The organism is Collinsella sp. BA40 (genome assembly GCF_008014645.1).
Lineage (GTDB): Bacteria > Actinomycetota > Coriobacteriia > Coriobacteriales > Coriobacteriaceae > Collinsella.
This window is the reverse complement of record NZ_VOWY01000007.1, coordinates 115344-230686: the sequence shown is the minus strand read 5'-3', so window position 1 is coordinate 230686 and position 115343 is coordinate 115344. Positions and strand designations below refer to the sequence as shown.

Here is a 115343-nt window from a genome sequence, read left to right as displayed (position 1 = left end):
GGTTATGGTGGCGCCGTCGTCGCTCACCACGAAACGCGAGAACTCGCGTCCGAGCGAGATGACGGCTCCTTCGTACCCCGCATCGGCGACCAGCAAATTGGACCCCTTGCCCAGAATAACCCAGGGCACGCGCTCGCGGCCGAGGACCTCGATGGTACGGCGCAGCGAGTGATAGCTATGGCAGGTGATGAACAACGCCGCCTTGCCACCGATACGGTAGCTGGTATGGCGCGCGAGGCGCTCGCCCTCGGCCAGCTCGGTATCGATCAGACCCGACAGCGACATAACCGCATTGAATACGCCCATGTCCGTGTCCCCAGCCCAGCGCTTACGCTCGCGAACCGGCGGCGCGCTCGAGGTCGGCTACGTGCTCGATATAATCGGGGCCCACCGTGGTGACGTCGCCGGCGCCCATCGTGATGAGCAGGTCCCCCTCGTTCACGAGCGCGTCCAGGTGCTCCATAAGGGCGGGGCGGTCGTCGACGTACACCACGTCCTTGTCGGGATGGAGCGTGCGGATGGTGTCGGCGAGCATCTTGCTGGTAACGCCGGGAATGGGCATTTCGCCAGCGGGAAAGACATCGATGAGGACGAGCTTGTCGGCATCGGCGAAGGCGTTGGCGAAATCGTCGCACAGCGCCTGCAGGCGCGAATAGCGATGCGGCTGGAACACCACCACGACGTTGTTGAAATCCAGACCATGCGCCGCGGCGAGCGTCGCCTTGATCTCGGTTGGGTGGTGGCCGTAGTCGTCCACAACCGTCACGCCGCGCGTATCGCCGATATGCGTGAAGCGGCGGCGAGCGCCCTCGAACGTGGAGAGCGCCTCGGCGGCTGCGGAGGTATCAAGACCCATGACATAGGCCGCGGCGAGGGATGCCGTGGCGTTGAGAACGTTGTGAGCGCCCGGGTTATGCTGGATGGACACCTCGCGCACCGAGCCGTCGGGCAGGGTGACGTCGAAGGTGCTGCCCAGCGCGTGGGCGGCCGGGTGCACCGTGCACACGACGTCGTTCGAGGGATCGAGGCCGTAGGTGACAACGGCACGGCCGGTGGAGCGGGCAAGCTCGACAAGACGCGGATCCTCGCCGCATGCGATGACCGTACCCTCGTCGCCCACCAGGCCCATGAAGGTGCAGAAGGTCTCCTCGATCTGCGCGAGGGACTCGTAATGGTCCATATGGTCGGCCTCGACGTTGGTTACCACCACGACGTCGGGATCGAGGTACAAAAAGGAGCTATCGGATTCATCGGCCTCGCAAACGAAGTATTCGCCGGCGCCGTTACGGCCGTTGGTGTCGTAGCCCTCGACGATGCCGCCGATCAGGAAGCTGGGATCGAGCCCCATGCGGTCGAGCATGGTGGCGCACATGGAGGACGTCGTGGTCTTGCCATGCGTGCCGGCAACGGCCAGCGTGGTATAGCCGGCACCCAGGGCGGAGAGCATCTTGGCACGCGGCCAGACGGGAATACCGAGTTCGCGAGCGCGGATGAGCTCGGGATTCGTCTCGGGGATAGCGGTGGATACGACGACGACATCGGGCTTCACCGCATCGATGGTCGCGGCGTCGTGGCCCACGAATACCTCCATACCCGCTCGGCTGAGCTGGCGGATGTAACGAGAGGTCTTGAGGTCGGAGCCGGTCACCTCGTAGCCGCGCTCGTGCAAGACGAGCGCGATACCGCTCATGCCCGCACCGCCCACGCCGATGAAGTGCGCGCTGGCAAAGGTCGGTGCCGCCGTAGACTCCGGTACCACAATATTCGACATGCTTGACTCCTCGTAGCCTCGCTTCTACTTAAACCATCCCAGTATACTCTTCCATCCCTAAAACCGCGGTCTTAGCCGCGGAGGCGCAGGGCCTCCACAGCATCCGCGAGCTGTTGGGCGGCGCGGTCCTGCTTCAGGGCGCGGGCCGCGGCGCGCATGCGCTCGCGACGCTCGGGACGGCGGAGCAGGTCGAGCAGCTCGTCCGCAAACGCGCGCTCATCGATGCCGGCGTCGGCGAACATGACGGAGGCGCCGGCGTCAACCAGGAACCGCGCGTTGGTTGTTTGATGGTCGGCCGTGGCGTGCGGATAGGGAACGAGCACGGACGGCGAGGCCAGGGCTGCAATCTCTGCGATGGAAGACGCACCCGCGCGCGAGAGAACAAGGTCGGAAGCAGCGAGCATATCGCCCATGCCGTCGATGTAGGCGCGCACGTCCCAACGACGGGCTTCCTCATCGGTCAGACGCAATGCCGCGACCGCAGCGTCATGGCCTTCGGCGCCCGTGGACTGCACCACGCGCAGACCGGGTATAGCGAGCAACTCGGACTTGAGGGAGGCGATGCGCTCGTTGAGGTGCGCAGCGCCCAGGGATCCGCCGAACACCAGCAGCAGCGTCTCGTCATCCGCGACGCCCAGAGCCCCTCGGCCACGGCAGCGGTCGCCGGCGAGCACGGACGCACGGACCGGGTTGCCGGTCATGACGATGCGCGTGCCGTCGCCGCAGCGTTCGCGAAAGATGCGCTCGACGCTTGGCTGCGCGATAGCGATCAGCCCCGCGTGCTTGGCGGTCTGCTTGTTGGCAAGGCCGGGGACCGAGTTCTGCTCGTGCAACGCGATGGGAATGCCGAGCTTCGCCGCCGCACGCATAAGCGGGAGCTCGACGTAGGCGCCGAAACCGACGACGACGTCGGGCATGAGGGCCGCATCGTCTCGAAACGCCTTCACCAGACGGCGCTCCTCGCGTGCGAGATGGAGCAGGGCGCCGATGAGCGTCCAGGGGCGCTCTCGATCGAACCCCGTCACCTCGACCGGAAAGAAGTCGAAGCCCGCCTCGGGCACCAAGCGCCCCTCGAGCCTTCGGGTCTCTCCAAAAAATCGCACCTGATGGCCACGTTCGCGCAGCTCCTCGGCCAGCGCGAGCGCGGGATTCACGTGCCCGGCGGTACCGCCCGCGGCGATGGCGACGCTCAGGGTATGGTTAACGGTCATATCGACCCCTCCTCGAAGAATATGAATCGCTGCCGCGGCCGCGCGAGCCGGATTGCGGGCTCGTGCCCCCGCGGCGCACCCGCGGACCGCTGTCGCGCGAACGCAGGCGCTCCGAAGGATTATCGTTGAGATTGACGCGGTCGTACGAACCGTACGACGAGCGGTCCTCGCGAGGATGCGGGCGGGTCGCAGTCGATTCGCCACGCCGACCATCCATCACGCTGAAACCCGAACGCGCGCGGGTCGCCTCGGATCGGCGGCGCGGCGAGCCCGCGGTGCTGCGGCCCATATGGCTCGACACCGCGTCCTGGTCGGAACCCTCGCCCCCAGCGGACACGACCGCGAAATCGGCTCGGCGCTCATCGTAGACGCTCCGCCTGCCGCTTTCGACGGAAACGCGCAGCACGTACCCGACCAGCATAAACGAGGCGAGCATCGACGAGCCTCCGTAGCTGATGAACGGAAGCGTCTTGCCGGTCATGGGAAGCACGACGAGGACGCCGAGGATATTCACCAAGAACTGCACGACGATGATGATGGTGCAGCCATACGCCGTCAGGCGATCGCGCATGCTCGGCCCCTGATGGGCGATCATGAAGCCCGTCAACACGAGGCACACGAAGAGGGCGAACAGCACGACGGTGCCCACGAATCCGACCTCCTCGCCGATGTTGGCGAGGATGAAATCGTTATGCAGCTCGGGGATGTAGCCGTACTTCATGGTGGCGTTGCCGACGCCTCGACCGAACAGGCCGCCCGAAGCGAACGCGATGATACCAAGCGTGGCCTGGTAGCCGTCGCCGTACGGATCGGCCCATGGATCGAGAAGAACCTGGAAACGCGTCAGGCGATACGGCTCCAAAAGAAAGAGCGCGCCGAGCGCCACGATGCCGATGGACAGCAGCAGGAGCAAAAACTTCAACGAGGCGCCCGCGAGGACCAGCATGCAGAATATCGTGGCGACGATGATGATCGTCGTTCCGTAATCGGGCTGCGCCATCACAAGCGCCAGCGGAGCGATCACCGCAGCGCCGAGGAGGAGCAGGAACGACCTCGTATCCAAGGCGTAGCACTCGAAGAACTCGGCCAGCACCGTGGCCACGGAGAGAATGAGAAACGGCTTGACGAGCTCGGAGGGCTGCAGGGCGAAGAAGCCCAGGTCGATCCAGCGCTGGGCGCCGCCCGCAGTGGAACCCATCGCCAAAACGAGAAACAGAGCGAGCAGGCTCAACGCCCACAGCGCGAACACGCGCTGCTTCGTGTAGAACGACATGGGGACGCAGGCGATGATGATCGCGATGATCGCCCCCGCGAAGGCGAAGATGCCCTGGCGGGTCAGGTAGAACGAAGGCGGCTTGGGATCCGCGCCCGAGGCAACCATGATGGCCGAGGACGAATACACCATGAGCACGCCGAATGCCACGATTGCAACCACGCAAAGGATGAACACGATACGCGGCGCCATGATGCGAGCGGGAACGCCCGCGATAAACCGTTCGCCCAGGGACGAATGGCGCGAGCGCGCACCCTCGCCGCGAACCGAGGCGCGACCGGCCGCCGCCCCCGACCCCCTGCGAGCCGACGTGCTTCCGCGCGACCCGCGCTCGGTTGGATTGGTTGCCATATGCGCCTCCATCTACCTATCTGCTACCGCCTACTCCTCCGATTCGAGGGTAGCGCGCAATTGATCAACATACGCCTTGAAGGCGCGGCCCCGCTCTTCAAATCCAGAGAACTGGTCGAACGATGCGCACGCCGGAGAAAGCAAGACGATATCGCCGCGCGAGGCGAGCGAGCGCGCCACATCGACGGCATCGCCGAGGTCGTCGGCCTCGGCGATATCGATATCCCCGGTTCGGTCGGCCTCCTCGAGCGCGCGGCGGAAACGCTCCCGCGCCCCACCGAAGCACACCGCACCGGCCGCATGCTCGACCACATACGATGCGAACTCGTCCAAGGGCGTCCCCTTATCGTGGCCGCCAAGCAGTACGATCACGCGGTCATCGGGGTAGGCGGAGAGCGCCTTCATGACGGCGTCGGTGTTCGTGGCCTTGGAATCGTTCACGAAGCGAATGCCGTCGATGGAGCCGCAGGGCTGGCAGCGGTGCTCGAGCGGGGCGAACGAGCGCAGGCCTTGGCGCACGCCGGCCGGCGAGGCACCGCACGCGAGGGCCGCGCAGGCGGCGACGAGCGCGTTCTTCACGTTATGGCGACCGGGGAGCTGCAGCTCGTCTCGCGCGATGAGCTCGATCTCCTCGCCGCCGAGGCGAACCACGAGCATCCCGTCGCGCACGAACGCGGCGTCGACGGTGCCCGGATCCTCGAACGAGACGCGCAGCACGCGCCGATCGGCAACGTAGACCTCGGAAGCGTACGCGGCGATACCGGGGTCGTCGGCGTCCACGATGCACAGGTCGTCCTCATTCATGTTGGCAAAGAGCTTCAGCTTGGCGCGGGCGTAGTTATCGTGCGAGCGATGCCAGGCGAGGTGGTCGGGTGTGATGTTGAGCAGCGCGGCGACGCGCGGATGAAGCTCGGAGGTGGTAGCCAGCTGATAGCTCGAGAGCTCGGCCACGAACCACTCGCCCGTGCAGCGCTCGTCGACGGCCCCCACCGAAACCGTGCCGATATTGCCAACGGCGGTGGCAGCCATACCGCTCGCGCAGATAAGATGCCGGATCAGCGCCGTGGTGGTGGTTTTGCCATTCGTTCCCGTTATCGCGCACCAGCGCTCTGGGGACAGGCGAAACGCGAACTCAGGTTCGCCCATGATCTGGCAGCTCGCCGCGGCGGCGGAACGGTAGAACGGCGAGAACTCGGAGATGCCGGGGCTCGCTACGCACACATCGTAGGAGCCCTGCACATCCTCGGTTCCCACAACGCACCGGGCTCCGCGCGCCTCGAGCGCACGGATCGCATCATCGCGGCTCGATGACGCGCCGCCGTACACGGTTACAGACGAAACGCGATCGCCCAGATGGGAGAGCGCCCAATCTGCAACGGCGCATCCCGTGGAGCCAAGGCCCAAGACGAGCAGGGAGAAAGACGGGGAAAGCAGCATGAGATCCCCTAGCCCAGCTGGAAGAAGCAGGCGAGGCCGAGCGCGCCGAAGGCCGCGGCGATGATCCAGAAGCGGATAACCACCTTGGTCTCGGCCCAGCCGAGCTTCTCGAAGTGATGGTGGATGGGCGCCATGAGGAAGACGCGCTTGCCGGTTGCCTTGAAGCTCACGACCTGGATCATGACCGAAAGGGCCTCGACGATAAACAGGGCGCCCACGATCAGTGAGATGACCTCGGTGTTCGTAAGGATCGCCACGGCTGCGAACCCGGCCCCAAGCGCCAAAGACCCGGTGTCGCCCATGAAGATGCTCGCGGGATACGCGTTGAACCAGAGGAAGCCGAGGCAGCCGCCGGCGCATGCCGCGCAGAAGGTGGCCAGGTTGGCATCACCGCTCAGGAAGCAGATCGCGGCCATCACGATCATGGCCATCATGACCGTGCCGCCCGCGAGGCCGTCCAGGCCGTCGGTAAGGTTGACGGCGTTCGACATTCCCGCAAGCAGCAGGAACACGAAGACGAGATAGAGCCAGGGAATGGAGACGGTCGCGCCCGCAACGGTGAGCGTGGTGGTGAGCACGCCCAGATCGATGGCGAAGCCGCCCGGGAAGCGAATGACGGGCTCGACGCCGCACAGGTTGACGGCGAGCAAGAAGAAGCAGACGACGATGAGCGACAGGCCCACCATCTTGGCCGTGGGCGTGAGGCCGAGCGAGCGCCCGTGCGCCACGGAGGTGATGTCGTCGAAGAGGCCGAGCGCGCCCGTGGCGAGCGCGGCGCCGCCGGCAAGCAGGACCTCGATGGTGAGGTGGCCGGTGAGGAGCGTCGAGACCACGATGGCAAGCAGGATGACCACGCCGCCCATGGTGGGCGTGCCCTGCTTGACGAGATGGCGCTGGGGACCGTCGGCGCGGACCTGCTGGCCGATGCCCTCGATCTTCAGGAGCTTGATCCAAAACGGCATGGCGACGAGCACGACGAGCGCGGCGATACCCAGGGCGACGAACGCCTGATAGGTAGGATAAGCGGGATTGGCGAACATTTAGCACACCTCTTCAACGAAGCGATCGAGACCAACGAAGCGCGAACCCTTCACCAGCACCAGATCGGTAGCGGACAACACGGTACGGTAGCGCGCGATGAGCTTGTCGCACGACGGGACCACGGCCACCGCATCCTCACCCAGGCCCATCATGCGCGCCGAGCGCGCCATCGCCTGGGCGTTCTCGCCGCCCACGAAGATGGCAAGGCCCGGCTTCTTCGCCGCGGCATAGGCTCCCACCAGCTCATGGAAGCGCTCCCCTTCTTCGCCCAGCTCGCCCATCTCGCCAAGAACGGCGATGCGCGTGCCGCTGCAGGGAAGCGTTGACAGCAGGTCCAGGCCGGCGGCCATGGATTCCGGGCTGGCGTTGTACGAGTCGTCGATTACGCGGGCGCCGCATGCGGCACGCCGAACCTCCTGGCGACGACCGGTGATCTGCAGGCTCTGGAACACCTCGTCGATGGTGAACTGGGGGATGCCGAGCTCGGATGCCACGGCCGCGGCGTACAGCGCGTTGCCCACCGACTGCTTTCCGGGGATCGCGAGCGTGGTTTTGAACTGAGATCCGTTGCGCACCATCATATTGAACGTGGGACGGCCGTCCTCGCCGACCTCGATGGACGTGGCCGAGACGTCGTCGTCGCCAGACAGGCCGCACAGGATGACGTCGATACCGGCCGGCTTGGCGAAATGCTCGATGATGAACGGCGTGAAGTCGTCTTCGCCCGAAAGCACGAGCGCGGAGTGGTGCCCCTCGAAATTCTCGCTCGATGGCGGCATGCCGCAGCAGACCTCGGCTTTCGCACGGGCGATGTTCTCGCGGCTCCCCAGCAGGCCGATATGCGACGTGCCGATCTTGGTGATGATCGAATACGTGGGCTGGGCGCAGCGCGACAGACGCTCGATCTGCCCGCGGGCGTCCATGCCCATCTCGAGCACCATGACCTCGGTGTTTCGCGGAGCGGCCAGGATGGTGAGCGGCATGCCGATCACGCTGTTGTAGTTGCCCTGGGTGGCGTGCACGCGATAGCGGGTGGATAGCAGGGCGCACAGAACGTCCTTGGTGGTGGTCTTACCGATGGAGCCGGTCACGGCGACCACGGTGCAGCGCATGCGGGCGCGGTAGCCCTGGGCCAGGCGGAGCAGGAACTCCGTGGGATCGTCGCAGGTAAAGACCGCGCACTCGTGCTCGTCGGCAAGGCGCAGCAGCTCGCGGGAGGGCTCGACCGTGAGCACCACGCACGCCGCGCCCGCCTGGATCGCCTGCGGCGCGAAGGCGTTGCCGTCCACGCGCTCGCCCGGGAACGCCACGAAGATGGAATCCTCCTCCACGCCGCGCGAATCGATCACCACCCCGCGGCAGATACGGTCGGCGTTGCCCGTCCAAGGCTTGGCCCCCGTCACGCTTTCGAGGTACTTCACAGCTATCTCAATCATGCGTCACCCTTCGTACGCTCATATCCTGGCGGTCAATTGTATCGCGCGATACCCCGGCTGTGGTGCAGGGTGTGTGAACGCTCCACGCCACGTGCGCTCGCATCCAACCTATGCATCGGGCTTGATGCCCAGGCTGCTGATGGCTGCCCGCATGATCTCCTTGAACGGAGGCATCGCGACGCTCGAGGTGTACGCCGTTCCATCGAGCGTGATATACACCATGGCGCGCGGGTTGTCGGGCGATGTGAAACCGAGGAAGGATGCCATGTTGTTGAGCTCCTCGTAGCCGCCCTCGCCCGCTCGCTCGGCGGTGCCGGTCTTGCCGGCGATGGTATAGCCATCGATCTGGCCCGCAGAACCGGTGCCCTCGGCCACGACCGTCTCCATCATCGAAACGACCTGGCGGGCCGCCTCTTCGCTGATGCAGCGCTTCTGCGAGGAGCTCCAATCAACCTCTTCGCCCTTTTTTGAAAGCAGGAAATGGGGCGTGGACATGATGCCGCCGTTCGCGATGCCGGTCATGGCACGCACCAGCTCGATGGGAGATACGGCGATACCCTGTCCGAAGGACATGGAGCCCAAGCTGGAGCCATCGTATTCGCTGCGCTTGCGGATGATTCCGGTCGACTCGCCCGGAAAATCCACGCCGCTCTTGGTACCCAGGCCGTACTTCTTCAGGTACTTCGCGAAGCTGTCGGCGCCGATCTCCTTGCCCACCAGCACCATGCCGGTATTGGACGAACGACGCATGATCTCGCGCGTGGTCATGGTCATCGTATAGTCGCGCTTGTCGACATCGTACACGCGGTCCGAACCCACCAGGACGCTGGCCGGGACGCTGAACTCGGTGTCGGGCGAGATCTTCTCCATGTCGATGGCCATGCCGCATACGAGCGCCTTGAAAACCGAACCGGGCTCGTAGGCGTCGGTGACGACGCGCAGGTTCATATCCTCTGCGCGCGCCGTGGAGAGGTCGGAGGGATCATAGGTGGGATAGGAGCACGCTGCAAGGATATCGCCGGTCGTGGGATCGACCACGATCGCCGATCCGTACTTCGCGCCGGAGTCCTCCACGGCTTTTGCCATGGCTTCCTCGGCGGCCTGCTGGATATCCGCATCGATGCTCAAAACGATGTCGCCGCCGTCGGTCGCAGGCGTCTTCTCGTAATCGCCGCCGGCGATGAACGAGCCGCCGGCGCCCGACTCGCGCTCCACGTAGCCATCGGAGCCGGTGAGGATGTCGTCGTAGTACCCCTCGAGTCCCGAGATGCCCTTATTATCAAAGCCCACGGCGCCCAGCACCTGGGCGGCGAGGGGGCCATACGGATAGACGCGTTTGACGGCGGGCTCGAACTCGATGCCCGCTATGTCCTTCTCGGCAAGACGATCGCAGTCCTCCCGGTCAACCAGCCGCTTGACATAGGCGAACGTGCCCTCGCCGGAGACCACCTCGGCTGCGAACTTCCTATCGATGCCCAATACGTCGACGAGAGCCCGGGCCGCCTTCTTACGCGATTCGATGCGCTGTGGATTCACGTATACGTTGGAGCACTCCGCGCTCGCAGCGAGCACGTTGCCGTTGCGGTCGTAGATGGTCCCGCGCTTCGCGAACAGCGTCGCGCCGATACGGCGGCGCATGTCGGCCTGCTCGAGATAGGCGTCCCTGTTTACGATCTGGTAGTCCACGAGCTTTCCCACGCCGAGCACCAGGGCCGCGCCGAACAGGCCTCCCAGCACCGCTCGACGCGAAAACGACTCGCCATCGACGCCGCTGCGAATGAAGTCCGTGGGCGCGATATCACGCTGCCCGCGCGGCCGACGATCCGTCGTCCCGCGCGGGCCATTCTCGTTTTCACGATGCATGCGATTATTCATAGATCAGTCAATTCCGTCGTTCCGTCACATCGAACCCTAGGACAGGTCGAGCGTAACGCCGCCTTCCGCCTCCACCATGCCGAGCGTATCGGCCGCAAGGTCGCGGATGCGCGCACGGGAGCCGTACACGGAGCGCTTGACCTCCAGATCGGAAGCCTCCTGATGCGCCTCGCTGATAGCCGTGGTCATCTCCGCGTTGGCGTTGAGCGCGACCGTGGTCATGCTGCCCAGGGCAACGCGCACGGCGCCCACGGCGAAGAGCACGAGCACCATGGCGACCGCGACCTTCGCCACGGTGGTGAACAGCGGGCTCACGCCCTGATTGGCCTCGCGGCCGGCACCCGTCAGGACATCGAGTCGGGGACGGGCCTCCTCGCGCGGGGCGGCGGGGGCATACGCGCCGTACGGCTCATATGCCTCGTCCTGCATATCATAGGCACGTGCTGCATTTGAGTTGTAATAGGCCATGATATGCAAGCCTCCGCTTTCGGTGTGCGCATCGCCATGGGCGGTGCTGCGATTCAGTAGAACGATTCATGCGCGCACGCTGGCGGAGGTACAGGCGCATCGGCTACAACCGCTGCGCCACGCGTATCTTCGCCGAACGGGCTCGGGGGTTGCGCGCCACCTCTTCCGGCGACGCGACAAGGGGTTTGCGGGTAAGCACCTTCAACGTCGGCACGTTGCCGCACACGCAGACCGGTATATCCGGCGGGCACGTGCAGCCCTGGCTCATCTCCTTGAAGATGTTCTTCACGATGCGATCCTCGAGCGAGTGATACGAGATAACGCAGATGCGCCCTCCCGGATTCGCCCAGCGAATCGCCGCCTCGAGTCCGCGCTCGAGCACCTCGAGCTCGTGGTTGACCTCGATGCGAATGGCCTGGAAGCTTCTCTTGGCGGGATGCCCGCCATGGCGGCGTGCGGCCGCGGGAATTCCAGCCTTGATCACCTCGACGAAATCGCCCGTCGTGGCGATCTCGCTCGTGGCACGGCGTCGAACGATCTCGCGCGCGATCTGCGTCGCGAACTTCTCTTCGCCGTAGACGCGGAGAATCCGGGCGAGGTCTGCTTCGGAATAGGTGTTGATGACCTCAGCTGCGTCTAGGGTGTTGTTTCCCGGATCCATGCGCATATCAAGCGGGGCGTCCTCGTTGTAGGAGAAGCCCCTTCCTGGGATATCAAGCTGCGGGCTCGAAACGCCCAGATCGAACAGGAATCCATCGACACCCGGCACCTCCGCCGAGCACAGCAGCGCATCCATATCGCCGAAATTGCCCTTGAGCAAGCGATGCGGTGTATCCGGGGCTTCGCGGTCGAGCCGCTCCCCCGCCGCGGCGAGCGCCATGTCATCCTGGTCGATGCCGAGCAGAAGGCCGTCCGCGCCCACGCAGGCCGCCATACGAACCGAATGGCCGGCGCCTCCCAGCGTGCAGTCGCATACGACCGAGCCGGGCGTGAGTGCGAGCGTGTCGAGCACTTCTTGGAGCATGACAGGTTCATGCCGAAATTCAGGTGTCAAAGATCCCGTCTCCATATGTGTTGCCGTCCTTACGAATAGAAGAGGTCTGCCAGGTCTTCATCGGACTCTTGCTGCGCCTGATCCCAGGTTGCGCGGTCCCAGATCTCCAGGTGGTCGAAGTTGCCCACCACGGTGACCTCGCGAGAGAGATGCTTCTTCTCGCGAAGCGCTTCGGAAAGACCGATACGGGAGGCGGAGTCGATATCCATCGGCGTCGCCATCGAATTGATCTTCCTCATGAGCGCCTGGTCCTCGCGCTTACGGGGGTCGAAACCGCCGCGCTTCTCGAAGAGGGCCATGACCCACTTCTCATACTCGTCGCTCGAGAACACATACAGGGCATCGACATCGGGTGCGGGCAACACGTACACGTGCGTCGAGAGCTCGTCGCGGACGGCAGCAGGCAGGGACAAACGACCTTTGGCATCGAGATTGCGCTCGTATGTTCCGGTCAAGATCACTGCTGCGCCCTCCCCTCGGTTGCTCGGATGCGCGATACGGGGAACCACCCCCTCTGTCGACGCTTTCCATCTTATGGGCTAGCGGTACTTTTCGCAACACTTTTTCCCACCCTCTCCCCCACCCTCCCACACCATGACACATGGGAGAGATGCGGAGACGGGATTCAGGGCGCAGAGTAAACACTACATGTTGTGTTAGATACGGTGATAAGCACCATCAACGCCACGGAACCAAGGGGAGGATAACCTTCAAGTTGAGCTTGAACCGATTTTTATTCAGTTGTGAGTCGACTGTGAAGCCGCAGGTAGATGAGGTGGAGATCCCCAACGCCCCATCGATAGCCGTACTATAGCGCTTCGCATGGACAAGGAATTGAACAGACCACTATACTTTGGGTCATTCCCGAAGGAAACGGCAAAATATGCAGCGCTACAGGCCTGGAACGCCGCCACGAGGGGCAGTGGCGCTCCCCAATCCCCACCCTCTCGATCGGCCCCGATACGGCCATCCGTCCCACCAGCCTCCCACCATGCGCACGGCGGGCCGCTGGCAAGCGGGCGCGAAGCCCTACCGGCCGCACCCGGCAACCGCGCGTCCCACCACCTCCCCACCGAGTCCCGCGCCGCATCGGCGTCGTCTTCACGCCCGGGGATGAGCGGCGAGATACTCCTCGGTGATATGGGTGCGGTCCACATGGGTGTAGACCTGCGTGGTCGAGATATCGGCATGCCCCAAGATCTCCTGGAGCACGCGCAGGTCCGCTCCGCCCGCAAGCATATGCGTGGCAAACGAATGCCGCAGCACGTGGGGATGCAGTCCCTCTATGCCAACGGCGCGGCCCGCGCGCTCGCACAGCGTAAACACGCTCTGCCGCGAAAGGCGCGTCCCGTTCTTATTCAAAAACATCGCATCGGTAGGAGCGCCCGTGCGAGCATGCGATGCCAACGCCGAACGGGCGCCGTCGACCACATATGACGCCAACGAGCGGTACGCCGCGCCCTCCAGGGGCACCAAGCGCTCTTTAGAGCCTTTGCCGAGCACGCGCACGAACTCCTCGTCCCAAAAGACATCGCCCGTATCGAGGCCGACGAGTTCGCCCACGCGCAGGCCGCATCCGTAGAGCACCTCCAACAGGGCGCGATCGCGATCACCCGTCGGGGTAGCCGTGAAGGGCTGCTCCAGCAGCCTGGTAACCTGTTCGATGGAAAGGCACTGCGGCAGGCGCTCCGCCTTGCGCGGGAGATGCAGGGCGGCGGTGGGCTGGGAGGATGCAAGGCCCTCGCGGTTCATAAAGCGATGGAATCCCTTGATGGCAGCGAGCGAGCGCTCGATCGACGCATCGGCATAGCGCGCGCGGCGCATCTCGGCGGCAAAGGCCTCGATCAACGATAGGTCGACATCGTCGGGGGCACACGCCCCTTGGAGCAGCGCATAGGAGAGATAGCGCCGAAGGTCGCGTCGATAGCCCTCCACCGTTCGCGGCGAGGCGTTGCGCTCGACCACCAGGTGCGAGAGGTATTCCTCCAGAGCGCCTTCGAGGGCGGTGGCGCCATCCAACGGCGCCCCGGGAATCAAGAAGCGCTTCGAATCGATCGATTCCCGAGCACCGGTTGGCCCGGACGCATGAGCGCGCTCCCCCATATGCACCTCCCGCATAGCTCGACGGCATGAATGCCCGCCTACACACCCCGTCACGCAAGGGCGCGGGAGCCGTCCCGTCCCTTCGCGCCGCGCACCATATACAGCGATGGAGGGGCGCCTCGCATCGAATCGCCCCTCCATCGCATCGTATCAGCCAGCCCGTCTAACGACGAAGCCTATTTATGATAGAACGTATGACGCTCGTACTTGGGCTCGCAGCACACGTTGATACCAAGCTTGCGGTACAGCTCCTCGTCTGTCTGCGAGATGATCACGCTAAAGAACGCATCGCATCCGTGAAGCGCCGAAAGCCCGCCGATCACGCGCTTCGCGACATCGCTCGTAGCCGAAGAGATGGACAGCGCGATCAACGTCTCATCGGAATGGAGGCGATGGTTCTTGCTGTCGAGGAACTCCGTCTTAAGACGGCAGATGGGGTCGATGGCACCATCGTCGATCACATCCTCCTCCACATCGACGCCCGTGACCGTCTTCAGGGCGTTCATCAGCAGCGAGCTCGCCGCACCGAGGCGCTCGGACGTCTTGCCCGTGATAACCGTGCCGTCGGGCAGGATCATGGCGCCCACCGGGCCGCCGGTCTCCTCTTCGCGCTCGAGCGCGGCTTCGCGCGTGGGCAGGTAGCCCTTGTCGATTCCCGCCTTCTGCATGATGGCCTTGAGGCGTCCGACCTGCTCCTCCCCCATTCCCGTGCGCTTCACGCGCGCCGCGGCATCGAAATAGCGTCGCACGATCTCGGCCAGCGAGGCCTCGCGGCAGGCCTCGTCATCGCAGATGGCGAAGCCGACCATGTTGACGCCCATATCCGTGGGGCTCTGGTACGGGCTCTCGCCCAAGATCTTTGTCATCAACGCCTTGACCACCGGAAACGCCTCGACATCGCGGTTGTAGTTCACCGCGGTCTTTCCATAGGCCTCGAGGTGGAACGAGTCGATGATGTTGGCGTCGTCCAGATCGACCGTAGCGGCCTCGTAGGCTATGTTCACCGGATGGTTGAGCGGCAGATTCCACACCGGGAAGGTTTCGAACTTGGCATAGCCCGCCTCGACGCCGCGGCTGTGCTCGTGATAGAGCTGGGACAGGCAGGTGGCGAGCTTGCCCGAACCAGGACCGGGCGCGGTAACGACCACGAGCGGACGGGTGGTCTCCACGAACTCGTTCTTACCGTAGCCATCTTCCGAAACGATGAGGTCGATGTCGTGGGGATAGCCCTCGATGGGGTAATTGAGCCTGCAGGTGATGCCCATCTCCTCCAGACGATGGCGGAAGACGGCGGCAGCGGGCTGACCCGCATACTGGGTGATCACGACGCCGGCGACCGCGAAGCGATTCGCACGGAAGATATCCGTAAGGCGAAGGACGTCCTCGTCATAGGTGATACCCAGATCGCCGCGAGCCTTGTTCTTCTCGATATGGTTCGCGTTGATGGCGATGATGATCTCGACGTCGTCGACAAGCTTCTGGAGCATACGGAATTTGGTATCGCTCTCAAAACCGGGTAGGACCCGCGACGCATGGTAGTCGTCGAACAGCTTGCCGCCAAACTCGAGATACAACTTGCCGCCAAGCTCGTCGATCCGGCGACGAATCTGCTCGGTTTGTAACTCGATGTATTTCTCGTTATCAAAACCTTGACGCATGTCCCCATGCTCCTTCCAGCAGCCACGTTCTAACCTTGCCATTATACCGAAGCCGTCCGAACGAACCACGCCGTGCACAATCTGCATCCAAATACTCTACGCGGCCGAGGGCAAACGTCGCCATAAACAAAAGCGCCCCCTCCCGTGCACGGAACGGGAGGGGGCCGAAAGGTAGGTCTCAGCCAGCTTTACCGCGTGTGAGCGAGGCAACCGGCTAGACGACTATGGGGTCGAGTGCACGGGTTACGGAACGATGACCACGCAGGCGATCGTAAGGATAACCATGCAGACCAAGGTGAGCACCACGATGAGCTTCATAGCGAACTTGAGCCAGGTGGTCCACTCGATCTTGGCGAGCGCGAGGCCGCCCATGATGGCGCCGGACGTCGGGGTGAACAGGTTCACGACACCGATGGCGGCGGAGAAGATCATGACCATGACCTCAGGCGAGAAGCCGAGCTCGGCAGCGAGCGGGCCCATGATGGGCATGGACACGGTGGCCATACCGGAGGTCGAGGGGATCAGGAAGGACAGGCCGAAGTACACCAGGTACGCCATGGGAGCGAAGATGATACCGGAGAGGCCGGCCAGGGCGTTCGCAGCCAAATCGAGGACGTAGACATCGAGGCCGGTGGACGCCATGAGGACGGAGATGCCGCGAGCAAGGGCGATGATGAGAACGACGGACATCATGTCGGCGGCGCCGGTGATGAAGGTGTTCACGATCTGCTTCTCGGACAGGCCGCCGATGATGCCGATCACGATAGCCATGATGAAGAACCACGTGGAGGCCTCATCGAAGTACCACTGGCCGATGGGCAGGCCGGTGATCATAGCGGACCAGCCGAGCTTGGTCTGGACCTCGGAGGTAGCGACGCCCTCGAGCTCGCCCTCGGCCACGGTCGTGGTCTCGTTGGCCTCGTCGTATGCAGCGACGAAGTCGTCGGTACCGACCTCGGTCTCGACGGTCTCCCACTGAGCGCCGGCGTCGAAGAAGTCGGCAACGCCCTGGTTGAGGTCACCCAGCGGAATGAAGCCGACGATCATGACGACGAAGGTGAAGGCGAAGGCAACCAGAACACCCTTCTGGCGACCGGTGAGCTTGACGTCCTTGGTGACCTCGGCGGCAGCTGCGCCGTGGGCCTCCTCGGCGTCCTTGAGCTCCTGCATGGAGAGGATGGTCGAGCCCTTATCGGCCTTGACCTTCTTGGCGTAGCTCATCACGAACGCGATGGAGATAGCGGTGGTCACGAGCCACAGGACGGCACCAAGACCGATGATGATGGTCTGGTTGACCTCGATGCCGACACCGCGAAGGGCGTCGACGGCGGCGCCGACGGCAAAGGGGTTGACCGTGGAGCCCAGGCAGCCGCAGCCGGCGCCCAGAAGAACGGTCGCGGCGCCGACCATGGGGTCGAAGCCTGCGGCCATCATCGTGGCAGCGAGCAGGGCGTAGAAGGGCACCGTCTCCTCGCACATACCATAGCTGGTACCGCCGAGGGAGAAGATGAACATAAGGACGGGGATGATCATCAGCTCGTTGCCCTTGAGCTTCTTGACCAGGACGGCGATGCCGTTGTCGAGGGCACCGGTCTCGGTCATCATGCCAAGGAAGCCACCGAGGATCATAACGAACAGGCATACGGGGAGGGCATCCGCGAAGCCGCGGACGGGCGCCATGAAGAAGTCATCCAAGCGGGCAGCGGTGACTTCGGGCGTGATGCCGGCAACAGCGACGGTGATGAGCGCTACGACTGCCAGCAGGATAAGAAGAATGGTGAACGATGAAGGCATACCACGCTTTTTCTTAGCGGTCTCAGTCAAGGTTCTCATCCCCCTTTCGTATCAAGGTGTTGTTCTGTTCCCCGCATCGATACCGTGCCGTGCTTCTTACGATGCGAGGGCTGCAGAGGACTGCCGATAATAAACGCCCCAAGGCGGGTGCCGCTCGGAAGCAGCACCCGCCCGGGGAGGCTCAAGCTACTTACTTGAGGGTGGCGTACATGATCGCCTTGATGGTGTGCATGCGGTTCTCGGCCTCATCGAAGACCTTGGACTGCTTGGACTCGAAGACAGCGTCCTCGACCTCCATCTCGGTGACACCGAACTTCTCGGCGATGTCCTTGCCGATGGTGGTGTTGGTGTCGTGGAAGGCCGGCAGGCAGTGCAGGAAGATGGCGGACGGATCGGCCATGGCCATGAGCTCGGTGGTGACGCGGTAGTCCTGGAGCTGGTTGATGCGCTCGGTCCAAACCTCGTCGGGCTCGCCCATGGAGACCCACACGTCGGTGTAGATGACGTGCGCGCCGGTGCAGGCGTCCTTGACGTCGGAGGTCAGCTTGATGGTGCAGCCGTTCTCCTCAGCGATGGGCTTGCAGGCCTCGATGACGTCGTCGGCGGGCATGCACTCCTGCGGACCGCAGGCCACGAAGTTCATGCCGAGCTTGGCGCAGACGACCATCAGGGAGCGAGCGACGTTGTTCTTGCAGTCGCCCATGAAGACGAGGGTCTTGCCCTTGATGTCGTAGTTGAAGTTCTCCTGGACGGTCAGGATGTCGGCGAGCATCTGGGTGGGGTGCCACAGGTCGGTCAGGCCGTTCCACACGGGCACGCCGGACTTGGCGGCGAGCTCCTCGACGTCCTCCTGATCGAAGCCACGGAACTCGATACCGTCATACATGCGGCCGAGAACGCGGGCAGTGTCCTCGATGGACTCCTTCTTGCCCATCTGGGACGAACCGGGATCGAGGTAGGTCACGCCCATGCCGAGGTCCATGGCGCCGACCTCGAAGGCGCAACGGGTGCGCGTAGAGGTCTTCTGGAACAGCAGGACGATGTTCTTGCCCTCGAGGTAGCGGTGCGGGGTACCCGTGCGCTTGAGGTCCTTGAAGTTCTTGGAGAGCTTGAGCATGTACTCGATCTCTTCGGTGGTGAAGTCGAGCAGGCGCAGGAAGCTGCGACCGGAGAGGTTAACGCCCATGTGCGTATCCTTTCTAATAAATGGGAGGCATGCCGCGGATGCGACATGCAGTAAGTATGACGGCGCATCACGACCGATGCGCCGTCAAATTCATAAGATCTTAGAGGTCCTCACGCCAGAAGGGCATGCTCATGCAGCGCGGGCCGCCACGACCACGGGAGAGCTCGGCGGAGGGAACGACCAGGAGATCCAGGCCCTCCTTGTAGAGCACGTCGTTGGTGACGGTGTTGCGGGCATAGACGCAGATCTTGCCGGGGGCGACGGCCAGCGTGTTGGAGCCGTCGTTCCACTGCTCGCGAGCAGCAGCGATCGGGTCGCCGCCACCGCAGGGGATCAGCTTGATCTGATCGACGCCGGTAGCATCCTCGAGGATGTGCTCGAGCGTGTCGACCATTTCCTTGATGTTGACCTCGCCGGGGTTCTTGCCCGGGGTGAGCTCGTACACCTTGAGGGTGCCCATGATCGCCGGGTGGATGGTGAACTTATCCACGTCGATCTGGGTGAAGACGGTGTCGAGGTGCATCATGGCGCGGTTGTTGGGGATGTCGAAGGCGAGGATGCGATCGACCTTAGAGTCGCTGTTCCAGAAGATGTTCTGGGCCATGACGTCGATAGCGGCAGCCTGGGTGCGCTGGGAGATGCCCACGGCCAGGGTGTGCTCGTTGATGTTGAGGACGTCGCCACCCTCGGTGTGGTAAGCGGCATCGCGACGGAAGTACAGGGACACGTCCTTGTAATCCGGGTGATACTTGAAGATGTACTTGCCGTACAGGGTCTCGCGGTTGCGGGTGACGGAGTACATACGGTTCAGGCAGACGCCGTTGCCGACGACCGCGAACGGGTCGCGGGTGAAGTACAGGTTGGGCATCGGGTCGATGATGAGATCGGACTCGGACTCGGTGTTGACCAGGGAGTCAAGCGTGGTGGAGCTCACGAGCGGCATCTCGATCTCGGCCTTGGTGAGACCGGCCATCGTCTTCTGGACGAACTCGAGGTTGTCCTTGATGGAATCGAGCTTCTCGCGGACGACCTTGGGCATCTCCCTGCCCTTGATGCCGGCCTCGGCGATGTACTGATCCAGGAACTCCTGGCGTGCATCGGGGTTCAGGTCGAAGACCTCGGCAACGAGCTTCTCGAGATAGAGAACCTCGACACCCTGATCGCGCAGGATCTGAGCAAAGGTGTCATGCTCCTCCTGAGCGACCTCGAGGAACGGAACGTCGTCGAACAGCAGACGCTCGAGCTCGAACGGCGGCAGATTCAGGAGCTCCTCACCGGGGCGATGCAGGCAAACCTTCTTCAGCTGGCCAATTTCGCTCGGTACGTGCAGACCTTTCGTCATGTGCCTCCTACCTTTCTTCCGAGGGTCCCGCGGTTTCGAGGACCCTTGATTCACGTGTGGACCCGGCTCGCCGGGCCTCCTTACGGACAACTATGGTTATATCCAATTTCGAGCGACTTGTCACCCAGAACCGTAAGCGGTATCAAAGTGGATGGGAACGGTATATTTCCGACGTATTACGAGTTGAGCACTCCCGCTTATTAAAGCGTTTTACGTGCGGAAATCATGAAGTTGCCGCTCATGATGTTAGAGATCCTTTACAGAACAGCCGTATAGATATGGATAGGTTTTGGCGTTCGTTGCATATATTTGCAATACGCGCACCCTCTTGAAACATCGATATATATATTCATTAGGTAGCTTATTTTATGCACCCATATGGCAAAATGCACCGTTTACGGGCCATGAGGTACCGTTCGGATGAAATATCGCGCCGCTTGCGATTCGTAAGGGATTGATAAAGCTTTCGATACCTCGACTCTTCAGCGGTTTTCTAGCAATTATATATAGTGTTGGATAATTCAGTCTCATTTCCAGCGCGAAGGAGCATGCCGCATGTCACCAAAAAACGGAAAGAAGTCTAACAAGGTGATGAAATCGTCGTCGGCCTGCGATCGCCACGATTATTCCTATACGCAAAATCGCGAGCTCTCCTGGCTGAAGTTCGACAACCGCGTCCTCGACGAGGCCTTCGACCCCGCGGTCCCGCTCTTCGAACGCCTGAAGTTCGTCTCGATCTTCTGCAGCAACCTCGACGAGTTCTTCATGGTCCGCGTAGGCGGCCTATCCGACCTCGCCACGCTCAAGCGCCAGCCCGTCGACAACAAGAGCAACCTCACGCCGGCCGAGCAGATCGCGCGCATCTCGTCGACGCTGCCGCCGCTGCTCCAGCGCGCCGGCACGGCGTTCAACGACCTCGAGGCCCAGCTGTCCGAACACGGCGTCACCCGGCTTGACGCCTCCACGCTGTCGGGCGAGGACCGCACCTTCGTAGAGGGCTATTTCCACGCCTATGTATCCCCTATCATCTCCCCGCTCGTCATAGATCCGCGCCACCCGTTCCCCAACCTGCGCAACGAGGCGCTCTACCTCGTGTGCTCGCTCGAGGGCGCGAACGAATCCGGGCTGGTGGGCCTCATCGAGGTTCCCGCTTCCCTGCCGCGCGTGGTGAGCCTGCCCTCCGTGGACGGCTCATACCGCTACATCCTGCTCGAAGATATGATCCTCGCGTGCATGAACACCTGCTTCGGCATGTACGAGCCGCAGGACCGCGCCGTCATCCGCGTCATCCGCAACGCCGACATCGACCCCGACGGCGAGGGCGTCGAGGAGGACGAGGACTACCGCCAGCATATGAAGCGCATCCTCAAGAAGCGCCTTCGCCTCCAGCCGGTCTGCCTCACGGTCCGCGGCGAGCTGGCGCGCCCCACGCTCAAGCTCATCCGCACGGCGCTCGAGCTTCCGTCGTACGCGGTCTACCCGCTCGACTTCCCCCTCGACCCCGGGTTCGTATTCGGCATCGAGGGCCACATTCCCGAGTCCGAGCGCGCCGACCTGCTCTTCAAGCCCTTCACGCCCCAGCCCGATCCGGCCATCGACCCCGATCGCGCCCTGCGCGACCAGGTCCTCGAGGGCGACAAGCTGCTGTTCTACCCCTATGAATCCATGAACCCCCTGCTCGACCTCGTGCACCAGGCCGCCAACGACGAGGAGTGCATCTCGATCCGCATCACCCTCTACCGCGTAGCCAAGCAGTCGCGCCTGTGCGAGTCGCTCATCTCCGCCGCCGAGAACGGCAAGGAGGTCACGGTGCTCATGGAGCTTCGCGCGCGGTTCGACGAAGCCAACAACATCGCCTGGGCCGAGCGCCTCGAGGAGGCCGGCTGCACCGTCATCTACGGATCCGAGGGCTTTAAATGCCACTCCAAGATCTGCCAGATCACCTACCGCACCGGGATGGCCATCGAGCGCATCACGCTGCTGGGAACCGGCAACTTCAACGAGAAGACGGCGCGCCTGTATTCGGACTTCATGCTCATGACCGCGCATCCCGGCATCGGCGAGGACGCCAACGCGTTCTTCCAGAACCTCGCCCTGGGCAACCTCAACGGCGACTACCGTTTCCTGGGCGTGGCGCCCGCCGGGCTCAAGCCCCTCATCATGACGGGACTCAACCGCGAGATCGAGCGCGCCCGCGCCGGCGAACCGGCCCGCGTGTTCTTCAAGCTCAACTCCCTCACCGATCGCGAGGTCATCGACAAGATCTCGGAGGCGAGCCAGGCGGGCGTGCGCGTCGAGATGATCATCCGCGGCATCTCGTGCCTGCTGCCCGGTATCGAGGGCAAGACCGAGAACGTCCATATCCGCTCCATCGTGGGTCGCTTCCTCGAACATGCGCGCGTCTACGCGTTCGGCGAGCACGCCGACACCATCTACCTGTCGTCGGCCGACATGATGACGCGCAACACCGAGCATCGCGTCGAGATCGCCTACCCGCTGCTGGACGAGCGCGTCCGCGCCGCCGTGCGCGGCTACATGGCCGCCCAGCTCGCAGACAACGTCAAGGCGCGCGAGCTCACCCCCGACGGCGCCTGGGCGCACATCTCGGCCGCCCAGGGGGAAGAGCCGTTCAACTCCCAGGAGTACCTGCTCGCCGAGGCCTACCGCGACGCCGCGGCCGTTGCCCATAAACCCGCCGGCCCGCGCGCCGCGCACACCGGCGCCGACGCCGTGTTCAACGCGGCCGCCGCGACGGCCGTCGCCCCGCAGCCCGCGGCGAAGCCCGCCGCCTCCCCCGTCCCTTCCGCCGCAACCCCGGCAGCCGCAGCGGCACCTTCCGCCACGGCCCCCGCGCCCGCTCCGTCGCCGGCATCCGCACCCGTTCCGGCACCATCAGACGAAGCCGCTCCAGACGCCCAACCGGTCGTGCCCCGCATCATCGAGCGCGAGCCCGCGCACGACCCGAAGGCGCGCCGCGGCGATGCCCCCGGAACCGTGCTGGCGCTTCCGCGCCAGGGACGCGTCAAAACCGCCCTCGCGCTGTTCTCCCTCGGCATCAAGACGCTCATCGCCCCCAAGAAGCGCTAGCCCCGCTTGCGTTCTCTTTACGAGCATCGATACCTCCGCAACGCCCGCCCGCACATGGGGGCGGGCGTTGCGCTATGCTGCTGTAATCGAACCATCAACCTATGAAAAGGACGCCCCATGCAGCTCACCATCACGGCCATGACCTACGGACCCGACGGCCTCGCCCGCAAGGAAGACGGCAAGGCGGTCTTCGTCTCCGGGGGCATAACCGGCGATGTTGTCGAGGCCCGTATCGTTGAGGAGGGGGCTTCGTTCGCGCGGGCGATCTGCGACGAGGTGCTTGAGCCCTCGCCCTCCCGCACGGAACCCGCCTGCCCGTATGCCGGCGTCTGCGGCGGCTGCCCTTGGGCCGCCATGAGGCGCGACGCGCAGCTCGCCGCCAAAGAAGACAACCTTCGCTCCACGCTCTCGCGCATCGGCCGCTTCACCCCCGAAGAGGTCGACGAGCTCGTGAAGCCCATTCGCCACGCCAAGGATGCATGGGGCTACCGCAATAAGATCGAGCTCGCGCCCGTGCACCGCAACGGCAAGTTCTTCCTCGGCATGCACGGTCGCAATCCCGACGACGTGATTCGGGTGGACGCGTGCCCCCTGTTCGACAAGAAGTTCCCCAAAGCCCTCAAGGGTGTCGCGGGCGCCCTCGGCTATCTTGGCAACTCGCGCGACCTCGAACTCGAGCGCGTCGGCATCCGCGCATCGCGCCGCACGAAGGCGCTCGAAATCGCGCTCTGGACGCCCACGGGCGGCTTCCCGCGCGGTCAGGTATCGCGCGTTCTGGCCGATTCGCTCAACCCCACCAGCGTGGTACGCGTGATGTCCAAGGGAGACCGCCGCGCGCGCAAGATCGCCGGCGTCGAATCCCTGCTGGGCGAGGGCTCGTGGACGGAGCGGATCGGCCGCGAGGAGATGCGCCTGTCCGCGCCGTCGTTCTTCCAGGTGAACACCGCCGCCGCCGAAATCCTCCTCGAGCTCGTCCTCGAAGCCCTGCAGCCGCAGGAGCACGAGGTGGCCATCGACCTGTACTGCGGAGCCGGCACCTTCACCCTGCCGCTCGCCCGCCGCTGCGAATACGTCGCCGCCGTCGAGGCCTACGGTCCCGCCGTACGCGACCTGCGCCGCAACCTCGAGATCGCGCACCTCGACAACGTCGACGTGATCGGCGGCGACGCCGTCCGCGAATTCCCGGACGAGGACGCCGACGTGCTCGTGGTCGATCCGCCGCGCGCGGGCCTCGCCGCCGAGGCGATCGACCTCATCGCCTCCACCTCCGCACGCGATGTGGCCTACGTTTCCTGCGACCCCGCCACCCTCGCGCGCGACCTGCGCCGCTTTGCAGACGAAGGCACCTTCGTCCCCGTAAGCGCCACGCCGGTCGACCTGTTCCCGCAGACATATCATTGCGAGACCGTCGTCCACCTTACGCGCTCCGCTTCGCACCGCGCTTAAGCCCGCGCCGCGCGAACAGAAAAAATCATCGAGAAACGCCCGCGGCACCCAGGAGTTTTGGGTATAACGCAGCTGATTCTCAAGAGCCCCGTACGAAAGGAGCGCCATGTCCGCCGTCGCCATCCTTGCCGCCGATGGATTTGAAACCATCGAATGCCTCACCATCCTGGATATCCTGCGCCGAGGAGGCGTGCGCGCCACCCTCGTCTCCATCATGGATACGCGCGACGTGGTGAGCGCCCAGCAGGTAAGCGTCACCTGCGACGAGGTCTTCGACGACGTGGACTTCTCCGAGTACGACTACGTGGTGCTGCCCGGCGGCATGCCCGGCACGACCCATCTGCGACGCGATGAGCGCGTCTGCGAGCTGGTGCGCGAGTTCGCCGCCGGCAAGCATGTCGCCGCCATCTGCGCCGCCCCGTCCATCCTGGCCGAACTCGGCCTGCTCGAGGGCCATCGCGCCACGTGCTTCCCCGGATTCGACGTCGATTTCCCCGCAGGCTCCTTCGCTGGCGAGAAGATGGTCGTCCGCGACGGCAACATCATCACCGCAAGCGCCATGGGGCAGGCACTTCCCTTCGCGCTCGCGGTGCTCGAGGATATCGCCGGCGACGTCGCCGTCCAGAAGGTCCGCGAGGGTATCCAGCTCTAATCCGCTCGCCCGCTCGCCCCGCTCGGTCGCATGCCGAACGGGGCGTTTTGCCCTCTATGCAATGAAGACAGCGCGGTGCGGTGGCGCAGCGCGCAGGTAAGGAGACGCCCATGATCTTGGCATCCCAATCGCCCCGCCGCATCGAGCTCATGAGCGAGGCCGGGCTGGATGCGCGCATCATCCCCGCCGATATCGACGAGTCCGCGCGCGCCGGCGAGGGCCCGTTCGAGCTCGTCGAGCGCCTGGCGAAAGCAAAGGCCGCAGCCGTGGCGCGAACGCATGCCAAACCCGGCGAAATCGTGATCGCCGCCGATACCATCGTGGCCCTTGATGGCGAGCTGCTGGGCAAACCCGCCGACGCCGATGACGCCCGCCGCATGCTGCGCGCCCTGTCCGGAGCGACGCACCAGGTGGCGACGGGCGTCGCCCTGCTGCGCGACGACACGGCCGCCTCGTTCGTCGATGTGACCGACGTCACCTTCTACGACCTTTCCGACGACGCGATCGACGCGTACATCGCCAGCGGTGAGCCCATGGACAAGGCGGGCGCCTACGGTATCCAGGGTGCGGGCGGACGCATGTTGGTTCGAAAGATCGACGGCGATTTCTACAACGTGGTGGGGTTGCCCATCGCCCGCGTCGCCCGAGCCCTGCAGGAGCTCTAGCAACCGAATACGGTGACATCCCGCACCTAAACACCCTCGGCCCGTCCGCCTTCATCGTGCAGTGACGGGCATCCCCACGCAAGGAGAGCGCCATGGCCCTTACCCCTATTTCCATTACGAGTATCCCGGGCTTCTCGTTCGGCCACTACACCGATCTGGATGCCGCCACGGGCTGCACCGCGATCGTAGCCCGCGAGGGCGCGACGGGCGGCGTCGACGTACGCGGCGCCGCACCCGCGAGCCGCGAGACCGATCTCCTGCGCCCCGAGAATACGGTCGAGCAGGTGCATGCCGTGATCTTGTCCGGCGGATCCGCATACGGCCTGGAAGCGGCGAGCGGCGCCGCACGCGAACTGGAAGAGCACGGCATCGGCCTCGATGTGGGCGTCGGCCGCGTGCCCATCGTATGCTCCAGCTGCCTGTTCGACCTTGGCCTTGGACGCTCCGACGTCCGTCCGTCCAGCGCATCCGGCATCCTCGCCGTACGCGACGCGCTCTCCCGCAGCGCGTCCGACCCCCTCGCCGAAGGGTCCGTGGGCGCGGGCACGGGCGCCACGGTAGGCAAGCTCGCCGGCCCCGAACGCTCCATGAAAGCGGGCCTCGGAGCCCGTGCGTTCCAGCTTGGCGAGCTCCAGATGGGCGCCGTAAGCGCTGTGAACGCCGTGGGCAACGTCGTGGACCCCGCCACGCTCGCGCCGATCGCGGGCATGCGCGCCGCAAGCGACAGCATGGAGGTCCTCGATATGGAGGAGGCCATGATCTCCATGGCCTCGCAGATGACGATGCCGCTCGACCGCACGAACACCACCATCTCGTGCATCGTCACCAACGCCACGCTCAGCAAGGCGCAGGCAACCAAGATAGCCCAGATGGCGGCTGACGCGTATGCGCACACCATTCGCCCCACCCACACCTCCAACGACGGCGACACCATCTACGTGCTCGCGAGCGGTGCGCTCGATGCAGCGGCAAGCGCCGCATACCCCATCGACCTGATGGGGCTCGTCGCCACGCGCGCACTCGAAGCCGCCATCTGCGCGGGCTGCACGACCGCAGAGGGGCTTTTCGGCCTTCCCTCGTATCAAGACACCGTTGCATAGCGCTATCCTTATTGCTGCATAAACGTCCCGACGCCCCATAGCTCGCCGGGCCATCCGCTGCAACCAAAGGAACGCACGACATGTCTCACGTCCCCGACCACCCCGATACCGTCCCGGAAACCCCGCGCAAGAAGGGCATCAACCTCCTTGGGCTCATCGCCCTCGTTATCAGCTCGTCGATCGGTTCGGGCGTCTTCGCCCTCTCCACCGACATCTCGGCTGCAGCGGCGCCCGGACCGGCCATCATCGCATGGCTCATCACGGGCGTCGGCTTCATGGGGCTTGCCACCACCCTCGGACGCCTCTCCATCGTCGCCCCCGACCTCGATGGCGTCGTGGCCTACGCGCGCGCCGGCTTTGGGCGCTTCATCGGCTTCGTATCGGGCTGGGGCTACTGGCTGTCCATCTGGATCGGCAACGTCGCGTTCGGCGTCATGTTAGTCAGCGCCATCGGCTACTTCTATCCTCCGTTCGCCGGACAGCTCGGCATACCGGGCATCGCGCTCATCTCCGTGGTCAACTGGCTTATGGTCTTGCTGGTCAACCGCGGCGTCGAGAAGGCCAGCGTGCTCAACGCCATCGTCATGGTGTGCAAGCTCGTGCCCATCTTCGCGTTCATCGCGGCGATGCTGTTCGTCTTCAGCTTCGACGTGTTCACGGCAGATTTTTGGGGGAACCTCGCCAACAACCTGTATGGCGAGTCGGTTGCGACCATCGACGGCACCGCGATCAGGGCACCCGGACCGCTTTCCACCCAGATCGTCAACTGCTTCATGGTCATGATGTGGACCTTCGTGGGCATGGAGGGCGCGAGCGTCCTGGGGCACCGCGCCGAACGCAAATCCGATGTCAGCCGTGCCACCATACTCGGCTGCACCGCGCTCGTCATCATCTACGTTGCCGCCTCCATCCTTCCCTACGGCTATCTCACCCGTGAAGAGCTCATGACCATCGGGGCGCCATCGATGCCCTATATCTTCGAGAGCGTGGTTGGGCCGTGGGGCGGCGCCTTCATCTCGGGCGGCCTCATCATCTCGATCCTGGGCGCATGGCTCAGCTTCACCATCCTGTCCGCCGAAGCCATGTGCGGCATGGCGCAGATGAAGCTCCTCCCCGGGTTCTTCTCGCACCTCAACACGTACAGCGCGCCGACCGCCTGTCTGTTTACCACGGGAGCCATGATCCAGATACTCTCGATCATCATGTTGTTCTCGCAGGAGGCGTATCAGTTCGCGTACTCGCTCTGCACGGCCTCGATCGCCATCAGCTGGACGCTCGCCGCCGCCTACATGGTCAAGCTGGGCTGGACGAAAGCGAGCCGGGAACGGCGCGGTATCACCGTTCCCGACCTTCTCGTAGCCCTTTTCACCTGCATCTTCCTCGTGGTGGCCGTAGTGGTGGCCGGAGTCGAGCTCCTCATGCTCTGCTGCATCGCCTATGTCCCGGGCATAGCGTTCTACGTCATGTCCAGCCGCGAGCAGAAGGAGCGCGCATTCAGCAAGCCCGAACTGCTTGCAGCCGTGGGCATACTCGCCGTAGCGATCGTGATGCTCGTCGGCATCTTAGGGCATTTCACATCGCTGCCCTAGGCACGCCAAACTGCCGTCGCGAGCTGAACGGGCGCGGCAGCCGGTACACGCCGGCGCGATGAGTCGGCATCCCGGCAGCGGACCCGCGCGCCTGCGCACCCCTATCAAAAATGGCGCCGCGACCCCAAACGAGTCGCGGCGCCTTCATTTCCCTACAGGAATTCGACGGATCGAAGCAAGCGGACCTAGTTGAACTTGAAGATCTTTCCAGCCAGGTGATACAAGCCGATCGTCGTCTTCTCGCCCAGCTGCGACGGCAGGTTGGTTCCGATGCCGATCACGCCGTAGCGGGCATGGCGGTACATCCGCTCATCGTAGGCCTTGAGCTCAGCCCACAGGTCCTCGAGGTTCTTAGGGGCCTCCGGATCGTCGGAGAGCTTCGAGAACACCGAGCAGATGGCCATCATCATGGTGAAGTAGCCCATCATGTAGGTACGGAGGCGCGGCTGGGCCACATCCTCGTACAGGCGGAATGAATTCATCATGATGCGCGTGATACGGAACTGCTGGTCCAAGCGCTTCACCATCGTAGCCTCGTTCACGCTCTGGCCCTCGCGGCCAATGAAGTAGCGATAGAGGTCGATGTCTGCGTAATACATGGTCTTGCAGCGCGGCAGGGGTACGTACGCGTAGATGTTATCCACGTAGAACGTATGCGCCGGCATGGGCAGGTGAGCCTCCAGCAGCACGTCGCGACGGTAGCACAGGCTATGCATGAGCAGGTTCTGGCTCGGAAGGAAGCGACCGATCTCGTCCCAGCCAAACACGCGCTTGCGCGGCAGGGCGGAACGGTAGTTGATCGCCGTACGCGTGCCCTCGTAGACCTTCTCGTACACATAGTTCGAGATGAACAGGTCGACGCGCATGTCGCGCTCCTCGAAGCCGCGCAGGATCGAGAGCATGGTGGCGAGGGCATCCGCATCGAGCCAGTCGTCGGAGTCGACCACCTTGTAATACGTGCCGGTGGCGGCATCGAGGCCCGCCAGCACCGCCATGCCATGACCGCCGTTTTCCTGATGGATGGCGCGCACGATACCGGGATAGCGCGCCTCCCAGTCGTCGGCCTTCTGGGGGGTCTCGTCATGCGAGCCGTCGTCCACGATGATGATCTCGATATCGGAAGCGTAATCGCTTCCCTCGAGAATCGACGTGACGCACCGATCGATGTCGGCGGCGGCGTTATAGCTTGGGATGCCGAAGCTCACGACCTTGTGAGCCCCGGCCGAACAAGTGGAGGTGTCGTTATGCATGGCAGGAAATGATCTCGTCGGAAAGCTCGAGGGCGGAATAGGTCACGGCATCCATATCGTAGTAGCGATACTCGGCGAGGCGGCCGACGGGGTGGAAGTTGGTCACGCTGGCAACGCGCTCGAGGTAGCGCTCGTACAGTTTGCGGTTATCGGGATCGATGATCGCGTAGTATGGCGTCTGACCGCTGTTGGGCACGTAGGCGTGGCTGTACTCCTTCATGATGGTCGTCTTGCCGGGAAGCACCTGACCGGTCATGTTCTTGAACTCGGTGATGCGGGTGTAATCCTCGCTCACCGTGTAGTTGACGGTGCCCACGGGCTGGAACTGGTCCATATCCAGGGTCTCGAACTTCATGTCGAGCGAGCGGTACGGCAGATCGCCCATATCCAGGTTGAACAGCTCGTCGAGCGGACCGGTGTACACGACCTCGCCGCCATAGACCTCGCCGTTCACCAGGACGCGGCCGTCGTCGATGGTCAGCAGGTCGCGGGCGTCCACGTTGCAGAAGACATCGATGAGGTCGTGCTCGAGCATGTTCTCGAACAGGGCGGTGTAGCCCTCCTTGGGCATACCCTGGAAGGGGGCCTGCGGGAAGTAGCGGTCGTCATCGCCAACGAAGACGGGAACACGGCCGGTCACGGACGGGTCGATCTGGTCGGGGGTCTGGCCCCACTGCTTCATCGTGTAGTGCAGGAAGACGTTCTCGTACACATAATCCGCGACCTCCTGCAGGTCCGGGTCGTTCTTCTCGCGCAGCTCCATGATGGGCACCTTCTTGTTCTCGCCGAAGGTATCCACGAGCTTGCGATAGAGCTCCTCGCCGCGCTCCTCGCCGAAGGCGAGCAGCAGGCTCTGGTGGTTGAAGGGCACGGGCATGAGGGTGCCGTGAACGTTGGCCAGCACCTTGTGCTGGTAGTCCGTCCACTCGGTGAAACGCGAGAGGAACTCGTGCACGCGCTCGTTGAAGGTATGGTAGATGTGCGGGCCGTACATGTGAACAAGAACACCGGCCTCATCGTAGTAATCGTAGGCGTTGCCCGCGATATGCTCGCGACGCTCCAGCACGGCCACGCGGAAACCAACGGTCTCGGCGAGGCGGCGAGCGCACACGGCGCCCGCATAGCCGGCGCCTACGACGATCATGTCGTAATCGTGCGGGTTAAAACCAGTCGGAAGACCAGAAGCGATCTGCATCGATACTCCTTGAACAGGCCGGCCGGATACACCAGCGGGCACTTTGGTAGATGATGGGCACAGTCGTGCCTATTGTCACAGCGATTATAGCGCTCAGCGCCGTATAATAAGCAATGTCACACAAGAAAGCTCAACATGCCCAAGCTCGATGTAAGGAATCACGGCCGCATGCGCCAGCAAACCAGCTGGTTAGAAGCCCGGCCGCCATACCGCGCGTCAACTGGACACGGGAGCGACGAGAGTCCAAGGAGAATCATGAGCGACTTCCTTACCCGTATGAAAGATGCTGCCAAGGCTAACAAGAAGACCATCGTCTTGCCCGAGGGCGAGGACCCGCGCACCATCGAGGCCGCCAAGAAGATCGTGGCCGAGGACCTGGCCAACCTGGTCATCCTGGGCAACCCGGACGAGATCGACGTCCCCGGCGCCACCGTCATCGACCCTCGAAATGCCGAGAAGCACGAGGAGTACGCGCAGAAGTTCGCCGAGCTCCGCGCCAAGAAGGGCGTGACCATCGAGCAGGCCCGCGCCCAGGTCATGGACGCCACCTACTTCGGCACCATGATGGTCAAGATGGGCGACGCCGACGGCCTGGTGTCCGGCGCCTGCCATTCCACCGCCGACACCCTGCGTCCGGCGCTGCAGATCCTGAAGACCGCCCCCGGCACCAGGCTGGTCTCGGCCTTCATGATCATGTGCACCAAGACGCCCGAGTTCGGCGCCGACGGCACCCTGGTCTTCGCCGACTGCGGCCTGAACATCGCCCCCACCTCCGACGAGCTCTCCGAGATCGCCATCGCCTCGGCCAACTCCTTCAAGACCTTCATGGGCGACATCGAGCCCAAGGTCGCCATGCTCTCCTACTCCACCATGGGTTCCGCCGGCGGCGATACCGCCAAGAAGGTCCAGGAGGCCACCGCGTTCGCCAAGGAGAAGGCACCCGAGCTCGCCATCGACGGCGACCTGCAGCTCGATGCCGCCATCGTTCCGTCCGTCGCCGAGCTGAAGGCACCCGAGTCCAAGGTCGCCGGCCACGCCAACGTCCTGGTCTTCCCCAACCTCGAGACCGGCAACATCGGCTACAAGCTGGTCCAGCGCTTCGGCGGCGCCGAGGCCTACGGCCCCATCCTGCAGGGCATCGCCAAGCCGGTGAACGACCTGTCCCGTGGCTGCTCCGCCGACGACATCGTGGGCGTCGTCGCCATCACCGCCGTCCAGGCCCAGATGGCCGAGTAGCGATCCGACCGCACCTCACACGGACCGCCCCCGAGCGGCTGCTCGCTTTGCAGGCACGGTGGGGCGCCCGTCCACTCGCGTAACCTAGCGCGCTCCAGCCCGGCTTCGGCACGTCCGAAGCCGGGCTTTTCCTATAGAGCCCCGCCGCGCGGGAAAACACCGCGGTAGCGCCCGCTCTCATTTCACAGACGCTTGCAGCCCTCATCCGGCATCGTCCACATACGCCGACGCGAATCGAGGCGTTCCGCCACATCCCCAAAACGCGTGATGCCGAACAACGTGCCCTGATACGACGGGGCGAGCGCGGGTACAACAGTCGTTAAGGAGCATGGTTGCATTCCGCATCCTTCACGAGAAAGGGGTTCTCATGCTGTACAAAAACGTCCTGGTTCCCTTTGACGATTCCGATCATGCGCGCTCCGCGCTGCATACGGCCATCGACCTGGTGGGCGATGACGCAGCCGCCTGCATCCACGTCGTCATGGTCGTCTCGAGCGATATCATGCCGCCCTCCATGCTCGCAGCGCCCTCCGTTATCAGCGATACCTTCATGGACTATCAGAATTACGAAGCCATGCTGGCAGCCATGACCGAGCGCTCCAATAAGGAGCTCCACGACAACGTTCACGCGATCCTCGGGCAGGACGCCAACCATCTTGCCGCACGGCTCGTCGTGGAGGCCCGGCTCTCCCCCTCCCCCGTCGACGGCATCTCCGCCTACGCATCGGAGCACGACTGCGACCTCATCGTCATGGGCCGTCGCGGCCTGGGCGCGCTGCGCGGCATGCTGGGCAGCGTGAGCTACGGCGTGCTGCGCACCGCCGAGATTCCCGTGCTCACCGTCAAATAGCCCGCCCGCGCATACCGGTGCGCGAACAACCCACCGATATGCACCGAGCCGAGCCGCTTACGACAGCCGCATCGTCGCCCTATATGAAAGCAACCCCTCTCGAGACATGCTCGAAAGGGGTTGCTTCGGTTTCCCTGATAAGTTGGGGCTAGCCCAGCAGCGCCTCGACGTCGAGGGCGATCATAAGCTCCTCGTTGGTGGGAACAACCAGGACGCGCACCTTGGACTCCGGCGTGGAGATGACGCGCGGCTCGTCGGAGCGGATCTTGTTGAGCTCGGGGTCGATCTCGACGCCAAGCCAACCCAGGCGCTCGGAAACGCCAGCGCGCAGGTCGACGGAGTTCTCACCGATACCCGCGGTGAAGACCATGGTATCGAAGCCCTGCATGGAAGCGGCCATCTCGCTGATGAGCTGCGAGGCGCGATAGCAGAACATCTCGATCGCCATGGCGCAGTGCTCGTCGCCGTTGGCGGCGCCGGCGCACACGTCGCGGGAGTCGGAGGACACCTCGGAGACGGCCAGCAGGCCGGACTTCTTGTTCATCATGGTATCGATATCATCGATGCTCATGTTGGCCACGCGGTTGAGATAGAAGACGGTGGCGGGGTCGACGGTGCCGCAGCGGGTGCCCATGATGAGGCCGTCGAGCGGGGTGAGGCCCATGGTCGTATCCATGCATTTGCCATCCTCGATGGCGCAGAGGGATGCACCGGAGCCCAGGTGGCAGCTCACGACCTTGTGAGCCTCGCCGCCCAGGAACTCGTTGACGGAGCGCCAGATGAAACGATGGCTGGTGCCGTGGGCGCCGTACTTGCGCACATGGTACTGGGCAGCGACGTCGCGCGGGATGGCGTAGCGCCACGCGCGCTCGGGCATGTTGTAGTGGAACGCGGTGTCGGGCACGATGACGTTGCCCAGCTCGGGGAACATGTCGCGGCAGATCTCGATAACGTCGGCCTCGGCGTAGTTGTGCAGCGGGGCGAGCGGAGCCACCTCGCGCACCTGGGCCAGGGTCTCATCGGTGACCACGGCGGACTCGGGGAAGTACCAACCGCCCTGGACCACGCGATGGCCGATGCCCTCGACCGGGGCGTCGACGGTCTTCAGCAGCTCGAACACATGGGAGATAGCCGTCTTGTGATCGGGCAGGGCGACCTCGAGCTTGCCCTTGACGCCCATCTCCTCGTGGCCGATGAACGAGCCCTCGATGCCGATGCGCTCGCAGTTGCCCTTGGCGAACACCTCGCCGGACTTCGTGTTGAGCAGCTGGTACTTCAGGCTCGAGCTACCGGCATTGATAACCAGAACGTTCATGTATCTCCTATCTTCAATAAAACGAATCGGGGCCGTTGCAACCCGTCTTTCATCATACGATATGAATCAGGCCGTACGCCCGTCTTTCCACAAACGGACGCATACGGCCTGCCATCATCATCGTATACGGAAAACCCCTGCTAGAAGCCCTGCTTATAGCGCCTCTCAGCGCAGCCTCGCAGCGCCGGGACCCGTGGCCTCCACATGCGCTACACGAGGTTTTCGCCCAGCGGCTTTCCGCCCAGCACGTGCATATGGAAATGATGCACCGTCTGGCCGGCCGCCTCGCCGGTGTTGGCGATCACGCGGAAGCCCTCGTCGAGGCCCTTGATGCGCGCAACCTCCTGAATCGCATGCACCATGGCGGCAAGCGTCTCGGCGGGAACGCCGTCGACGATATGCGCGTGATGGGCCTTGGGGATCACCAGCGTATGCACCGGCGCCTGCGGATTGAGGTCGTCGAAGGCGATGACGGCATCGTCCTCGTACACGACGGTCGCGGGAATCTCGCCCGCCGCGATCTTGCAGAAAATGCAATCGTCCATGATGGTCCTCTCCTCTCGCGCGCCCGGATGCGCGGACGCGAACGTGGCGATAAGCCCGTAAAACGCCTGCCTGCTCCCCGGGCTTCTAGCGAATTAGAATCTCAGCGCGTCCTCGTCGCTCGCTGCCTCGGCGGGAACCAGCGCGTCCGCGCCGTCGATGTCGGCCATCAGCACGGACACCTTCTGCTCGGCGTCGGCCAGGCGCGTGCGAAGGCTCTTGAGCAGCTCCACGCCGCGGGTATAGCACTCGAGCGACTCCTCCAGCTCGAGCTCGCCGGACTCGAGGCTGCGGATGATGCCCTCGAGCTCGATGGACGCCTCCTTATACGAAAGCTCCTCGACCTTCTTCTTCTCTTCTGCCATGGTTAGTTCTCCGTTCTGTCCTCATTGGATTCTACCTGCGAAACCGTTCCGCACACCATGCCGTCGGCCATACGCACGCGCAGCGCGTCGCCCGGCGCGAACGCGCCAGCGCGCGTCGCCACGCCGTCCTCTCCGTAGGCGATGGAGTATCCGCGCGAAAGCACCTTGAGCGGCGAGAGCGCGTCGAGCTTGCCCGCTTGCGCCGCCAGCTCGGACGCGGCTCGTCCGGTCATGGCCGCTCCGGCGTGCTCCAGCCGAGAAGCCGACAACGCCAGCTCATGGCGAAGCGGCGCCAATCCGGACGTGCTTCCCTCGAACCGCGAGGCAAGCACATCGAGCCGCTCGCGCATCCGGTGCTGCATGCGGGTCCCGGCCGCAACGAGGCGGTCCTGCGTCATGTCGAGATCCGCCCCGCGCTGCTCGAGCACGGCATCGGGGCGCGTGAGGCACGGGCGGGACGCGGCCGCATCGAGCGCCATGCGCAAACGGGCGAGATGCGCCCCGAGCGCACGGTCGGCACGACGGCTTGCCGTATCCAGGGCGGCGTTGCCGGCAAGGACCGTGGCATCCAGCGCACGGCACAGCCGATGCGACCGGGCCTCGAGTACATCGGCCAGCTCGGCCATCGAGGGCGCCACCGACTCGGCGGCCGCCGTGGGGGTCGAGCAGCGCCGGTCTCCCACCATGTCGCAAATCGAGTTATCCGGCTCGTGGCCTATGCCCGTGACGACGGGCACGGGGCACGCCGCCACCGCGCGCGCAAGCGCCTCGTCGTTAAAGGTCATCAGGTCCTCGAACGAGCCGCCGCCGCGAACCAGCAGGATGCAGTCGGGCGCGGGGTCGATGGAGGCTGCGCGCCGCAGGCCCTCGATCAGCTCCGCGGGAGCGCCCTCCCCCTGCACCTTCGAGCCGACGCATATCAGCTCGACGAGCGGGTTGCGACGACGCAGCGTGCGCTTGACGTCGTCGATAACCGCACCGGACAGCGAGGTCACCACGGCCACCCGCGAGCAAAACGCCGGAATGCGGCGCTTCCGGGCATCGTCCATGAGGCCCTCGCGCTGCAGCTTCGCAGCCAACTCCGCAACCTGCTGGCGCAAGAGCCCCTCGCCCGCGAGGGCGAACGAGCGCGCCACGAAGCTCATCTTGCCGACGGCCTTATACAGGTTGAACTGGCCGGTAAGATGCACCTGCATGCCATCGCGCAGGTCGAACGTGCGCTTGGCATACGAGCCCTTCCAGATGATGCAGTCCATCGCGCATGAATCGTCTTTTATCTGGAAATAGCAATGGCCGCTCCGGGCGTTGGGCCCGCGAAACCCCGTGACCTCGCCCAAAACGGTGATCTGCGGGATCGCATCGAGCGCACCCGCGGCCATATCGACCGCTTGGGAAACCGATAGCGCACCGCGGTCGGCGTTCGATGGCGCCGAAGCGGTACCCGTGAGATTCCAACCGTTCACGCGCATCGCCTCCTTCCTTCTTAAGCAAAATGCGTGCCTGCTGCGTACCAGTATGGCACGACGCGCAGACACGCATTCGCAACATCGATGGCCCCGTCGCGCCTACTCGTCTTCGGAGCGCGTGCGACCAAGAATATACAGCAGCTGCAGCACCGAGGTGAGCGCGGCGGCAACGTAGGTAAGGGCCGCGGCCGTGAGCACCTGGCGCGCGCCTCGAACGTTCACCGCGCCCATACCGGACTGCTCGATATAGGCGACCGCGCGCCGGGAGGCGTTGATCTCCACCGGGAGGGTGACCAGATGGAAGATCACGGTGAACGAGAACAGCGCCACGGCGATGCTGGTAAGGCCGGACACGTTCATGAACACGCCCAGCAAGAACACGAGCATCCAGATGTTCTGGGTGAAGTTGACCACGGGGACCAGCGCATGGCGCACCTTCATCATGAAGTAGCCCTGCTCACGCTGGGCCGCGTGGCCGGCCTCGTGGCACGCCACCGCCACGCTGGCAACGGAACCTCCGCCGAGGTTATCGTGCGAGAGATACAGGTTGTTGTCGCGCGGGTCGTAGTGATCGGTGAGGTGGCCCGATACGCTGCGGATGCCCACGCGCTCGCAGCCGTTCGCGTCCAGCATGCGGCGCGCCACCTGCTCGCCGCTCTCGCCGCCGGAGGGCACGCGCGACCACTTCTTATAGGTGGAATTGATGTAAGCCTGGGTGAGCATACCCAGCACCAGCGAGATCAGCACCAGGGCAATATAGGCGGGATCGTAGCCGAAGCCGTAGTACGGATAGAACATGCGTGCATCTCCTTGCATATCGGACCGACGGAACGCCTTATACCCCAAATCGGGCGGTGCCGACCTATAAGATCTCGAGCGCCCGATCCTTCACCGTAAGACCGATATTGCCCTGGAGCAGATCGTCGATCAGCGTGCCCACCAGCTCGAAGCGCCAGCCCTCGCGCAGACGGCTGCGCTCGGGATGCGAAACGTAGTCGATGAGCTCGTCGCGGGAGGCGATCACGGACGTCGCCACGCCGGAGCGCTCGGCCACCAGGCGGATAAGGGCGTACATGAGGTCGATGACGCTCTCCAGCTCGGGCGCGGGCGCCTTATGGGGACGCGGCAGGAACGGGAGCTTCTCCGCCGGGCACGAGCCGCCGCGCTCGACGCCGGCGATGATCGCCGCGACGTCCTGCACGGAGAGCTGCTCGGTGCCGCGCATGCGCTTGAGCTCGTCGGGCGTCTGCGGGGGACGGCGGGCAAGCGCCAGCAGGACCTCGTCGGGCATGACCCATTTGCGCGGGATGTCGGCCTGCTCGGCCTTGCGCTCGCGCCACGATGCGAGCTCGCGCGCCACGGCGAGCTGGCGCCGCGTGAGCGAGTTCACGCGCTTCACGCGCTTGAAGGCGGCGCGGGGGTCGACCTCGTAGTGGCTCAGCTCGGTGAGGGGGCGCAGCTCGTCGAGCACCCACGACAGGCGGCCCTGCTCCTCGAGGCGCTCGCGGATCGCGCCGAACGCGACGATGAGGTAGCGGACGTCGTCGACAGCGTACTCGAGCTGCTCGGGCGTGAGCGGACGGCGCGACCAGTCGGTCAGCGACTCGCTCTTGGGAAGCGTGATGCCGCAAAAGGCGTGGACCAGGCTGTTGTAAGACGTCTGGACGCGCTCGCCCAAAAAGGCGGCGGCCACCTGCGTGTCGAAGATGGGGGCGGGCAGCACGCCCAGGGCGTGGTGCAGGACCTCCATGTCTTGGGAGCAGGCATGGAACACCTTGGTCACCGCCGCATCGGCGAGCAGGTCGCGAAGCGGGGCGAGGTCGGCGATCGCCAGCGGGTCGATGACCGCGCACTCATCGGGAGTGGCCACCTGCACCAGGCACAGGCGCGGATGATAGGTGCGCTCGCGGAGGAACTCGGTATCCACGGCCACGGCGTCAAACGTGCGGGCCCGCGTGCAAAACTCCAGAAGGTCGGCGCTGGTGGAAATATACATACGTGAAAGAACCCCTCGATCACAGGCGAACGACGAACTGCGCGGCGCCCGTTCCAGCAGGGAGCCGCACACATGTTTTCATTCTATCGCGATTGCCGTTCGCGCGGCAGAAGACATGCAAGCGCCACGGAATATAGAGGACATGCCGTGGAGAAACGCCGAATCACGGCACACAGTGCTTGCAATCCGCTGTATCGGGTAGGAAAAGCCGATAATGTCCTTAAGAGCACCGCGTCCTTCGGAGGGAATTCCGCATGCGCTTCCTCATCATCCACAACCCCGCATCCGGCCCGCGTTCGGACGAGATCTTCGCCTTCGCCCACGCGCTCAGCGCGCCGGGGGATGAAATCGTCATGCGCTTCATAGGCGTGGGCATGGAGCCCGAGGACGCCACGAGCGATGCGGCCTCCTTCGACCGCATCGTGGTATCGGGTGGCGACGGCAGCGTTTCCAACATGCTCAACTGCCTGCGCAACGTACACGTGCCCATCCTGGTATTCCCGTCGGGAACCGCCAACCTGTTCTTCAACAACATCGGCAACGCGCCCGAGGCCGCGGCGCTTGCCAAGGCGTGCCGCGCCGGGCGCACCGTGAAGGCCGATATGGGCGAGATGAGCTGGGTGGACGAGACGGGAGCCGAGCGCAGCCACGGATTCATCATCATAGCCGGCACGGGCTTCGACGCCACCATCATGCAGAAAGCAGAGGCCACGAAGGGCGAGATGGGCGAGATCGCCTATATGCTCTCGGCCCTGGCAACGCCCTCTCCGCAGGTAGCGCACTTCACCATCGAATGCGACGGCGAAACGCACGAGCTCGACGGCATCGGATGCATGGTGGGCAATACGTCGGTGATCCAAAACGAGATCAACCTCTTCCCCGGATGCCACATGAACGACGGCCTCATCGACATCGCGGTGATCGAGCCGGCCAAGACGGTCGAGCTCCTGCCCACGCTGCTGGCGGGCGTGCTCGACCGCGCGGGCACCGGCCTGGGCCGCCCGCAGTTCACGCTCTTCCAGGCGCGCGAGGCCGCGATCACCTGCACGCCCTCGCTGGGCATGCAGTTCGATGGCGAGCTCATTCCCAGCAACGCCGGCTCGTTCAGCGCCCGGGCCCTGCCCGCCTGCCTCGACCTCATCGTCGACGAGTTCTCCAAACTCGGCGCCTAGCTTCGCCGGCCGCGCCGTTCGGCGAAACGTATCCGCAACGATACGCAATCGTTCCTTGCGCGGCGCGAGCCGTGTGCTATAGTCTCGCCCAAGTACAGCGGGCGCCCCGCCCCCGACGGACCGAAAGGAGCCAACACCATGCAGAGCACGATGAACGCCTCTCTCAACAACTGGTGGTGGCACGATGCGATCTCGGTCGGTCAAAGGTGAGTCCTATCGCGCCCCAGCCCCTGTAGCGCAACCAAGGCCTCCGGTTTGACCGGGGGCCTTTTTCTTTTTCCAAAGCCCCCCATCCCGCCCCATCCCCCGATGGCAAGCTCCCCGCCACCCGCCCCGCCCGCAGCGACGCCGCCCTGCCAGAAAGGAAGCACCCCGCATGACCCCCTACGACCAGCCCCGCACCATCACCGCTCCCGCCCGCGCGAACCTCGATGTCCGCTCGCTCGTCCTGCTGGCCATCCTGCTTGCCGCCGGGTTCATCCTCAACTTCACCGTGGGCAAGGCCATCTCGGCGCTTTCGGCGGGCATGATCAGCCCCGAGTTCATCGTCTCGGCGTTCTGCCTCGCCATCCTGCTCATCCGCCCCACGCTGCGCCAGGCCCTTGCCATCGGCATCATGTCGGCCGCCATCATCCAGCTCACCACCACCTCGCCGTTCATCGATTTCGCCGCGGAGGGCGCGGCGGCCGTGGCGATGGCCCTCATCGTTTGCCTCGGGATGCGCGGACGCGCCGCCGGCATCACACCCCTGGCGGGCACCTTCGTCACCACCATGCTTTCGGGCGTCATATTCATGTGCATCAAGATGGCGCTGGTGGGCGCGGCAACCCAGCTTGCAGCCGCCATGCTGCCCGTGGTGACGGCCACCGCCGTCTTCAACGCCCTGCTGGTGCAAGCGCTCTACCGACCCGTTCGCACCACGCTCGGCATCGACGAGTAACGGCCGCCCGATGCCCGCGCGAAACGACGCGCGGCCCGCACCTCCCTCGTCCGCCCCTCACCGAAAGGCAGCCATGGACCCCATCATCACCCTCGACCACGTCTCGTTCTTCTACCAGCATGCGAAGGAGCCCGCGCTTCGCGACGTCACGCTCGCGATCGAACCCGGGGCGTTCGTGGGCGTGATCGGGCCCTCGGGCGCCGGCAAGTCCACGCTGGCCGCGGCGCTATCGGGCGCCATACCGCACCATCACCGCGGCGCCCTCTACGGCGCCGTCCACGTTGCCGGACACGACACCTGCGAGATCACGCTCACCGACATCGCCCGTACGGTAGGAAGCGTGGGACAGGACATCGACGCGCAGATGGTGGCCTCGGTCGTCGAGGACGAGCTGCTGTTCGGCCTCGAGAACTTCGGCGTGTCCCGCGAGCAGATCGAGGCGCGCGTCGACGAGGCGCTTGCCACCACGGGCATCCGCGAGCTGCGCGCACGCCAGATCGCCACGCTCTCGGGCGGGCAGAAGCAAAAGGTCGCCATCGCGGCCATCCTCGCGCTCCGGCCGCGCGTCCTCGTTCTGGACGAGCCCACCTCGGCCCTCGACCCCGGCAGCGCCCGCCTCGTCTTCGACACCCTGCGCGCCATCAACCGGGACCACGGCGTGACCATCGTGGTGGTCGAGCAGATGGTGGCGCTGCTCTCGGAATACTGCAGCCGCGTGGTGGTTATGGACGATGGCTCCATTGCGTTGGACGGCGCTCCGCGCGAGGTGTTCGCGCACGCCCGGGCCCTGCGGCGCATAGGCGTGGACTGCCCCCGCGTGACGCGCGTGTACAACAGCCTCGTCGAGCGCGGCCTTGCACGCGAGAGCCGTCCGTGCCTCAACGTGGACGAGGCCGTCCGGCTCGTCGAATCGATCGTCTCTGCCGGTAGCGAACAGCGGGCAGTGCCTGTCGCAGCACCGCATGGCCCCGCCTGCAAGCCCATGGCGGGCGGGACCGCCTGCAGCCGCCCCGACCCCGCCGGCGCCGCGGGCGGATCGGCTCCCGCGACCCTGCGGATCGAGGGCGCATCGTTTGCCTATCCCCAGGGCGGCAGCAGCGTGCGCGACCTCGACCTGGAGGTGCGCGCGGGCGAGATCGTAGGCGTCGTAGGTCAAAACGGCGCCGGCAAGACGACCCTCACCAAGCTCGTCAACGGCCTGCTCAAGCCGAATGGCGGGCGCGTGCTCGTAGCCGGCCTGGACACCCGAAGCACGCCCGTATCGCACATCGCCCGGCACGCCGCGACGCTCTTCCAAAACCCCGACCGCCAGATCTGCCAAGAAACCGTCCGCGACGAGATCGCCTTCGGCCTCGAGCTCCACGGCACCCCCGCCGAGCAGGCCCGCGTCCGCGCGGAAGAGGCCGCGCGGCGCTTCGGCCTCGACCCCGACCGCGCGCCGTTCGCGCTCTCGCGCGGCCAGCGCCAGCTCGTGGCCCTGGCCTCGGTCGTCGCCCTCGATCCGAAGCTCGTCATCCTCGACGAGCCCACCAGCGGCCTCGACTATAGGGAGTGCATGACCGTGATGCGCGCCGTGCGCGAGATGGCCCGCCGCGGCAGCGCCGTGCTTATGGTGTGCCACGACATGGAGGTCGTCTCGGACTTCGCCGACCGCCTGGTCGTCATGGCGGGCGGCCGCATCATCGGCGCGGGAACGACGCGCGAGGTGTTCTCGAACGCCCCGCTCATGGACGCCGCCAGCATCGCGCCGCCCCAGGTTTGCGCCCTGGCCGGCGAGCTGGCCGCGCGCGTCTCGCCGCGCTTCGCCCCCATCACCGAGGTCTCCGATATCGTTGCCACCTGCAAGGAGCTGATCCACCATGATTAACGTGATCGACTACGTCGACGGCGCCACGTTCCTGCACCGCCTCAACCCCGTCAGCAAGCTCGCGCTCGCCACGGGCATCATCGTCGCGACCTTCCTGGCGCAAAGCTTCCCCGCGCTCATCGGGCTCCTGGCGCTCACGCTCGCCCTGGGAGCCTACGCGGGCGTGCTCGGTCGCCTCGCCTCGCTCCTACGGGTGCTCGCGCCCCTCGCCCTGCTCATGCTCGTGCTGCAATCGGTCTTCGTCCAGGGCGGCGCCCCCCTCTTCGCCTTCTTCACCACGGAAGGCGTCGCCTCGGGCGCGCGGGCCAGCCTGCGCCTGCTGGGCGTGGCCCTGCCGCTCGTGCTCGCGCTCATGGTGACCCGCCCCAACGACCTCGCCAACGCCTGCGTCGAGGTCCTGCACGTCCCCTATCACTACGCATTCGCCTTCACCACCGTGCTGCGCTTCGTTCCCGTATTCAGCCAGGAGATGGATGCCATCATGGAGGCCCAGACCGCGCGCGGCGTGGCGTTCGACACCAAGAACCCGCTCAAGAAGATGCGGCTCATGCTGCCGCTCTGCATTCCGCTGCTGCTCTCGTCGGTGGCCAAGACCGACGCCAGCGCGCTGGCAGCCGAGCAGCGCGGCTTCTACCTGCGCGGGCGCGACAGCGCCTACAAGCGCTATCCGATGCGCGGCGCCGATATGGCCGCCTGCGTCGCGGCAGCCGCGCTCGTCTGCGCGGGCGCGCTCCTCTAGGCGAGGCGCGGCGCGCTTTGTCCCCCGGGCGCGATTCTGCAACAATGGTTCCATACGATTCGATGACAGGAGCACCCATGGACGAAGCAACCGGCCTTCCCGCATTCCTCGTGGAACAGATGGCCCAGTCATATGACGAGCACCACGCGCAGCGCATCGCCGACGGCCTCGCCGCCGCCAACGACCGCCCCGTGACCTTTCGCGCCAACACCCTCAAGGCGAGCGCCGAGGACGTGCTGGAGGCCCTCGGAGAAGCCGGCATCTCGGCCGGCACCGTGCCCTGGTACCCGGACGCGTTCATAGCCGAGGGCATCCGCGAGCGCGAGCTGTGGGGGCTCGATATCTACCGCGCCGGCGGCATCTACCTGCAGAGCCTCTCGTCGATGCTGCCGCCGCTCGCGCTTGGCCCGCAGCCCCGCGCCGACGTCCTGGACATGTGCGCCGCACCCGGCGGCAAGACCTCGCAGCTCGCCGCGCTCAGCCACGGGGAGGCGCGCATCATGGCATGCGAGCTCAACGTGCCCCGCGCCGAGAAGCTCGAGTACAACCTGGCCAAGATGGGCGTGCGCAACACCCAGGTCATGCGCACCGACGCGCGCCGCCTCGACGAGTTCTTCTCGTTCGACCAGGTGCTCCTCGACGCGCCGTGCACCGGAACGGGCACCGTGCGCGCGGGCGACGAGCGCGCAGCGAAGCGCATCACGCCCCAGCTCCTCGCCAAGGTCACCAAGGCCCAGGCGGCCCTGCTCGATCGCGGCCTCACCGTACTCAAGCCCGGCTGCACGCTCATCTACTCCACCTGCTCGGTGCTTCCGCAGGAAAACGAGGACATCGTATGCGGAGCCCTCAAGCGCCATAAAGACTGCGAGCTCGCCGCGGTCGACCTGTCGGCCGAAGCGCTCGACGATATCCCGCAGCTGCCCTGCCGCCTGGACGAGGGCGCGATCACGGTATGCCCCACCAGGCTCTACGAGGGATTCTTCCTCGCCGCTATAAAGAAACGGGCGCGCTAGTCGCGCGGGCGATCGCCGCGTCGGCCGGAGCGCCGGGCGTCGCGCAGGGACGTGATGGCCAGATACAGCAGGCCGACGCCGCAAACCGCGCCTGTGCACAGCAGCATCGGACCAACAACCACCATGCCGTTCATACGCGTCACCGCCGTTTCCGCCAGCGCGGGCAAAGCGCCGCGCGCACTCGATCGCCATCAGCCTACCAGGCTAGCAGACGGGCGGCTCCGGCGCATCCGCATTCGATAACACGGCGTAAAAAGAACCGTGCTACCATCCGCGGATTCGGCATGGACTCGCATAGCGATTCGGTATAAGCTCATTCAGCTCGGGTAAAACCGACTGTGTTTTCGCGCATTACGTGTAAAACCAACCATTTGACGTAAGGGGGACGCCATGGACTCCATGCATACCGACAAGCAGGCGCCGTACACGCCCGAGGGGTCCGGTCAGCCGGTAACCCAGCAGCCCGATCCTCGACCCGATGCGCCCATGCAGGCCGTCGAGCCCCCGGTCCAGGTACCCGCCGAGGTCCCCGAGAACATCGAGGCGACCATCGATTTCTCCGAAGTCGAGTTCGCCGAGGAATTCGCCGAGCCCGTCACCGCCGTCACGCCCGGCGGCGTGCTTCCGCTCGAGCCGGCGCCCATCGAGGGCCGGCTCCGCAAGGCCGCCCTCTCGGTACCCGAGGAAATGGAAGAGTGCAGCGGCTTCACCCTGTTCGGCCGCCGCATCAAGTCGCTGCTCTACACCACCGACGTAGCGGTCATCCGCAACTCCAACGCCGACGCGATCTTCGCCGTCTACCCCTTCACCGCGCAGCCCGCCATCACGCAGGCCCTGCTCACCGTGGCCGAATGCCCCGTATTCGTTGGCGTGGGCGGCGGCACCACCGCGGGCAAGCGCTCCGTGCAGCTGGCCGCCGTCTCCGAGATGCAGGGCGCCGCGGGCGTCATCGTGAACTCCCCCGCCAGCCCCGAGATGGTCGAGCAGATCGCCAGCATGATCGATATCCCGGTCATCGCCACGGTCATCCGGTGCGACGAGGTGGCCCGCGCCAAGGTCAAGGCGGGCGCCAAGATCCTCAACGTGGCCGCGGGCAAGGATACGCCCAACGTCTTGCGCCAGCTGCGCGAGATCTACCCCAACATGCCGCTCATCGCATCGGGTGGACGCTCGTCCCTCTCCGTGCGCGAGACGCGCGAGGCCGGCGCAAACGCCGTCATCTGGACGCCGCCCTCGGCCCAGCAGCTGCAGGCGGACATGATGAAGCGCTATCGCGAGGCCGACGTCAATCCCGCCGGCGGCCCCGTTATCGACCCCATCAAGGCCAGCGCCGAGAACCCCATGGAGAGCGCCCGCGCCGACGTTCCGTTTACCGACGAGGCCATCGCCAAGGCCCACTCGCCGCGCCAGCGCCTGCGCAAGAACCGCCAGGGCTTCTTCTTCCCGCGCGGCAAGGGTCGCCCCGGCTACGCCATCATCCCCGCCCTCGCCGCCATGCTGGCAGAACGGCTCCTGTAACGCCGTCCCAACCCCGCAACGAGCGATCCGGGCACGCAGAGCCCCCGCCGCAACCGCCTGTAACACAGAAAGCCGCACCTCATCGAGATGCGGCTTTCTTCATATCTATCGAGAAGCCCCGCGTACAGCAGCTCGGACCCAAAACGCTAGTCCGCGCGTTCCACGCCCAGGAAGAACAGCGCCACCGTGCCCGGGCCCGTATGGGAGCCGATCACGGTTCCGATGTCACAGATCTGGATCTTGCCCTTCAGCGGCGGAATGCTCTCCTCCACCAGCTCGGCGAGCTTCTGCGCGTCCTCGCGGCAATCGGAGTGGGAGATGCGGCACAGCCCGTCGTACCCGATGCCGCCCTCGGCGAGTTCCACCATGAGGCGGGCCAGCTCGGCAGTCGCCTTCTTCTTGGTGCGAATCTTCTCGCGCGGTACCAGGCGGCCCGTTGCGTCCACGTTCATAACCGGGCAGATCTTGAGCGCCGAGGCCACCAAGGCGGACGCATTGGACACGCGGCCGCCGCGCTTCAAGCAGTCCAGATCGCTCACGAAGAACCAGTGGTTCACGCGAAGCCGCATCTGCTCGCCCCATGCAACCAGCTCGTCCAGGCCAACGCCCTCGTCGCGGCGGTCGGCCAGCAGCTCGACCAGCAGCCCGTAACCCGAGCTCGCCGCCAGGGAATCCAGCACGCGCACCGTGCGGTCGGGATAGCGCGCCTCCAGCTCGCGCGCGGCCAGGCACGCCGAGTTATACGTTCCCGAGATGCCCGAAGACAGCGTCACATGCAGCACATCCTTGCCGTCGCGCAGGAAGGGCTCCCAAAACTCGACGTACTCGCCCATGCTGATCTGGGAGGTCTTGGACTCGGCCCCGCCCTTCAGGCGCGCATAGAAATCCGCGGGCGAAAACGATGCGTACAGGTCGTCCAGATACTGCTCGCCATCTATCTCGTAGTGGAAGCACACGTACGGAATATCGCGCCCCTCGAAGAACGAGCGCGGGTAATCGCTAGTGGAACAGCAGGTCAGAACATACGAATTCATACCAGGCTCCCCTCTGGTGCATACGTAGGGAAACAAAACCATGCCATAATAGCCTAGTACAATTGTACATTATCTGCCTGAAGTAAAAGACACCAGAAAGAAACGGGAGGAGCGCCCTTGAACGGCGACCCCTCCCGTTTTGCAATCGATCGAGCTCGGCCCTAATCGGCGAGCTTGTACTTCTCCAGGGCCTTCAGCACGATGGCGCCGGCCTCGGTGCACAGCTTGTCGTCGGGAGCCTCGGTGAGCACGCGAACCAGCGGCTCGGTGCCGGATGCGCGCACGAACACGCGGCCGTTGCCCTCCAGGAAGGCCTCGGCCTCGGCGATGGCGGCCTTGATGTCCTCGCCGTTCATCACCGCGTCCTTGTCGGACACGCGGACGTTCACCAGCTGCTGCGGGTACAGCTTGACCGGACGCGTGAGCTCTGAGAGCTTCTCGCGCTCGGCGCGCAGCACCTCCATGACGCGCAGCGAGGTAAGGATGCCGTCACCGGTCTTGGCAAGGTCGCCAAAGATGATGTGGCCGCTCTGTTCGCCGCCGAAGTTGTAGCCGTTCTCGCGCATGCAGGCGTACACGTACTTATCGCCCACGTCGGTCTTCTCGTAGTTCAGGCCGGCGGCCTCGAGGGCGCGGAAGAAGCCGAAGTTGCCCATCACGGTGGGAACCACGGTGTTCTTGGCCAGGCGGCCGTGCTTGCTCATGTAGGTGCCGCACACGTACAGGATCAGGTCACCGTCTACCAGGCGGCCGCGCTCGTCAACAGCCAGGCAGCGGTCGGCGTCGCCGTCGTAGGCAAAGCCCACGTCCAGGCCGTTTTCCACCACGAAGCGCTGCAGGCCCTCGATGTGCGTAGAGCCGCATGCAACGTTGATGTTGTAGCCGTTCGGCGCGTTGTTGATCACATGGGTCTCGGCGCCCAGGGCGTCGAACACCGGGCGGGCGACGCTGGAGGCAGAGCCGTTCGCGCAGTCCAGGCCGATCTTCATACCCTGCAGCGAGAACCCGCAGCTAGCGATAAGGTGGGCGATGTAGCGGTTGCGGCCCTGCATGTAATCCACGGTGCAGCCGATGTTCTCGCCGGTGGCCAGCGGAACCTCGGACTTGCCGTCGATGTAGTCCTCCACGAGCTCCAAGACGTCCTCGTCCATCTTGTAACCCTCGCAGTTAACCAGCTTGATGCCGTTGTCCGTGTAGGGGTTGTGGCTCGCCGTGATCATGACGCCGCAGTCGAAGGCGCCGTCCACGACCTCGTAGGACACGCCGGGCGTGGGGATGACGTGCAGCATGTAGGCATCGGCGCCGCTGGCAACCAGGCCGGCCACCAGCGCGGACTCGAACATGTAGCTGGACAAGCGCGTGTCCTTGCCAATGATGATACGGGCCTTCTTGCCCTGGCGGGCGCCATAGTACCAGCCAACGAAGCGACCGATCTTATAGGCGTGGTCAACGTTGAGACCCTCGTTTGCACGGCCGCGGAAGCCATCGGTGCCGAAATACTTCATAAGAACAACCTTTCCGTTTCATACGGTGCGCATGCAGCGCGCGCCCCCTGGCCGGCACCACCGCGGCGCCCGCGTTTGCGGGAAGCCGCCAAGGCACCCGGGACGCCGGCGAAACGCTTGCAGAAAAACGGCAACCGTTCGCGTTTCACGCAGCACGCGGGAACGCTTTATATGATAGCAGCGGCGTAGCCGAGGGCGACGCCCGCGCAAACTCTTTACATGTATGGAGTGTTTTTCGAATCGAGCGACGGCGGGGCGCCCCGCATCCGCAGCCAGCCCTCCCCGTATGGAAGCAGCAGTCGAACGCCCGGGCGATAGTTCGCTATACTCGAATATCGACTGAACATCATAGGGTTGGGCGGTAAGGTGACCGATATGCACGACGAGCTCCTGTCTTTGGTAGTTCCCTGCTATAACGAGGAGGACTGCCTCCCGCTGTTCTATAACGAGGTCGCCGCGACCCTCGACGAGCTCCTCCAGCGCGTAGACGAGGACCTGCGCTTCGAGCTGATCTTCGTGGACGACGGCTCGCGCGACCGCACGCTCGAGGTGGCGAAGGCGCTGCCCGCCAACCCGCCGTCGCACCCCCGGCTCGAAGGGCGCCTCGCCATCCGCTGGGTATCGTTCTCGCGCAACTTCGGCAAGGAGGCCGCCATCTACGCGGGGCTCGACGCGGCCCGCGGCGCCTACACCGCCATCCTCGACGCCGACCTGCAAGATCCGCCGTCGCTGCTCATCGAGATGTTTTGCACCCTGCAGCGCGAACACGCCGACTCCGTGGCGGCCCGGCGCGTGAACCGCGACGGCGAACCGCCCATCCGCTCGTTCTTCGCCCGCCAGTTCTACAAGATCATCCAGAAGATCTCGACCGCCGACATCGTGGACGGCGCGCGCGACTACCGCCTCATGCGGCGGCCCGTGGTAGATGCGATCCTCTCGCTTCGCGAGTACAACCGCTTTTCGAAGGGCATCTTCGGATGGGTGGGGTTCAAGAACGTCTGGGTGCCCTACCAGCACACGGACCGCGCCGCCGGCGAGACCAAATGGAGCTTCTTCTCGCTGCTGCTCTACGCGCTCGACGGCATCGTGGCCTTCTCCACCGCCCCCTTGTCGTTCGCCTCGCTCACCGGCATCGTCCTGTGCATCGCGGCGCTGCTGGCCATGCTGGTCATCCTGGTACGCGCGATGCTCTTCGGCGACCCCGTGCAGGGCTGGCCATCACTGGCGTGCATCATCACGTTCCTCGGCGGCATCCAGCTGCTATGCCTGGGCATCATGGGTCAGTACCTCGCCAAGACCTACCTAGAGACCAAGCGCCGTCCGCTCTACCTCGTGCGCGAGACCAACGTGGAGCCGCGCGCGCACGCGTGGTGCGATGCATCGCAGCCCACGACGGCGGCATGGCAGGGCGACACCGCCCCCGCAGCACCGAAACGCCCCGAACCGGGCAGCGCGCACGCATCCCGCACGCCAACGAATCGCCGCGCGTCCACGTCCGAACGCTAGCCAGCCCCAGAAAGTAGCACCATGCACAACCACCTCGCATCATCCGCACGCAGCGCCGGTGCCGACGCCTCAGACGCCCGTCCCTCGACGCACCCCGCCGCGACCACCGGCGCCCTCGCAACCGCCGATGCCGGCACCGCTCGCAAGACGGGCCGGCTTGGAACCGTTCTCGTCGCGCTTTTGGCCGTCGTCTTGCTTGGCATCTACGTGCCCCGCATCTTCACCTACGATTTCTGGAGCGACGAGTGCTTCTCGGTCCTGCTCTCGCACATGGGCTTCAAGGAGATGCTCGATGCCACGGCAGCCGATGTGCACCCGCCCTTCTTCTACGCGGTGCTCATGGTGCTCTACCGCATCTTTGGAGACCAGGCGTGGGCCTATGGCCTGGCATCGCTCATCCCGTATGGGGCGTCGCTCGCCCTGTGCGCCACCTTCGTTCGAAGGAAGTTTGGAGCCGGTCCCGCGGCGTGCACCATGCTGTGCTGGGCGTTCATGCACAACGCCGTAACGTACAACACCGAGCTGCGCATGTACTCCTGGACGGCCTTCTTCGTGTTCGCGAGCTTCTGCCTGCTGTACACCTGCCTGGAGAGGCACGCATGGCCCGCGCATATCGCGCTGGGCCTGAGCGCGGCGCTCGCATCCTACTGCCACTACTACGGCTTTCTCGCCGCGGGCCTCATCCTCTTCGCCCTCATGGTCGTCTCGCTCGCGCGACGCGCGCACGTGGGCAAGATGGTCGCCACCTGCGCCTGCGCCCTTGCCACCTACCTTCCCTGGCTGCTCGTCCTGCTTGACACCTTCAAGCGGTCATCCGACGGCTTTTGGCTGCAGAACATCCCGTCGCTTGCAACCTGTCTCACGTTCCCGTTCCAGCTTGGCCGCGGCCCGCTTCTGGGCCAGATCCTGCTGGTGGGCTTCTTCGCGCTATTCGCCTACACCATGTACGCCACGCGCGCATCCACGCGCGCAAAGGACGACGAGCAGTCGCTCGTGCTGCGCACCTGGCTGGGCGCGGGCATGTTTGCGTGGCTTGGCACCATCCTGGTGGGCCTGGGCCTCTCCCACGCCGTGCATCCCTTCCTTATCACCCGCTACCTCTTCCCCATCGCCCCCATTGCATGGATCATGCTGGGGGTCATGGCGGCGCGCGCGTTTGACAGGCCCTGCGCCGTTTGGGGTATCGCCCTAGCGGTGGCGCTGGTGGGCGCGCCCTCGTATGCGCGCAGCACGTCCAACGCCTTCGGCCGCTTCGAGTTCCACGAGCAGACCATGCAGAAGCTCGAGGAGTTGATCGAGCCCGGCGACACCGTTCTCACCGATACCTACGCGCTCGACTGGACCGTGCTCTCGGTGTACCTCCCCGAAAACGCCAACGATCCGTTCGATGCCGCACATGCGCCCGAGCTTGCGCCGGACACCACGTACTGGCTGCTGCTGGAAAGCCCCGAGAGCCTGGACGCCGCCAACGAGGCGCTGGAGCGGCAGGGATACCGCGCGGTCGATACCGGCGTCTCCGGCATCGTGGTGAAGTATCCCGTCAACCTGTACCGCATAGAGAAGGCCGATTAGCCGCAGCGGGGCCCGGGCGCGCAGCAGCGTGCTCGGGCCCCGCTGCGTTTTGATGCGCGCAGCAGCGTGACGGCAACGACGCCCATCGTGCCCGTCCGGCCGATCCATGCGCATCGTGCATCGCACGCCCCGTACCGCCATAACGCACGCGCCGGCAAACAAAAACGGCCGGTCCCCCGATGGACCGGCCGAAAAGAACGCCGTGCCTGGCAGCGAAACGAATGGCACGGCGTTATGCGGGTTGCGCGTGCACGCGCAACCGATGGCACCTCGCCCAGGGGCGCCAAGATTCGCTCCGCACAAAGTGTAAACATAAAGACCCTCGGTACACATTGGAAACGCGGAGGCGGGCTTCCTTTAGTCTATGCGCACTTCCCTACGATTTGTTGCGCAACATTTTGATTTTTCTTTTGGACGAAAAAGCTTGGACGGTATTCCGCACCGCTTCCCTCAGCCGCCTCGTGTAGAGGAGCCTCTTACGCATGGATACCTATCCCTGCGCGCTCTCCCACGCACGCATGGCGGCACGCACTTCGTTCCAGCGATCCTGCGTAACCACGTTAGCGAAAACGGCGTCCAATCCAAATGGGGCGTCCAGCAAGTGCTCGAGATACCCGCGCTCGCATACGGCGGCCCGTGCCGCGCGATGCTCCAGTTCGAAAACGAGGCACACCGTGCCCAGCAGTCCGTCAAGGGACTCCACGCGCTCATCGCGCGAGAGGCAACGCCGCTCCCTAAACCCGACGAGCGCCGTATCCGAGATGCGGCCATGGCAAAACTCCCCCGGAGCCATACCCAGCACGGCATCGCAACTCGACTGGTTGAACACACGCAGGATATCGACCTTATCCGCATCGCGCGTTATAGTGCAGAAGATGTGCTCTCGATCACTTAGGTCTACAGGCAGTCGGTAATCGCTATGGTGCGCCACTGCCTTGCGAATAAGAGGCGTCCACGCTGCGTTATCCGTAAAGTGAACAAGCTCCGTCCCCAATACATCCAGCCCGAGCATCGCATGGCTGCACGACGCCGCATCGCTAAACGTATTCCAACGACGCAGCTGCTCGAACCGGCCAATATCGTGCAACAGTCCGCACAGCCACGCCAGGTCCACATCTCTAGCGTCCAAACCCTCATCGCAGGCAATCCGCTCGCAAAGTGCTGCGACCTCATAGGTGTGCTCGATTTTGAGAGCGATACGCTCGTCGCCACCGTCATAGCGAGCCGTATACGAACCAAACGCATCGCGCGCAGCATTCCTAAATCCCTGGTCCACCAATACGCCAACCTCTCATGTATTCGTCATCACATCGCACTGCCTGCAAGCACATGTCCTGTGAGCCAGCGCAGCGACGCGCTCCGGCTCCGATCTGCCAAAACACGCGGCAGGCTACGATTCGCCCGCGCTTCCGCGGAACGGCCGCACATGCGCCGCGTGCACCCTACAGCGCCACCATCCAGCGCACAAACAGCGGCACCGCGATGGCACCCGCCACGCTGGCGAGGGTGCCTACAAGGTAGATTTCCGCGAAGACCTTATCGTCCTTCATCTTCTCGTAGCGGGCGATACTCTTGGCCGTGATGACGAAGGCGATGGCGCTGAACTCCCCCAGCAGCGTAAGCGTGCAGACCAGCAGGCGCTCGAGGATGCCGATCACACGGCCCGAGTTGACGGGCTCGCCCGGCCGCACCGTATCGTTGGAAGCATCGTGCGCCACTTCGCGAAGCTCGCCCAGCACGAGCTTGACCAGCACGCATACGGGCGCGCCGCTCAACAGCAGAGACGCGGCCCATGCCAAAGTCTCGCTCCAATATGGCGTGAGCCCGACCGCGCTGCGCGGCGCCAGGTACAGGGCCGCCAGAACGCAGCAGATGAGATGGAGCGCCTGATCCAGAAGGAACCGACGCAGGTCGCCGGGACAGAGGCGCTTCAGCACGGGACGCGCGATGCCATCGATGAGCGCATGGGCAAGGCCCAGGCCGGCCCAAGCAACCAGCGCCGCCCATGGATCGCACCGCAAGCCGATAGCGACGAGGGCGGCAGCCACCGCCATGGCCGCCGCATAGATGGCACCATGTCGTAGCATCGCTGCGCTCGAGCGATCTTTCTTGCTCGCAAGATCATCCGACTGCAACCAGAAATCGCCCACCGCGTCCCCGGCGAGCAGCAAGCACAGCGCCTCACCCACGATTGCCACCAGCTTCCTCTTCCAGCAGCGCGCGCGCCACGAATGCCGCGGCCACGCGCTCTTGATTCACCATGCCGCCGTCCAGCAACCTGTCGATAGACTGCCTGGTACGGCCGGCGCCCTGTTCCATCCTATACGACAGTCCGGACAGCTGCGACGGAAGTGCAAGGACGCCCGCCTCATCTAAATCGGCAACCGATACGGGCTGCTGAAGGCACGCGTCCTCGTCAAAGCACCCGGCACACCCCTCGACGCGATCGATAACGTCGAGCAGCTCCGACAGTCGGGCGCGGGCAGGCTCACAGGCGGCATCAGCCACATGGAGCGCCATGGGATAGCGCAGCTCGACCTGACGCGCGAGCAACGCCTGCCGCGTCGTACGCTGGGCAGATAGCAAGAGCGGATAGTTGGCCGACACCGTATGCAGCGACGAAGGGTCGCCAGATGAAATGGCGAAGTTGTACAACCTGCTTTTCTTGGCATAGGAGATAGCATCGCGCGCGTGATGGTACGTCGTGCCATCCTGCGCCGTAGAGGGTGCATCGGCTACCTGCACATCCCACGCGCCGCATCCCACGCCCCCGCGAAGATCCGCCTGAACCACCAACAACGACAGCGATCGATGGTACAAGTACGCCGCCGCAGCGCTGGCAAACAGGCCCTGGACCTCATCCCCCGCACTAAAGACGACCTCTCGCAACAGATCATTTCGAAACAAGACATTGAGATACGCGAGCGAGGCGCCCATCACGTCTTGCACGCCCTGCCGTCTCGCTTCGGTCATCTTGCGCGAATCGCGGATATCCACCATAAGCGCTGCACATTGCTGCATGGCCACCCCCTGCTCGCAGGTATTCGAACGACTTCATGGTAGCACAGTTATTCTTTGCTATTTGATATAGCGCGCTTTTTCTTTGCTTTTGGATAAAGAACGGCGATACTGCTCTGTCGCAACTGAAGCACGAGGACCTTGATCCATCTGTTCCAGCACCCAATAACGCAAAGACTAGACAAACGAAAGAGCGGCGATGAAGTTGGTCGTGTCTACGGCGTCATCTTAGAAAGTCACGATGTAGGGTCCCTCAAGACGGAGATGAACAGGAACCGTAACGGATCGTCCTGAGGGCCGCAATCGGCGGCACCCTGTAAGACCTCGATAGCGCGGTACTCACGACTACCGACCTTGCCGGAGTCGATCCGTCGCTGATCAATTGTGCCGCTCTCTAGTAGCACGCTGCCAAGCGGAAGGCACATCGTCCAACCGCCGCAGTCAGGGCCTGACTACGAGCTCTGGCGAGATGACCATGCGTATGCCCAAACTTAAGGGGTGGCGCTTCACGACTGCGGCACTCGAGCGCAACCGCCGTCGTGCGCACGTGGTGGGCGCCACCGCCACCTGAACGCGACGCCGCAGGACGAGCAGCCGCGCCAGAAGGCGGCCTATGGGGCCGTCGGAAAGTCCGCAAGGTTTTTAAAAGCACTTCCACCGCATTAGTCCACCAAACACTGTGCCGCCGATTGAGCTTATCATCCTTTGATCGAACTCGTCATTCAGCAACTCGGGCGACATCACGTTGTTAAAATACACGAAGTGTTGTATATGACGCTATCCAGATCGTTGAAACAAATCGCAAGCATGAGTCGCCTTTCCCTGAACCTCTTCGCAGCAGACGAAAGAAGCAGGTAGACCTATAAATCCGAGCCTAGGCATCGAAGCAAGACAATCGAAAACACGGGGAACATACAGGCTCGAATCGCAGCCAACGGAAAGATACCTCCACACTGTCGTGAAAGCATATTATTTATAGCCTAATGGACTATAGAGCAATTGAGGCGGACGTCACCCTTCCCTGTTCGCCATCTCCACTAAAGCTGGCATTACGCCTCCATACTCAACTGCAACCCCATACGACGAATACTTAGCAATGAGGCGCACAAATAGATCGGGATCAACCTGCTTGCAGAAATTTAAATGCCCCAATAATTCAGAAGCTGATCCAGTTTGCCTGGTTAGCAACAAATAGAGCGACCTGGATAGCAAGGCCTTTCTTGATTTACCAATCCCAAGCGTTCCATCTGGATGAATATAGATGCCAGTTATCTTCCTTGCATCGCCCTTGCCGTAACAATGAACTTTTTTATGGTTTACATTGAAGCCATATTCTGCCAATACGACCTCGAGGAGCCCAACAATCCCCTGTATATCCAACCATTGAGATGAAGAGATTGCTATATCGTCAGAATAGCGCGAATAGCTACAGTCAGGAGGAAGCACACGGATAATCTCTTGATCAACGGGAACCATGATTCTGTTTGCGATACCAGGCGAACAAGGACTGCCCATCGGCAACGACCCCCGGTAGCAGGAAAGCTGTGTTAACAGTTCGATGTCTTTTTTTGATACCGCAGTCTTGTTATTGCTACCGTGACTGACGAATCGAAGTTGAGAAAAAACTGATTTCACCATTTCCGTTGTGCACGAACGGAAGAACCCAGTTATATCCAAAGTGATCAAATGGGCGTTTTCCGAATGCAGGAGGGCATTGCTGATAACAGACCTACCAGGTTCATAGGCGGTAATATAGCCTGCGTCACAGGGCATGCATTCCTGCAATAGACAGGCAATCCATCCTTGCACAAGTTTAAGATCGCTGGAAGGGACATCGATGCGCCTACCGTTCAGAAGAACTTTTCTATAACGACCACCTGCTCCTTCGGCGATTTCTTTTATGTAAGACTTACTGAAGCCAAGATCCGAGGCGATCTCCTCAACAATAGACATTTTTACCGCCCCAAATGCCCTTCCTACGTTTCCGGAGCAAAATACGAGAACGTATACGCGCGAACTCTCTCGAATCAGTCGACTTAAACATGAAATATGACTCCAAATGTACAGCTGGTGTCAAATAAAGCTTATCTCTAGCTCGATCTCTAGCTCGTTTTTGCTGTCGTATTATTCCAACAGCATCCATGATGGATATCACTTGTTCAAACGAAATGCTAACCGTACTTTTCATATCAGCTTGAAGGGTCGGAGAACTGATGCGCATCTTGCTTTTCGCAGTAAATCCTTTTAGTTCGCAGTATAAATTAAGTAAATCGGCCGACGTAATCGGCCCGACAATCTGAAGCAAATCCATGAGCTCGTGGACAAGGGATCCTACATTTAAATTGGACACATCGTCGTTATATTTCCTTCTCTCTCCACCATCATTTTTTATATGATCCCTCAAATCATTGATGAAAGCTTCTAGCTTCGGATTAGAAAAAACGCAATCGAAGTTCGCATAAAACACTTGATTGAGTAATTTCCCAGATTTCTCAATTTCTCGCACAGGACCATCAGCCATAAAGGACTTCTCGTCCTTATACCTCTCATCAATCACAACGGAGGTAACTCTGAGCGCATGAGGCAAAGAACTAAAAATACCCAGCTCACAAATTGACCCGACGCTCTCTGCAAATATCAGAATCCAATCGCATATATCCGCAAGAATCGCCTCCTGCTGAACCAAGCTTAAATCTGCAAGCTCATTGCGGGTCGCAACATCCTCTGCAGTGAGACAAATCACGTTATGGAGAGAGGGGGATTTGGCTCTTTTGAGATACCCTCTCAGGTGTTTTCTAGATACATGTTCTTTCTCATCGCCGCCACAAGGAAAAATATAAATTGGCCTATTCCCTAAATCTCGCCTTTCTCGAATGAAAGATTTCAATTCACGAACATCTTCTGGATATATACACTCCATTGCTTAGACGCCCCTTTATGAATCGAGATAGAACAGCGCTGAATCGCACAGAATGCAACAAATAAGGCCGCACTGTTTGGGCGATTTCCGTTCTCTCGTCCTGAACCCCCCGGTGAAGGACGAGAGAACGGAAATCGTCCAAGCACGAAAGGGTAAATGATATCTCTAGTCCATCCTTAACGGCGGACACCTCAATATGACGGTAATAGATATCGCTGCGACCTTATTTGCTTGTATCTTATACTAGCACTAAGATGTTACGTTTACGTTTGTGGCAACACCAATATAAAGTAGAAGGTAGGACGATCTCCAATTTCTCTATTGTCCGAAAACAGCCTTAACCTCAAGTATCTTTCTGCATAATTCATCGGATGAAAGGTTGACTGCATAATCAAATGGGGCAGCCTGCGCACCGTAATGCGCGTTATGGTTTAGCATGACCTTTAGCGAATTCAAGTATTCCCTCGTCACCGTTTTCGGACCCTTCCACTGCTTCATGGCTTCCCTGATTAATCTCCCAATTGGCAAGGGGTTCGACTTGTCGAGCTCTGGACAATATCTATAAATCTCCTTTTCTATCCAGACCCTCAAAGCTGTCAATAAATAGATTTTTTGCACCGACCTAGTTATGAAATCTTCTTGATCTAAAAACAAATACTCAAATTCATCAATATCTTTTACGAGGGTATCGTTACTTAAACCGGTGTCTAGGTCAGTGTGTGAAAACCTGTAGTGATACACCTCGTGCAAGGAATGGGCATCGGATTCCCGTGATTCCCTTTCGGCTGAATTGACAACGTAGTCAATAACGTAGCCTTCATCCGTAATTTGCTCCGCAGAACCTTGCTCTTTAATTCTGGCTTTCGCATAGGTAACAATAGAGCCTGCACACAAAGAGCCATCAGCATAAGCGCCATCCAGAAAAGCAGAATCAACGGCAGACTTAGAGAAAAAGTCAATTGGAATCGAATTTATAACCATTTTTTTACCTAGACGTTCCATGACGAAGTAGTCAAAAGAGCCAGGCGCCTGATTATTAGCAATAGAAATGCAGTCCATATTATGGGTGAAAATGACTAATTGTCTTTCCCTTTCCCTTGCTGCACGAACAAACTGAAACATCGTATTGTATTGGTTTGCCTTATCCAAGCTTGACAAAGGATCATCAAACACAAGCGTCGATTTATCGCTTGCAAGAAATGCATGTATACGTACTGTTGTAAGCATTAGATTAATCTCACCTGAACTGTATTCATTTACAGGACGAGGCAAAACTATTTCCAGACTCTTCTCATCTTCGTTCAACTCGACAGATTCAGCGGAAAACACTCCCTTGAATACCCGCTCAACACTCTCCACTGAGTCACGAAGATTTGCATAATAATCATCAGCTTCTCGCCGAAGCCTATTAATCTCTTCATTGGCTTTGCAGTACACCCGCACGTATTCGTCTGTTTTATCCGCATCTTGTATACTTTCAAGAAGACAAAGACTGACCAGCTCCTCATCTGTGGCTCCAACCATAGTCATTTCTTCTAATTGTGTCGCCACTTGGTCTGCAGAAAGATCAGGACGCTGCCGGCCGTACTCTACAAGAAGCCCGCTCTCCATTTTAGATAGCTCGTTCTTTCGCTGACGTAAAACCTCCTTCAATGTAGTCTCCAACCGAGCATGACAAATGGGGCAAATTCTATCATCTTCAGCCACCCCCTTTGAAAGAAGGTCAATTGCGTCAGAGATAAATCGATCTTTCAGTTGCCCAGCAGCATCTTTTAGGCTTCTGATCTCGATGAGCTCTTTCCTGTGATGAGCGTAAAACCGTAAATCTTTAACCGAGAGCCTCTCTGATAAAGCAATGGCGGCATCCTTCCTGAACTTAGGAATGATATCCTCGTTAGCCGACGGACTCCATGCTTGACCAGGAAATACTTGCGAGACTATAGCCTTAGAAGTGATTCCGAGATCTTTTAGTCTCTTCTTAGCATTAATGCTGCTGGCCGCCACATTCTTATCATTCTCCAAATCGGCGAGACGGTTGAGATTAAGGGCTATCGATAGCTTCTTGTTCATTTTTACGAACTCGAGCTTATTTTCCTCGCAGTCAGCAATCTGGATGCTCCGCGAACCAATCTCTCTCAGTGCCCTAACAATAGAGCTTTTCCCAGTACCATTTGGAGCCCACACAATAACGCTTCTAGAACTATCTTTGCAAGATACAGAGCTAAAATCCAAGTGAACTATTGCATCGTCTATTTCTTTAATCGTTAAACGATCCATCAAACACCCCCGAAATAATTTGCCTATAATTCAGGCTCGCAACCCGCAACTACATAAATTTATTGAGCAAATACTCCCAACTATCGTTTGACAACCGTTTAGCGCACTCACGCAACAATGCATGCGTACCCATTTCTTTCGGGACAAGACGGGGTCCATTCCCACAAGCAGTCAATATTCTTTCATAAAGCTTGGAGCACGGATCAACAAGGTGCTTACACATGAATGTTGAACCTCAGCAATCCTCAACAAGCTCATTTTTTAGAAGCTAACTAGCCGATACCGCTCATATAGTTGGTGTAATTCATCGATCATTCCCGAAAGGAAACAAGCTACCATGTGAACTGATGTAGACATGAAACAACATTGCTCAAGCACCACAATGCGTCACCGCTCAAATCGAACGCACGCCTGTATAGCCGTGAAGCCTCCAGAGCAGCGGGCAAAGAGATGCGGGGGGCCATTTGGCACGCCAAACAGCCGTCGTCGATGGAATCTAATGATCCCGCCCGTGATTGAACAATAACCCCCCGAAGGGGCTGCACGGCACCATGTTCAATGCGCAGCCAAATAACGCGCGAACAAAGCCCCGCCCCCTTCCAGTCTTTCCCGTACTCCATGCCACGAAAGCTTATAGTCGCAGCACCAATCAATCGTAGTCGCCAAGCCAATATCCATAGTCGGCGTACATGGACTACCAGCCGATTTCACGTTGGAGCTTAGAGATATCAATGACATTACGAAGATAGCGTCCAAGACGTTCCGACACACAATCGAAATTATCAACCTCACGCCCGAACGCGCACAGCATTGCAATAAGCAATGCGCATTTCTTGAGCTGGCCGTTTACACCGACGAAATCATCCGGGCAGGCGCAAGACGATATGAGTTGAACATTGGGAGCCCCTCCCCTTGTAGCTCTATCGTGGGTCGGGCGACAATGGTCGTACCACCAACCGTGGCCGCGCGCCACATGCGACGGAGAGGGGCCCGCCATGTTCGATTATGTCACAGCCATCGGTCTCGACGTCCGCGCAAGGAGCATCTCCGCATGCGCCTTCGACCCCATGGCCGGCGAGGTGACCCGGGCCGGGTTCGGCTACGACCCGGCGTCGGTCGCCGAGTGGGTCCTGGGGTTCGAGTCGCCCAAGGCGGTGTACGAGAGCGGGCCGACCGGCTTCCACCTCTGCCGCGCCCTGAGGGCGCTCGGCGTCGACTGCGCCGTGGGCGCCGTCTCCAAGATGCACCGGCCCGCGGCCGACCGGGGCCGCAAGAACGACCGGCGCGACGCCGAGTGGCTGGCAAGGCTCCTCGCCTGCCGCAACGTCGTCGAGGCGTGGGTGCCCGACGACCGCACCGAGGCCGCCCGGGACCTCTCCCGCGCGCTCGAGGACGCGCGGGACGACCTGCAGCGCGCCAAGCAGCGCATGTCCAAGTTCCTGCTCAGGCACGGCCTGGTGTTCGACGAGACGACGCCTGCCGGGCGCCGCAGGTCGAACTGGACCGAGGCGTACTGGAGGTGGGCGAGGTCGATCGAGTTCGGCGAGGCCGACGACGCGGCCGCCTACGAGCACTACATGGACGCCGTGGAGCGCTGCGCCGAGGCCAAGAGGGAGCTCGAGCGCAAGGTGGAGGAGGCCGCCGCGCGGCCCGAGTGGGCGCCGGTCGTCGATGCGCTCTGCCTGGTCAAGGGCATCGACGTCGCGAGCGCCTTCCTGCTCGCCGCCGAGGCCGGCGACTTCTCGAGGTTCCCGACCGCGCCGTCGTTCGCCTCGTGGTGCGGCCTGGCCCCCTCGGAGCGCTCGAGCGGCGAGACGGAGTCGCGCGGCGGGATCACCCGCGCCGGCAACGGCCACGTCCGGCGCGCGCTGGTCGAGGCCTCCTGGCACGTCCCGATGTCGACGAGGCGCCCCAAGAAGCCGAGGCCGGGCCACGGGGTCGCGCCGGCCGTGTCGAGGCACGCCGCGAAGTGCAACCGCCGCCTGCAGGACAGGCGAGACGCCATGTCCCGGTCGGGCAAGAGGCCGTGCGTGGCGAACTGCGCGACGGCCCGCGAGATGGCCTGCTGGGTCTGGGCGATAGCGCTCATGGTCCGGTAGCGCCCGCGGCACCATAGGAGTCCGACCCCGGGGGCGCGCCGCGCTCGAGGCCGTTGGGAGGCCGTTCCAGATCTTTTTTTTGGGCGGCGGGAGACCGCCACGCCCGCCACAAGACTGCGACCGAGCGGAGGCCCCCAGCCGTAGCAACGAAATGCGGTTCCGACCCGCGGATATTAGAGTGCCGAACGTGCGTCGAGCAGACACGCCCTCAAGCGGCGCGGCCACCGGGTGAAGATAGATGGACCCTGCCGTCCGCGGTAGCTCCGCGGAGGGCAGGGTCTTTTTGGCACTTGACAATGTTCAACTCATATTAGAAAAAAGACCCGTGCAGATGCAACGGGCCTTTTACAAAGTATATAGACGCGCTAAGCAGATCTTCCTTAACGCTTACGCCAGACCATCTTGTCTACGATGCCGGTGTAAGACTGAATGATCTTTACGACCTTAGTGGAAACATTCTCGTCGGCATAATCGGGTACGGGAGCCTGCGGCAAAGAGCCCTCTTCGTCGAGGGCGACCGCCGTACGAACCGCATTGACCAGACCGCGCTCGTCTATGCCAGCAAGCGTAAAGCAAGCCTTATCAAGAGCCTCGGGACGCTCCGTGGACGTACGGATGCACACAGCCGGGAACGGCTTACCAACGGAAGCAAAGAACGAACTCTCCTCAGGAAGCGTACCTGAATCAGAGACTACGCAGAAAGCATTGGACTGAAGGCAGTTGTAATCATGGAAGCCCATAGGCTCGTGCATGCGAACGAGCGGATGAAGCTCAAAACCCGTCTCCTCAAGGCGCTTACGGCTGCGCGGATGACAGCTATAGAGAATCGGCATCTGATAGATCTCAGCAAGCTTATTGATCGCACCGAAAAGACTCTCGAAGTTCTCAGGCGTATCGATGTTCTCCTCGCGGTGCGCAGAGAGCAGCATGTACTTCTTAGGCTCGAGACCAAGACGGACATGGATGTCGGAAGCTTCAATATTATCGATATTAGCACGCAAAACCTCAGCCATGGGAGAGCCAGTCACATATGTGCGCTCGGGAGGCAAGCCGGTATCCTTCAGATAGCGGCGAGCGTGCTCAGAATAGGCAAGGTTGACATCCGAGATGACGTCAACGATTCGTCGATTAGTTTCCTCGGGCAGGCACTCATCCTTACAACGATTGCCGGCCTCCATATGAAAGATCGGAATATGGAGGCGTTTGGCGGCAATAGCAGAAAGACACGAATTCGTGTCGCCAAGCACGAGCAAGGCCTCGGGCTCGATTTCTCTCATAAGGTCGTACGAGCGCGCGATGATGTTGCCCATGGTCTCGCCAAGACCATCTCCCACGGCATCCAGATACACATCGGGGTCATCAAGCTCAAGATCACGGAAGAAAATACCGTTGAGCGTGTAATCGTAGTTCTGACCCGTATGGGCAAGGATGCAATCGAAGTGTTTGCGGCACTTCTTAATAACTTCAGAAAGCCGGATGACCTCCGGACGAGTGCCAACGATGATGAGGAGACGTAAACGACCATCATGCTTGAACTTTCCCGTTTCAGTCATTTCATTCCTTTCAAAGCGGCTTAAGCTATATGTGCAACTTATTTTAAACACTTAACAACTTTTGCAGGATTTCCGCAAGCCACGCTATAAGGTGGGATGCTTTTCGTAACCACAGAATCGCAACCGATAATAGATCCTCGTCCGATTGTAACGCCCTTAAGTATCGTTGATCGCTCGCCTATCCAAACGTTATCTTCAATAACAACCGGCGCCCTTGAAGACTTGCCCCATGCCCACAAAGGGCCGTAAAAGCTACCCGATTGGGTCATCTCTAGGCGCTGCTCGGGATCTGTTGGATGATTATTGTTATCGTAAATGTGAACATTATTGCTGATTATAACGTCATTACCAATAACTATCGAAACTGCTGCGCCAATAAGACCACTACGGATAGTCGTTCGATTACCTATAGAAATCCGGGCTCCGCATTTAGCTGAAAGATAGGCCCCGATCTCGCATCCATCCCCAATCACAATGGATTGTCGATCGAACGAATCGCAGCCTGCTGCTGAAGATACACTGAGGTTCTGACCGCAGGTTGCGTTTTGCAAAAACTGCTTTTTCTTATATTGTGCTTTAAGTCGAACTGGAATCAATCTAATCGAAGATAGAAATCGCATACTCCCCCACCTCCATTACAGCTTGTTGATACGGAGCAACAACGAACGCAACTCTTTTCTTTTCAAGTAATAAAACGTGCCGAGATATGCAGCGGAAGCCAGGCATACGATAAAGATAGTCGGAACTCCGATAGCGACAAGCACCCATCTGAGACAAATAATTGGACCTGAAATTATAAAAAGAAGGCCAATGTAACCGATCATTTTATTCGCAGTGACTATGCGAAGCAATCCTCCACCCAGGAATCGGCAGCTCATCGATAAAATACCAATCGCTGTTGCAATGTTAACTGTGACTGAAGCGATTGCCACGCCAATGATTCCGAATAATTGACAAGCGATAAAGCAAAACAGTCCATTTGCCACAAGAGATAAAACGGCAATACCCATAACAGTGCGCGTCTTACCTCCGGCAGTGAGAACGAGCGTTGAAGAAAAGAATGTCGTCGCATAGGTAAGCAAATATACTGAAAAGATTGGCACTCCAGAAATGTATTTCTCCCCGTAGAGAAGTGAAACGCACTCGGGAGATAGAGCGATCAAGCAAGCCGCAAGCGGCCAAACCAACAAATAACCAATCTGCAGATAGTCGGAATACACGTCTCTGGCACTCTCAAGGTCCCTATTTGCAATATTCCTCGTCAAAATAGGCATCAACACAGTCATAAACGATGCGGAAATAAAATCTAGGGGTAATTGAGCAGAGCAATTAGCAAATATTGCGTACTCCTCAGTAGATTTAAGTGCGCCAACTATCAAATTGGCCATTTGTCTAGAATAGGCCGAAACAAAAACGGAAACAGCCAAAGGGAGACTAAAGCGCAGGATCGCCTTAATCGACTGAATATCGAAATCTCCAAACTGCGGCCAACCGACATCTCGAATGTATATCGCCAAAAACCAAATGACATTAATTCCATCGATTAATAAATATGCGAAGAAAATAACAGGAAGGCTTTTGTAGACAAAGCCAACAAAGCAGACAACGATGATCTTTACAACAGAGACAACCAAATTTCTTACCGCCAGCATCTTGCTCTTACCGAGGGAGATGATGACAACTTGAAGAGTCGCAAGCACATTTGAAAGAAAAGGACGAAACGCCAAGAACAAAGCAAGGCCAACAACGGCATCATTTCCGAAATACACGCCGATCTGTTCCCTGAATACGACAATTGCAGCAGCAGCAAGCACGCCTATCGCAACTTCGATATAAAGAATATTTGAAATAAATCGCTTCCCGTACTGTGCTCTATTGAAGAAATAATTACTAGCATCAGTCAAGCCTAAAACTGTCATAGAAGCAGCAAGCGAAACAACAAGGTTACCCTGCGAATAAGTTCCGTACTCTGCAAGGCTTAAGCTTCTCGACAGAATCATCGTGCACACGACGCCGGAAACGGTAGTCACAATCTTAACAAAAGACAAGATTAAAGAGTCAACCGCTGCGCCAGAGGCCTTACCTTTAAGACTCAGCAATGTATCACTCCTCGCACTCTAGATGATTTTGACAGTTTTCCGCTCCCCTTAAGAAGACGAGCGCAAGCGTAATGCCATACCATAAAAACCGTTTATTAATTGCGTCAATTGTCAACGCAGGAACAATGGCCCCAACCAGAAGGAGAATCGGGAGGACTTGCTTCTTACGAAGAGAAGCTAGCACAGCATATACGAGCGGCGCCACAAAGAAAAAAGTACCGAATACGCCCTGCTCACAGAGCATCGATAAAAATGTATTATGGGTCGCCATGCCTCCAGTTAGCTTTGTGGCTGCCCCCCATCCAACCCCGAAGATTGGATTAGCCAGAAACGCTTTCCAGACTATACCCCATAATTCCGTCCTGCCGCTACCATCGGTATAGTCGATTTGAAACAAGCGTGCATAAGTATCCTGAGGAAGAAACCCTAATACCAAAATGCAGCCACCAAGCAGAAGCATGGCGACGACAACTTTTTGATAGAGCTTCAAATGCATCGAGAACAACAGCAGGACGACAGCGGAGGCGGCAATTGCAAGCATGCCGCCGCGGGAACCGGTCATAAAAACAATATAGACCGCAAGAACCCCAAGGAACCCATATAAGGCTTTTGGCAAGGTCCGCTGTTCGCGTGTACATAGATACAAGCCCAAAGCAAACGCAGGCAAGGCTGACGCCGCAGCATTATTCGGATCAACTTGAACCCCGAATAAGGTAAGGACAAAGCGTTGGGTATACACGCCAGAAGGCTTCATGAAAACCAGCGAGAGCAAGCAAAACGCAACGGAGCCCCAAAAATATCCGTTAAGAACCGAGTTGCGCTGACGTTCACCTATATCCATAGAAGTCAATACAAAAAGAAAGCCGACCATGCCAAGCTGAGAAGCAAAATGCAATAGCGGAATCGATAAGTCACTCGTCCAAAATATGGTGACAATCTTATAGGCAAGCCATACAACGAAAAAAGAAATCCACCAATCAAGGCGGGTGGCTCTCTTCGTGTAGATATCTTTATACAAGATAAGCAATATGGCAAACAAGAGAACGTACTTTACAACTCCGCCAATTGTCGACACGAGATACGCCTCAAAAGGCGCAATAAAGAAGAGGGAGGAGCACAGAAAGGTCTCGAATACTCCAAGCCCAGTATTTGGGCAACTTTTAGGGAAGGAGCTCCACGCATTAATCTTCGGGCACATTGCTAGTCCTTAGGAATCCATAAAGGCTGGATGCGTTCTTTGAAGCGTTAAATCGCTCGGACCAGATTCGTTTGCAATTACTAGCAAACAGCTTTCGCTCAGAAAGGGGCATATCCATAAAACGCACCAGCGCATTCCGAACCTCCTCCGGAGTCGGATTCGGCGGAAGCAGCAAACCGGTCAATCCGTCAATCACCACTTCTCCAGTACCCCCAACATTTGTAGCGATTGCCGGAATTCCATAGCTGATACTCTCCATCAACGAAACAGGGAGCCCCTCCATGGAGCTAACGTTAATAAATAGATCACAAGGGTGTTCCTCGTAATAGCGATGCACCAATTTATTCGGCATATAGCCAACGAAGTGAAAATCCAAATGTTGAAGTCGTGATTGAGCGAATTGTTTAATCTCGTCCTCATCTGGACCCGAACCTATATGTGTCCAACTCAACCTGCCAGCATGAACATTGTCGATTTCACTTAAAGCTTCTATTAAGAGATTCAGCCTTTTCACCTGTGAGATTCCCGAACAAGAAACTAACCTAAAGACACCATCTTTCGAATAGCCTTTTTCTTCTCTTTGATTAGGCTCAGATCCCAGATAATAGACACCAGTGTTTGCCGTAGAAAGACCAAGCGGCAGCATATATTCATTTTTATACTGCTCGAGCACCGTTCGTGAAATAAAGAGTATTTTATCAATGCCGGAATGGCGCTCAATGATATGTCGAAGATCCAAATCTGAATCTCTGAACTTCTGGACTTCAAAAGAGTGAGCAAAGGAAACGGTTTGTATGCCTGGAAAACGGCGTTTCAACAAATACGCTGCATACGCCTCCGACATAAACCATGCGGACAAGACCGTGCAGTTATCCTGGCCCAATCGGGAGATTAATGGCAAAGCGGCACGGTATAACAGATATGACCCGGCCTCGTACTTGAGTTGGGTCCTAATAAAAGTAGGATTGATGCGCTGCTTATGCAAAGCGCTCAAGAAACATCTAGCGCCACCATGCAAAAGCGCGCCGCCAGCCGCCTGAATACCGCCCATGCCCCTCCGTGCACAACCGGCCTGCACAACGGTAAGATTCTTGACATCACACGCCTTGGAGTTGTCATTAACTAAATCCCGAGTGACATAGAATACATCCCCGTATTGCTGCGCGGCATACTTTATCTGCGATAGCATAAACGGAGGGATCTCGCGCTGATAGTTAAGTATTATTAGATGCTTTCTCACGCCCAGTCAAACCTCCTAGCTTTAGATATCGTTCTTGAAGGGCATTCGATGCTCCAACAATGTCGTAGCCACTATTCAGAACTGAATTATCCATTAAGGCCCTTGGCACACGAACTTGAGCCATTACAGCATCAACCCACTCATGAATATTTATGGTCCCATTTGGGATATAACGGACCCGGCCCGATACATTAACCTCAGCGGTAACCACACCAGCGGCGGTTATGGGGTTCAAACCGTTAGCCTGTGCTTCAAGAAGGGCGATGGGAAAACCTTCAAATAGAGAGGGCAACACAAATGCATCCATAGCGCTCAGATACTTCTCGGGATCTGAGACCGGGCCGGTAAAGATCACTTTATCTATAACCCCCCGTTTAGTAGCCTCATCACCGAGCGCACCATTTTGAGAGCTCGCAGAGCACCCGACCAGAAGTAACCTCGCTGAAGCATCACGCTCTGCAATTTCTTTAAAAAGGTCAAGAATGAACGGGTAATTTTTCGCCGCGCCCCCGGCTCCAACATGTCCTATACACGGGCCTTCGATCTTATATTCAGAACGAACGGCATGGCGATTCTCTTCATTGAATAAAAAACGTTTCGCATCTATCGCGTTAGGTACAATCACGGCTTTTTTCAAGGACCTGTTTCCGTACAGCCACCTGTTGGCACAATCGCTACAACCCCAAAGCTCAGTTGCCACCCAAGGTATTCTAGTTTTGAAATAGAAACGGTACGCAGCTTTGATAATTGATGAAGCCGGATATGAGCTATGCGAATGTGCGATTCGTACCGGAACCCCTGCGCGCTTAGCGAGAAGAAGCGGATAAAGGCAGCGATGGTTTTGATGGGCTTCGACTATCGTATAACCGCCTTCATGGATAATGCTATCAAAGCGCTTCCTAAAAGCTTCTCTTTCATTAATGGATGAGGGAAGGTGATATACCTTAGAGCCAAGGCTGCAGACCTCCTCTTCAAGGCTGCCCACGTTCTCGGTTTGCACCACGAAATCAAAGATGACTTTCTTTCGATCCATATGACTTAGATAACCGAAGAGATACCTTTGAACCCCTCCTTGACCTAAATTGTCGATGACATGAAGGACTCGAAGCGCCATCATTTACCCCCAAGCGCATTCGCAATGCGTTCGCTCGCATGGCCATCACCGTAGGGATTCGAAGCATGGCTCATGGCTTCATACTCAATCTCATCAGAGAGAAGCCTATTAAACTCACGGTAGATATCCGCTTCATCGGTCCCCACAAGCTTCAAGGTACCAGCTGCTACACCTTCGGGGCGCTCGGTAGTATCGCGCATGACGAGAACGGGCTTACCGAGGCTCGGCGCTTCTTCTTGAATACCACCAGAGTCAGTAAGTATAAGATGACTTGCAGCCATAAAGTTATGGAAATCAAGTACCTCGAGCGGTTCAATAATGTGAAGCCTATCAAAGCCATCAAGCTCCTTGTGCGCGGCATCACGAACAATCGGATTCATATGTATTGGATAAATCGCCTTTGTGTCGGGATGCTCTTCCATTACGCGACGAATGGCACGGAACATGCGGTGCATTGGCTCACCCAAGTTCTCTCGACGATGCGCTGTAACAAGAATCAATCGAGACCCTTCGGCCCAATCGAGCTCTGCGTGAGAGTATCCTTCTCGCACAGTTGTACCAAGCGCATCGATACCGGTATTGCCTGTGACCCAAATCTTTGAACCAGGCTTACCTTCTTTAAGCAAGTTTTGTTTGCTAGCTTCCGTAGGAGCAAAATAATACTCACTAACGATATCAACAGCTTGACGATTAAATTCCTCCGGCCAGGGACTATAGATATCATGCGTACGCAAACCCGCTTCAACATGTCCTACGGGAATCTGCATATAGAAGCAGGCCAATGCGGCTGCGAAGCTTGTCGAAGTGTCACCATGAACAAGCACAACATCGGGCATCTCATTCTCAAGAACAGTCTTGAGCTTCAATAAAACATCGCAGGTCACATCGAAGAGCGTCTGCCCCGGCCTCATAATCGAGAGATCATAGTCAGGAATCACACCAAAGACGCGCAACACCTGGTCCAACATCTCACGATGCTGTCCAGTCACAGTTACGACAGTCTTGAATTCTTCCAAGCGCGTCTTCAACTCGTTCACAAGCGGACACATCTTAATCGCTTCCGGACGCGTCCCAAATACAAGCATTACTTTCATCATGCGAGCAATTCCTCTATATCAAAGAAAGCAGTCCATACCGAATGGGGTTACAACTTGTATACCTTCTCGCCGTCACCACAAACATTGCACGGATCAATTAGGATACGGTCACCAAAGATAGATGGATTGTTCTTGATCTGAGAATGCCCGACCATAACAATTACTACCTCAATATCTTTCAAAAACTCCTCAATCGAGTGAACCTGGCCAGGGACCTCATCCCACTCAACCCAAGGGTCGTAGATCTTCATAGAACCACTGCAAAGGTGCTGCGACATGGACTCGATCATCTGCAACGTCGGAGACTCGCGCACGTCATCAACATTCTCCTTGTAGGTGAGTCCGTAAATACCCACCTTCGAAACGTCAGTTATGCCATGTTCGACCATCACCTCGTAAGTCCGGTGCATTACATACTCAGGCATTGAAGCATTGGTTTGCAAAGCGAGACGAATGAAGTTGGCCGTTTCAGGGTAGTCACCAACCAGAAACCAAGGATCGACTGGAATACAGTGGCCTCCAACGCCTGGACCGGGATTGAGGATATTCACTCGGGGATGTTTATTCGCGATGCGGATTACCTCAGCCACATCCATTCCACCGATGCGACAGATTTTGGCAAGCTCATTTGAAAAAGCAATGTTAACAGCGCGGAACGTGTTCTCGACGACCTTAGTCATTTCCGCAGTTCGGATATCGGTAACGCTAATCTCACCTTGACAGAAGCTAGCGTAAATCTGAGCAACCGCTTGCCCCACCTCCGGATCATCCGCTCCGATAGTGCGGTTATTATGCAAGAGCTCGTAAACCATGTTGCCCGGGATAATGCGCTCAGGCGCGTGAACCAACTTGATATCAGATCGTCCAGCATCAACAAGAAGGGGTCGCACGAACCGATCAATGGTGTTGGGAGACACGGTCGACTCGACGACCAGCACAGCGCCCTCGGGGGCAATTTCAAGCACGGTCTTGCACGCTGATACAACGTAGCAGGGATCGATCTTTTTATCGAGCTTGTCATAAGGCGTAGGCACCGAAACAATATAGGTGTCACAAATCTGATACTCAGTCGAGAATTTGATACCCGCCTTTAGCGCCTCGACAAAAAGCTCGTCCAAGCCATCCTCTTTAAAGGTTGTTTTTCCATCATTAAGAGTTGCAACAAGGCTCGAGTTGTAATCCGTACCAACTACCTCTACTCCATGAGAAGCCATCATAAGGGCGGTAGGCAAACCAATGTAACCAAGTCCAATAACGTTAACCATTAGTGATTCCTTTCTTGAGATTAAAATTATTAACAACTATACGAAAGACCTCTTCATAGCGCCTTGCTACGTTGTCATAGGAAAAACGTTCTCCAATATAGGCAAGAGAACGATCTTTCATTTCATTTTTTTCATCACTTTCCATCGAGAGGTAACTTGCAATGGCACCATGCAACGAGGAAGCAGAACCAGCCTGAAATACTATCCCGTTTCCACTAGAAACCCTGTTGATGTTAACAGCAGTGCTGTCGTCAACCACGACCGGCAGGCCCGAAGCCTGAACATCATAGAAGCTCAAGCTACATTGAGCAGGATATAAAGCAAGATCAGCCATTTGGTACAGATCGGGTAGCTCGGGATATTTATGAGTCGGCAAACGAATGATTCTATTCTCGCTTGAAGAGAACGCTGACTCCAGCTCATCGGCCTTTTCCCCAGAAGTGTTTCCAGCGATCACGATAGTTAAGGAATCCGTTCCAAAAGATCGCTCGATCGCACGCGCCAGGAGCATGCCCCCCTTTGACTCATCGAGTTTACCCGCATAGAGGATAACCGTATCTTCCTGGGAGATACCAAGTTCCCTCCTTAGCATCTTCTTTCTTTCGTCGTCTGGATGGAACAACCCCTTATCAGTACCAAAACCAAGATAAGGGGCAAGCTCCTCATCGATTCCAAGCTCTGAAATAACGTAAGGATCATCCTGGACACGTATTACATTGAGTCGCTGCCTATTAATAATGGGCGCAATAAAATGTGAGTAGACTTTTTTAAACACGGTAGAGAGGCGATTGTGGGAGGCAATCGAAAGCATATGACTATCAAGTATTATCGGAAATGAAAGCTTGGAAGCCCGTTGCGTATAGCTCATGCCAATCAATGTATCATTCCCGTGAATGAACAGGAGATCAGGATGAAGCGAGTCAACTAACGAGTAAATCTCTGACGTATAGAATGTCCGCCCGCTGTAGTATCCGCGCGCTTTAACACGAACTATCTTTACGTTGAATGTCGTTTCATACCAAGCGTCCCTCTCCTTGATGTTCTCAATCCCAAAGAAGCCGGTAAGGGAAGTCGGGAAGATATCCATGTTCTCGGCGGCCACAATTATGACCTCATGGCCGTGCTCGACAAGAACCTTGGAGAGGACATTTACCTGATAGCCAGCGTCAGGGTGAAAGAAATCTTCAATCTCTACAATTCTCATTAGTCGCCACCTTCGCCTTTCAAAAGATAACGCCAATCTTTGATGCAACGTGAGCCTTTGGCGGCAATTGTCTCGGCACAACCGCCGACGTCATAAGTTAAAACAGGCGTGCCGCAAGCCTCTGCCTCAAGATTTACTGTGGGATAGTTGTCTTCTTTTGTCGGATTAAAAAATATATCAGCTGCAGTGTAGATGGCAGCAAGTTCCTTGGGTGAATCCGTGCGTGCTACTCCAATTATTCCTTTAGGAAGCTCCTCAATCTGCTTCTTACTCAATCCAACAAGAACAACGACACTTCGAGCAGGATCTATATTCTTTGCAAGTTCCAAAAAATCACCAAGCCCCTTTCGATCATTCCAAGGACTTGCAACTCCAAGAACCATGAACCTGTCATCAATCCCATAGCGTTCGCGAAAATCACTAGGCGTTGGCTTAAACACGCTCTTATCGATTGTGTTATGGCGTACCTCTACTGGATACTTGGATAGAAAACTGTCAGCAACTAAGCCTGCAAGCCAATGCGATGGCGCTATCAGCTTCAAGCGCTCAGCAGGCAATAAGTTAAATATCCGTTTTTTCCATACAAAATTCCACGTACAAGACTTTTTCGAAACCGTTTTAGGATAAGAGGAGAGTTGAGGACATCGATTTGAAGAAGCACATTGTGTTTTCCATTGAGAGCAGTCTGCGTAACTAAAATATGCACAATGTCCAGTGAATGCCCAGCAATCGTGTAAAGTCCATTCAACTTGGCACTCATTCACAGCGAGCCAATTGAATAGCATCTCTATATTCAAATAATAACCATGAAGATTATGTAGATGCACAACATCCGGCCTAATTGCGTCCAACCGTTTCAGCAGTCTCTTGGTTGCTACATGACTATGGAATCCCGCCTTGCCATCAAGCCGCGTCTGCAACGCATCAAACTTAACCTCGTTATCAGTACAGAACTTCATCTCATTTTGGGTTTCTGGCAATCGCCCGCGCCCCCAAAAAACAAATGATTCATGTCCCGCATCGAGCAGCTCGCGATGTTCCTTCATCATGATTCCACCAGTCGACCCATGTGAAACGCTGTTGATGTGCACATATACTGTCAAGGCTACACTTCCTCAAAATACGTATCAGGACTCTGCGAATCAAACAGCTCATTAGCCCACATAACGGTTACAAGGTCCTTGGTATCAGAAAGGTTCTCGATGCAGTGCGTGGTTCCGGGTGCCATCTCAACAACCACCGGGTCATCACCGCTCACGCGATACTCATCCACCGGGAACGGCTTACCGTCGGCATCGAAGCCGACACGGCGCAAACGAATTGACGCCTCACCGGAAACCACCAGGAAACGCTCCCACTTGGAGTGATGCCAATGGTTGCCCTTGGTGATACCAGGCTTAGAGACATTGATGGAGACCTGACCGCGCTCGGATGTGCGAAGGAACTCGGTAAAGGACCCACGATCATCGCAGTTAGCCTTCAACGGATACGAACGAGAACCCTCGGCATAATAGCTTTCGAACGTGCTCCAAAGCTTCTTGGAGAAAGAGCCGCCATCAAGATTCGGAACCATGAGGTCATCACGGCTTGCCTTGAACGATTCGAGCAGCGAGACGATCTCGCCCAGCGTTACATGGTCAGTGGGAAGACATGCACAGAAATCATTGCCATCGATTTCAGCCAGCCCATCATAACCGCAACGATACTCCTCGCCCAGCAGAGCAGACAGCATCTCGGCGACCAGATCATCGATGTAAAGAAGTTCCAGCTCAACCGAAGGATCGTTTACCGTGTACTCGCCACCGTTGGCGATGGCATCGCAAAACGTAGCGACCGCTGAGTTGTAGCGCGGACGGCACCACTTTCCGTACAAGTTGGGGAAACGGTAGATCAGCACTGGGGCGCCCGTGCGCTCGGAGTACTCGCGGAAGAGACCCTCCCCCGCCAGTTTAGACTCACCGTACGCAGAGCCAGCGTAGCGTCCAACCAGGCTCGCCTGCGCAGAGCTCGACAGCATGACAGGGCAAACATTGCCGTGACGCTCCAACGCAGCAAGAAGATCGCTCGCGAATCCAAAGTTGCCGGCCATGAACTCAGCAGGATCCTGTGGCCTGTTCACGCCGGCAAGGTTAAACACAAAGTCCGCCTTAGCGCACATTCCATCCAGCTCATCTGCCGTGGTCTCAATGTCGCACTCCATGACCTCAAGCGGAAGCAGAGCTTGAAAGCGCTCCCGACGGTCCTTACCATCGCGAATTGCCTTCAGCGCCTCGCAAAGGTTACGGCCGACGAACCCCTTAGCACCAGTAACCAGAACGCGCATTACTGAACCGCCTCGTGCTCGCGGCCCTCGAGCGCCAGCTGCACGTACTCAGCAGTCTTGATCTTCTCGACGGTGCCGGCGATATCGAGACGCTCGGTGTTATGGGAGGTGTAGGCCTCGTCCGCCTGAGTCTTCACATCACCCTCAACGAAGAAGCTGTCATAGTTAAGGTCGCGCGAGTCGCAGGCAACGCGGTAGTAGTTGCCCATGTCCTCAGCACGCAGGCGCTCCTCGCAGGTCATGAGCGTCTCGTACAGCTTCTCGCCATGACGGGTGCCAATCACCTTGGTGCCCACGTGCCCGAAGACTTCCTGAACAGCCTCAGCAAGATCGCCAATGGTCGAAGCAGGCGCCTTCTGTACGAAGAGATCACCGGGGTTCGCGTGTTCGAAAGCGAACTGAACAAGGTCTACGGCCTCGTCGAGGTTCATAAGGAAGCGAGTCATATTGGGGTCGGTTACCGTGAGCGGCTCGCCCTTGCGAATGCGGTCGATGAACAGCGGGATAACGGAACCACGGGAGCACATCACGTTGCCGTAACGCGTGCAGCAGATAGTGGTACGACCAGCACCATTGCGCGCATTGGCATAGATGATAGATTCCATCATAGCCTTAGACTTGCCCATGGCGTTAATGGGATACGCAGCCTTGTCGGTGGAGAGACAAACGACCTTCTCCACGCCCTCGGCGATGGCGGCATGCAGCACGTTATCGGTGCCGATGACGTTGGTGCGGACGGCCTCCATGGGGAAGAACTCACAAGAGGGCACCTGCTTGAGAGCTGCAGCGTGGAAGATGTAATTCACACCGTGCATCGCATCGCGAACGGACTGGGCATCGCGCACATCACCGATGAAGAAGCGAACCTTGGAAGCGAGCTCGGGACTACGCTGCTGCAGGCGATGACGCATGTCGTCCTGCTTCTTCTCATCGCGCGAGAAGATGCGAACCTCCTCAAAGTCGGTGTTGACGAAGTGCTTGAGCACGGTGTTGCCGAAGCTACCCGTGCCACCCGTGATCATGAGCGTCTTGCCAGCGAATGAAGACATATCAATTACCCCTTAGTCAATTCCAGCAACAAATCTTCTAGTCTGCAGAAGAATTGTTGCTGCGTATAGTTTTCCATATAGTATGTGCGAGCAGCAGAACCCATTTCTGCTTTGTTTTCGGCGCGTTCAAACTCGCAGCATATACGGGCCAGACCATCTGGATCCTCAATATTGCAGGCCATGCCGCAGCCCGCTCGATCCAAGACACGCTTCGTTTCACCCGAAAGCGCCGCCAGGACCGGCTTCCCCGCTGCAAGATAGGTTGTCACCTTTCTGGGAAGCGTATACGTAGCCATTGGGCTGTCGGCGAAAGTGACAAGCATGGCATCCGATGCCGCATAATAACTTGGCATTTCCTCCACAGGTTTTCGTCCATGAAAGACAATATTGTCGAGCCCCAGTTCATCCGCCCTGGCCTCGCAGCCTTCAAGTGACGAACCTGATCCAACGATGTGAAACACGACTTTCGATTCCTTTGGCATCAACGCCGCGGCTTCAACAATCGTCTCCACCGACTGCGCTCGCCCGATATTGCCCGCAAAAGTAAGATGAACCTTCCCCGACTCAAAGCCCTCGGAAACAGGTTCGGCTGCATTAAGAAAAGCCGAATCTGCATATTGCGGAAGATACGCGCTATCGGGAATATCTAATCCTAATTCGTCGCGAAAATACTCATCAAACAATGGGGACGTAACCGCCAGACGATCGGCATCGCAGTAAATCCGCTTCGACACGGATCGCATCCACTTAAAAGGCAAGGAATCTTCCGTAAATCCTCCCGCCAACAAGCTGGCAGGCCACAGATCGAAGGAGTACAAGAGATTCTTGATGCCATGCTTCTTCGCATAGGTGATACCAGGATCAACCTGCATAACCGGCGAGAACTGATATCCCAAAACGACATCGAATTCTTCATGCAGGGAACGTGCCGCCTTGTTTCCATTATGCCAAAACGAAAGATAATTAAGCACCCTATGCACAGCTCCGGTTTTACGAGGATGCAATGGCACGCGAATGATCCGGACCCCGTTGCGTTCCTCTTCGAACCGTCGCCTCCCCCGGTACTCGGACGGGATATCATTTCCCGCCATGCCCGTGTTTGGCATACCGGTAATTACAGCAACCTCATGCCCGCGCCTCACCAACTCCTCGCACACATCCGATGTGTTAAAAGGTTCTGGCCAATAATGTTGGCACGAAACTAAAATCTTCATCGTGCCCCTTCTCCAGTGCTCACAACGCCGAGCGTCTTCAGCATAAGCACGATATCCTGATGTATGCTGCGCGTTTCGATGTAGCGAAGATCGAACTTAACCTTCTCCTTCGGCAGCAAATCATAGCCGCCAGTCACCTGAGCCAACCCCGAGATGCCAGGACGCACCAGGGTGCGGTAATGCCAGCCATGGATGCGCTTTTCAAACTCATCGCAGAATCCCGGACGTTCGGGGCGCGGGCCAATGAGGCTCATGTCGCCCTTCACAACGTTCCAGAACTGCGGAATTTCATCAAGTCGCGTTTTGCGCATAAACTTGCCGAACGGCGTTACGCGCGGATCGTCGCCCTGCGCCCACTGGGCGCCACGAGCTTCTGCATCCGTGTACATGCTACGGAACTTATAAATGGAAAAAACGCGGCCTCCCTTGCCCACGCGGCGCTGGGCATAGATGACCGGGCCAGGGCTCTCGCGCTTAATGCGCGCCGCGCAATAGAGCATCACCGGCGACAGCACCACGAGGGCAGCACCGCATGAAAGAAAATCGAACGCTCGCTTTGTAAAGCGATACACCATGCCGCCCGCAACAACTGGCTCTTCCAGATCGATGATGTCGTCTCCCGGTAGCAACGCCTCAAGAACGTCAGCAGGAATCCCATTCTCTTGAAGGTTGCGCTTGTGTTCAATCGAACCGGATGCCACTGCACGGCGTTCACGCGGACTCAAATCCGTTGCGACGCCCGTAGGAGCATCCATCGATACACCGGATTCGCGCTTCGTCGGCACCTGCCGCCCGCTTTCGAACACGGCTACGTTGTCTTGGCTTCCCCCTGGCATTGGCTTTTCCTCACAATTCCCAGTCCAATGCGAGTTGTAACGCGTCGACCGCACATATCCAGTTCTATAAATGCCAGGCTCTTGCGCCGGTTAACGCTTACGATGCACGCCTCGCGGCCCTTGAGCGGGCCACGGAACACCACTACGCGATCCCCTTCCATAACGCCCATGCTCATGGGTATCACGCGGTCGCCCTCGTTGGTAAACATCGCCATCCAGGCGCGATCATCCTCTGCAAGCGGGCAAAACGAGCCGCCCATACGCAGTAGCTTGGTGAACTCCCGTACCTCGCGCAGACGCTCGTAAAGCGCCACGGGCTCGCGCGTGACCGCGATGATATAGCCCGGCAGCAGCAGCGATTCAGCCTGCTCCCAAGCACCCCGTACCTTGCGCTCCGTAGCGAAGCGCGGCGTGAAGCACTCACGCAGCACATCGGGGCCCACCGCACGGCGAATCGTTTCGCAGAGCGCCACTTCCTTGCCGGCAGGCACCTGTATCACGTACCACTCGTTGCCGGTGCTCGACCGCTTATCGATTACCATGAGATGCTCCATCTCTGTTCTCGCTATAGTGCTCAACGAACCAGACCCAGTGCCTAACAATCTCCGGTTTCACCACAAAGCATTGAAGCTAGCCGCTTGGGTCCCCGCCCGCGGCCGCACGCCCCAGTGCACAATCAAACGCAAGCGCCCCTTCGTCGTGGCATGGCTTCGCCCACGCCGGAAACGGCAAGGCGTTGGCATATAGAACTCTCGTCGCTTCCGGGACCCACACCAGGCACCGCCCCTTCCGCGCAAGATATGTGTTAGCCGATCGTTACCATCGCAGCGTGATAGATAACAATTCAGGTTTTCCAATTGTAGCGTCCAGCGTTATATATTCAGTCGCAATTTAACATTTGGTACAGCAATATTCGAGTGCCGATAGCAAGTAGCTGCCCTTTTGGACAGATCTTGCTTTGTCAGCTCTTTGTAATGCGCCGATTACCCACAAATCGGCTGCATATTCAGCACAGGTTCGACATAACTATTCTCCACATAGGATATCTATGGTTATGCCGGGAATATCTCCACCGTATGCGCACAGGCTGCCCACGCTCACAGAACAAGGACGTGCTCTCCATATCGTCTTTATAGCCTCGCCGCATACTAGGGGAGCATGTGGCGTGCTTGGGGATGCGCCCATGAACCCGTATGAGCTTTGGCGAAGCGAAGGAGACGCGCGCTATGCTACCTACCGATCGTTCCGAGCAAACCATGAAGTACCTCTCGTTGCTCGCGCAGCAATTTCCCAACCAGCAGGCGGCGTTCACCGAGATCATCAACCTGCAGGCTATTCTCAACCTGCCCAAGGGCACCGAGCACTTCATGAGCGACCTCCACGGCGAGTACGAGGCCTTCATGCACATCCTCAACAACTGCTCGGGCGTTGTGCGCGAGCACGTGGATATCATCTTCGAGGGCGAGCTGGACGGGCCTGCAAAGGACGACCTGTGCACGCTCATCTACTACCCGCGCGAGAAGATCCAGCTGATGCGCGAGGCCCGGCAGGACTCCCCCACCTGGTACAAGACCATGCTGGGGCAGCTCATCACCGTGGCACGCAAGCTCTCCAGCCGCTACACCCGCTCCAAGGTGCGCCGCGCCATCCCGCACGACTACGCCTATATCATCGACGAGCTGCTGCACACGCACCCCGACGAGAACAACTACCGCGTGCGCTACCACGAGCGCATCATCGACTCGATCCTGGAAACCGATTCCACCGAGGACTTCATCTGCTCGCTGGCCGAGCTCATCAAGCGCCTGGCCGTGGACCACATCCACCTGGTGGGCGATATCTTCGACCGCGGCGGCGGCGCGGCCAAGATCATGGACCGGCTCGAGCGCTGCCACGCGCAGCGCCTGGACGTGCAGTGGGGCAACCACGACATCCTGTGGATGGGCGCCGCCGCCGGCGAGCCCGCGTGCATCGTCACCGTGCTGCGCAACAACCTGCGCTACGGCAACTACGAGATCCTTGAGAACGACTACGGCATCTCACTGCGCGCGCTGGTGGCGTTTGCCGACCGCACGTATCGCGACGGCGAGTCCATCTCGCCCCTTATCAAGGCCATCAACGTGCTGCTGTTCAAGCTTGAGGGCGCCATCATCCGGCGCCACCCCGAGTTCGACATGGAAGACCGCCTGCTGCTGGACAAGATCGACCTGGACGCCGGCACCGTGGAGATAGACGGGCGCGCCTGGCCGCTCGTGACGAGCGACTTCCCCACCGTGGACCCCGCCGACCCCTACGCGCTCAGCGACGAGGAGCGCGAGATCGTGGACAAGCTGGTGAGCGAGTTCACCGGCTCCGACCACCTGCAGCGCCACATGGGCATGCTGTACAGCCACGGCTCGATGTACCTGGTGCGCAACGGCAACCTGCTGTTCCACGGATGCGTCCCCATGAACGAGGACGGCACCTTCAGCGCTATGAACTGCATGGGCACCTGGCGCAGCGGCCGCGACTACATGGACTTCTGCGATTCCATTGCCCGGCGCGCGTGGCGCGATCGCGACCGAGATTCGCTGGACTGGCTATGGTACCTGTGGATCGGCTTCAAGTCGCCGGCGTCGGGGCGCCTGGTCAAGACGTTCGAGCGGGCATACATCGCCGACAAGTCCACGTGGCGCGAGCCCATGGACCCGTACTTCACGCTTACCGAGGAGACCGGGCCGTGCAACACCGTGCTGCGCGAGTTTGGCATCTATCCCGAGGGCGGCCACATCATCAACGGGCACACGCCGGTGAAGACGCTCGCGGGCGAGCAGCCCGTGCGCGCCGACGGCAAGCTGCTGGTGATCGACGGCGGCTTCTGCACGGCGTACCACCCGGCAACGGGCATTGCGGGCTACACGCTCATCTCCAGCTCGCGCGGGATGCGCATCAAGGCGCACGAGGCGTTTCGCAGCGTGGAGGACGCCATCTTGCGCAACGTGGACATCCAGAGCGAGACCACGAGCTTCGAGCCGCACGACCAGCGCATCATGGTGAGCGATACCGACACGGGCGACGAGATCCGCGCGCAGATCAGCGACCTGCGCCAGCTGCTGGACGCGTACCGCTGCGGCCTGATTCCGGAAGCGGGACGAAGCGAGTAGGGCGGCGTAGGGCCCGCGGACGGCTGCGAGAGCCCGGCGATGGCCCGCCCCGTTCGGCTGCGCGGGCGACAGCGGGCCGTGCGGGGCGGGCAGCCGCGCGGGAGATGGACGCGCGGCGCCTATATTCGACATGCACGGCTCCTGCAATCGCGGGAGCTGTTTTCATGTGCCGCCGCCCGGCTACGCCGGCCGCAAGCCAATGCCCGCGCGCAAGCCATTCAGCCATGCATCCTGCAACGCACGCCGGCCGTCGTTGACATCGCGATACCGCACGCCCGCATCCCGGTACAACGACCGCGCAATGGCTTCGAGCGCCTGGACGTCGCGCATCTGCTCGCGATTCACCACGATCACCTTGATGCCCATGCCGCGCATACCGTTGTTGCGCTGTCCATCGTGCACGCGAGCCGATTCTTCCTCGTGCCCGATGCCGTTGTACTCTATCTCGGCATTCGCCGACCGTATGTACACGTCGCAGATGGCATACGGCATGCCGGACGACATAAGGACCGCGTCGTGCTCGAACTCGATGCGGCGGTTCAGCTGTATCCCGCCCGGCAGTGCCGATAGGGCGAACCCTCCAAGCCGATGCGGCGCGCCAAGCATCGCCGCAAGCACCGACTCCATAGGCGACGCCGCATGTGGAAGAGCCACCGCCGCCGCTCGTGTAAACGAGCCCCTCGGGCTGAAGCGGCCCATGCCGATGAAAGCGTCCAGGTACTCGCGCGAAAATGCCGGGTCGCACGCGTAATGCACCTGGTCGGCAGGCCCACCTGCGCCCGATGCGCGAACGCCCCCAAGCGCTAATGAGGGGCCGCACGCCGCAGGATCGAGCGAGGCGCCTCCCCCTCCGTGCCGCTCGCCATGCGGCCAGACCCCGCCCCAAGCGATGGTCATCGTTGCCTCCTCGGCCATGCTGTATGTCCCCATAAGCTCGAAGAGCAGCATGGCGACCGACGCCACCGCGCGCTCTCTCGAATACTGGTACGTCGTGTACAGGGGCGAGGTAGCGTAAAGACCGGGCGCGACTCGGCAGATCGAACCCCCGGGCAGCGAGCGAGAGGTGCAGCAGCACCGAACATGCGGCACCCGTCGTCGGGCGGCGGGAGCTGCAACCAGGAGCTCCAGCTTCTCCGTTTCCTCGCCGCCCCAGAACCCGTATCGCGCCAGCTCATCGAGATCGATGAGGGGCTTGCACGACGTGGCCGCCTCAAGGACGCGACCCTGCTCCTCTAAATCAAGCGGAACCCAGGACCATAGGTCATGGATGCGCCGCGCGCGGCGTATGCCCCGAAGCGCCGACAGACCGCATACGATGATCGCCGGTCCCGCCGGCGCGGGCTCCAGAGCCCCGCCGCTCCCCCGCTCCTGCACCGCCCGCGTATTTCCTTCATCATTTCGAACGCCCATCACGACCACCGCCATCCTTCCCGGCAAGGTCGCGCTGTGCGACCGCTGCCCTCCCCCGTAGGGACAGGGTTCCCCGAAACCAATGGGGACAAACCGCCGCACGGCAGGCGATGTCGGCCATAGGGACTATCGGCTGGCGCCGAGGAGGGGTAATCGGGCGGCACCGAATTAAGCAACGTGTGGAACCAAGACGCCGAGAGGCCCACTCGGCACGAAACGCGGCCAACCCGGAGGCGGCCGTCTCATCGGCTTAAGCAAGGCGGATGCAAAATGAATAAATATCGACAACTGATGAATAGAGATAATCATCATATGTGGTATTTCATGTCAATCTGCTGTTGCGCCCGCACCTCAATGGCACTAACTGCAAATAATGAGTACCCGTCGCCGCCACGGTGACTCCGTTCAGCCACCGTTCGAGCCAGAACGCAACGTCTCCACAGCGTTCTGGCGCATATATTTCTACATTTGTTCGTTATCTAGCTATTTATAGCCCACCCAAATGGCGAGAAGCTCTATACATTGCGGAACTCGAAGCGCAATTTGACTCAAAAACGACATTTAGTGCCAGACGGCCCGACGTGAGCGCGAGACAACGTGGATTTGAGGCGGGCATGCGCCTTCTTAGCGGCAAACAGGATCCGGATGGCGCCCGCCGGCATTTCCGCCACGCCGGACAGACCTGGCAGCAGGCCAAAGGCGCATGTACCTCCGAAGAACCTGCTGAATCCGCAGCGTTCGAATTACTTGGAGGGATTATCGATATCCAGGTGAATCTCGGGCACGCGGGCCAGGTCGGCCAAGGTGACACCGTCCACGTAGTCGTCGATGGCGCGCTCGAGGCCGGTCCAGAACTTCACGGTCGAGCACAGGTCCGCGCGCGTGCACGTGCCCTCCAGCCCATCGCAGGCCACCGTGGAGGATGCGCCTTCCGCGACGCGCAGGATGTCGCCCGCGGTGACCTCGCTGGCCGGCTTGGCCAGCACGTAGCCGCCGCCCTTGCCGCGCACGCTGCGCAGCAGGCCGGCATGCATGAGCGGGCGCACGAGCTGCTCGAGGTACCGAAGCGAGATGGACTCGCGCTCCGCCACCTCGCGCAGCGCGATCTTGCCGTCCTCGTCGCCGAACGCGGCGATGTAGATCATGAGACGAAGGGCGTAGCGCCCCTTGGAAGAGATGAGCATTCGCCCTCCTTATGCGTTGTGTTGATAAATCTTAGTAGATTGGTCGTATTAAGCCAATCGCATTTACCGCGCCGCAGTTAACGGCTACAATCTTAGCGTTAATCCGAGAGAATTCCTAGGGTTTCCGCGCAGCGCATATCCATCAACGCGCCTTAGCACATCCCCGACCTGCGGAAGCTCCTTATTAGAAAGGCAACGCACATGAGCACCATTTCACCTGCCGATACGCTGCTGTCCGTGCGCGGGCTCACCGCATCGGTCGATGAAAAGACCATCCTGCACGGCGTGGACCTCGACGTCGCCGCCGGCGAGACGCACGTCATCATGGGCCCCAACGGCGCCGGCAAGTCCACCATGGGCCACGTCATCATGGGCGACCCCGTGTACAGCGTAAACAAGGGATCGATCTTCTTCGACGGCCAGGACATCACCAACCTCTCCTGCGACAAGCGCTCGCGCGCCGGCCTGTTCCTGTCCTTCCAGGCACCCGTCGAGATCCCGGGCGTGCCGCTGTCCAGCTTCCTGCGCGCCACCCTCGCCGGCCGCGAGAGCCTGGAGATGAAGGGCAAGCAGTTCCGCCGCCGCGTCACCGAACTCGCCCGCGAGCTCAACATGGACACCGCCTACCTCAACCGCGAGCTGGGCGTCGGCTTTTCGGGCGGCGAGAAGAAGAAGGTCGAGATGCTCCAGCTACTGCTGCTCCAGCCCAAGCTGGCCATCCTGGACGAGACCGACTCGGGCCTGGACGTGGACGCGCTGGGCGTGGTCTCGCGCGGCATGGATGCCTATCGCAAGAGCACGGACGGCTCGCTCGTGATCATCACCCATAACACGCGCATCCTCGAGCACCTCGAGGTCGACCGCGTCCACGTAATGGTGAACGGCCGCATCGTGCGCGAGGACGACGCCTCGCTCATCCCCTGGATCGACGCCAACGGCTTCGACACCTTCGAGCGCGAGGCTGCCGCCCAGCTGGCCGCCGAGCGGGAGACCGCCAATGACGCCGCCCCCGCGCGCGACGCCGCAGCGGACGCCGTTCGCGCCGCCGCCGCGGGCCTGGGCGCCGGCATGGTGCAGTCGCTGCGCGCCACGCTCGACGCGAGCGGCGCCGCCGACGCCTCCGCAAACGCCTCCGCGGACGCTCGCTAGGGAGGGGCCGCGCATGACCAAGAACCGCACCGAGGTAGCGGACATCGACCGCAGCCTCTACGACTTCAGCTACGGGGAGGAGGGCTTCGAGCGCCTGGACGCCGGCCTCACCCCCGATATCGTCACGGAGATCTCGCAGCGCAAGAACGAGCCGCAGTGGATGCTCGACATGCGCCTCAAGTCCCTTGAGATCTACCACCGCATGCCCAACCCCACCTGGGGACCGGGCATCGACGGCCTGGACATGGACAACATCGTCACGTACGTGAAGCCCAACACCGAGCAGAAGAACGACTGGGATTCCGTGCCCGACGACATCAAGGACACCTTCGAGCGCCTGGGCATCCCCGAGGCCGAGCGCAGCTACCTGGCCGGCGTGGGCGCGCAGTACGACTCCGAGCTGGTGTACCACAACATGCAGGACACCGCCGCCAAGATGGGCATCGTGTACTCCGGCATCGAGGAGGCGCTGCAGGAACCCGAGTGGGAAGCCATCATCCGCGAGAAATTCATGACGCTCATCCCGCCCACCGACCACAAGTTCGCGGCGCTGCACGGCGCGGTATGGTCGGGCGGCTCCTTCGTCTACGTGCCGAAGGGCGTCAAGCTCGACTTCCCGCTGCAGAGCTACTTCCGCCTGAACGCCAAGGGCGCGGGCCAGTTCGAGCACACGCTCATCGTGGTGGAGGACGACGCCGACCTGCACTTCATCGAGGGCTGCTCGGCACCCAAGTACAACGTGGCCAACCTGCACGCGGGCGCGGTCGAGCTCTTCGTGGGCAAGCGCGCGCACCTGCGCTACTCGACCATCGAGAACTGGTCCAAGAACATGTACAACCTCAACACCAAGCGCGCCCGCTGCGAGGAGGAGGGCGAGATCGAGTGGATCTCCGGCTCCTTCGGCAGCCACGTGGGCTACCTCTACCCCATGAGCGTGCTCGCGGGCCGCAAGAGCCGCTCGAGCTTCACCGGCATCACGTTCGCCGGCACCGGCCAGAACCTGGACACCGGCTGCAAGGTGGTTCTGGGCGCGCGCGACACCTCCGCGACCGTTGAGACGAAGTCCATCTCCAAGGGCGGCGGCATCTCCACCTTCCGCAGCTCCATCGTGGCCACGCCGGCCGCCGAGGGCTCCACGGCTTCCGTGAGCTGCCAGTCGCTCATGCTCGACGACATCAGCCGCTCCGACACCATCCCCGCCATGGACATCCGCGCCAAGGACGTGAACATCGGCCACGAGGCCACCATCGGGCGCATCGGCGACGACAAGATCTTCTACCTCATGAGCCGCGGCATCTCCGAGGAGGAGGCGCGCACCATGATCGTGAACGGCTTCGCCAACCCCGTGTCCAAGGAGCTCCCGCTGGAGTACGCCGTGGAGATGAACAACCTCATCAAGCTCGAGATGGAAGGAGCGATTGGCTAATGGACGCTCTGGTCATTAAGAACGCGAACGCCATGCCCGCTCCCACCTGGAGCTGGCTCAAGATGAACGATACCAAGATCGCCGTGCCCGCCGGGCTCGAGCGCGACTGCCAGGTGACCATCGAGGCCGCCAAGGACCTCTACGAGCAGCACGCCAGCTTCGAGGGCGCCGTCGAGGAGCTGCAGGGCCGCGTGGACGCCGCCCGCGGCGATGCGGCGGACGACCGCGCGATCATCCGCGCCGCCCAGGGCGCGGACGCCGGCGCCGCCGACCTGGACACCCCCGCCCTGTCGGCCTACGAGCGCCGCACCGCGCTGTCCCAGGCCGCAGGCGACATCTCGGCCGATTTCGAGACCGGCGTGGGACGCGACGCGCGCGCCTACCTCAACTTCCTGGCCGGCGGCACCGCCGTGCTGGCCACGCAGCCGGGCGACGAGGTCGAGGCCCGCGTGAACGTGGCCGCAGCGCCCGGCACCTCGTCCTCGGCCAGCGTGGACATCGTGGCGGCGCCCGACTCCACCTTCGACCTGTCCATCTCGCTCGACGCGGCGTGCCCCGCCGGGCAGCAGGCCTTCGCCGGCTCCACCCTGCGCGTGTTCGCCGGCGCCCGCTCGCACGTCAACGTGACCGTATACCTCACCTGCGGCGAGGGCGTGACCTGCGTGGACGATTCGGGCTTCGTGCTGGATGAGGACGCCCGCGTGAACGTGCGCCACGTGGTGCTGGGCGGCGCCTTCACGGCCACCGGCCTTGCCGCCGACCTGCGCGGCGACCGCTCGCGCATCGATATCTCCACCAGCTACCTGGGCGCGGGCGAGGATGTTCGCGACTTCAACTACATCGTGCGCCACCGCGGCAAGAAGACCGAGTGCAACCTGGATGCCAACGGCGTGCTCACCGGCACGTCCAAGAAGATCCTGCGCGGCACCATCGACCTCATGCACGGCGCCAAGGGCGCCCAGGGCAACGAGCGCGAGACCGTGCTTTTGGCCAACAAGGGCGTGGACAACAAGACCATCCCCATGATCTTGTGCGACGAGGACGACGTGGCGGGCAACCACGGCGCCACCATCGGCCACGTGCGCCCCGAGCAGCTCTTCTACATGGGCTGCCGCGGCCTGTCCGAGCAGCAAGCCGAGACGCTGTTCATCTCGGCCAAGCTCGAGGACGCCGCGCTCACCGCGCCCACCGACGAGATGCGCGACGCCGTGGTTCGCCTGGGCCGCGCGCTCGTTCCCGACTTTGAGGAGGAGATCGCATGATCGACACCGAGAACGTAACCTGCGACACCTGCACCGCACCCGGTCCGGCCGTCTTCGACGCGTCCGACGAGGCGTCGCGCGCCTGGCCGCGCGTGGATATCGTGGCCAACCCCTATAAGGCCGACTTCCCGCTGCTCGCGCAGAACCCCCAGATCGCGTTCCTCGATAGCGCCGCCACGGCGCAGCGCCCGGCCTGCGTGCTCGAGGCGCAGAAGCGCTTCTACGAGACCATGAACGCCAACCCGTTGCGCGGCCTGTACTCGCTGTCCGTCGAGGCCACCGAGGCCATCGCCGGCGTGCGCGCGCAGATCGCGCAGCTCATCGGGGCCGAGCGCGCCGACGAGATCGTCTTCACGCGCAACACCTCCGAGAGCCTGAACATCGTGGCGCAGGCCTTCGCGCCCACGGTGCTCGAGCCCGGCGACGAGGTGGCCATCACCATCATGGAGCACCACTCCAACCTCATCCCGTGGCAGCAGGCCTGCCGCGCGGCGGGTGCCACCCTCGTCTACCTCTACCCCACTAAGACCGGCCGCCTCACCGACGAGGAGATCGCCGCCAAGATCGGCCCCAAGACCAAGATCGTGGCGGCCACGCACGTCTCCAACGTGCTGGGCGTCGAGAACCCGGTGAAGAAGCTCGCCCAGGCCGCGCATGCGCACGGCGCGTACCTGGTGGTGGACGGCGCCCAGTCCGTCCCCCACATGCCGGTAAACGTGGCCGACCTGGGCGCGGACTTCTTCGCGTTCTCGGCCCACAAGGCGCTCGGCCCCATGGGCGTGGGCGTGCTGTGGGGCAAGATGGAGCTGCTGCAGCAGGCGCGCCCGTTCCTCACCGGCGGCGAGATGATCGACGCCGTCACCGAGCAGGACGCCACCTGGGCGCCCGTGCCCGAGAAGTTCGAGGCGGGCACGCAGGACGCCGCGGGCATCTTCGCCACCGGCGCGGCCCTGGACTACCTGGTGAACCAGGTGGGCTACAAGGCCGTGGCCGCACGCGAGGCCGCCCTCGTCCACTACGCCATGGCCCAGATGAGCCAGCTGCCCTACGTGGACATCATCGGCTCCATCTACTGGGACTGCCACCACGGCGTGGTCAGCTTCAACGTGCGCGGCATCCATCCGCACGACGTCGCCAGCATCATGGACATGCAGGGCGTGTGCATCCGCGCGGGCCATCACTGCGCGCAGCCGCTGCTCACCTGGCTGGGCGTGGAGAACCTCGCCTGCTGCCGCATGAGCGTGGCGTTCTACAATGACAAGCACGATATCGACCGCTTCCTCGAGGCGCTCGACACCGTGTGGCGCACCTTCAACGGATAGAACTGCTTCCCACCCGGCATCACGCGTTCTCAGATTAGGGACAGGCACCGATCTGAGAGGGGCGCGCTTCCGGGGGCGGGGCGCGCGGCCTTCCCGCCGGACCGTCGCGCGCCCCGCAGCCAGCACCTCAGATTGGTGCCTGTCCCTAATCTGAGGTTTTTACGAAAGGAGCCCCATGGGCAACCTCTACAGCTCCGCCAGCTTCATGGAGCACAACTCGCATCCCGACTACAAATACGAGATGGACAACCCCACGCACAGCCACGACGGCATCAACCCCAGCTGCGGCGACGAGCTCACGCTCTCCCTGCGCGTGGAGGACGGCGTGATCGAGGAGGCCGCCTTCACCGGCCACGGCTGCGCCATCTCCCAGGCGTCGGCCGATATCATGGCCGACCTCATCACCGGCGAGACCGTGGAGGAAGCCCGCCGCCTCTCCGCGCTCTTCCTGGGGATGATCCGCGGCGAGGAGCTCTCCGAAGACGACTTCGAGGACCTCGACGAGGCCGCCCAGCTCAAGGACATCTCGCACATGCCCGCCCGCGTGAAATGCGCCGAGCTCGCCTGGCGCACCCTCGACGGCATCCTGTCGGCCTAGCGCGCCGCGTCCTCGATTGGAAGCTCCGTTGATCGAACAGATCGCAACATACTTCGCGAACAACGGCGGCCAGTGGCTGGAGATGCTCGGGCAACATCTGGCCATCAGCGGCATCTCGCTGGCCATCGCCGCCGTCATCGCGCTGCCGCTGGGAGCGCTGTGCGCGCGCACCGCGTTTGCCGAGCGCCTGGCAACCGGCGCGGCCAGCGTGCTGCGCGTGGTGCCCAGCCTGGCCGTGCTCATCCTGTGCGTCCCCTATCTGGGCGTGGGCGCGCTGCCCGCCATCGTGGCGCTCAGCGCCCTGGCCGTGCCGCCCATGCTCATCAACACCGTGGCCGCCCTGCGCGGCCTGCCCGCCGATGTCCTGGAGGCGGCCACCGCCATGGGCATGGGCCGCGCCCGCCTCTGGCTCACCATCAAGCTGCCGCTGGCGTTTCCCGTGGCCTTCGCCGGCATCCGCACCGCGGCGAGCGAGGTGGTGGCCTCGGCATCGCTGGCGGCCTATATCGGCGCGGGCGGCCTGGGCGTCCTCATCTATACCGGCATCGGCGCCATGCGCTTCGACCTCCTGTGGATCGGCGGCCTTTCGGTGGCCGCGCTCTCCTTGGTGGTCAACCGCCTGCTCGCGCTCGTCGACGCGCGCGCCCGGCGCTGGCAGCGCGCCGCCTAACACCCCCTTCACGAAAGGAATCCCATGAACACCCCCATCACCCGCCGCGGAGCCCTTGGCCTTATTGGCACCTCCGCGTTCTCGCTTCTTGGCGCCGGCGCGCTGGCCGGCTGCTCCAACGGCGGTGGCGCGAGCGGCGCCGGCACCGTCACCGTGGGCTCGAAGGCCTTCACCGAGGGCGTCATCCTCTCCGAGCTCTACGCGCTCGCGCTGGAAGACGCCGGCATGAAGGTCGACCGCGCGTTCGAGATCTCTGGCTCGCTCATCCACACCGCGCTGGTGGAGGGCGACATCGACCTCTACCCCGAGTACACCGGCACGGGCCTTATCTCGGTCCTCAAGATGGAGCCGAAAACGGACCCCGAAGAGGTCTACGCCATCGTGAAGGACGAGTACAAGAAGCAGTTCGACCTGGTATGGCTGGAAAAGTCGCCCGCAGCAGACGGCCAGGGGCTGGTCATCCGCACCCAGGCCGCCAAGGAGCTCGGCATCAAGACCATCTCGGACATGCAGGCGCACGCCGGCGAGCTGCGCTTCGCCAGCCAGGGCCAGTTCGACGAGCGCCCCGACGGCCTCCCCGCCCTGGAGGCCACCTACGGGCCGTTCGCCTGGGCCGAGCACGAGGTCTATGACGAGGGCCTGAAGTACCAGGTCCTGGAGAACGACCAGGCCGACGTGACCCCCGCCTACACCACGGAGGCCCAGCTCACCAACGACGCCTTCACCCTGCTCGAAGACGACAAGCGCGTGTGGCCGCCCTATAACGTGGCTCCCGTGGTGCGCGCCGAGGTCCTTGCAGCCAACCCGGGCATCGAAGAGGCCCTGGCCCGCGTGGACGCCGCCCTCACCACCGAAAAGCTCACCGAGCTCAACGCGCGCGTCGATATCGACAAAGAGGAATACGAGGACGTCGCACGCGAGTTCTTCGAGAGCCTCTAGCGCGCACAGGGCCGCTACGGGCCACGTGCCCGCCGCGGCCCGCCGCACTCCCCTCTCCGCGCCGGCCCAGGCCGCGCCCGTCCCATCCCGGATCAAAGGAACGCCATGACCCCTGCGGTTGCATTCGAAAACGTTACCAAGCGCTTCCCCGGCGCCAGCGCGCCGGCGCTCGACCACGTCACCCTGTCCATCGACCCCGGCGAGCTGGTCTGCGTGCTGGGCACCTCGGGCGGCGGCAAGACCACGCTGGTCAAATGCATCAACCGCCTCTGCGAGCCCGACGAGGGCGCGGTGCGCGTGCACGGCGAGGACGTGCGCGGTGCCGACCCCGTGGAGCTGCGCCGCCGCATCGGCTACGTCATCCAGCAATCCGGCCTCTTCCCCCATATGACGGTGGCGCGCAACATCGCCTGCGTGCCCTCGATCCTCAAATGGGACCGCGCGCGCATCGAGGAGCGCGTCGACGAGCTCCTGCGCCTGGTGCACCTGGAGCCCGACGAGTTCCGCGACCGCTACCCCGCCCAGCTCTCGGGCGGGCAGCAGCAGCGCGTGGGGCTGGCGCGCGGCCTGGCCGCCAAGCCGGACCTCATGCTGCTGGACGAGCCCTTCGGCGCGGTGGACGCCATCACCCGCAAGAGCCTCCAGGACGAGCTGCTGCGCATCCATGCGGAGAGCGGCGGCACCTTCATCTTCGTCACGCACGACGTGGCCGAGGCGCGCCGCCTCGCCACCAAGGTGCTCGTCATGGACGGCGGACGCGTGCAGCAGTACGGCTCGCCCGACGAGCTGCGCGAGCACCCCGCAACCCCGTTCGTGGCCGAGCTGTTTGGCGAGGACGCCTGATGGAGACCGTCGACTACCTGATCTCGCATGCGGACCTGTTCGCCGAGGCCACGCTCGAGCACGCGGGCCTCGTGCTGGTCACGCTCGCCATCGCCATCGTCGTGGCCGCCGCGATCACGTTGGCGTGCCTGCGCTCCCGCCGTGCCGGCGCGCTGGCGGTCGAGTTGCTGGGAGCCTTCTACTCCATCCCCAGCATCGCGCTGTTCGCCCTGCTCATCCCCCTCACCGGCCTGGGCAGCACGTCGGCCGTCATCGTGATGGTGGCCTACTGCCAGTTCATCTTGGTGCGCAACGCGCTCGAGGGCCTGCAGGGCGTGTCGCCGGCCATCCTGGAGGCCTCGCGCGGTATGGGCATGTCCGAGATGCAGACCATGCTGCGCGTACGGCTGCCGCTGGCGGCGCCGGCCATCGTGGCGGGCATCCGCATGGCGGCCATCTCGTGCACGGGCATCGCCACCGTAGCCGCCACCATCAACGCCGGCGGGCTGGGCGCGGTCCTGTTCAGCGGCCTTCGCACGCTCAACGTCCCCAAGATCGTGGGCGGAACGCTGTGCTGCGCGCTGCTCGCCCTGGGCATCGACGCGCTCCTCCGCCTGGTCGAGCGCCGCCTGACCGCCCACACGCGAGCGCGCTCCTAACGCCGCGCCGAGCGGCCGCCTCGACCCCCTGTAGACATCTTTGGCGTTCTTGTGCGCTTCGTCTTTCCACACCCAAGCCGCGCCCAGGGGGTAAACTGCGAAGATACGCTTCATTACAAGCCACGACGTATCAAGCAAGGGAGGTGCCCATGGCGACCGAACCCCGGCAGGAGCAGAACACCGCGGCACGAGCCGACGGCGACCCCGCCGAACAGCAGCACGCGCACGAACGCCGCGCGCCCAAGATCTCGGTTGGTAGCCGCACCGCGGCGCGCGACCACGAGGCAGACAGCTCGTCCATGAAGCAGGTGCGCTTCACCGTGGCATTCCTGGGCATCGTCGCTTTGGGCTACATCGCCTACCTGGTGCTGAGCGGCCAGGTCGACGATTTCTTCCGCGCCCTCGTAGGCGTGGACCCCGCCTGGATCGTCGCGGGCATCGTCTGCTTCCTGTTCTACTACGTCTTCGGCGTCCTCGCGTACGCCGCCATCGTGGTTGTCGACCACAACTCGCCCGTGGGCTTCCGCGACCTCATGAGCGTCGAGGCCTCCGGCGTGTTCTTCATGCGCCTCACGCCGGGCGGCGCGGGCGTCATCCCCTCGCAGATCTACCGCCTCACCCGCGCGGGCCTGCCGCTCGCCGACGCCTCGGCCCTGCAGTTCGTGCGCTTCACGCTCTACGAGGCGGGCGAGGGCATCTTCGCCGCCATCATGCTGCTCTTCTGCGGCGACTACTTCCTCAAGACCTTCGCCGACGTCACCATCTTGGGCCTCAACGTCACCCTTATCGGCATCTTCATGTTCGCCTTCAAGTTCGTGCAGGTAGGCGGCGTGCTGCTGCTATGCCTGCTGCCCGGGCCCATCCAGAAGCTGGGCACGCTGGGCCTGCGGCTGGGCCGAAGCCTCCATATCCTGAACGAGGAGCGCTACGAGAAGTACCTGGACGTGGTGAACACCCAGGTCACGTCGTTCTCCCAGGCGTTTCGCTCGGCCGCGTCCCAATGGCACGTCCTGCCCGTAGTCGAGCTGCTCACGCTGCTCCAGCTGGGCTGCATGTACGCGCTCCCCTACTTCGTCCTGCGCTCGTTCGGCCTCGAGGCCGACCTGCTCATATGCCTGGCGTCCGGCTCGATGGTCGAGCTGCTGGTCAACGCCATCCCGCTGCCGGGCGGGGCGGGCGGCGCCGAAGTGGGCTTCACCTACCTGTTCCAGAACATGTTCGGCTGGCATCTGTCGGCCGGCCTGGTGATCTGGCGCAGCGTGGAGTACCTCATGCCCGTGCTCATCGCCGCGCCGTGCATGGGCATGCGCTCGACCACCGGCGAGAGCATCTACAACCGGTGGGCGCGACGCCTGGGCAACGTGAAGCACGTGGCCAGCGGCAACTGGAGCGGCATCAAGAAGCCCGCGGGCATCGCCTACAGCCCCGCCGCCAAGAAGAAGGCGGATGCTCGCCACGGCGCGCAGAAGGGCGGGGGCATCTCCGTCCCGCTTCCCAAGAACCGCTCGGACAAACGCTAGGCGCCCGCCGCGCGCGACGCCCGATGCCAACCCTCCGGACCCGGTGGCGGGCGGAGGGTTTTTATTTGCGAAGCAAGCGTGTTGAGCTTCCGCACGTCCCATATTTCGACCCATTCACCGAAATTTTCTACACGCTTCGCGGTAAACTATAAGGGCATGTCGTGTTACTACAACAGAGAGGAGAGGCATGCAGTACTCATCTGAAGTGGAGAACATGTGCCCCGTCGCAAAGGGCGCATACCACGGCCCCGCACCCATTCCCGAGGAGGGCAAGTGGGTCAAGGCTAAGGAGATCAAGGACATCTCCGGTCTCACCCATGGTGTGGGTTGGTGCGCTCCCCAGCAGGGCGCCTGCAAGCTCACGCTCAACGTCAAGGAGGGCATCATCGAGGAGGCCCTCGTCGAGACCATCGGCTGCTCGGGCATGACCCACTCCGCCGCTATGGCTTCCGAGATCCTCCCCGGCAAGACCATCCTCGAGGCCCTCAACACCGACCTCGTCTGCGACGCCATCAACGTTGCCATGCGCGAGATCTTCAAGCAGATCGTGTACGGCCGCACCCAGACCGCTTTCTCCGAGGGCGGCCTGCCCGTCGGCGCCTCCCTTGACGACCTCGGCAAGGGCCTGCGCTCCCAGGTCGGCACCATGTTCGGCACCAAGGCCAAGGGCGCTCGCTACCTCGAGCTCGCCCAGGGCTACGTCACCCGCATGGCTCTCAACGAGAACAACGAGATCATCGCGTTCGAGTTCATGAACCTCGGCAAGTTCACCGATGCCCTCAAGGCCGGCAAGACCCCCGAGGACGCCATCGCCGGCGCCATGGGTCACTACGGTCAGTGGGAGAACGCTGCCAAGTACATCGATCCGCGCAACGACGAGGAGACCCACACGGTCGCCAACGTCTTCCCCGTACACGAGTAGAAAGGGAGGGAAATAATGGCTGTTACCTTTGAAGGTTACGAGCGCCGCGTTGAGAAGATCAACGCCTGCCTCGCCGAGAACGGCATCGCCTCCCTCGAGGAAGCCGAGCAGATCTGCCTCGACAAGGGCGTAAACGCTCGCGAGATCGTTCACGACACCCAGTCCATCGCGTTCCAGAACGCCGAGTGGGCCTACACCCTGGGCTGCGCCCTGGCCATCAAGAAGGGCGCCAAGAGCGCTTCCGAGGCCGCTTCCCTGATCGGCGAGGGCATCCAGGCCTTCACCGTTCCGGGCTCCGTCGCCGAGGACCGCAAGGTCGGTCTGGGCCACGGCAACCTGGGCGCCATGCTCCTCTCCGAGGACACCGAGTGCTTCGCCTTCCTGGCCGGCCACGAGTCCTTCGCCGCCGCCGAGGGCGCCATCAAGCTGGCCCTCAACGCTAACAAGGCCCGCACCAAGCCCCTGCGCGTCATCCTGAACGGCCTCGGCAAGGACGCCGCTCAGATCATCGCCCGCATCAACGGCTTCACCTACGTGCAGACCGAGTTCGACTACTACACCGGCGAGCTCAAGGTCGTTAACACGATCCCCTACTCCGATGGTCCCCGCGCCGCCGTTAACTGCTACGGCTGCGACGACGTCCGCGAGGGCGTTGCCGTTATGTGGCACGAGAACGTCGACATCTCGATCACCGGTAACTCCACCAACCCCACGCGCTTCCAGCACCCCACCGCTGGCACCTACAAGAAGGAGCGCCTCGAGGCTGGCAAGAAGTACTTCTCCGTCGCTTCCGGCGGCGGTACCGGCCGTACCCTGCACCCGGACAACATGGCTGCCGGCCCCGCCTCCTACGGCATGACCGACACCATGGGCCGCATGCACTCCGACGCCCAGTTCGCCGGCTCCTCCTCGGTGCCCGCGCACGTCGACATGATGGGCCTCATCGGCATGGGCAACAACCCCATGGTCGGTGCCACCGTCGCTTGCGCCGTCGCAGTGAACGCCGCCCTCAACGCCTAAGAGCGTCTTGCCTCATCGAGCTGCATTGCAAGCTCGTCCGAAGCATGAACAAGGCCGCCATCCTCACGGATGGCGGCCTTTTCGTTACCCGGTGAAGCCAGCGGCCCTGCAGGCGCAGGCACGGCTCCGATCGAGCTCGCCGCGCTATCGCGGCAGCGTAGCCAGCACGGCCCGCCTCAGGTCCGCGATGTCGTCGTCATCTGGATGCGAGAGCGCGGCATCGAAGTTGGCGATCATGGCGTCGACCTGCTCTGCCGGAGCCCCGCCCTCCCGCATCGCCTCATAGCGCTTGCGCACGGCCGGCCCCATCTTGCCCTGGCACATGAAGGCGCCCACCACGGTTACGGTGCCGGGCACCAGCTTGAGCACGCGGGCCATGATCTGGTCGAAGTACGCCTGGGAGCCTCCGAAGCCCGCGGTTCCAAAGAGGAATACCTCCTGCTCGCCAAGGCGGGGCAGGAACAGGGCGACCTCCTTGTCGCAGGTTCCCTTGTCCGTCCAAAAGCCAACGTAGATGCGGTCGGCCGCCAGGGCTTCGTCGCACGGCGCACCCATGTAGATGCATTCGCCGCCGTCCACCGCCTCGCCTACCGACCGCGCGAGCAGCTCGGTGTTGCCGGTCTTGCTGCCCCATACGATCGCGTACCTCATATGCGCGCTCCTCTCTCGATATGCTGAACGACCATGCGCTTCTACCCATAACTCGGCATTCAAACGCGCCGTGCGAACACGTACCGCCATCACCGCCGACCGCGCACACACTCGAGCCGCGGATAGTCATCATTCGCGCCCAGGGGACCCGCAGGCTCACACGGGTTCAAGAAAAATGCGCGTGATGGGAACCAGCAACCGCTGTAGCCTGCGGGCCGCGCGCCTCCCCGCTGCGACCTCGGTGTTCTACACGCCAGGCTCGTTTTCTGCCTCGGTCCGCTTTCGCCCATGAATCCGCAGCGCATGTCCGGGTCACCGGGGGTACGTCCCTGCCAACGGTGCACACATTCCAGCATCATCGCAGCCGCTACGGTGCACACCCGGCCATCGCTCCGGTCGCTACGGTGCACATCCCGGCATCGTTCCGGCCGCTACGGTGCACACCCGGCATCGTTCCAGTCGCTACGGTGCACACCTGGGCATCGTTCCGGTCGCTACGGCGCACATCCCGGCATCGTCCAGGCCACCGCATACCGCACAAATGCAATCTTGCCGACTTTTCCCATCCTTTTTCAAAGACCTCAAGTAGACCACCTTTTCACCATTGTTTACACCGCGTTTACCTGGAGTTTTATAATCCCTCTCATTCGGTATAGAATTCATTTTTCATTTTTGATGGGAAAAGTCGGCAAGATTGCACGCAGGTCTTTTGATTTCGCGTTGCAACCGCCCGAAACGGGGCTCCGCAGCCCGCTCGCCCAGCAGATAGCGCTGCGGTTGCCGTACACATGGACCTTATAGTTGCAAACGGGCTCGCACGGCGGCGGGCTTCCGCATGGTACCACCATGTGGAAGCCCGCCGATAACGCGATCGTTCATACAAACGAGCAGGTACCATGCGACATCTACAGCTCGGTGTCGCACCGCCCCGTCGCCATGGCCACGACGCCCCCGACGCCCTGCTCGACCATGGAGTCCACGTCCACATCGGTGTAGAACGCGATGTGCTGCGTGAGCACCACATTGGGGAACTGGCGCAGATAGGCCATGTCGCGGTTGGCCAGGATATCGTGCGTGCGGTTGACGTGGTAGATGCCGTCCTCCTCGGCAAATACGTCCATAGCCAGGGCGCCGATCTTCCTCGACTCGATGCCGTCGATAAGCGCGGGAACGTCCATGAGCTCGCCGCGGCTCACGTTGACGAGCACCACGCCGTCGCGCATCTTGGCCAAGGCGCCCGCGTCGATGATGCCGCGCGTGGCGTCCATGAGCGGCATATGGAGGGTGATAAGGTCACTGCACGCATAGAGCTCGTCGAGCTCCACATAGGTGACGAGCCCGCGCTCGACCAGATCGGCCGCGGGATAGGGATCGTACGCCAAGATCTTGCAACCGAAGCCCGAGAGGTACTCGATAACCGCGCGGCCGATGCGTCCGGTACCCATCACGCCCACGGTGAGGTTGCGAAGCTCGCGGCCCTGCAGGCCGGCGAGCGAGTAATCGTTCACCTGCTGGCGCCAGAGGGCGGGCTTGTACTTGCGCAGCGCGATGAGCATGAGCATCACCGCGAACTCGGCGACGCCATACGGCGGATAAGTGGTGTTGCATACGCGGATGCCCAGCTTACGAGCGGCATCGATATCGATGTGGTTGAAGCCGATGCTGCGCGTGGCCACGAAGCGCACGCCGCGCCCATGCAGCTGGGCAAGCATGGCCTCGTCGAGCGGGCTCTTGTTCACGATCACGATGGCCTCAGCACCGTCGAGGGTGTCGAGGTTATCCGGGCGAAGCGTCTCGCCCGTAGACTCGAGCTCGAAACCCGCGGGCAGCGCGGACACCACGCGATCGAGGACGGCGCGCTCGTCGTCGCGTAGCTCGTAGAGCTTGATCTTCATAGGGACCTCCATAGATGTCCGGGTACATATCTACGCCCATGTATACCCGAAAGCCCCGTGCAAGAACAAGTTGCAGGCAGCCTTGACGCGAAGGGGCAAGCCGACGCAGGCCGGCAGGTAAGCGGCCAAAAACCGCCCGGTCCCAAGCGGAGCCGTGTAGGCCGCGCATGCGAGCACGTTCGATTCGGCGCCGCACGCGGCAAGCCGGAATCCACCCGCATATCGCGCGGCAGGCACCTGGGGACGCACGCCTATACTCGAGTCGTTCCCCAACGAGAGGATGAGATCATGATGCACTCATGCGATGTGCTCGTCATCGGCTCCGGCATCGCCGGCGTCGTCGCCGCCATCGAGGCGGGCCGCGCCGGCGCGCGCGTCGTCCTGGCAAGCAAGGGCCGCCTGTTCTCGGGTTCGAGCTTCTTTCCAGGCACCTGGGGGCTCGGCCTCATCGCCCCCGCCGACGCGGACGATGAACGCGACCTGATGCGCACCATCCTCGATGTAGGCTGCGGGGCAGCAGACCCCGCCCTCGTGGAGACGTTCGTAGGCGGGCTGTTGCCTGCGATCGACTGACTCGAATCGCCCGGCGTCGAAGGGCTCTACGCATGCGGCGAGATCACCGGCGGCATGCACGGCGCCGACCGCATCGGCGGCCTCTCGAGTGCCAACGGCGTCGTTTTCGGCCGGCGCGCGGGAGCTGCCGCCGGCCGCTATGCCCTTGCGCCCACAGGCAACCAGACACCCGATTTCGACCCACAGGGACACCTCGCCAAGTTCGACCTCGCTGTAAGCCCAACAGCCGCTCAAAACGCCTCCAAGGACCTTGCAGCCGTCATGCAACGCGCCGCCATGATCGATCGCTCGGATACCGGGCTCGCATCCGCTCTCGAGCGCGTCGTCAAGATTCGACGCGATATCGCGAAGCGCTCCCGCACCATCGACGCCACGGATCCATCGGCAGGGCTCGCCCCCATCTCACGCCGCGAACGAATCCTCAACCAGCTGGTCCTTGCCAGCAGCATGCTCGCTGCCATGAAGGCCAGCCCCGAGAGCCGCGGCGCGCACAGCCGCACTGACGCGCCCGCGCAGGACCCGGCCCTTGCAGCCCCATCGCTCACCTGGCTCGAACGGGCATAGAGCGCAACGCCGCAGCCGCCGGGGTAGCCGTATCCCATTGCAGGAAAAAGGCGCCGAGGCCCGCTTTCACACGGGACCTCGGCGCCTCGATCATACGGCGTCGCGCTCTCGGCGCATGCCGGAAGCGGGGACGGTTACTCCTCGTCGGACTGGTCCGCGCCCTTCATACCTGCGGCAACGGCAGCTGCGCCCATAACGGCGGCTGCACCCATCATGAAGGTAGCGGGATCGCCCGTCTGAGGCAGAGCGCCACCGCTGGGCTTGCTGGGCTTGCTCGAGCCGCCCGTGGTGCCACCCGGGGTACCCGGCTGCGGCTGCGGCTGGGGCTGGGGCTGCGGCTGGGGCTCGGGCTCGGGCGTCGGCAGCCAGCTCTCGGGCTTGAGCTTCTCGTAGAACAGGCCGGTGCCGAACGGATAGACGACCTTGTCCGTATCGATGACGGTCTTGCCCTCTACCAGCTTCGTGCCAAAGACATCGACCGGCAGCTTGCCCTGGGCGTCATGGCCGCCGAAGATGACCTCGACGCCGGCGGGCACGTTGGGACCGAAGGCCGCATCGGGCATGAGCGCCTCGGTGGGATCCATGCCCTTGTTGCCGTACGCGGCCACCACGGCGGGGGCGTCGGTGTACATGGCAACGTCGTAGGGCTTGGAGATGCTCAGGACGGCGCAGGGCACGCCGGCCTCCTTGGCGGCAAGCGAGACGCGGGTGGGCACGAAGGTGCTGCCCTTGGCGACGACCTCGGGGTTGAGGTTGTTAGCGGTGCCGACCTCGGAGATGACGACGACGTAGTTCGCGCCCTTCACCTTCTCGCAGATGGCAGCGGCGGCCTCGTTCATATCCTTGTACGAGCTGGCGTAGTCGATGGTCTCGTACGTCATATCGCTCGGCAGGATCTTCTCGTCGATCAGGCGACGCATGGAGAGCTCCATACCGGGATGCTCGTTGGCCCACGCCGGGACCAGCAGCACGTGCTCGCCGGGCTTGACGCGGAACGGCAGCACGCCGCCCTCGTTCTTCACCACGGTCACGGCGTCGGCAGAGATCTCGCGCTCGGCGGCACGGTTCTCGTCGGAGCCCACCTTGGCCTGGGCGACAGGCAGGCACTCCTCGTAGCTGCCAGTGTCCTGGGCATAGGACAGGATGCCGCGGCGCTTCTTGAGCTCGAGGATGCGCTGGACGGACTCGTTGAGGCGCTCGTCGGTGATCTCCTGGTCGGCCTCGAGGTCGTCGATCATCTTACCGAGCTTCTCAAGGTCGGCGGTGGTGCGAAGCACCATGGGCATGAGGGCGATGTCGACGCCCGCCAGGAAGGCGCGCTTCACGGCATCGGTCTCGCCGAAGTTCTTGGAGATGGCGTCCATGTTGAGGGCGTCGGTGATGGAAACGCCCTTGAAGCCCATCTCAGTACGCAGGATATCGGTCATGAAGATCTTGGAGAGCGTAGCGGGGATCTCCATCTCCACGCCCTCCTGGCCCACGACGGGAACCTTGCTGGTCTCGATCTTGGGATACTGGATGTGCGCGGTCATGACCATGTCGACGCCGGCGGCGATAGCGGCCTTGAACGGCACGAACTCGCAGGCCTCGAGCTCTTCCTTGGTCTTCTCGATGCGCGGCAGGCCCACATGGGAGTCGGTGGCGGCGTCACCATGGCCGGGGAAGTGCTTGGCGGCGGTGGCGACGTTGTACTCCTGCATGCCCTCGATCATGGGGACGCCCAGCTCGGACACGAGGTCGGGGTTGCTGGAGAAGGAGCGCAGGCCGATAACCGGGTTGTTCGGGTTGTTGTTGACGTCGAGGACCGGCGCGAAGTTCACGTTGAGCTTGAGCGCGGAGAGCTCGCGGCCGATGACCTCGCCGGCAAGGCGGGAGTTATCGACGCTGCGGGTGGCGCCCACAGCCATGTTGCCGGGCAGCGCGGTACCGGAGCCAAGACGGTAGACGATGCCGCCCTCCTGGTCGATGGTAAGCAGCAGCGGGATATCGCCGAACTGCTCCTGGGCGGTATTGCGAACCGCGGCGTCCTGCATATCCATGGCGAGCTTGAGGGTCTGCGGGGTCTCCTTCACGTTGTTCGCGAAGAGGATCACGCCGCCGAAGTTATAGCGGTCGATGGCGTCGGCGACCTCGGCGGGCAGAACCGTCATATCCTGCTCGGAACCGTTAACGGTCCACTTACGGAAGTCGGGCATGATCATCTGCTCGATCTTCTGACGGCGCGTCATGCCGGCGAGGATCTCCTCCACCGAGCCGGCAGCAGCGGCAGACGTCTGGGCGACGGCGTTGCGCGGGCGCGCGGTGAGGCCCAGGGTCACGGCCAGCGCGGCGGTTCCGGCAAAAAGGCCGCGACGGGTTACGGCGCGATCTGCCTGCAGGTTATGCGACATACAAATCCTCCTTTTTGTTGCACATGACTACATGGATAGCACTTTATACAGATAAAGCATCCATATGAGCCATGCCTATGCAGAATTGCATCAATTACTTATTGAACAAATAGTTTTACATTTCGTATAAGTCTGTATCGGTAGACGGTAGGTTTTCAGCCGCAAACGCAACATTGGCTCGACCGATGAGTAGGAAAGCGCACGGCAGCGTGCGCCTACTCGCTACGCATCATTCGATAGCGCCCTATAGGAATATGCAAACGGGGTTACCTGCCGGCAGCGCCGAGACCACGTCACGAAGACGCGCGCCACACCATGAGCTAATGCAAGCTCGTCCCGCTGCCGCAGCACCCGTAGACGAACACCACTGGCCAACGCGACAGATAATAAAAAAGCCCCTTGGGAGGGGCTGGAGATTACGATGGTGGATCGTCAGGGATTCGAACCCTGGACCTTGGGATTAAGAGTCCCCTGCTCTAGCCAGCTGAGCTAACGATCCAACTATGTAAGTATGAAGAAGAATGGTGGATCGTCAGGGATTCGAACCCTGGACCTTGGGATTAAGAGTCCCCTGCTCTAGCCAGCTGAGCTAACGATCCAACTATGTCAACTTCAAGAGGAAGCGTGGGGTGGGTAAAGGGACTCGAACCCTCGACCTACGGGACCACAACCCGTCGCTCTAGCCAACTGAGCTACACCCACCATGTCTTCACTCGCGCGAAGCGCTAGGCTATTATGCAACGGAATTCTCCGCGATGCAAGCGAGAATTTCGAAAAAGTTTGGGAATCATCCGGCAACCAGGATTTCCGCTGGTCAAGAGCGAGCGCTTCCACGCTTTCCCAACCTACGAACAAGGCAGCGCATGGCCACGCCAAACGCCGCGCCCGTGCAATCGAGCAGCACATCGGACACCATGCCGGCTCGCCCGCTCACGAACAGCTGAATGGTCTCGTCGAGCGAGGGCACCAGGGCCAGTACCGCCGCGCTCGCCAGCATCGCACGTCGATCGCACGTCCCCAAGCCGTCGAGGGCCTGCGAAACGCAGACTCCCAGCAGGGCGTATTCGGTAAAATGGCCGATCTTGCGAATAACGAAGTTGGTCATCCACTCGTAGGGCAAACCGACCATCTGCAGTACGCCGTGGACGAGGTCGAGAACCGCGTGGCTGGCCTCCCCGCTCTGGGTGCCGGGGACCAGCGAATTGCCCCAGATGAACGCGCACATAACCAGCGAGGCGAACACCCAGGGCCAGCGAATCGATATCTTGGAGCGCATCTACGGTTCCACCTTCAAAGCGGGCATAGAGGCCGTGCCGCCCTCGATGACGCTCAGATATTCGCGGCCGGCCTTGCGCGCCGACGCCGCTCCCCCGCCCGCGCCGGACGATGCCGCACCAAGATCAGAGGCGGCACCCGCACGGTGCGCATCAGCCGAAAGCGGGGGCAGGTCCTCCTCTAGAATGGCGATGGCCGCGGCCCACATCGCCTCATGGCCGCTGTAGTCCACCATAACGACCTCTTGCACCGCATCGTCGCCGTCGATCGGGCCGCCATTGGCCGCACGGACCGCAAGCTCTTCCGCCGCGGACGCGAGCGCGCTCGCCGCATCCAGGGTCGAAGCGTCTTCCGTCGCATCCTTGCGATCGCACGCCTGGTCCGACGGCAGGGCATCGGACGGCGCCGCGGCCGCGTCCTCGACAGCCGAAGCGGGAAACACGCCCGAAGGCTCGTCAAGATCGATGGCGTCGCAGGCAAGCTGGGCCGTCATCTGGGCCATGGCGAGCTCGTCGGCGTCGAGCCGCATCGTTCGCTGCGCCTCTATGGCCGCATCCACGGCAGCCTGGTCCATCGCGGATGTCGGCGACCCGCTTTCCATCAGCGCAACCGGGTTCGTCACGCCGGCGCTCGGATCGACGCCCGAATCCGGAGAGGGAGCAGAGCCCGCTGCGCGAGCAAGCTCCTCGAGCGCGATCTGATAGATGTCCTTCGACGTAGCGGCGTCGCAGCTCACGGGAGAATCCTCTTCGAGCAGGCGATCGATCTCGGCCCAGGCCTCGGCCTCGCTCAGCGCATCGACCGCGCGCGAGATAACCGGAACGGAGTCATCTTCGCGACGACGGAAGATCCCCGTAACTCCAAGCTGATCCTTTTCTGCGACCTGCGGCTCGGGCTGCGCCTCCCGCTCGCTCTTCTCGACAGCGGCGCCGTCCTTCGCCTCGTAATATGCCGACGTCAAGGCATAGGCGCCCATACCTGCAAACGCGCCCAGCGCAAACGGAAGGCCCGCGGTGCGCACCGCGTCATGAGCCGCCTCGAACGGCAGCGTGGCTGCATAGGCGGACAGCGGCACCGCCAGCGCAAAACCGCTGGACACCGCGATCACCGTCGAGCGATGCGCATGCTGTTGTGATGCCATGGGGTTCCTCCCGCCTGATAAACGATGCATCTATCCGGCAGCCGCCGCAACGGCCACCCGCAACGCCCGCGAGGAGAAGTGATGGGGCGAGCCCGAGGGCGCGCCGCGCGTGCAACGGATTGGAGTTCGTTTCATCTGTGTGTTTCCGTCGCGAACATTACCCGCTATTATGCGAGAACCCGCGGGTATTTGCAATAAAACACGCCGCGTCCGGCGCGCGCTCGTCCGTATGGTGCGACGCGCTTTCGGGAACAAGAACGTATGCCGAACACCTACTACGCAAAAGGATGCACCATGAAGCATATCGCCATCGTAACGGGCGCCTCATCGGGACTGGGTCGTGAATTCGTTCTCAGGCTCGACCGCGGCGAGATGGGCCCGCTCGACGAGATCTGGGTCGTCGCGCGACGCGCCGAACGTCTCGAGGCGCTCGAGCGCACCTGCGCCACCGCCATTCGCGGCTTCTGCCTCGACCTTACCCAATCGGACTCGTTCGACACCATCGAGCACGCCCTGCAGGAAAGCGACGATATCCACGTGGCGCTGCTCGTCAACAATGCGGGCTTCGGCTCCTTCGGAGACTTCGCTTGCCAGGACGCAAGCGCGTCCCGCGGCATGATGCAGCTGCTCATGCAGGCCCCGGTCGAACTCATCTACCGCAGCCTCCCCTTCATGCACGAAGGGTCGCGCATCATCAATATCGCCAGCGTGGCGGCATTCGTCCCCCAGCCCCGCCTGGCCGTCTACTCCGCAGCCAAGCGCTTCATCCTGGACCTCTCCCGCTCCCTCGATGCCGAGCTCCGCGAAGTCGGCATCCATGTAACCGCCGTGTGCCCCAAGTTCATGAAGACCGAATTCCTCGACGCCCCGGGCGACGACGAGGCGGCGCGTGCGATGACCGTCATCGGATTCGAGCGCATCGCCGACGTCGCGCACGCCGCGCTCAAAGCCTCCCGCGCGGGCAAGAGCCTGTGCATCCCGGCGCTCGACATGAAAGCCCTCTACGCCATCTCTCGCATAGCCCCCTACGAGCTCGCCCTCAAGATCGAGCGCGCCCTGGGCGTCTTCTAGCGCCCCGCCCCTCTTGCGATACCTTCTGTGTAAGCACGACGCCCTGCCGTATACCAATACACGGCAGGGCGTCGTCATATGACCAATGAAGGAGCGAGGCGTTACATGACCTCGTGATCGGCCGCCTTCTTCGCAGAGCGGATCAGGAACTCCTGATTGGTATCGGTCCCCTTCAGCCCCTTGATGAACGCCGCGGCGGCGCGCTCGGTGTTGTTCATGTTTGCCAGGATGCGGCGGATGCCCCATACGAAAGGCTGCATGCTCTTCTCGACCAGCAGGTCCTCGTTGCGCGTACCGGACTGGACCGGATCGATCGCGGGGAAGATGCGGCGATCGGCCAGGTCGCGGTCGAGCTTGAGCTCCATGTTGCCGGTGCCCTTGAACTCCTCGAAGATGACCTCGTCCATCTTGGAACCCGTATCGACCAGCGCAGACGCCAAGATCGTAAGCGATCCGCCGTTCTCGATGTTGCGGGCGGCGCCCAGGAACCGCTTGGGCGGGTACAGCGCGGCCGAGTCCACGCCGCCGGACAGGATACGGCCGGACGCGGGAGCCGCGAGGTTGTAGGCACGCGCGAGGCGCGTAATGGAATCGAGGACCACCACGACGTCCTCACCCATCTCGACCAGGCGCTTCGCGCGCTCGATCACAAGCTCGGCCACGCGCGTGTGGTTGTCGGCGGGCATGTCGAACGTGGAAGCCACCACATCGCCCTTGATGGAGCGCTGCATATCGGTGACCTCTTCGGGGCGCTCGTCAACCAGCAGACAGATCAGGTGCACCTCGGGATTGTTGGTAGCGATGGCCTGGCAGATCTTCTTCAAGATCGTGGTCTTGCCCGCCTTGGGCGGGGACACGATGAGGCCGCGCTGGCCCTTGCCGACCGGGGCCACGATATCGATCGCGCGGCCGGTGATGGAATCGCGGCCGTGCTCCATCTTCAACGGCTCATTGGGGTAGATCGGCGTAAGGTCGGCGAACTTGGGGCGGCGCTTCATCGTCTCGGGGTCGTTGCCGTTGACGCTGGCGATCTTGGCCACGCCGGGGAACTTGTCGTTCGCGCGCGACGGACGCAGCGAGCAGCAGATGTAGTCGCCCGCACGCAGGCCCATGCCGCGGATCATGTTCGCGGGAACGAAGGCGTCGTCACGGCTGGGCATATAGCCGCGAGCGCGAATATAGCCGAAGCCGTCGTGCGTGATATCCAGGATGCCCTCGAGGTCGCGGAAGCCCTCGGCGCGCGCAGCGGCCGTATAGACCTCCTCGACGAGCTCGGCCTTCTTCATGCCGGCATAGTCGATCTCGAGCTCTTTGGCCTTCTCGCGCAGCTCGGCCACCTTATAACCCGCAAGCTCCTCGCGCGAGAGCGAGGGCTCGGAGGGCGCGTTGAAGCGGTTGTTGCGATTCTTGCGGTTGTTCTGCTGGCGGTTGGCACGCTTGTCGGCGCGATCGCCGGCGCCTTGCTTCTGCTCGGCGCGGTCCTCGCCGTGCGCGCGCTTGCGGTCGTTATGGGCGCGCTTGGCCTTACCCTCCGAAGCGGCCTGCTCGTCGTTGCGCGCAACCTGCTCGCCGTCGCGTTTCTCCTTGGAGGCGCGACGGCTCCTGCCGGGACGCACATCGCGCTCGGCCTTGGCTTCGCGCGAATCGGATGCCGCCTGCTGCTCGGTCTCGGGCGAGCGCTGCTCGGCGGCAGCCGTATCGCCCTCGCCTGCAGCCGCATCTCGCTGGGCGGCCTCGAGCGCGGCGCGCTGAGCGGCTTCGAGGGCCGCGGCGGCGGCGCGCTCCGCCTCTACGTACGCCTTAGGCTTCCTGCCGCGGCGATTCGGACGCAGGGCGGGGTCGACGAACGGGATCTCGATGGCGGGCGCGGGCGCGGGCGCCTCGTCCGTGGGCGCGGGCGCCGCCGGCTCCGCTGCAGACGGGGCGCCATCCGAAACGGGCGCGTCCGCCGAAGCCGCACGAGCGGGCTTCTTGCGCGCAGCGGCACGCCTCACGGCGACCGGCTTCTCCTCCGTCGCGTCCGCAACGCCGGCCGATCCCGTGTCTTCGACGGGAGCCGGAGCATCCCCGCCGGCGAGCATCTCGACGGCGCGCTTCTCGATACGGCGCTGACGGCGCTCGACCGATGCCTGCGAGATCTGGGCGAGCGCACGAGCCTGCAGCGTCTCGGCAGAGGGCTCGCCCTCCGCCGCTGCCGCGGGCGCCGCCTTCTTCACACGCGGCTTGCGCGTGCGCTTGGGCGCCGGCTTCTCGGCAGTGGCCGCGTCCTCGCGCGCAGGATCCGCTACAGCATCATGCTGCTCGCGGGCATCCCCGGAAACCTGCGAAGCCTTCGCATCGGCCTGGGGACGGGCGTCCTTGGGCTTCCTGCCGCGCCGACGGGGCGCGGGCGCGGGCGCTTCCCCGCCATCCAGGGGCCCCTGGCCCTCCGCCGACTCAACGGGGCGCGGGCGCATGGCGCCATCACCCGCCTCGACGGGCGCCGGCATCTGCGCCGGCATCGAAGCGACTTCGTCCCTATTCTCTTCAGTCACTATGCCTGCTCAACTTTCTTCCAGTCGGCCTCAAACAGTGCGATTCCCCGATCCGTCAGAGGATGCTTGAGGCACTTGCTCAGCGTTTTGAATGGCACGGTAGCGATGTCGACACCCAGCAACGCGGCCTTGGTCACATGCAGCGGCGTGCGAACCGATGCAGCGATGATCTCGACGCGACTGTCCACGTTCTTCCCGCTCCAGTCGTAGTTCCCCAAACAGGCCACAACGTCTGCAAGCTGGGCTATGCCGTCTTCCGCGATATCGTCGAAACGGCCTATGAACGGGCTCACGTATCGAGCGCCCGCATTGGCTGCGAGCAGCGCCTGCGTGGCGGAGAACACGAGCGTCATATTCACGCGAACGCCCTTGTCGGCCAGCATGCGGCACGCCGCCAGGCCGGCCTCGCATATGGGGACCTTGACCACGATATTGGGAGCGAGCGAAGAGAACCTCAGGCCGTCTTCGACCATGCCCTCCACCGTGGACGCGGTGGTTTCCACCGATACCGGCAAGCCTTCGCACAGATCGGCGATCTTGAGCATATGCGACTCGAAATCGGCGAGCTTGCCCCCGGTCTTCGCGTACAGCGACGGATTGGTGGTGACGCCCGCCAGGCAGCCCCAGCTCTTTGCTTCGGCGATTTCCGCCAAATCCGCTGTATCGATGAAGAACTTCATGATGGGACCTCCTATTTCCCCCGTTTACACGGATATGACAACAAGCGAAAACAAGGCGTTATTCAAATGCTCATCATTGGGATTTGAGGAATATGCGAGGGTGCATGTCCGTACCATGCATATCGTGAGTGTATCACAGCCGTTCTCGCACCTGGCTGAAAATTACCAAAACTGCAGTACGAGGGGCATGGGCCCATACGCTTCGGCTGTTTGCGCACGAAGGTGCCAAGGATGTGGCGAAACCCGCCCCCCACGCGACCCGAGCCGGAAGTACCGGGGAGGCCGGAAATAAGAAAACCGCCCAAAAGCGCACGGCTTTTGGGCGGTTCGATGTACCACGCAACAGGTTGGCAGCGATTACTTCTCCTCGCGCTGCATCACGGCAGGCGCGGACACGCCGATGAGGCTCAGCACCAGATCGAGCACGGAGCGAACGGCGTCGCATGCAGCCAGGCGTGCACGGGAAAGCTCTTCGTCGACCGGACGGCCCTCGCTCGGAAGCACCTGGCAGGCCTGATAGAAGCTGTGGAAACCGGCAGCGAGCTCCTCGGCGAAGTGCGTCAGGCGGAACGGCGCGCGATCGCGAGCGCAGCTGGCGATAAGATCCTCGAGCTCGGAGATCTTACGGGACAGCGCGAGCTCGGTGGGATCGGTGAGCAGCGAGTAGTCCACGTTCTCGCCGATAGCCTTGGCGGCAACGGCCTCCATACCCATCTCGGCGGCCTCCTCGGGCGTGACGCCCGCAGCCTTGCGTAGGATGGAGCACACGCGTGCATGAGCATACTGCACGTAGTACACCGGGTTATCGGAGCTCTTCTCCTTAACGGCCTCGATATCGAAGTCGATGGCCTGGTTGGAGGAGCGAGAGATCAGCGTGTAGCGCGTGGCATCGGCGCCGACCTCGTCCACGAGCTCGCGGAAGGTGACCATGGTGCCCTTGCGCTTGGACATACGGATGGGCTTGCCGTTGCGCAGCAGGTTGACGAACTGGCCCAGCAGAACCTCGAACTTGCCGGGATAGCCCAGGGCGTCGCAGACGCAGCGGACGCGGTTGATGTAGCCGTGGTGGTCGCAGCCCCAGATGTCGATAACATGGTCGACGCGCTGGAACTTATCCCAGTGATAGGCAACGTCGGAAGCGAAGTAGGTGTACTCGCCGTTGGCCTTTACCAGGACGCGGTCCTTGTCGTCGCCCAGGTCGGTGGAACGGAACCACAGGGCGCCGTCCTTGTTGTAGAGGTAGCCCATCTCGTCGAGCTTGGCGAAGGCGCGGTCGACCGCGGAGGTGCCGGCGTTCTCGCCCTCGGTGTCCTTGATGTAGACGGTGCGCTCGGAGAACCACTTATCGAAGTCGCAGCGAACCTCGTGGCAGAGCTCGCGCATGTTGTCGACCATCTTGGCGTAGCCGGCCTCGCGGAAATACAGCACGCGCTCCTCGTCGGAAACATGGGCCCACTTGTCGCCGTCGGCCTTATAGAAGGTAGCGGCCTCGTCGATGATATAGGTGCCGCCGTACGCGTTGCCGCCCAGGCCCTGGGTGAACGCATCCATGTAGGGATGAGAATCCAGGTGCTCGTCGGCCTCGTCCTGCACGTAGTTGTCGCGATCTTTGGCCAGGAAGTCGCGAGCGCCGTCGATATCGAGGCCCTCCTTCTCCATGATCTCGATGAGCTGCATATAGCGATACGAGATGGAGTTACCGAAGACGTCCATCTGCGAGCCGTGGTCGTTGATGTAGAACTCGCGCTGGATATCGTAGCCGGCATGGCTCATCACGCGGCAGAGCGAATCGCCCAGAGCGGCCCAGCGGCCGTGGCCCACGTGCATGGGGCCCACGGGGTTGGCGGAAACGAACTCGACCTGGGTCTTGAGGCCCTGGCCGACGTTGGACTTGGCGAAATCCCTGCCCTGGGCACGCGCCTCGGCCAGAACGGCGTTGCTGGCGGCGGCGTTGAGGTAGAAGTTGATGAAGCCGGGGCCGGCGACCTCGACCTTGGAGATGGAAGCGTCCTCGGGCATATGGGCCACGATGGCGTCGGCGATCTTGCGCGGCGCGCAGTGGGCGAGCTTGGCGGACTTCATCGCGCAGGTGGAGGTCCACTCGCCATGAGAAGTGTCGGCAGGTCGCTCGAGACCACAATCCTCGAGGTCGAACGCGGGAACGTCTCCCGCTTCCTGCGCGGCGGCGAGCGCGGCGCGTACCAGCTCTTCAATCTTCTCAGGCATAAGCTCTCCCTTTCATACGCCCTGAGATGGTGGTCTCGCAGGGCACCTGCATAAAATTGTCCTATACTCTACCACACTGACGTACGCGCTGGTAGTGTTTCTATGCATTCGGTCGATATTCATCGGCATGCTGACAGACTTCTATGCATACGCTTACACGAACCGGCTCCACGAGTCCCGCGCACCCCGTCCATTCGAAGCCCCGCCGGCCGTGCACCCCGTGGGCCCCTGCATGCCCAACCCCGTGCTTATCAACGTAAACTATGCCCTATACCTCGTGTTTTATGTATCGAGCATTTGCACTTTCACACGGCGCAGTGGTATTCTTAAAAAGTGGAAATTTCAAAGCATAGCAGAGCAGTAACGTTGGAGGAAGAGCATGTTTCGTATCGGAGAGCACGTTATCCACCCGGGCCAGGGCGTTTGCACCGTCATGGGTTTCGAGGAAACACCTGCACCCATGATCGTACTCGAGGCCAAGAGCGGCCACGCCAAGACACGCATGATGTATCCCGTGGCCATGCAGGATCGCCTGCACAGCTGCATCTCGCGCGAGCTCGCCCAAGACCTTATAGACAACTACGATGCCATCGAGTGCGACCCCTTTACCGAGCGCAACAGCTCGCTCGAAGAAAGCTATTTCAAGCAGCAGCTCAAGCACGGTGCCCCCGAAACGGTCCGCGTGGCCAAGACGATGCGCCGGCGCATCCACGACGCGCAAGCGCACGATAAGAAGCCCAACAGCTATTACGCGCGCGTGCTCAAAGAAGCGCACCGCCGCGCGCTCGAGGAGCTCTCGGTGGCCATCGGCTGCTCCGAAGAAGAAATCGAAACCCGCATGGTCGATGCGTTCGACCAGTTCGCACCCTCGCTCAACTAGCCTGTACGGAGCGCGCAGCCCCTACACGCTCCCCTTACGCCTCCCGGCATCGCCTTGCTCCGTATATGCGATGCCGGGAGGCTTCTTGTTGCCGCGACGCGCCATGAGAAAGGGGGCCGGACATACCGTCCGACCCCCTCTCGGTGCCCTGGAAAGCCGTGCGCTTCCCTAGCACATGGTCGATATCCGCAACGACTACTTGAAGTCCTCGCCGAGCATCTTGCTGTACAGAGCGCTCGTCAGGAAGCGGTAATCGTCCTGCTGGTGCGTCTTGTTGGTCAGCGTGTTGGCGAAGATCGTCATGTTCATGCCGTTCTCGGCGTAATCGAAGGCCTGCGTGGAGCCCTTGTACTCGGCCTGGACCTCAGGCGGCATCCAACCCTCGACGAACTTCTCGTCGGTGATCTTCAGCAGCTCGACGGCACCCTCGGGAAGCTTGTTGATGTGGGAGCCACCATAGAAGTACACAAGGTCGTCGCCCTCACCGCGATACGTGGCGGTGGTCATGCTGTCCTGGTCGACGTACTCGACGGTGGTCAGGGCGTCGTGTCCCCGGCCCTCGTAGAAGTCGAGGTCGAGACCGATCTGCTCCTTGACGGAAGCCATGGCGCCGGAGGTGTAGCCAACGTAGGGCTTGCCCTCCTTGACGAGCTTGGCGGCCTCGTCGGACAGACCCTGGTTACCAACGATGATATCGGCTTCCTCGGGGCTGCTCACCAGCGTGAAGCCCATCTGCTCGGTCAGAGCGAAGCGATCCCAGTTGTAATCGGTGTTCAGGCGGTTGTTGTAGTTCTTAAGACCGAAGGGCTTGCCCTCACGGTTGCTCATGAACTCGCTATAGCCGAGCGGGACGTAGATCTTGATGTCGCTCTTGATGGTCTTGGCCTTGGGAGCCTCGGCGGACTTGTGGGCATCGAGCACGAACTCTTCGGAAACCTTGCCGAAGTCCGCTTCCGCCACCAGGTAATCGCCCTTGAACTCGCCCTCGGTGATGAGGCCGACCTTGACGTCGGCGCCCAGGAGCGCATTGACGGCGCGGATGGCCTCGACGCCGCTGTTCTCGATGCGGACGTACTTGCCCTCGCCGTCGACGGCGGTCTTAAGGCCGAGGTCGCCGGTAACGGCCTCGAGCTTGGCGTTGTCGAGCGCACCCTTGGTGGTGACGATCTCGACGTCGAAGCCGCGCTGGTCGGGGAAGTTGGTGACGGGCTCGGAGTACATGTCGGTCCAGTTCTCCACAACCATGTTCTTGTAGAGAGCCGCGTTAGCCATGTTGCGCTTGGCCTGGTGCATGTCGACGATCAGGTCGCCGGCCTTGAAGGTCTTGTCGCCGACGGTGAGATCCTCGGTGAGGCGCTGAACCTTGACGTCGTTGCGCAGCAGGTAGGTGACCATCTCGTTGACGGCGGCGCGATCCTGCTGGACGCCAGCACCGGTGGGGATGGCGTAGAACTCGGGGAAGAAGTTGTTGTTCTCCTCGTAGCGCGGACGGAAGACCTCGGCGTCGGCGCCGATCTCGTCAGACTGGCTCACGTACCAGGGACGAATGTCATCGGAGTCGAAGTTGTTGATACCGCGCTCGTAACGCTCGAGCTGGTTCATGAACATCTCGTCCTTGTTGTTGGCCACGAACTCGGCGTTGCCAACGAAGCCGTACTTGGTGGCGGTGACGGCGTCCTCGTTGGCGTAGGGCAGCTCGACCGTGTAGGCGTTCACGCCGTGGAGCATGGCGTACTGCGGGGTGTAGCTCGAGGACATGTCGTCGAACGGCTCCCAGTGGCGGTTGCCCTCTTCATCGATGGAGAGGTAGTCGCGCATGGGCATCTGGGAGGAGTTGATCGACTCGTTGTTCGAGATCGACGCGGCCTGGAAGGCCTCGCCCTGACGCAGGGCGGTGTCGATGAACAGGTCGTACTCGTTGTTCGGGTCATGCGTGGGCGAGCAGGGCTCGACCTGGTACTGGGTGTAGTAGCCGTGGATCTCGTGGAAGGAGATCGGGTTCCAGGTAGCGATGAGGTGGGTCATCGCCCGGGTCTCGGGCTGGGTCTGATAGGTGTTATCGCGGTTCAGATCCAAACCGTTGCCGCCGGTGCGGAGGTTATCATGGCGACCGTCGGGGTTCTCGGAGGGAACCAGGATGAAGAAGACGTCGTCCAAGAGCTTGGAGGGATCGAGCTCGCGAGAATCGACGTTGTAGTACTTCGCGAACTCCTCCTCGGTCATGTCGACGGCGGCGTGCGCGCCGGCGCCCGAGGCGTTCTTGCTGCCCTCGCCCTGGATGTAGCCGACGCCGGTGACGTCGTCCTTGATGAGCTCGGACCAGACGCGGCCGTCCTCCTTCATCTCCTTCTTGAGGGTCTCCTTACCGGTCTCGGTCAGGCTCTCGATGGTATCGAACGCGATGGGCTTGTTCTTCACGAGCGCCTCGGCGAACTCCAGGACGCCGTCGGAACCAATGATCTCGTCGGCATGGACGTTGGAGTACATGATCGGGACCTTGTACTGGAGCGTACCGGCCTCGACCTGCTCCTGCAGCTCGCCGGGGGTCGTCTCCATCTGCTCGGTCAGCGCCTGGTAATCAGTGAGGTCGGAAGCCTTCTTGGACACGAAGAGGGCCTGGATGTCGCGACCGCGGGCAGACTTGCCGATGGTCTTGAGCTCGGCGTGCAGGCCGTTCTTCTTAGCCTCCTCGACGAGGCGGGGCAGTTCGGCGTCGATCTCTTCCTGGGTGCGATAGGACTCGTAGGCGCGCATGTTGAGCTGCGTGGAGCCGGCTGCCTTATCGTTCACCTTGGCGGTAAGATCGTACAGGCCGGTGTAGTCCAGCATGGAGTTGCGCAGGTACGCGCGGTCGCGGCCGTCGATGCCGTCGACGCCGTAGAACATCTCGGTGTTGAAGCGGACGAGCAGCGCGGGCTTGCCGTCGACCTTGGTGGCCTCGGTGCGAACGCCGGTGAAGAAGCTCTGGGCGTCCTGCCACTTGGTCTTGAACGTCTTCCAGGCGTCGAGCCTGCCGCCCAGCCACTGATACGGGAAGTCCTTGATATCGCGGATGCCCTTCTCGCGGGTGAGGGTCCACTCGACCTTGCCGCCGTCGACGGCCTTCTCGAGGTCCTCATAGGAGACCCCCTCGACCGGAACGGTGATGCTGTAGGCGCCGCGACGCGTCATGGAGATGACCTTGGCGTCGGGGTTGGCGTTGAGCATCTCGTCGACGTTGACCTGCAGACGATGCAGGAAGGCGGCCATATCCTGGCGGAAGCCGGGGGTCATGCCGCGGAACGTCTTGT

General features: G+C 61.7%; 93 protein-coding genes and 3 tRNA genes (2 of these 96 cut by a window edge). 34 read left to right on the top strand and 62 right to left on the bottom strand.

Annotated features, from left to right (window positions below; translation table 11 throughout):
• From murB to arcA, 16 genes are all read right to left on the bottom strand, one after another.
• Positions 1 to 306, bottom strand: partial view of a UDP-N-acetylmuramate dehydrogenase gene (gene murB / locus E4J93_RS03500; protein ID WP_147588089.1) — the 5' end (the start) only. 606 nt of this gene lie to the left of the window's left edge; only the first 306 of its 912 coding nucleotides appear in the window; its start codon is at positions 304 to 306; its stop codon lies beyond the left edge, outside the window.
• Positions 307 to 328: 22 nt separating this feature from the next.
• A complete protein-coding gene (gene murC / locus E4J93_RS03495) occupies positions 329 to 1771 on the bottom strand; it encodes a UDP-N-acetylmuramate--L-alanine ligase (protein WP_147588088.1) in 1443 nt (480 codons plus the stop codon).
• 71 nt (positions 1772 to 1842) lie between these two features.
• Entirely contained in the window at positions 1843 to 2982 is a 1140-nt protein-coding gene (gene murG, locus E4J93_RS03490; RefSeq protein ID WP_147588087.1) for an undecaprenyldiphospho-muramoylpentapeptide beta-N-acetylglucosaminyltransferase, read from the bottom strand.
• On the bottom strand, positions 2972 to 4606 hold the full coding sequence (locus E4J93_RS03485) for an FtsW/RodA/SpoVE family cell cycle protein (protein WP_187231594.1): 1635 nt from the start codon (positions 4604 to 4606) through the stop codon (positions 2972 to 2974). The genes murG and E4J93_RS03485 overlap by 11 nt, the downstream gene beginning before the upstream one ends.
• A 30-nt stretch (positions 4607 to 4636) precedes the next feature.
• Positions 4637 to 6043, bottom strand: a complete 1407-nt coding sequence (murD, locus tag E4J93_RS03480) for a UDP-N-acetylmuramoyl-L-alanine--D-glutamate ligase (protein WP_147588085.1) — start codon at positions 6041 to 6043, stop codon at positions 4637 to 4639.
• An 8-nt stretch (positions 6044 to 6051) separates the two neighbouring features.
• Positions 6052 to 7083 carry a phospho-N-acetylmuramoyl-pentapeptide-transferase gene (gene mraY, locus E4J93_RS03475; RefSeq protein ID WP_147588084.1) on the bottom strand — a complete coding sequence of 344 codons (1032 nt, stop codon included), beginning with the start codon at positions 7081 to 7083 and terminating at the stop codon, positions 6052 to 6054.
• The gene (murF, locus tag E4J93_RS03470) at positions 7084 to 8520 is read right to left on the bottom strand and encodes a UDP-N-acetylmuramoyl-tripeptide--D-alanyl-D-alanine ligase (protein ID WP_147588083.1); all 1437 of its coding nucleotides are present in this window, start codon (positions 8518 to 8520) and stop codon (positions 7084 to 7086) included.
• 108 nt (positions 8521 to 8628) lie between these two features.
• Positions 8629 to 10395 (bottom strand): penicillin-binding protein 2, encoded by a 1767-nt coding sequence (locus tag E4J93_RS03465; RefSeq protein ID WP_255431896.1) that lies wholly within the window; start codon positions 10393 to 10395, stop codon positions 8629 to 8631.
• 36 nt (positions 10396 to 10431) lie between these two features.
• Entirely contained in the window at positions 10432 to 10863 is a 432-nt protein-coding gene (locus E4J93_RS03460; RefSeq protein WP_147588082.1) for a hypothetical protein, read from the bottom strand.
• 103 nt (positions 10864 to 10966) lie between these two features.
• The gene (gene rsmH, locus E4J93_RS03455) at positions 10967 to 11932 is read right to left on the bottom strand and encodes a 16S rRNA (cytosine(1402)-N(4))-methyltransferase RsmH (RefSeq protein WP_147588081.1); all 966 of its coding nucleotides are present in this window, start codon (positions 11930 to 11932) and stop codon (positions 10967 to 10969) included.
• Between the two features lie 14 nt (positions 11933 to 11946).
• On the bottom strand, positions 11947 to 12378 hold the full coding sequence (locus E4J93_RS03450; RefSeq protein ID WP_187231593.1) for a division/cell wall cluster transcriptional repressor MraZ: 432 nt from the start codon (positions 12376 to 12378) through the stop codon (positions 11947 to 11949).
• Positions 12379 to 13018: 640 nt separating this feature from the next.
• On the bottom strand, positions 13019 to 14020 hold the full coding sequence (locus E4J93_RS03445; RefSeq protein ID WP_147588080.1) for a tyrosine recombinase: 1002 nt from the start codon (positions 14018 to 14020) through the stop codon (positions 13019 to 13021).
• Between the two features lie 176 nt (positions 14021 to 14196).
• On the bottom strand, positions 14197 to 15678 hold the full coding sequence (locus tag E4J93_RS03440; RefSeq protein ID WP_147588079.1) for a DUF1846 domain-containing protein: 1482 nt from the start codon (positions 15676 to 15678) through the stop codon (positions 14197 to 14199).
• A gap of 243 nt (positions 15679 to 15921) precedes the next feature.
• A complete protein-coding gene (locus E4J93_RS03435) occupies positions 15922 to 17511 on the bottom strand; it encodes a YfcC family protein (RefSeq protein ID WP_187231592.1) in 1590 nt (529 codons plus the stop codon).
• Positions 17512 to 17662: 151 nt separating this feature from the next.
• Positions 17663 to 18658, bottom strand: a complete 996-nt coding sequence (gene argF / locus E4J93_RS03430) for an ornithine carbamoyltransferase (protein WP_147588077.1) — start codon at positions 18656 to 18658, stop codon at positions 17663 to 17665.
• Positions 18659 to 18758: 100 nt separating this feature from the next.
• Positions 18759 to 20000, bottom strand: coding sequence for an arginine deiminase (arcA, locus tag E4J93_RS03425; RefSeq protein WP_147588076.1), 1242 nt, complete (start codon positions 19998 to 20000; stop codon positions 18759 to 18761).
• A 555-nt stretch (positions 20001 to 20555) separates the two neighbouring features.
• On the opposite strand from arcA, the gene ppk1 reads away from it, so the two are divergent.
• The 6 genes from ppk1 to E4J93_RS03395 all read left to right on the top strand — a co-directional run bounded on the left by ppk1 (position 20556) and on the right by E4J93_RS03395 (position 28539).
• Complete coding sequence (ppk1, locus tag E4J93_RS03420) at positions 20556 to 23087, top strand: polyphosphate kinase 1 (RefSeq protein WP_255431895.1); 2532 nt, start codon at positions 20556 to 20558, stop codon at positions 23085 to 23087.
• Between the two features lie 117 nt (positions 23088 to 23204).
• Entirely contained in the window at positions 23205 to 24533 is a 1329-nt protein-coding gene (rlmD, locus tag E4J93_RS03415; RefSeq protein ID WP_147588075.1) for a 23S rRNA (uracil(1939)-C(5))-methyltransferase RlmD, read from the top strand.
• 106 nt (positions 24534 to 24639) lie between these two features.
• The gene (locus E4J93_RS03410; protein ID WP_147588074.1) at positions 24640 to 25185 is read left to right on the top strand and encodes a DJ-1 family glyoxalase III; all 546 of its coding nucleotides are present in this window, start codon (positions 24640 to 24642) and stop codon (positions 25183 to 25185) included.
• Between the two features lie 110 nt (positions 25186 to 25295).
• Complete coding sequence (locus E4J93_RS03405) at positions 25296 to 25850, top strand: nucleoside triphosphate pyrophosphatase (protein ID WP_147588073.1); 555 nt, start codon at positions 25296 to 25298, stop codon at positions 25848 to 25850.
• Between the two features lie 92 nt (positions 25851 to 25942).
• Positions 25943 to 26950, top strand: coding sequence for a P1 family peptidase (locus E4J93_RS03400; protein ID WP_147588072.1), 1008 nt, complete (start codon positions 25943 to 25945; stop codon positions 26948 to 26950).
• Between the two features lie 80 nt (positions 26951 to 27030).
• Entirely contained in the window at positions 27031 to 28539 is a 1509-nt protein-coding gene (locus E4J93_RS03395; RefSeq protein ID WP_147588071.1) for a basic amino acid/polyamine antiporter, read from the top strand.
• A 185-nt stretch (positions 28540 to 28724) separates the two neighbouring features.
• On the opposite strand, the gene E4J93_RS03390 is transcribed toward E4J93_RS03395, so the two are convergent.
• Positions 28725 to 29789 (bottom strand): glycosyltransferase family 2 protein, encoded by a 1065-nt coding sequence (locus tag E4J93_RS03390; RefSeq protein WP_147588070.1) that lies wholly within the window; start codon positions 29787 to 29789, stop codon positions 28725 to 28727.
• Positions 29782 to 30984, bottom strand: coding sequence for a UDP-galactopyranose mutase (gene glf / locus E4J93_RS03385; RefSeq protein WP_147588069.1), 1203 nt, complete (start codon positions 30982 to 30984; stop codon positions 29782 to 29784). Before glf ends, E4J93_RS03390 begins: the two co-directional genes overlap by 8 nt.
• Before the next feature lie 255 nt (positions 30985 to 31239).
• Here glf and pta point away from each other — a divergent pair, with 255 nt between their 5' ends.
• Positions 31240 to 32220 carry a phosphate acetyltransferase gene (gene pta / locus E4J93_RS03380; RefSeq protein ID WP_147588068.1) on the top strand — a complete coding sequence of 327 codons (981 nt, stop codon included), beginning with the start codon at positions 31240 to 31242 and terminating at the stop codon, positions 32218 to 32220.
• 367 nt (positions 32221 to 32587) lie between these two features.
• Complete coding sequence (locus tag E4J93_RS03375) at positions 32588 to 33070, top strand: universal stress protein (protein ID WP_147588067.1); 483 nt, start codon at positions 32588 to 32590, stop codon at positions 33068 to 33070.
• Positions 33071 to 33218: 148 nt separating this feature from the next.
• Here E4J93_RS03375 and E4J93_RS03370 read toward each other — a convergent pair whose 3' ends face one another.
• From E4J93_RS03370 to rnd, 6 genes are all read right to left on the bottom strand, one after another.
• Positions 33219 to 34385, bottom strand: coding sequence for an acetate/propionate family kinase (locus E4J93_RS03370; protein ID WP_147588066.1), 1167 nt, complete (start codon positions 34383 to 34385; stop codon positions 33219 to 33221).
• 209 nt (positions 34386 to 34594) lie between these two features.
• Complete coding sequence (locus E4J93_RS03365) at positions 34595 to 34930, bottom strand: HIT domain-containing protein (protein WP_147588065.1); 336 nt, start codon at positions 34928 to 34930, stop codon at positions 34595 to 34597.
• A gap of 93 nt (positions 34931 to 35023) precedes the next feature.
• Positions 35024 to 35293: an exodeoxyribonuclease VII small subunit gene (gene xseB, locus E4J93_RS03360; RefSeq protein WP_147588064.1), complete on the bottom strand. Its 270-nt coding sequence runs from the start codon at positions 35291 to 35293 to the stop codon at positions 35024 to 35026.
• Positions 35294 to 35295: 2 nt separating this feature from the next.
• The gene (gene xseA, locus E4J93_RS03355; RefSeq protein WP_255431894.1) at positions 35296 to 36756 is read right to left on the bottom strand and encodes an exodeoxyribonuclease VII large subunit; all 1461 of its coding nucleotides are present in this window, start codon (positions 36754 to 36756) and stop codon (positions 35296 to 35298) included.
• A gap of 102 nt (positions 36757 to 36858) precedes the next feature.
• Entirely contained in the window at positions 36859 to 37557 is a 699-nt protein-coding gene (locus tag E4J93_RS03350; RefSeq protein ID WP_147588062.1) for a zinc metallopeptidase, read from the bottom strand.
• Positions 37558 to 37621: 64 nt separating this feature from the next.
• On the bottom strand, positions 37622 to 38755 hold the full coding sequence (gene rnd, locus E4J93_RS03345) for a ribonuclease D (protein ID WP_147588061.1): 1134 nt from the start codon (positions 38753 to 38755) through the stop codon (positions 37622 to 37624).
• A 254-nt stretch (positions 38756 to 39009) separates the two neighbouring features.
• On the opposite strand from rnd, the gene E4J93_RS03340 reads away from it, so the two are divergent.
• From E4J93_RS03340 to E4J93_RS03320, 5 genes are all read left to right on the top strand, one after another.
• Positions 39010 to 39927, top strand: a complete 918-nt coding sequence (locus tag E4J93_RS03340) for a diacylglycerol kinase family protein (RefSeq protein ID WP_147588060.1) — start codon at positions 39010 to 39012, stop codon at positions 39925 to 39927.
• 376 nt (positions 39928 to 40303) lie between these two features.
• Complete coding sequence (locus E4J93_RS03335; RefSeq protein WP_147588059.1) at positions 40304 to 40867, top strand: hypothetical protein; 564 nt, start codon at positions 40304 to 40306, stop codon at positions 40865 to 40867.
• A gap of 73 nt (positions 40868 to 40940) precedes the next feature.
• Positions 40941 to 42734: an ABC transporter ATP-binding protein gene (locus E4J93_RS03330; RefSeq protein WP_147588058.1), complete on the top strand. Its 1794-nt coding sequence runs from the start codon at positions 40941 to 40943 to the stop codon at positions 42732 to 42734.
• Positions 42727 to 43473: an energy-coupling factor transporter transmembrane protein EcfT gene (locus E4J93_RS03325; protein ID WP_147588057.1), complete on the top strand. Its 747-nt coding sequence runs from the start codon at positions 42727 to 42729 to the stop codon at positions 43471 to 43473. Before E4J93_RS03330 ends, E4J93_RS03325 begins: the two co-directional genes overlap by 8 nt.
• Positions 43474 to 43550: 77 nt before the next feature.
• Positions 43551 to 44486, top strand: a complete 936-nt coding sequence (locus E4J93_RS03320) for an RsmB/NOP family class I SAM-dependent RNA methyltransferase (protein ID WP_147588056.1) — start codon at positions 43551 to 43553, stop codon at positions 44484 to 44486.
• Here the strand turns inward: E4J93_RS03320 and E4J93_RS08075 are convergent.
• Entirely contained in the window at positions 44483 to 44629 is a 147-nt protein-coding gene (locus tag E4J93_RS08075) for a hypothetical protein (protein ID WP_222705685.1), read from the bottom strand. The genes E4J93_RS03320 and E4J93_RS08075 overlap by 4 nt on opposite strands.
• A 247-nt stretch (positions 44630 to 44876) precedes the next feature.
• On the opposite strand from E4J93_RS08075, the gene E4J93_RS03315 reads away from it, so the two are divergent.
• Positions 44877 to 46004 (top strand): hypothetical protein, encoded by a 1128-nt coding sequence (locus E4J93_RS03315; RefSeq protein ID WP_255431893.1) that lies wholly within the window; start codon positions 44877 to 44879, stop codon positions 46002 to 46004.
• A gap of 146 nt (positions 46005 to 46150) precedes the next feature.
• On the opposite strand, the gene E4J93_RS03310 is transcribed toward E4J93_RS03315, so the two are convergent.
• Both E4J93_RS03310 and glmM read right to left on the bottom strand, forming a co-directional pair.
• A complete protein-coding gene (locus E4J93_RS03310) occupies positions 46151 to 47038 on the bottom strand; it encodes a DegV family protein (protein WP_147588055.1) in 888 nt (295 codons plus the stop codon).
• A 161-nt stretch (positions 47039 to 47199) separates the two neighbouring features.
• Positions 47200 to 48543, bottom strand: a complete 1344-nt coding sequence (gene glmM, locus E4J93_RS03305) for a phosphoglucosamine mutase (RefSeq protein WP_147588054.1) — start codon at positions 48541 to 48543, stop codon at positions 47200 to 47202.
• A 375-nt stretch (positions 48544 to 48918) separates the two neighbouring features.
• On the opposite strand from glmM, the gene E4J93_RS03300 reads away from it, so the two are divergent.
• Together E4J93_RS03300 and E4J93_RS03295 are read left to right on the top strand one after the other, a co-directional pair.
• Positions 48919 to 50049, top strand: a complete 1131-nt coding sequence (locus tag E4J93_RS03300) for a glycosyltransferase family 2 protein (RefSeq protein ID WP_147588053.1) — start codon at positions 48919 to 48921, stop codon at positions 50047 to 50049.
• 21 nt (positions 50050 to 50070) lie between these two features.
• Entirely contained in the window at positions 50071 to 51621 is a 1551-nt protein-coding gene (locus tag E4J93_RS03295) for a glycosyltransferase family 39 protein (RefSeq protein WP_147588052.1), read from the top strand.
• A 490-nt stretch (positions 51622 to 52111) separates the two neighbouring features.
• On the opposite strand, the gene E4J93_RS03290 is transcribed toward E4J93_RS03295, so the two are convergent.
• The 6 genes from E4J93_RS03290 to E4J93_RS03265 form a co-directional block, all read right to left on the bottom strand.
• Positions 52112 to 52897 (bottom strand): HD domain-containing protein, encoded by a 786-nt coding sequence (locus tag E4J93_RS03290; protein ID WP_187231590.1) that lies wholly within the window; start codon positions 52895 to 52897, stop codon positions 52112 to 52114.
• A gap of 166 nt (positions 52898 to 53063) precedes the next feature.
• Positions 53064 to 53819 carry a DUF3307 domain-containing protein gene (locus tag E4J93_RS03285; protein ID WP_187231589.1) on the bottom strand — a complete coding sequence of 252 codons (756 nt, stop codon included), beginning with the start codon at positions 53817 to 53819 and terminating at the stop codon, positions 53064 to 53066.
• Entirely contained in the window at positions 53803 to 54642 is an 840-nt protein-coding gene (locus tag E4J93_RS03280) for a SatD family protein (protein WP_147588049.1), read from the bottom strand. Before E4J93_RS03280 ends, E4J93_RS03285 begins: the two co-directional genes overlap by 17 nt.
• A 1008-nt stretch (positions 54643 to 55650) precedes the next feature.
• Positions 55651 to 56592, bottom strand: a complete 942-nt coding sequence (locus E4J93_RS03275) for a reverse transcriptase domain-containing protein (protein WP_147588048.1) — start codon at positions 56590 to 56592, stop codon at positions 55651 to 55653.
• Positions 56579 to 57559, bottom strand: coding sequence for a retron St85 family effector protein (locus E4J93_RS03270; protein WP_147588047.1), 981 nt, complete (start codon positions 57557 to 57559; stop codon positions 56579 to 56581). The genes E4J93_RS03275 and E4J93_RS03270 overlap by 14 nt, the downstream gene beginning before the upstream one ends.
• A gap of 318 nt (positions 57560 to 57877) precedes the next feature.
• Entirely contained in the window at positions 57878 to 59836 is a 1959-nt protein-coding gene (locus tag E4J93_RS03265; protein WP_147588046.1) for a hypothetical protein, read from the bottom strand.
• 995 nt (positions 59837 to 60831) lie between these two features.
• Here E4J93_RS03265 and E4J93_RS03260 point away from each other — a divergent pair.
• On the top strand, positions 60832 to 61935 hold the full coding sequence (locus E4J93_RS03260) for an IS110 family transposase (protein ID WP_147588045.1): 1104 nt from the start codon (positions 60832 to 60834) through the stop codon (positions 61933 to 61935).
• A gap of 380 nt (positions 61936 to 62315) precedes the next feature.
• Here E4J93_RS03260 and wecB (E4J93_RS03255) read toward each other — a convergent pair whose 3' ends face one another.
• The 15 genes from wecB (E4J93_RS03255) to loaP are packed head-to-tail and all read right to left on the bottom strand — an operon-like array spanning position 62316 to position 78669.
• Positions 62316 to 63488 carry a non-hydrolyzing UDP-N-acetylglucosamine 2-epimerase gene (wecB, locus tag E4J93_RS03255; RefSeq protein ID WP_147588044.1) on the bottom strand — a complete coding sequence of 391 codons (1173 nt, stop codon included), beginning with the start codon at positions 63486 to 63488 and terminating at the stop codon, positions 62316 to 62318.
• 38 nt (positions 63489 to 63526) lie between these two features.
• The gene (locus tag E4J93_RS08270; RefSeq protein ID WP_147588043.1) at positions 63527 to 64108 is read right to left on the bottom strand and encodes a DapH/DapD/GlmU-related protein; all 582 of its coding nucleotides are present in this window, start codon (positions 64106 to 64108) and stop codon (positions 63527 to 63529) included.
• Between the two features lie 15 nt (positions 64109 to 64123).
• Positions 64124 to 65587 (bottom strand): oligosaccharide flippase family protein, encoded by a 1464-nt coding sequence (locus E4J93_RS03245; RefSeq protein WP_147588042.1) that lies wholly within the window; start codon positions 65585 to 65587, stop codon positions 64124 to 64126.
• A gap of 4 nt (positions 65588 to 65591) precedes the next feature.
• A complete protein-coding gene (locus E4J93_RS03240; RefSeq protein WP_147588041.1) occupies positions 65592 to 66785 on the bottom strand; it encodes an O-antigen ligase in 1194 nt (397 codons plus the stop codon).
• Complete coding sequence (locus E4J93_RS03235; RefSeq protein ID WP_222705684.1) at positions 66769 to 68025, bottom strand: glycosyltransferase; 1257 nt, start codon at positions 68023 to 68025, stop codon at positions 66769 to 66771. The genes E4J93_RS03240 and E4J93_RS03235 overlap by 17 nt, the downstream gene beginning before the upstream one ends.
• Positions 68000 to 69139, bottom strand: a complete 1140-nt coding sequence (locus E4J93_RS03230; RefSeq protein WP_222705683.1) for a glycosyltransferase — start codon at positions 69137 to 69139, stop codon at positions 68000 to 68002. Before E4J93_RS03230 ends, E4J93_RS03235 begins: the two co-directional genes overlap by 26 nt.
• A complete protein-coding gene (gene wecB / locus E4J93_RS03225; protein WP_147588038.1) occupies positions 69139 to 70236 on the bottom strand; it encodes a non-hydrolyzing UDP-N-acetylglucosamine 2-epimerase in 1098 nt (365 codons plus the stop codon). The genes E4J93_RS03230 and wecB (E4J93_RS03225) overlap by 1 nt, the downstream gene beginning before the upstream one ends.
• Positions 70237 to 70283: 47 nt before the next feature.
• Positions 70284 to 71501: a nucleotide sugar dehydrogenase gene (locus E4J93_RS03220; protein WP_147588037.1), complete on the bottom strand. Its 1218-nt coding sequence runs from the start codon at positions 71499 to 71501 to the stop codon at positions 70284 to 70286.
• Entirely contained in the window at positions 71494 to 72705 is a 1212-nt protein-coding gene (locus E4J93_RS03215) for a glycosyltransferase family 4 protein (protein ID WP_147588036.1), read from the bottom strand. Before E4J93_RS03215 ends, E4J93_RS03220 begins: the two co-directional genes overlap by 8 nt.
• Positions 72705 to 73751 carry a glycosyltransferase gene (locus E4J93_RS03210; protein WP_222705682.1) on the bottom strand — a complete coding sequence of 349 codons (1047 nt, stop codon included), beginning with the start codon at positions 73749 to 73751 and terminating at the stop codon, positions 72705 to 72707. Before E4J93_RS03210 ends, E4J93_RS03215 begins: the two co-directional genes overlap by 1 nt.
• A gap of 59 nt (positions 73752 to 73810) precedes the next feature.
• Positions 73811 to 75028: an NAD-dependent epimerase/dehydratase family protein gene (locus E4J93_RS03205; protein ID WP_147588034.1), complete on the bottom strand. Its 1218-nt coding sequence runs from the start codon at positions 75026 to 75028 to the stop codon at positions 73811 to 73813.
• Positions 75028 to 76077 carry a polysaccharide biosynthesis protein gene (locus E4J93_RS03200; RefSeq protein WP_147588033.1) on the bottom strand — a complete coding sequence of 350 codons (1050 nt, stop codon included), beginning with the start codon at positions 76075 to 76077 and terminating at the stop codon, positions 75028 to 75030. The genes E4J93_RS03205 and E4J93_RS03200 overlap by 1 nt, the downstream gene beginning before the upstream one ends.
• Positions 76078 to 76082: 5 nt before the next feature.
• The gene (locus E4J93_RS03195) at positions 76083 to 77291 is read right to left on the bottom strand and encodes a glycosyltransferase family 4 protein (protein WP_147588032.1); all 1209 of its coding nucleotides are present in this window, start codon (positions 77289 to 77291) and stop codon (positions 76083 to 76085) included.
• Entirely contained in the window at positions 77288 to 78127 is an 840-nt protein-coding gene (locus E4J93_RS03190) for a sugar transferase (RefSeq protein WP_222705681.1), read from the bottom strand. Before E4J93_RS03190 ends, E4J93_RS03195 begins: the two co-directional genes overlap by 4 nt.
• Positions 78100 to 78669 carry an antiterminator LoaP gene (loaP, locus tag E4J93_RS03185; RefSeq protein ID WP_255431892.1) on the bottom strand — a complete coding sequence of 190 codons (570 nt, stop codon included), beginning with the start codon at positions 78667 to 78669 and terminating at the stop codon, positions 78100 to 78102. Before loaP ends, E4J93_RS03190 begins: the two co-directional genes overlap by 28 nt.
• A 684-nt stretch (positions 78670 to 79353) precedes the next feature.
• On the opposite strand from loaP, the gene E4J93_RS03180 reads away from it, so the two are divergent.
• Positions 79354 to 81270: a fructose-1,6-bisphosphatase gene (locus E4J93_RS03180; RefSeq protein ID WP_147588030.1), complete on the top strand. Its 1917-nt coding sequence runs from the start codon at positions 79354 to 79356 to the stop codon at positions 81268 to 81270.
• Positions 81271 to 81450: 180 nt separating this feature from the next.
• On the opposite strand, the gene E4J93_RS03175 is transcribed toward E4J93_RS03180, so the two are convergent.
• Together E4J93_RS03175 and E4J93_RS03170 are read right to left on the bottom strand one after the other, a co-directional pair.
• Positions 81451 to 82644 (bottom strand): hypothetical protein, encoded by a 1194-nt coding sequence (locus E4J93_RS03175; protein WP_147588029.1) that lies wholly within the window; start codon positions 82642 to 82644, stop codon positions 81451 to 81453.
• Between the two features lie 779 nt (positions 82645 to 83423).
• The gene (locus E4J93_RS03170; RefSeq protein WP_147588028.1) at positions 83424 to 83864 is read right to left on the bottom strand and encodes an Rrf2 family transcriptional regulator; all 441 of its coding nucleotides are present in this window, start codon (positions 83862 to 83864) and stop codon (positions 83424 to 83426) included.
• Positions 83865 to 84065: 201 nt separating this feature from the next.
• Here E4J93_RS03170 and sufC point away from each other — a divergent pair, with 201 nt between their 5' ends.
• The 12 genes from sufC (at position 84066) to E4J93_RS03110 (ending at position 96173) form a co-directional block, all read left to right on the top strand.
• On the top strand, positions 84066 to 85013 hold the full coding sequence (gene sufC / locus E4J93_RS03165) for a Fe-S cluster assembly ATPase SufC (RefSeq protein ID WP_147588027.1): 948 nt from the start codon (positions 84066 to 84068) through the stop codon (positions 85011 to 85013).
• 13 nt (positions 85014 to 85026) lie between these two features.
• On the top strand, positions 85027 to 86439 hold the full coding sequence (sufB, locus tag E4J93_RS03160; RefSeq protein ID WP_147588026.1) for a Fe-S cluster assembly protein SufB: 1413 nt from the start codon (positions 85027 to 85029) through the stop codon (positions 86437 to 86439).
• The gene (locus E4J93_RS03155; RefSeq protein ID WP_147588025.1) at positions 86439 to 87701 is read left to right on the top strand and encodes a SufD family Fe-S cluster assembly protein; all 1263 of its coding nucleotides are present in this window, start codon (positions 86439 to 86441) and stop codon (positions 87699 to 87701) included. The genes sufB and E4J93_RS03155 overlap by 1 nt, the downstream gene beginning before the upstream one ends.
• Positions 87698 to 89023, top strand: a complete 1326-nt coding sequence (locus tag E4J93_RS03150) for an aminotransferase class V-fold PLP-dependent enzyme (RefSeq protein WP_147588024.1) — start codon at positions 87698 to 87700, stop codon at positions 89021 to 89023. Before E4J93_RS03155 ends, E4J93_RS03150 begins: the two co-directional genes overlap by 4 nt.
• 175 nt (positions 89024 to 89198) lie before the next feature.
• Complete coding sequence (gene sufU / locus E4J93_RS03145) at positions 89199 to 89621, top strand: Fe-S cluster assembly sulfur transfer protein SufU (RefSeq protein WP_147588023.1); 423 nt, start codon at positions 89199 to 89201, stop codon at positions 89619 to 89621.
• Between the two features lie 28 nt (positions 89622 to 89649).
• Positions 89650 to 90291, top strand: coding sequence for an ABC transporter permease (locus tag E4J93_RS03140; RefSeq protein ID WP_222705680.1), 642 nt, complete (start codon positions 89650 to 89652; stop codon positions 90289 to 90291).
• Positions 90292 to 90315: 24 nt separating this feature from the next.
• The gene (locus E4J93_RS03135) at positions 90316 to 91230 is read left to right on the top strand and encodes a glycine betaine ABC transporter substrate-binding protein (RefSeq protein WP_147588022.1); all 915 of its coding nucleotides are present in this window, start codon (positions 90316 to 90318) and stop codon (positions 91228 to 91230) included.
• Positions 91231 to 91335: 105 nt separating this feature from the next.
• Positions 91336 to 92073: an ABC transporter ATP-binding protein gene (locus E4J93_RS03130; RefSeq protein ID WP_147588021.1), complete on the top strand. Its 738-nt coding sequence runs from the start codon at positions 91336 to 91338 to the stop codon at positions 92071 to 92073.
• On the top strand, positions 92073 to 92711 hold the full coding sequence (locus tag E4J93_RS03125) for an ABC transporter permease (protein ID WP_147588020.1): 639 nt from the start codon (positions 92073 to 92075) through the stop codon (positions 92709 to 92711). Before E4J93_RS03130 ends, E4J93_RS03125 begins: the two co-directional genes overlap by 1 nt.
• A 149-nt stretch (positions 92712 to 92860) precedes the next feature.
• Positions 92861 to 94231 (top strand): lysylphosphatidylglycerol synthase transmembrane domain-containing protein, encoded by a 1371-nt coding sequence (locus E4J93_RS03120; RefSeq protein ID WP_147588019.1) that lies wholly within the window; start codon positions 92861 to 92863, stop codon positions 94229 to 94231.
• Positions 94232 to 94418: 187 nt separating this feature from the next.
• Positions 94419 to 95153, top strand: a complete 735-nt coding sequence (locus E4J93_RS03115) for an iron-sulfur cluster assembly scaffold protein (RefSeq protein WP_147588018.1) — start codon at positions 94419 to 94421, stop codon at positions 95151 to 95153.
• A gap of 15 nt (positions 95154 to 95168) precedes the next feature.
• Positions 95169 to 96173, top strand: coding sequence for a GGGtGRT protein (locus E4J93_RS03110; protein WP_147588017.1), 1005 nt, complete (start codon positions 95169 to 95171; stop codon positions 96171 to 96173).
• Positions 96174 to 96317: 144 nt separating this feature from the next.
• Here the strand turns inward: E4J93_RS03110 and bilS are convergent, their stop codons facing one another.
• Positions 96318 to 96824: a flavodoxin family protein BilS gene (bilS, locus tag E4J93_RS03105; protein ID WP_147588016.1), complete on the bottom strand. Its 507-nt coding sequence runs from the start codon at positions 96822 to 96824 to the stop codon at positions 96318 to 96320.
• Between the two features lie 905 nt (positions 96825 to 97729).
• The gene (locus tag E4J93_RS03100; protein ID WP_147588015.1) at positions 97730 to 98719 is read right to left on the bottom strand and encodes a D-isomer specific 2-hydroxyacid dehydrogenase family protein; all 990 of its coding nucleotides are present in this window, start codon (positions 98717 to 98719) and stop codon (positions 97730 to 97732) included.
• A gap of 288 nt (positions 98720 to 99007) precedes the next feature.
• Between E4J93_RS03100 and E4J93_RS08265 the strand changes: the two genes are divergently transcribed.
• Positions 99008 to 99292, top strand: a complete 285-nt coding sequence (locus tag E4J93_RS08265; RefSeq protein WP_255431891.1) for an FAD-dependent oxidoreductase — start codon at positions 99008 to 99010, stop codon at positions 99290 to 99292.
• 54 nt (positions 99293 to 99346) lie between these two features.
• Positions 99347 to 99856: a hypothetical protein gene (locus E4J93_RS08260; RefSeq protein WP_147588014.1), complete on the top strand. Its 510-nt coding sequence runs from the start codon at positions 99347 to 99349 to the stop codon at positions 99854 to 99856.
• A 134-nt stretch (positions 99857 to 99990) separates the two neighbouring features.
• Here E4J93_RS08260 and E4J93_RS03085 read toward each other — a convergent pair whose 3' ends face one another.
• The 6 genes from E4J93_RS03085 to E4J93_RS03060 all read right to left on the bottom strand — a co-directional run bounded on the left by E4J93_RS03085 (position 99991) and on the right by E4J93_RS03060 (position 104662).
• Positions 99991 to 102246, bottom strand: coding sequence for a glycoside hydrolase family 3 N-terminal domain-containing protein (locus tag E4J93_RS03085; RefSeq protein WP_147588013.1), 2256 nt, complete (start codon positions 102244 to 102246; stop codon positions 99991 to 99993).
• A gap of 422 nt (positions 102247 to 102668) precedes the next feature.
• A tRNA-Lys gene (locus E4J93_RS03080) sits at positions 102669 to 102745 on the bottom strand.
• Positions 102746 to 102768: 23 nt separating this feature from the next.
• Positions 102769 to 102845, bottom strand: a tRNA-Lys gene (locus tag E4J93_RS03075).
• A 26-nt stretch (positions 102846 to 102871) separates the two neighbouring features.
• Positions 102872 to 102948 (bottom strand) — tRNA-His (locus E4J93_RS03070).
• Between the two features lie 112 nt (positions 102949 to 103060).
• The gene (locus E4J93_RS03065; RefSeq protein WP_147588012.1) at positions 103061 to 103522 is read right to left on the bottom strand and encodes a VanZ family protein; all 462 of its coding nucleotides are present in this window, start codon (positions 103520 to 103522) and stop codon (positions 103061 to 103063) included.
• Positions 103523 to 104662: a hypothetical protein gene (locus E4J93_RS03060; RefSeq protein WP_147588011.1), complete on the bottom strand. Its 1140-nt coding sequence runs from the start codon at positions 104660 to 104662 to the stop codon at positions 103523 to 103525.
• Positions 104663 to 104956: 294 nt separating this feature from the next.
• Here E4J93_RS03060 and E4J93_RS03055 point away from each other — a divergent pair, with 294 nt between their 5' ends.
• A complete protein-coding gene (locus E4J93_RS03055; RefSeq protein ID WP_147588010.1) occupies positions 104957 to 105733 on the top strand; it encodes an SDR family oxidoreductase in 777 nt (258 codons plus the stop codon).
• A gap of 101 nt (positions 105734 to 105834) precedes the next feature.
• On the opposite strand, the gene rho is transcribed toward E4J93_RS03055, so the two are convergent.
• From rho to argS, 3 genes are all read right to left on the bottom strand, one after another.
• Positions 105835 to 108189: a transcription termination factor Rho gene (gene rho / locus E4J93_RS03050; RefSeq protein ID WP_255431902.1), complete on the bottom strand. Its 2355-nt coding sequence runs from the start codon at positions 108187 to 108189 to the stop codon at positions 105835 to 105837.
• 77 nt (positions 108190 to 108266) lie between these two features.
• Positions 108267 to 108947 (bottom strand): transaldolase family protein, encoded by a 681-nt coding sequence (locus E4J93_RS03045; protein WP_147588009.1) that lies wholly within the window; start codon positions 108945 to 108947, stop codon positions 108267 to 108269.
• Positions 108948 to 109304: 357 nt separating this feature from the next.
• On the bottom strand, positions 109305 to 111173 hold the full coding sequence (gene argS / locus E4J93_RS03040) for an arginine--tRNA ligase (protein ID WP_147588008.1): 1869 nt from the start codon (positions 111171 to 111173) through the stop codon (positions 109305 to 109307).
• 379 nt (positions 111174 to 111552) lie between these two features.
• On the opposite strand from argS, the gene E4J93_RS03035 reads away from it, so the two are divergent.
• The gene (locus E4J93_RS03035; RefSeq protein ID WP_147588007.1) at positions 111553 to 112053 is read left to right on the top strand and encodes a CarD family transcriptional regulator; all 501 of its coding nucleotides are present in this window, start codon (positions 111553 to 111555) and stop codon (positions 112051 to 112053) included.
• 195 nt (positions 112054 to 112248) lie between these two features.
• Here E4J93_RS03035 and E4J93_RS03030 read toward each other — a convergent pair whose 3' ends face one another.
• Positions 112249 to 115343, bottom strand: partial view of an S-layer homology domain-containing protein gene (locus tag E4J93_RS03030; RefSeq protein WP_147588006.1) — the 3' portion only. Its footprint extends 580 nt past the window's final position; the window shows 3095 of its 3675 coding nt (coding positions 581–3675); the start codon falls outside the window, past its right edge; the stop codon is at positions 112249 to 112251.

Coding starts and splice junctions, on each gene's coding strand:
- bilS (WP_147588016.1), bottom strand. CDS start 96,824: ATGAGGTACGCGATCGTATGGGGCAGCAAGACCGGCAACACCGAGCTG.
- E4J93_RS03135 (WP_147588022.1), top strand. CDS start 90,316: ATGAACACCCCCATCACCCGCCGCGGAGCCCTTGGCCTTATTGGCACC.
- sufC (WP_147588027.1), top strand. CDS start 84,066: ATGAGCACCATTTCACCTGCCGATACGCTGCTGTCCGTGCGCGGGCTC.
- rsmH (WP_147588081.1), bottom strand. CDS start 11,932: ATGGAGACGGGATCTTTGACACCTGAATTTCGGCATGAACCTGTCATG.
- E4J93_RS03370 (WP_147588066.1), bottom strand. CDS start 34,385: ATGAACGTTCTGGTTATCAATGCCGGTAGCTCGAGCCTGAAGTACCAG.
- E4J93_RS03435 (WP_187231592.1), bottom strand. CDS start 17,511: ATGAGAACCTTGACTGAGACCGCTAAGAAAAAGCGTGGTATGCCTTCA.
- E4J93_RS03120 (WP_147588019.1), top strand. CDS start 92,861: ATGGCGACCGAACCCCGGCAGGAGCAGAACACCGCGGCACGAGCCGAC.
- E4J93_RS03295 (WP_147588052.1), top strand. CDS start 50,071: ATGCACAACCACCTCGCATCATCCGCACGCAGCGCCGGTGCCGACGCC.
- murD (WP_147588085.1), bottom strand. CDS start 6,043: ATGCTGCTTTCCCCGTCTTTCTCCCTGCTCGTCTTGGGCCTTGGCTCC.
- E4J93_RS03365 (WP_147588065.1), bottom strand. CDS start 34,930: ATGGACGATTGCATTTTCTGCAAGATCGCGGCGGGCGAGATTCCCGCG.
- E4J93_RS03400 (WP_147588072.1), top strand. CDS start 25,943: ATGGCCCTTACCCCTATTTCCATTACGAGTATCCCGGGCTTCTCGTTC.
- rho (WP_255431902.1), bottom strand. CDS start 108,189: ATGCGCCCGCGCCCCGTTGAGTCGGCGGAGGGCCAGGGGCCCCTGGAT.
- E4J93_RS03210 (WP_222705682.1), bottom strand. CDS start 73,751: ATGAAGGAACATCGCGAGCTGCTCGATGCGGGACATGAATCATTTGTT.
- E4J93_RS03205 (WP_147588034.1), bottom strand. CDS start 75,028: ATGCGCGTTCTGGTTACTGGTGCTAAGGGGTTCGTCGGCCGTAACCTT.
- E4J93_RS03320 (WP_147588056.1), top strand. CDS start 43,551: ATGGACGAAGCAACCGGCCTTCCCGCATTCCTCGTGGAACAGATGGCC.
- E4J93_RS08260 (WP_147588014.1), top strand. CDS start 99,347: ATGCACGGCGCCGACCGCATCGGCGGCCTCTCGAGTGCCAACGGCGTC.
- E4J93_RS03230 (WP_222705683.1), bottom strand. CDS start 69,139: ATGGCGCTTCGAGTCCTTCATGTCATCGACAATTTAGGTCAAGGAGGG.
- rlmD (WP_147588075.1), top strand. CDS start 23,205: ATGCAGCTCACCATCACGGCCATGACCTACGGACCCGACGGCCTCGCC.
- E4J93_RS03375 (WP_147588067.1), top strand. CDS start 32,588: ATGCTGTACAAAAACGTCCTGGTTCCCTTTGACGATTCCGATCATGCG.
- E4J93_RS03170 (WP_147588028.1), bottom strand. CDS start 83,864: ATGCTCATCTCTTCCAAGGGGCGCTACGCCCTTCGTCTCATGATCTAC.
- E4J93_RS03200 (WP_147588033.1), bottom strand. CDS start 76,077: ATGTCTTCATTCGCTGGCAAGACGCTCATGATCACGGGTGGCACGGGT.
- E4J93_RS03220 (WP_147588037.1), bottom strand. CDS start 71,501: ATGGTTAACGTTATTGGACTTGGTTACATTGGTTTGCCTACCGCCCTT.
- mraY (WP_147588084.1), bottom strand. CDS start 7,083: ATGTTCGCCAATCCCGCTTATCCTACCTATCAGGCGTTCGTCGCCCTG.
- E4J93_RS03125 (WP_147588020.1), top strand. CDS start 92,073: ATGGAGACCGTCGACTACCTGATCTCGCATGCGGACCTGTTCGCCGAG.
- E4J93_RS03465 (WP_255431896.1), bottom strand. CDS start 10,395: ATGAATAATCGCATGCATCGTGAAAACGAGAATGGCCCGCGCGGGACG.
- E4J93_RS03350 (WP_147588062.1), bottom strand. CDS start 37,557: ATGTTCTATCCGTACTACGGCTTCGGCTACGATCCCGCCTATATTGCC.
- glmM (WP_147588054.1), bottom strand. CDS start 48,543: ATGAAGTATTTCGGCACCGATGGCTTCCGCGGCCGTGCAAACGAGGGT.
- argF (WP_147588077.1), bottom strand. CDS start 18,658: ATGGGCGTTAACCTCTCCGGTCGCAGCTTCCTGCGCCTGCTCGACTTC.
- E4J93_RS03335 (WP_147588059.1), top strand. CDS start 40,304: ATGACCCCCTACGACCAGCCCCGCACCATCACCGCTCCCGCCCGCGCG.
- E4J93_RS03485 (WP_187231594.1), bottom strand. CDS start 4,606: ATGGCAACCAATCCAACCGAGCGCGGGTCGCGCGGAAGCACGTCGGCT.
- E4J93_RS03445 (WP_147588080.1), bottom strand. CDS start 14,020: ATGGGGGAGCGCGCTCATGCGTCCGGGCCAACCGGTGCTCGGGAATCG.
- argS (WP_147588008.1), bottom strand. CDS start 111,173: ATGCCTGAGAAGATTGAAGAGCTGGTACGCGCCGCGCTCGCCGCCGCG.
- E4J93_RS03055 (WP_147588010.1), top strand. CDS start 104,957: ATGAAGCATATCGCCATCGTAACGGGCGCCTCATCGGGACTGGGTCGT.
- E4J93_RS03340 (WP_147588060.1), top strand. CDS start 39,010: ATGCGCTTCCTCATCATCCACAACCCCGCATCCGGCCCGCGTTCGGAC.
- E4J93_RS03440 (WP_147588079.1), bottom strand. CDS start 15,678: ATGCGTCAAGGTTTTGATAACGAGAAATACATCGAGTTACAAACCGAG.
- E4J93_RS03260 (WP_147588045.1), top strand. CDS start 60,832: ATGTTCGATTATGTCACAGCCATCGGTCTCGACGTCCGCGCAAGGAGC.
- E4J93_RS03035 (WP_147588007.1), top strand. CDS start 111,553: ATGTTTCGTATCGGAGAGCACGTTATCCACCCGGGCCAGGGCGTTTGC.
- E4J93_RS03270 (WP_147588047.1), bottom strand. CDS start 57,559: ATGGAGTGTATATATCCAGAAGATGTTCGTGAATTGAAATCTTTCATT.
- E4J93_RS03265 (WP_147588046.1), bottom strand. CDS start 59,836: ATGGATCGTTTAACGATTAAAGAAATAGACGATGCAATAGTTCACTTG.
- E4J93_RS03045 (WP_147588009.1), bottom strand. CDS start 108,947: ATGAAGTTCTTCATCGATACAGCGGATTTGGCGGAAATCGCCGAAGCA.
- E4J93_RS03130 (WP_147588021.1), top strand. CDS start 91,336: ATGACCCCTGCGGTTGCATTCGAAAACGTTACCAAGCGCTTCCCCGGC.
- E4J93_RS03065 (WP_147588012.1), bottom strand. CDS start 103,522: ATGCGCTCCAAGATATCGATTCGCTGGCCCTGGGTGTTCGCCTCGCTG.
- E4J93_RS03310 (WP_147588055.1), bottom strand. CDS start 47,038: ATGAATTCGTATGTTCTGACCTGCTGTTCCACTAGCGATTACCCGCGC.
- murG (WP_147588087.1), bottom strand. CDS start 2,982: ATGACCGTTAACCATACCCTGAGCGTCGCCATCGCCGCGGGCGGTACC.
- wecB (WP_147588038.1), bottom strand. CDS start 70,236: ATGATGAAAGTAATGCTTGTATTTGGGACGCGTCCGGAAGCGATTAAG.
- E4J93_RS03085 (WP_147588013.1), bottom strand. CDS start 102,246: ATGTCGCATAACCTGCAGGCAGATCGCGCCGTAACCCGTCGCGGCCTT.
- E4J93_RS03315 (WP_255431893.1), top strand. CDS start 44,877: ATGGACTCCATGCATACCGACAAGCAGGCGCCGTACACGCCCGAGGGG.
- E4J93_RS03155 (WP_147588025.1), top strand. CDS start 86,439: ATGGACGCTCTGGTCATTAAGAACGCGAACGCCATGCCCGCTCCCACC.
- E4J93_RS03330 (WP_147588058.1), top strand. CDS start 40,941: ATGGACCCCATCATCACCCTCGACCACGTCTCGTTCTTCTACCAGCAT.
- E4J93_RS03215 (WP_147588036.1), bottom strand. CDS start 72,705: ATGAGAATTGTAGAGATTGAAGATTTCTTTCACCCTGACGCTGGCTAT.
- E4J93_RS03195 (WP_147588032.1), bottom strand. CDS start 77,291: ATGAAGATTTTAGTTTCGTGCCAACATTATTGGCCAGAACCTTTTAAC.
- E4J93_RS08265 (WP_255431891.1), top strand. CDS start 99,008: ATGATGCACTCATGCGATGTGCTCGTCATCGGCTCCGGCATCGCCGGC.
- E4J93_RS03180 (WP_147588030.1), top strand. CDS start 79,354: ATGCTACCTACCGATCGTTCCGAGCAAACCATGAAGTACCTCTCGTTG.
- arcA (WP_147588076.1), bottom strand. CDS start 20,000: ATGACGAAAGGTCTGCACGTACCGAGCGAAATTGGCCAGCTGAAGAAG.
- E4J93_RS03275 (WP_147588048.1), bottom strand. CDS start 56,592: ATGTCTATTGTTGAGGAGATCGCCTCGGATCTTGGCTTCAGTAAGTCT.
- E4J93_RS03190 (WP_222705681.1), bottom strand. CDS start 78,127: ATGCCAGGGGGAAGCCAAGACAACGTAGCCGTGTTCGAAAGCGGGCGG.
- ppk1 (WP_255431895.1), top strand. CDS start 20,556: ATGTCACCAAAAAACGGAAAGAAGTCTAACAAGGTGATGAAATCGTCG.
- E4J93_RS08270 (WP_147588043.1), bottom strand. CDS start 64,108: ATGCGATTTCTATCTTCGATTAGATTGATTCCAGTTCGACTTAAAGCA.
- glf (WP_147588069.1), bottom strand. CDS start 30,984: ATGCAGATCGCTTCTGGTCTTCCGACTGGTTTTAACCCGCACGATTAC.
- E4J93_RS03150 (WP_147588024.1), top strand. CDS start 87,698: ATGATCGACACCGAGAACGTAACCTGCGACACCTGCACCGCACCCGGT.
- E4J93_RS03110 (WP_147588017.1), top strand. CDS start 95,169: ATGGCTGTTACCTTTGAAGGTTACGAGCGCCGCGTTGAGAAGATCAAC.
- loaP (WP_255431892.1), bottom strand. CDS start 78,669: ATGGTAATCGATAAGCGGTCGAGCACCGGCAACGAGTGGTACGTGATA.
- E4J93_RS03100 (WP_147588015.1), bottom strand. CDS start 98,719: ATGAAGATCAAGCTCTACGAGCTACGCGACGACGAGCGCGCCGTCCTC.
- E4J93_RS03410 (WP_147588074.1), top strand. CDS start 24,640: ATGTCCGCCGTCGCCATCCTTGCCGCCGATGGATTTGAAACCATCGAA.
- E4J93_RS03390 (WP_147588070.1), bottom strand. CDS start 29,789: ATGCATAACGACACCTCCACTTGTTCGGCCGGGGCTCACAAGGTCGTG.
- E4J93_RS03405 (WP_147588073.1), top strand. CDS start 25,296: ATGATCTTGGCATCCCAATCGCCCCGCCGCATCGAGCTCATGAGCGAG.
- xseB (WP_147588064.1), bottom strand. CDS start 35,293: ATGGCAGAAGAGAAGAAGAAGGTCGAGGAGCTTTCGTATAAGGAGGCG.
- rnd (WP_147588061.1), bottom strand. CDS start 38,755: ATGTATATTTCCACCAGCGCCGACCTTCTGGAGTTTTGCACGCGGGCC.
- murC (WP_147588088.1), bottom strand. CDS start 1,771: ATGTCGAATATTGTGGTACCGGAGTCTACGGCGGCACCGACCTTTGCC.
- E4J93_RS03460 (WP_147588082.1), bottom strand. CDS start 10,863: ATGGCCTATTACAACTCAAATGCAGCACGTGCCTATGATATGCAGGAC.
- E4J93_RS03300 (WP_147588053.1), top strand. CDS start 48,919: ATGCACGACGAGCTCCTGTCTTTGGTAGTTCCCTGCTATAACGAGGAG.
- murF (WP_147588083.1), bottom strand. CDS start 8,520: ATGATTGAGATAGCTGTGAAGTACCTCGAAAGCGTGACGGGGGCCAAG.
- E4J93_RS03395 (WP_147588071.1), top strand. CDS start 27,031: ATGTCTCACGTCCCCGACCACCCCGATACCGTCCCGGAAACCCCGCGC.
- pta (WP_147588068.1), top strand. CDS start 31,240: ATGAGCGACTTCCTTACCCGTATGAAAGATGCTGCCAAGGCTAACAAG.
- E4J93_RS03240 (WP_147588041.1), bottom strand. CDS start 66,785: ATGTGCCCGAAGATTAATGCGTGGAGCTCCTTCCCTAAAAGTTGCCCA.
- sufB (WP_147588026.1), top strand. CDS start 85,027: ATGACCAAGAACCGCACCGAGGTAGCGGACATCGACCGCAGCCTCTAC.
- E4J93_RS03280 (WP_147588049.1), bottom strand. CDS start 54,642: ATGCAGCAATGTGCAGCGCTTATGGTGGATATCCGCGATTCGCGCAAG.
- E4J93_RS03325 (WP_147588057.1), top strand. CDS start 42,727: ATGATTAACGTGATCGACTACGTCGACGGCGCCACGTTCCTGCACCGC.
- E4J93_RS03060 (WP_147588011.1), bottom strand. CDS start 104,662: ATGGCATCACAACAGCATGCGCATCGCTCGACGGTGATCGCGGTGTCC.
- sufU (WP_147588023.1), top strand. CDS start 89,199: ATGGGCAACCTCTACAGCTCCGCCAGCTTCATGGAGCACAACTCGCAT.
- E4J93_RS03115 (WP_147588018.1), top strand. CDS start 94,419: ATGCAGTACTCATCTGAAGTGGAGAACATGTGCCCCGTCGCAAAGGGC.
- wecB (WP_147588044.1), bottom strand. CDS start 63,488: ATGACTGAAACGGGAAAGTTCAAGCATGATGGTCGTTTACGTCTCCTC.